121 protein-coding genes, 1 tRNA gene, 1 other RNA gene and 1 riboswitch (2 of these 124 cut by a window edge) are annotated in these 114,568 nt (G+C 44.3%); of the genes, 57 read left to right on the top strand and 66 right to left on the bottom strand.

All coding sequences use genetic code 11. From position 1 onward, the window contains the following. The 3 genes in view from GWR56_RS17070 to aroQ are tightly spaced (at most 50 nt apart) and all read right to left on the bottom strand, a layout consistent with a single transcriptional unit that may run on beyond the window. On the bottom strand, positions 1-540 hold the start of the coding sequence (locus GWR56_RS17070; RefSeq protein WP_162432413.1) for an SMP-30/gluconolactonase/LRE family protein. Its footprint begins 789 nt before the window's first position; 540 of the gene's 1,329 nt are visible here — the first part of the coding sequence; it begins with the start codon at positions 538-540; its stop codon lies off the left edge, out of view. Next, positions 533-805 carry a hypothetical protein gene (locus tag GWR56_RS17065; RefSeq protein ID WP_162432412.1) on the bottom strand — a complete coding sequence of 91 codons (273 nt, stop codon included), beginning with the start codon at positions 803-805 and terminating at the stop codon, positions 533-535. The genes GWR56_RS17070 and GWR56_RS17065 overlap by 8 nt, the downstream gene beginning before the upstream one ends. Before the next feature lie 50 nt (positions 806-855). Beyond that, positions 856-1,278, bottom strand: a complete 423-nt coding sequence (aroQ, locus tag GWR56_RS17060; RefSeq protein ID WP_162432411.1) for a type II 3-dehydroquinate dehydratase — start codon at positions 1,276-1,278, stop codon at positions 856-858. A 40-nt stretch (positions 1,279-1,318) separates the two neighbouring features. Here aroQ and xerD point away from each other — a divergent pair, with 40 nt between their 5' ends. Continuing rightward, positions 1,319-2,218: a site-specific tyrosine recombinase XerD gene (xerD, locus tag GWR56_RS17055; protein ID WP_162432410.1), complete on the top strand. Its 900-nt coding sequence runs from the start codon at positions 1,319-1,321 to the stop codon at positions 2,216-2,218. A 72-nt stretch (positions 2,219-2,290) separates the two neighbouring features. Here xerD and prmC read toward each other — a convergent pair whose 3' ends face one another. Further along, a complete protein-coding gene (prmC, locus tag GWR56_RS17050) occupies positions 2,291-3,202 on the bottom strand; it encodes a peptide chain release factor N(5)-glutamine methyltransferase (RefSeq protein WP_162432409.1) in 912 nt (303 codons plus the stop codon). Positions 3,203-3,235: 33 nt separating this feature from the next. Between prmC and ribD the strand changes: the two genes are divergently transcribed. The 7 genes from ribD to GWR56_RS17015 all read left to right on the top strand — a co-directional run bounded on the left by ribD (position 3,236) and on the right by GWR56_RS17015 (position 9,706). Next, positions 3,236-4,288, top strand: coding sequence for a bifunctional diaminohydroxyphosphoribosylaminopyrimidine deaminase/5-amino-6-(5-phosphoribosylamino)uracil reductase RibD (ribD, locus tag GWR56_RS17045; protein ID WP_238395257.1), 1,053 nt, complete (start codon positions 3,236-3,238; stop codon positions 4,286-4,288). A 10-nt stretch (positions 4,289-4,298) separates the two neighbouring features. Next, positions 4,299-5,162 (top strand): DMT family transporter, encoded by an 864-nt coding sequence (locus tag GWR56_RS17040; protein ID WP_162432408.1) that lies wholly within the window; start codon positions 4,299-4,301, stop codon positions 5,160-5,162. 8 nt (positions 5,163-5,170) lie between these two features. Beyond that, complete coding sequence (locus GWR56_RS17035) at positions 5,171-5,785, top strand: YigZ family protein (protein ID WP_162432407.1); 615 nt, start codon at positions 5,171-5,173, stop codon at positions 5,783-5,785. 207 nt (positions 5,786-5,992) lie between these two features. Next, positions 5,993-7,342, top strand: coding sequence for a magnesium transporter (gene mgtE, locus GWR56_RS17030; protein WP_162432406.1), 1,350 nt, complete (start codon positions 5,993-5,995; stop codon positions 7,340-7,342). A 27-nt stretch (positions 7,343-7,369) separates the two neighbouring features. Next, a complete protein-coding gene (gene bioB, locus GWR56_RS17025; RefSeq protein ID WP_162432405.1) occupies positions 7,370-8,386 on the top strand; it encodes a biotin synthase BioB in 1,017 nt (338 codons plus the stop codon). 48 nt (positions 8,387-8,434) lie between these two features. Continuing rightward, positions 8,435-8,749: a hypothetical protein gene (locus tag GWR56_RS17020; protein WP_162432404.1), complete on the top strand. Its 315-nt coding sequence runs from the start codon at positions 8,435-8,437 to the stop codon at positions 8,747-8,749. A gap of 51 nt (positions 8,750-8,800) precedes the next feature. Further along, the gene (locus GWR56_RS17015; RefSeq protein WP_162432403.1) at positions 8,801-9,706 is read left to right on the top strand and encodes an S-adenosyl-l-methionine hydroxide adenosyltransferase family protein; all 906 of its coding nucleotides are present in this window, start codon (positions 8,801-8,803) and stop codon (positions 9,704-9,706) included. A 220-nt stretch (positions 9,707-9,926) separates the two neighbouring features. Here the strand turns inward: GWR56_RS17015 and GWR56_RS17010 are convergent, their stop codons facing one another. Further along, positions 9,927-10,175, bottom strand: coding sequence for a hypothetical protein (locus tag GWR56_RS17010; protein WP_162432402.1), 249 nt, complete (start codon positions 10,173-10,175; stop codon positions 9,927-9,929). 7 nt (positions 10,176-10,182) lie between these two features. Then, positions 10,183-10,884: a DUF3291 domain-containing protein gene (locus GWR56_RS17005; RefSeq protein ID WP_162432401.1), complete on the bottom strand. Its 702-nt coding sequence runs from the start codon at positions 10,882-10,884 to the stop codon at positions 10,183-10,185. Positions 10,885-10,958: 74 nt separating this feature from the next. On the opposite strand from GWR56_RS17005, the gene GWR56_RS17000 reads away from it, so the two are divergent. The 4 genes from GWR56_RS17000 to GWR56_RS16985 are packed head-to-tail and all read left to right on the top strand — an operon-like array spanning position 10,959 to position 13,228. Next, the gene (locus GWR56_RS17000) at positions 10,959-11,441 is read left to right on the top strand and encodes a GAF domain-containing protein (RefSeq protein WP_162432400.1); all 483 of its coding nucleotides are present in this window, start codon (positions 10,959-10,961) and stop codon (positions 11,439-11,441) included. Beyond that, the gene (locus GWR56_RS16995) at positions 11,434-12,084 is read left to right on the top strand and encodes an alpha/beta fold hydrolase (RefSeq protein ID WP_162432399.1); all 651 of its coding nucleotides are present in this window, start codon (positions 11,434-11,436) and stop codon (positions 12,082-12,084) included. Before GWR56_RS17000 ends, GWR56_RS16995 begins: the two co-directional genes overlap by 8 nt. A gap of 1 nt (position 12,085) precedes the next feature. Then, positions 12,086-12,688, top strand: a complete 603-nt coding sequence (locus GWR56_RS16990) for a DNA-3-methyladenine glycosylase (RefSeq protein ID WP_162432398.1) — start codon at positions 12,086-12,088, stop codon at positions 12,686-12,688. A 42-nt stretch (positions 12,689-12,730) separates the two neighbouring features. Then, positions 12,731-13,228 carry a pyridoxamine 5'-phosphate oxidase family protein gene (locus GWR56_RS16985; protein ID WP_162432397.1) on the top strand — a complete coding sequence of 166 codons (498 nt, stop codon included), beginning with the start codon at positions 12,731-12,733 and terminating at the stop codon, positions 13,226-13,228. Here the strand turns inward: GWR56_RS16985 and GWR56_RS16980 are convergent, their stop codons facing one another. Further along, a complete protein-coding gene (locus tag GWR56_RS16980) occupies positions 13,229-13,864 on the bottom strand; it encodes a hypothetical protein (protein ID WP_162432396.1) in 636 nt (211 codons plus the stop codon). Positions 13,865-13,936: 72 nt separating this feature from the next. Between GWR56_RS16980 and kynU the strand changes: the two genes are divergently transcribed. Both kynU and GWR56_RS16970 read left to right on the top strand, forming a co-directional pair. Next, positions 13,937-15,223 (top strand): kynureninase, encoded by a 1,287-nt coding sequence (kynU, locus tag GWR56_RS16975; protein ID WP_162432395.1) that lies wholly within the window; start codon positions 13,937-13,939, stop codon positions 15,221-15,223. Between the two features lie 15 nt (positions 15,224-15,238). After that, positions 15,239-16,141: a histone deacetylase gene (locus GWR56_RS16970; RefSeq protein WP_162432394.1), complete on the top strand. Its 903-nt coding sequence runs from the start codon at positions 15,239-15,241 to the stop codon at positions 16,139-16,141. Here the strand turns inward: GWR56_RS16970 and GWR56_RS16965 are convergent. Genes GWR56_RS16965 through GWR56_RS16950 form a run of 4 tightly spaced genes read right to left on the bottom strand, consistent with a single transcriptional unit; the run spans position 16,122 to position 19,133 of the window. Next, complete coding sequence (locus GWR56_RS16965; RefSeq protein ID WP_162432393.1) at positions 16,122-17,519, bottom strand: MATE family efflux transporter; 1,398 nt, start codon at positions 17,517-17,519, stop codon at positions 16,122-16,124. The genes GWR56_RS16970 and GWR56_RS16965 overlap by 20 nt on opposite strands. Before the next feature lie 40 nt (positions 17,520-17,559). Next, positions 17,560-18,183, bottom strand: coding sequence for a helix-turn-helix domain-containing protein (locus GWR56_RS16960; protein ID WP_162432392.1), 624 nt, complete (start codon positions 18,181-18,183; stop codon positions 17,560-17,562). Positions 18,184-18,196: 13 nt separating this feature from the next. Next, complete coding sequence (locus tag GWR56_RS16955; protein WP_162432391.1) at positions 18,197-18,652, bottom strand: GNAT family N-acetyltransferase; 456 nt, start codon at positions 18,650-18,652, stop codon at positions 18,197-18,199. A 4-nt stretch (positions 18,653-18,656) separates the two neighbouring features. Further along, the gene (locus tag GWR56_RS16950) at positions 18,657-19,133 is read right to left on the bottom strand and encodes a DUF4442 domain-containing protein (RefSeq protein ID WP_162432390.1); all 477 of its coding nucleotides are present in this window, start codon (positions 19,131-19,133) and stop codon (positions 18,657-18,659) included. A 134-nt stretch (positions 19,134-19,267) separates the two neighbouring features. On the opposite strand from GWR56_RS16950, the gene GWR56_RS16945 reads away from it, so the two are divergent. After that, the gene (locus tag GWR56_RS16945) at positions 19,268-19,477 is read left to right on the top strand and encodes a hypothetical protein (RefSeq protein WP_162432389.1); all 210 of its coding nucleotides are present in this window, start codon (positions 19,268-19,270) and stop codon (positions 19,475-19,477) included. A gap of 53 nt (positions 19,478-19,530) precedes the next feature. Here GWR56_RS16945 and GWR56_RS16940 read toward each other — a convergent pair whose 3' ends face one another. The 14 genes from GWR56_RS16940 to mqnE all read right to left on the bottom strand — a co-directional run bounded on the left by GWR56_RS16940 (position 19,531) and on the right by mqnE (position 33,754). Beyond that, positions 19,531-20,325 carry an SDR family NAD(P)-dependent oxidoreductase gene (locus GWR56_RS16940; RefSeq protein WP_162432388.1) on the bottom strand — a complete coding sequence of 265 codons (795 nt, stop codon included), beginning with the start codon at positions 20,323-20,325 and terminating at the stop codon, positions 19,531-19,533. 196 nt (positions 20,326-20,521) lie between these two features. Then, positions 20,522-21,769 carry a lipopolysaccharide assembly protein LapB gene (locus GWR56_RS16935; RefSeq protein ID WP_162432387.1) on the bottom strand — a complete coding sequence of 416 codons (1,248 nt, stop codon included), beginning with the start codon at positions 21,767-21,769 and terminating at the stop codon, positions 20,522-20,524. A gap of 72 nt (positions 21,770-21,841) precedes the next feature. After that, positions 21,842-22,924, bottom strand: coding sequence for a lipopolysaccharide assembly protein LapB (locus tag GWR56_RS16930; protein WP_162432386.1), 1,083 nt, complete (start codon positions 22,922-22,924; stop codon positions 21,842-21,844). 29 nt (positions 22,925-22,953) lie between these two features. Then, positions 22,954-25,596, bottom strand: a complete 2,643-nt coding sequence (gene gyrA / locus GWR56_RS16925) for a DNA gyrase subunit A (RefSeq protein ID WP_162432385.1) — start codon at positions 25,594-25,596, stop codon at positions 22,954-22,956. A gap of 177 nt (positions 25,597-25,773) precedes the next feature. After that, positions 25,774-26,172, bottom strand: coding sequence for a hypothetical protein (locus tag GWR56_RS16920; protein WP_162432384.1), 399 nt, complete (start codon positions 26,170-26,172; stop codon positions 25,774-25,776). A 2-nt stretch (positions 26,173-26,174) separates the two neighbouring features. Next, on the bottom strand, positions 26,175-27,089 hold the full coding sequence (gene hemF, locus GWR56_RS16915) for an oxygen-dependent coproporphyrinogen oxidase (protein ID WP_162432383.1): 915 nt from the start codon (positions 27,087-27,089) through the stop codon (positions 26,175-26,177). A 90-nt stretch (positions 27,090-27,179) separates the two neighbouring features. Next, positions 27,180-28,424 carry an MFS transporter gene (locus GWR56_RS16910; protein ID WP_162432382.1) on the bottom strand — a complete coding sequence of 415 codons (1,245 nt, stop codon included), beginning with the start codon at positions 28,422-28,424 and terminating at the stop codon, positions 27,180-27,182. Between the two features lie 119 nt (positions 28,425-28,543). Next, positions 28,544-28,741 (bottom strand): cold-shock protein, encoded by a 198-nt coding sequence (locus GWR56_RS16905; protein WP_067061679.1) that lies wholly within the window; start codon positions 28,739-28,741, stop codon positions 28,544-28,546. A 233-nt stretch (positions 28,742-28,974) separates the two neighbouring features. After that, positions 28,975-29,448 carry a hypothetical protein gene (locus GWR56_RS16900; protein ID WP_162432381.1) on the bottom strand — a complete coding sequence of 158 codons (474 nt, stop codon included), beginning with the start codon at positions 29,446-29,448 and terminating at the stop codon, positions 28,975-28,977. 244 nt (positions 29,449-29,692) lie between these two features. Then, complete coding sequence (locus GWR56_RS16895; protein WP_162432380.1) at positions 29,693-30,502, bottom strand: SDR family oxidoreductase; 810 nt, start codon at positions 30,500-30,502, stop codon at positions 29,693-29,695. A 67-nt stretch (positions 30,503-30,569) separates the two neighbouring features. Continuing rightward, complete coding sequence (locus GWR56_RS16890; RefSeq protein WP_162432379.1) at positions 30,570-31,016, bottom strand: hypothetical protein; 447 nt, start codon at positions 31,014-31,016, stop codon at positions 30,570-30,572. A 43-nt stretch (positions 31,017-31,059) separates the two neighbouring features. Continuing rightward, positions 31,060-31,803, bottom strand: coding sequence for a menaquinone biosynthetic enzyme MqnA/MqnD family protein (locus tag GWR56_RS16885; RefSeq protein WP_162432378.1), 744 nt, complete (start codon positions 31,801-31,803; stop codon positions 31,060-31,062). Positions 31,804-31,815: 12 nt separating this feature from the next. Then, positions 31,816-32,436 (bottom strand): histidine phosphatase family protein, encoded by a 621-nt coding sequence (locus GWR56_RS16880; protein WP_238395256.1) that lies wholly within the window; start codon positions 32,434-32,436, stop codon positions 31,816-31,818. Between the two features lie 124 nt (positions 32,437-32,560). Continuing rightward, complete coding sequence (gene mqnE, locus GWR56_RS16875) at positions 32,561-33,754, bottom strand: aminofutalosine synthase MqnE (RefSeq protein ID WP_162432377.1); 1,194 nt, start codon at positions 33,752-33,754, stop codon at positions 32,561-32,563. Between the two features lie 185 nt (positions 33,755-33,939). Between mqnE and GWR56_RS16870 the strand changes: the two genes are divergently transcribed. The 5 genes from GWR56_RS16870 to GWR56_RS16850 all read left to right on the top strand — a co-directional run bounded on the left by GWR56_RS16870 (position 33,940) and on the right by GWR56_RS16850 (position 40,583). Continuing rightward, complete coding sequence (locus GWR56_RS16870; RefSeq protein WP_162432376.1) at positions 33,940-35,055, top strand: PLP-dependent aspartate aminotransferase family protein; 1,116 nt, start codon at positions 33,940-33,942, stop codon at positions 35,053-35,055. 161 nt (positions 35,056-35,216) lie between these two features. Then, positions 35,217-35,329: riboswitch (SAM riboswitch) on the top strand. A 234-nt stretch (positions 35,330-35,563) separates the two neighbouring features. After that, the gene (locus GWR56_RS16865; RefSeq protein ID WP_162432375.1) at positions 35,564-36,877 is read left to right on the top strand and encodes an O-acetylhomoserine aminocarboxypropyltransferase/cysteine synthase family protein; all 1,314 of its coding nucleotides are present in this window, start codon (positions 35,564-35,566) and stop codon (positions 36,875-36,877) included. A gap of 96 nt (positions 36,878-36,973) precedes the next feature. Then, on the top strand, positions 36,974-38,029 hold the full coding sequence (metX, locus tag GWR56_RS16860) for a homoserine O-acetyltransferase (RefSeq protein WP_162432374.1): 1,056 nt from the start codon (positions 36,974-36,976) through the stop codon (positions 38,027-38,029). Beyond that, positions 38,029-39,261, top strand: a complete 1,233-nt coding sequence (locus tag GWR56_RS16855; protein WP_162432373.1) for a homoserine dehydrogenase — start codon at positions 38,029-38,031, stop codon at positions 39,259-39,261. The genes metX and GWR56_RS16855 overlap by 1 nt, the downstream gene beginning before the upstream one ends. Before the next feature lie 116 nt (positions 39,262-39,377). Further along, positions 39,378-40,583: a glycosyltransferase family 87 protein gene (locus tag GWR56_RS16850; RefSeq protein ID WP_162432372.1), complete on the top strand. Its 1,206-nt coding sequence runs from the start codon at positions 39,378-39,380 to the stop codon at positions 40,581-40,583. A 76-nt stretch (positions 40,584-40,659) separates the two neighbouring features. On the opposite strand, the gene GWR56_RS16845 is transcribed toward GWR56_RS16850, so the two are convergent. The 3 genes from GWR56_RS16845 to GWR56_RS16835 are packed head-to-tail and all read right to left on the bottom strand — an operon-like array spanning position 40,660 to position 46,149. Then, complete coding sequence (locus GWR56_RS16845) at positions 40,660-42,159, bottom strand: dihydrolipoamide acetyltransferase family protein (protein WP_162432371.1); 1,500 nt, start codon at positions 42,157-42,159, stop codon at positions 40,660-40,662. Between the two features lie 50 nt (positions 42,160-42,209). Next, a complete protein-coding gene (locus tag GWR56_RS16840; protein ID WP_162432370.1) occupies positions 42,210-43,451 on the bottom strand; it encodes a competence/damage-inducible protein A in 1,242 nt (413 codons plus the stop codon). 10 nt (positions 43,452-43,461) lie between these two features. After that, positions 43,462-46,149 carry a putative LPS assembly protein LptD gene (locus GWR56_RS16835; RefSeq protein ID WP_162432369.1) on the bottom strand — a complete coding sequence of 896 codons (2,688 nt, stop codon included), beginning with the start codon at positions 46,147-46,149 and terminating at the stop codon, positions 43,462-43,464. A 106-nt stretch (positions 46,150-46,255) separates the two neighbouring features. Here GWR56_RS16835 and GWR56_RS16830 point away from each other — a divergent pair, with 106 nt between their 5' ends. Together GWR56_RS16830 and GWR56_RS16825 are read left to right on the top strand one after the other, a co-directional pair. Then, the gene (locus GWR56_RS16830) at positions 46,256-47,176 is read left to right on the top strand and encodes an N-acetylmuramoyl-L-alanine amidase (protein ID WP_162432368.1); all 921 of its coding nucleotides are present in this window, start codon (positions 46,256-46,258) and stop codon (positions 47,174-47,176) included. Positions 47,177-47,209: 33 nt separating this feature from the next. Then, the gene (locus GWR56_RS16825) at positions 47,210-48,154 is read left to right on the top strand and encodes an MlaD family protein (protein WP_162432367.1); all 945 of its coding nucleotides are present in this window, start codon (positions 47,210-47,212) and stop codon (positions 48,152-48,154) included. Between the two features lie 169 nt (positions 48,155-48,323). Here the strand turns inward: GWR56_RS16825 and GWR56_RS16820 are convergent, their stop codons facing one another. The 4 genes from GWR56_RS16820 to GWR56_RS16805 form a co-directional block, all read right to left on the bottom strand. Then, the gene (locus GWR56_RS16820) at positions 48,324-49,241 is read right to left on the bottom strand and encodes a ribonuclease Z (protein ID WP_162432366.1); all 918 of its coding nucleotides are present in this window, start codon (positions 49,239-49,241) and stop codon (positions 48,324-48,326) included. Positions 49,242-49,263: 22 nt separating this feature from the next. Continuing rightward, on the bottom strand, positions 49,264-49,641 hold the full coding sequence (locus tag GWR56_RS16815; protein WP_162432365.1) for an STAS domain-containing protein: 378 nt from the start codon (positions 49,639-49,641) through the stop codon (positions 49,264-49,266). Between the two features lie 52 nt (positions 49,642-49,693). Next, entirely contained in the window at positions 49,694-50,638 is a 945-nt protein-coding gene (locus GWR56_RS16810) for a phosphoribosylaminoimidazolesuccinocarboxamide synthase (RefSeq protein WP_162432364.1), read from the bottom strand. Positions 50,639-50,750: 112 nt separating this feature from the next. Then, complete coding sequence (locus GWR56_RS16805; protein ID WP_162432363.1) at positions 50,751-51,716, bottom strand: PhoH family protein; 966 nt, start codon at positions 51,714-51,716, stop codon at positions 50,751-50,753. Positions 51,717-51,819: 103 nt separating this feature from the next. Between GWR56_RS16805 and GWR56_RS16800 the strand changes: the two genes are divergently transcribed. The 3 genes from GWR56_RS16800 to GWR56_RS16790 all read left to right on the top strand — a co-directional run bounded on the left by GWR56_RS16800 (position 51,820) and on the right by GWR56_RS16790 (position 55,187). After that, the gene (locus GWR56_RS16800; protein WP_162432362.1) at positions 51,820-52,596 is read left to right on the top strand and encodes an S-adenosyl-l-methionine hydroxide adenosyltransferase family protein; all 777 of its coding nucleotides are present in this window, start codon (positions 51,820-51,822) and stop codon (positions 52,594-52,596) included. Positions 52,597-52,609: 13 nt separating this feature from the next. Next, positions 52,610-53,149 (top strand): hypothetical protein, encoded by a 540-nt coding sequence (locus GWR56_RS16795; protein ID WP_162432361.1) that lies wholly within the window; start codon positions 52,610-52,612, stop codon positions 53,147-53,149. A 199-nt stretch (positions 53,150-53,348) separates the two neighbouring features. Next, complete coding sequence (locus tag GWR56_RS16790; protein WP_162432360.1) at positions 53,349-55,187, top strand: ABC transporter ATP-binding protein; 1,839 nt, start codon at positions 53,349-53,351, stop codon at positions 55,185-55,187. 41 nt (positions 55,188-55,228) lie between these two features. Here GWR56_RS16790 and rpe read toward each other — a convergent pair whose 3' ends face one another. Then, positions 55,229-55,879 (bottom strand): ribulose-phosphate 3-epimerase, encoded by a 651-nt coding sequence (gene rpe / locus GWR56_RS16785; protein ID WP_162432359.1) that lies wholly within the window; start codon positions 55,877-55,879, stop codon positions 55,229-55,231. Positions 55,880-56,049: 170 nt separating this feature from the next. On the opposite strand from rpe, the gene GWR56_RS16780 reads away from it, so the two are divergent. The 3 genes from GWR56_RS16780 to GWR56_RS16770 are packed head-to-tail and all read left to right on the top strand — an operon-like array spanning position 56,050 to position 58,023. After that, on the top strand, positions 56,050-56,403 hold the full coding sequence (locus GWR56_RS16780; RefSeq protein ID WP_162432358.1) for a YciI family protein: 354 nt from the start codon (positions 56,050-56,052) through the stop codon (positions 56,401-56,403). 14 nt (positions 56,404-56,417) lie between these two features. Next, the gene (locus tag GWR56_RS16775; protein WP_162432357.1) at positions 56,418-56,759 is read left to right on the top strand and encodes a YciI family protein; all 342 of its coding nucleotides are present in this window, start codon (positions 56,418-56,420) and stop codon (positions 56,757-56,759) included. 37 nt (positions 56,760-56,796) lie between these two features. Then, entirely contained in the window at positions 56,797-58,023 is a 1,227-nt protein-coding gene (locus GWR56_RS16770) for an RNA polymerase sigma factor (RefSeq protein WP_162432356.1), read from the top strand. 3 nt (positions 58,024-58,026) lie between these two features. Here GWR56_RS16770 and GWR56_RS16765 read toward each other — a convergent pair whose 3' ends face one another. Next, a complete protein-coding gene (locus GWR56_RS16765; RefSeq protein WP_162432355.1) occupies positions 58,027-58,683 on the bottom strand; it encodes a 3-oxoacid CoA-transferase subunit B in 657 nt (218 codons plus the stop codon). Positions 58,684-58,792: 109 nt separating this feature from the next. After that, positions 58,793-59,494, bottom strand: a complete 702-nt coding sequence (locus GWR56_RS16760; protein ID WP_162432354.1) for a CoA transferase subunit A — start codon at positions 59,492-59,494, stop codon at positions 58,793-58,795. 391 nt (positions 59,495-59,885) lie between these two features. On the opposite strand from GWR56_RS16760, the gene GWR56_RS16755 reads away from it, so the two are divergent. Then, positions 59,886-60,443 (top strand): hypothetical protein, encoded by a 558-nt coding sequence (locus GWR56_RS16755; RefSeq protein ID WP_162432353.1) that lies wholly within the window; start codon positions 59,886-59,888, stop codon positions 60,441-60,443. Between the two features lie 83 nt (positions 60,444-60,526). Here the strand turns inward: GWR56_RS16755 and GWR56_RS16750 are convergent, their stop codons facing one another. From GWR56_RS16750 to GWR56_RS16735, 4 genes are all read right to left on the bottom strand, one after another. Next, positions 60,527-61,594, bottom strand: coding sequence for an SGNH/GDSL hydrolase family protein (locus GWR56_RS16750; protein WP_162432352.1), 1,068 nt, complete (start codon positions 61,592-61,594; stop codon positions 60,527-60,529). Between the two features lie 290 nt (positions 61,595-61,884). Further along, entirely contained in the window at positions 61,885-62,388 is a 504-nt protein-coding gene (locus GWR56_RS16745) for an endonuclease domain-containing protein (RefSeq protein ID WP_238395255.1), read from the bottom strand. Between the two features lie 73 nt (positions 62,389-62,461). Next, complete coding sequence (locus GWR56_RS16740; RefSeq protein ID WP_162432351.1) at positions 62,462-64,825, bottom strand: endonuclease MutS2; 2,364 nt, start codon at positions 64,823-64,825, stop codon at positions 62,462-62,464. After that, positions 64,825-65,295 carry a DUF4296 domain-containing protein gene (locus GWR56_RS16735; RefSeq protein ID WP_162432350.1) on the bottom strand — a complete coding sequence of 157 codons (471 nt, stop codon included), beginning with the start codon at positions 65,293-65,295 and terminating at the stop codon, positions 64,825-64,827. Before GWR56_RS16735 ends, GWR56_RS16740 begins: the two co-directional genes overlap by 1 nt. A gap of 41 nt (positions 65,296-65,336) precedes the next feature. Between GWR56_RS16735 and GWR56_RS16730 the strand changes: the two genes are divergently transcribed. From GWR56_RS16730 to GWR56_RS16715, 4 genes are all read left to right on the top strand, one after another. After that, positions 65,337-66,011 carry a YggS family pyridoxal phosphate-dependent enzyme gene (locus GWR56_RS16730; protein ID WP_162432349.1) on the top strand — a complete coding sequence of 225 codons (675 nt, stop codon included), beginning with the start codon at positions 65,337-65,339 and terminating at the stop codon, positions 66,009-66,011. A gap of 79 nt (positions 66,012-66,090) precedes the next feature. Further along, complete coding sequence (locus GWR56_RS16725; RefSeq protein ID WP_162432348.1) at positions 66,091-66,564, top strand: GNAT family N-acetyltransferase; 474 nt, start codon at positions 66,091-66,093, stop codon at positions 66,562-66,564. A 52-nt stretch (positions 66,565-66,616) separates the two neighbouring features. After that, the gene (locus GWR56_RS16720; RefSeq protein ID WP_162432347.1) at positions 66,617-67,438 is read left to right on the top strand and encodes a DUF3298 and DUF4163 domain-containing protein; all 822 of its coding nucleotides are present in this window, start codon (positions 66,617-66,619) and stop codon (positions 67,436-67,438) included. Beyond that, positions 67,425-68,681, top strand: a complete 1,257-nt coding sequence (locus GWR56_RS16715; RefSeq protein ID WP_162432346.1) for an aspartate kinase — start codon at positions 67,425-67,427, stop codon at positions 68,679-68,681. Before GWR56_RS16720 ends, GWR56_RS16715 begins: the two co-directional genes overlap by 14 nt. Before the next feature lie 6 nt (positions 68,682-68,687). Here GWR56_RS16715 and GWR56_RS16710 read toward each other — a convergent pair whose 3' ends face one another. Next, entirely contained in the window at positions 68,688-69,392 is a 705-nt protein-coding gene (locus GWR56_RS16710) for a DUF92 domain-containing protein (protein ID WP_162432345.1), read from the bottom strand. Between the two features lie 217 nt (positions 69,393-69,609). Between GWR56_RS16710 and ffs the strand changes: the two genes are divergently transcribed. Both ffs and GWR56_RS16700 read left to right on the top strand, forming a co-directional pair. Then, positions 69,610-69,708, top strand: an RNA gene (gene ffs / locus GWR56_RS16705) — signal recognition particle sRNA small type. 114 nt (positions 69,709-69,822) lie between these two features. After that, on the top strand, positions 69,823-70,779 hold the full coding sequence (locus tag GWR56_RS16700; RefSeq protein WP_162432344.1) for a YpdA family putative bacillithiol disulfide reductase: 957 nt from the start codon (positions 69,823-69,825) through the stop codon (positions 70,777-70,779). 211 nt (positions 70,780-70,990) lie between these two features. Here the strand turns inward: GWR56_RS16700 and GWR56_RS16695 are convergent, their stop codons facing one another. After that, positions 70,991-71,752: a hypothetical protein gene (locus GWR56_RS16695; protein ID WP_162432343.1), complete on the bottom strand. Its 762-nt coding sequence runs from the start codon at positions 71,750-71,752 to the stop codon at positions 70,991-70,993. A gap of 153 nt (positions 71,753-71,905) precedes the next feature. Here GWR56_RS16695 and GWR56_RS16690 point away from each other — a divergent pair, with 153 nt between their 5' ends. Further along, a complete protein-coding gene (locus tag GWR56_RS16690; protein ID WP_162432342.1) occupies positions 71,906-72,529 on the top strand; it encodes a 7-carboxy-7-deazaguanine synthase QueE in 624 nt (207 codons plus the stop codon). Between the two features lie 39 nt (positions 72,530-72,568). Then, positions 72,569-74,473: an OmpA family protein gene (locus GWR56_RS16685; RefSeq protein WP_162432341.1), complete on the top strand. Its 1,905-nt coding sequence runs from the start codon at positions 72,569-72,571 to the stop codon at positions 74,471-74,473. A gap of 79 nt (positions 74,474-74,552) precedes the next feature. On the opposite strand, the gene rplT is transcribed toward GWR56_RS16685, so the two are convergent. The 7 genes from rplT to serC all read right to left on the bottom strand — a co-directional run bounded on the left by rplT (position 74,553) and on the right by serC (position 80,766). Beyond that, positions 74,553-74,897 carry a 50S ribosomal protein L20 gene (rplT, locus tag GWR56_RS16680; RefSeq protein ID WP_067059791.1) on the bottom strand — a complete coding sequence of 115 codons (345 nt, stop codon included), beginning with the start codon at positions 74,895-74,897 and terminating at the stop codon, positions 74,553-74,555. 75 nt (positions 74,898-74,972) lie between these two features. Further along, positions 74,973-75,173 carry a 50S ribosomal protein L35 gene (rpmI, locus tag GWR56_RS16675; RefSeq protein WP_162432340.1) on the bottom strand — a complete coding sequence of 67 codons (201 nt, stop codon included), beginning with the start codon at positions 75,171-75,173 and terminating at the stop codon, positions 74,973-74,975. Between the two features lie 150 nt (positions 75,174-75,323). Continuing rightward, positions 75,324-75,890 carry a translation initiation factor IF-3 gene (gene infC, locus GWR56_RS16670; protein ID WP_162432339.1) on the bottom strand — a complete coding sequence of 189 codons (567 nt, stop codon included), beginning with the start codon at positions 75,888-75,890 and terminating at the stop codon, positions 75,324-75,326. Between the two features lies 1 nt (position 75,891). Continuing rightward, positions 75,892-77,817: a threonine--tRNA ligase gene (gene thrS / locus GWR56_RS16665; RefSeq protein ID WP_162432338.1), complete on the bottom strand. Its 1,926-nt coding sequence runs from the start codon at positions 77,815-77,817 to the stop codon at positions 75,892-75,894. Positions 77,818-78,055: 238 nt separating this feature from the next. Continuing rightward, a complete protein-coding gene (locus tag GWR56_RS16660) occupies positions 78,056-78,589 on the bottom strand; it encodes a DinB family protein (protein WP_162432337.1) in 534 nt (177 codons plus the stop codon). Between the two features lie 90 nt (positions 78,590-78,679). Continuing rightward, positions 78,680-79,633: a D-2-hydroxyacid dehydrogenase gene (locus tag GWR56_RS16655; RefSeq protein WP_202925341.1), complete on the bottom strand. Its 954-nt coding sequence runs from the start codon at positions 79,631-79,633 to the stop codon at positions 78,680-78,682. 65 nt (positions 79,634-79,698) lie between these two features. Continuing rightward, a complete protein-coding gene (gene serC, locus GWR56_RS16650; RefSeq protein WP_162432336.1) occupies positions 79,699-80,766 on the bottom strand; it encodes a 3-phosphoserine/phosphohydroxythreonine transaminase in 1,068 nt (355 codons plus the stop codon). Between the two features lie 370 nt (positions 80,767-81,136). On the opposite strand from serC, the gene GWR56_RS16645 reads away from it, so the two are divergent. Next, entirely contained in the window at positions 81,137-82,537 is a 1,401-nt protein-coding gene (locus tag GWR56_RS16645; protein WP_162432335.1) for an MBL fold metallo-hydrolase, read from the top strand. Between the two features lie 7 nt (positions 82,538-82,544). On the opposite strand, the gene GWR56_RS16640 is transcribed toward GWR56_RS16645, so the two are convergent. From GWR56_RS16640 to GWR56_RS16630, 3 genes are all read right to left on the bottom strand, one after another. Then, positions 82,545-82,856 (bottom strand): hypothetical protein, encoded by a 312-nt coding sequence (locus tag GWR56_RS16640; protein WP_162432334.1) that lies wholly within the window; start codon positions 82,854-82,856, stop codon positions 82,545-82,547. Positions 82,857-83,066: 210 nt separating this feature from the next. Then, positions 83,067-83,795, bottom strand: coding sequence for a (Fe-S)-binding protein (locus GWR56_RS16635; RefSeq protein ID WP_162432333.1), 729 nt, complete (start codon positions 83,793-83,795; stop codon positions 83,067-83,069). A 28-nt stretch (positions 83,796-83,823) separates the two neighbouring features. Continuing rightward, entirely contained in the window at positions 83,824-85,131 is a 1,308-nt protein-coding gene (locus GWR56_RS16630) for an MFS transporter (protein WP_162432332.1), read from the bottom strand. Between the two features lie 218 nt (positions 85,132-85,349). Here GWR56_RS16630 and rnr point away from each other — a divergent pair, with 218 nt between their 5' ends. From rnr to GWR56_RS16605, 5 genes are all read left to right on the top strand, one after another. Then, positions 85,350-87,488: a ribonuclease R gene (gene rnr, locus GWR56_RS16625; protein WP_162432331.1), complete on the top strand. Its 2,139-nt coding sequence runs from the start codon at positions 85,350-85,352 to the stop codon at positions 87,486-87,488. Positions 87,489-87,569: 81 nt separating this feature from the next. Further along, entirely contained in the window at positions 87,570-88,544 is a 975-nt protein-coding gene (locus GWR56_RS16620) for a polyprenyl synthetase family protein (protein WP_162432330.1), read from the top strand. Positions 88,545-88,554: 10 nt separating this feature from the next. After that, positions 88,555-88,962 carry an energy transducer TonB gene (locus GWR56_RS16615; protein ID WP_162432329.1) on the top strand — a complete coding sequence of 136 codons (408 nt, stop codon included), beginning with the start codon at positions 88,555-88,557 and terminating at the stop codon, positions 88,960-88,962. 106 nt (positions 88,963-89,068) lie between these two features. Beyond that, the gene (locus tag GWR56_RS16610) at positions 89,069-89,689 is read left to right on the top strand and encodes a M1 family metallopeptidase (RefSeq protein ID WP_162432328.1); all 621 of its coding nucleotides are present in this window, start codon (positions 89,069-89,071) and stop codon (positions 89,687-89,689) included. Beyond that, positions 89,601-90,686, top strand: a complete 1,086-nt coding sequence (locus GWR56_RS16605) for a M1 family aminopeptidase (RefSeq protein WP_162432327.1) — start codon at positions 89,601-89,603, stop codon at positions 90,684-90,686. The genes GWR56_RS16610 and GWR56_RS16605 overlap by 89 nt, the downstream gene beginning before the upstream one ends. Before the next feature lie 246 nt (positions 90,687-90,932). On the opposite strand, the gene rpmA is transcribed toward GWR56_RS16605, so the two are convergent. The 5 genes from rpmA to GWR56_RS16580 all read right to left on the bottom strand — a co-directional run bounded on the left by rpmA (position 90,933) and on the right by GWR56_RS16580 (position 94,486). After that, positions 90,933-91,367: a 50S ribosomal protein L27 gene (gene rpmA, locus GWR56_RS16600; protein WP_162432326.1), complete on the bottom strand. Its 435-nt coding sequence runs from the start codon at positions 91,365-91,367 to the stop codon at positions 90,933-90,935. Positions 91,368-91,418: 51 nt separating this feature from the next. Then, on the bottom strand, positions 91,419-91,727 hold the full coding sequence (gene rplU, locus GWR56_RS16595; protein WP_162432325.1) for a 50S ribosomal protein L21: 309 nt from the start codon (positions 91,725-91,727) through the stop codon (positions 91,419-91,421). A 72-nt stretch (positions 91,728-91,799) separates the two neighbouring features. Next, positions 91,800-92,492, bottom strand: coding sequence for a tetratricopeptide repeat protein (locus tag GWR56_RS16590; RefSeq protein WP_162432324.1), 693 nt, complete (start codon positions 92,490-92,492; stop codon positions 91,800-91,802). Beyond that, positions 92,489-92,992: a hypothetical protein gene (locus GWR56_RS16585; protein WP_162432323.1), complete on the bottom strand. Its 504-nt coding sequence runs from the start codon at positions 92,990-92,992 to the stop codon at positions 92,489-92,491. The genes GWR56_RS16590 and GWR56_RS16585 overlap by 4 nt, the downstream gene beginning before the upstream one ends. Before the next feature lie 111 nt (positions 92,993-93,103). Next, positions 93,104-94,486 carry a dicarboxylate/amino acid:cation symporter gene (locus tag GWR56_RS16580; RefSeq protein ID WP_162432322.1) on the bottom strand — a complete coding sequence of 461 codons (1,383 nt, stop codon included), beginning with the start codon at positions 94,484-94,486 and terminating at the stop codon, positions 93,104-93,106. A gap of 136 nt (positions 94,487-94,622) precedes the next feature. On the opposite strand from GWR56_RS16580, the gene GWR56_RS16575 reads away from it, so the two are divergent. Genes GWR56_RS16575 through GWR56_RS16560 form a run of 4 tightly spaced genes read left to right on the top strand, consistent with a single transcriptional unit; the run spans position 94,623 to position 96,790 of the window. Next, positions 94,623-95,150 carry a hypothetical protein gene (locus GWR56_RS16575; RefSeq protein WP_162432321.1) on the top strand — a complete coding sequence of 176 codons (528 nt, stop codon included), beginning with the start codon at positions 94,623-94,625 and terminating at the stop codon, positions 95,148-95,150. A gap of 41 nt (positions 95,151-95,191) precedes the next feature. Beyond that, positions 95,192-95,689 carry an RNA polymerase sigma factor gene (locus GWR56_RS16570; protein WP_162432320.1) on the top strand — a complete coding sequence of 166 codons (498 nt, stop codon included), beginning with the start codon at positions 95,192-95,194 and terminating at the stop codon, positions 95,687-95,689. After that, positions 95,676-96,266, top strand: a complete 591-nt coding sequence (locus tag GWR56_RS16565; protein WP_162432319.1) for a hypothetical protein — start codon at positions 95,676-95,678, stop codon at positions 96,264-96,266. The genes GWR56_RS16570 and GWR56_RS16565 overlap by 14 nt, the downstream gene beginning before the upstream one ends. A gap of 2 nt (positions 96,267-96,268) precedes the next feature. Then, positions 96,269-96,790, top strand: coding sequence for a GNAT family N-acetyltransferase (locus tag GWR56_RS16560; RefSeq protein ID WP_162432318.1), 522 nt, complete (start codon positions 96,269-96,271; stop codon positions 96,788-96,790). A gap of 108 nt (positions 96,791-96,898) precedes the next feature. Here the strand turns inward: GWR56_RS16560 and dinB are convergent, their stop codons facing one another. Beyond that, positions 96,899-98,083 carry a DNA polymerase IV gene (dinB, locus tag GWR56_RS16555; protein WP_162432317.1) on the bottom strand — a complete coding sequence of 395 codons (1,185 nt, stop codon included), beginning with the start codon at positions 98,081-98,083 and terminating at the stop codon, positions 96,899-96,901. Positions 98,084-98,153: 70 nt separating this feature from the next. On the opposite strand from dinB, the gene GWR56_RS16550 reads away from it, so the two are divergent. Further along, a complete protein-coding gene (locus GWR56_RS16550) occupies positions 98,154-98,753 on the top strand; it encodes a 2'-5' RNA ligase family protein (RefSeq protein WP_162432316.1) in 600 nt (199 codons plus the stop codon). A gap of 51 nt (positions 98,754-98,804) precedes the next feature. On the opposite strand, the gene GWR56_RS20570 is transcribed toward GWR56_RS16550, so the two are convergent. Beyond that, positions 98,805-98,981 (bottom strand): hypothetical protein, encoded by a 177-nt coding sequence (locus GWR56_RS20570; RefSeq protein WP_183548270.1) that lies wholly within the window; start codon positions 98,979-98,981, stop codon positions 98,805-98,807. A 179-nt stretch (positions 98,982-99,160) separates the two neighbouring features. Here GWR56_RS20570 and GWR56_RS16545 point away from each other — a divergent pair, with 179 nt between their 5' ends. Beyond that, positions 99,161-99,634, top strand: coding sequence for a DUF4112 domain-containing protein (locus GWR56_RS16545; protein WP_162432315.1), 474 nt, complete (start codon positions 99,161-99,163; stop codon positions 99,632-99,634). On the opposite strand, the gene GWR56_RS16540 is transcribed toward GWR56_RS16545, so the two are convergent. Together GWR56_RS16540 and GWR56_RS16535 are read right to left on the bottom strand one after the other, a co-directional pair. Continuing rightward, positions 99,631-100,677, bottom strand: coding sequence for a DUF2235 domain-containing protein (locus tag GWR56_RS16540; protein WP_162432314.1), 1,047 nt, complete (start codon positions 100,675-100,677; stop codon positions 99,631-99,633). The two genes, GWR56_RS16545 and GWR56_RS16540, sit on opposite strands and share 4 nt — an antisense overlap. 10 nt (positions 100,678-100,687) lie before the next feature. Then, positions 100,688-101,677 (bottom strand): SH3 domain-containing protein, encoded by a 990-nt coding sequence (locus GWR56_RS16535; protein ID WP_162432313.1) that lies wholly within the window; start codon positions 101,675-101,677, stop codon positions 100,688-100,690. Between the two features lie 318 nt (positions 101,678-101,995). Here GWR56_RS16535 and GWR56_RS16530 point away from each other — a divergent pair, with 318 nt between their 5' ends. The 5 genes from GWR56_RS16530 to GWR56_RS16510 all read left to right on the top strand — a co-directional run bounded on the left by GWR56_RS16530 (position 101,996) and on the right by GWR56_RS16510 (position 104,886). Beyond that, positions 101,996-102,388, top strand: coding sequence for a VOC family protein (locus GWR56_RS16530; RefSeq protein WP_162432312.1), 393 nt, complete (start codon positions 101,996-101,998; stop codon positions 102,386-102,388). 118 nt (positions 102,389-102,506) lie between these two features. Then, complete coding sequence (locus GWR56_RS16525; RefSeq protein ID WP_162432311.1) at positions 102,507-103,358, top strand: methylated-DNA--[protein]-cysteine S-methyltransferase; 852 nt, start codon at positions 102,507-102,509, stop codon at positions 103,356-103,358. Positions 103,359-103,385: 27 nt separating this feature from the next. After that, a complete protein-coding gene (locus GWR56_RS16520; RefSeq protein ID WP_162432310.1) occupies positions 103,386-104,003 on the top strand; it encodes a hypothetical protein in 618 nt (205 codons plus the stop codon). Between the two features lie 48 nt (positions 104,004-104,051). After that, positions 104,052-104,438 (top strand): hypothetical protein, encoded by a 387-nt coding sequence (locus GWR56_RS16515; RefSeq protein ID WP_162432309.1) that lies wholly within the window; start codon positions 104,052-104,054, stop codon positions 104,436-104,438. 76 nt (positions 104,439-104,514) lie between these two features. After that, entirely contained in the window at positions 104,515-104,886 is a 372-nt protein-coding gene (locus GWR56_RS16510) for a DUF2200 domain-containing protein (protein WP_162432308.1), read from the top strand. 12 nt (positions 104,887-104,898) lie between these two features. Here GWR56_RS16510 and GWR56_RS16505 read toward each other — a convergent pair whose 3' ends face one another. Next, positions 104,899-106,125 (bottom strand): MFS transporter, encoded by a 1,227-nt coding sequence (locus GWR56_RS16505; RefSeq protein WP_162432307.1) that lies wholly within the window; start codon positions 106,123-106,125, stop codon positions 104,899-104,901. Between the two features lie 150 nt (positions 106,126-106,275). Further along, positions 106,276-106,349 (bottom strand) — tRNA-His (locus GWR56_RS16500). A gap of 108 nt (positions 106,350-106,457) precedes the next feature. Here GWR56_RS16500 and GWR56_RS16495 point away from each other — a divergent pair. Both GWR56_RS16495 and rnhA read left to right on the top strand, forming a co-directional pair. Further along, positions 106,458-108,560 (top strand): cation-translocating P-type ATPase, encoded by a 2,103-nt coding sequence (locus GWR56_RS16495; RefSeq protein WP_162432306.1) that lies wholly within the window; start codon positions 106,458-106,460, stop codon positions 108,558-108,560. A gap of 80 nt (positions 108,561-108,640) precedes the next feature. Beyond that, complete coding sequence (rnhA, locus tag GWR56_RS16490) at positions 108,641-109,111, top strand: ribonuclease HI (RefSeq protein ID WP_162432305.1); 471 nt, start codon at positions 108,641-108,643, stop codon at positions 109,109-109,111. A 215-nt stretch (positions 109,112-109,326) separates the two neighbouring features. Here the strand turns inward: rnhA and fbp are convergent, their stop codons facing one another. From fbp to GWR56_RS16470, 4 genes are all read right to left on the bottom strand, one after another. Beyond that, positions 109,327-110,376, bottom strand: a complete 1,050-nt coding sequence (fbp, locus tag GWR56_RS16485; protein ID WP_162432304.1) for a class 1 fructose-bisphosphatase — start codon at positions 110,374-110,376, stop codon at positions 109,327-109,329. A 23-nt stretch (positions 110,377-110,399) separates the two neighbouring features. Next, positions 110,400-110,891: a metallophosphoesterase gene (locus GWR56_RS16480; protein ID WP_162432303.1), complete on the bottom strand. Its 492-nt coding sequence runs from the start codon at positions 110,889-110,891 to the stop codon at positions 110,400-110,402. A 91-nt stretch (positions 110,892-110,982) separates the two neighbouring features. Then, positions 110,983-111,687, bottom strand: coding sequence for a tRNA1(Val) (adenine(37)-N6)-methyltransferase (locus GWR56_RS16475; RefSeq protein WP_162432302.1), 705 nt, complete (start codon positions 111,685-111,687; stop codon positions 110,983-110,985). Beyond that, on the bottom strand, positions 111,687-112,415 hold the full coding sequence (locus GWR56_RS16470; protein ID WP_238395254.1) for a glycosyltransferase family 2 protein: 729 nt from the start codon (positions 112,413-112,415) through the stop codon (positions 111,687-111,689). Before GWR56_RS16470 ends, GWR56_RS16475 begins: the two co-directional genes overlap by 1 nt. A gap of 21 nt (positions 112,416-112,436) precedes the next feature. Between GWR56_RS16470 and pbpC the strand changes: the two genes are divergently transcribed. Then, positions 112,437-114,568, top strand: the 5' portion of a protein-coding gene (gene pbpC / locus GWR56_RS16465) for a penicillin-binding protein 1C (RefSeq protein WP_162432301.1). 253 nt of this gene lie beyond the right edge of the window; only the first 2,132 of its 2,385 coding nucleotides appear in the window; its start codon is at positions 112,437-112,439; the stop codon falls past the right edge of the window.

Raw genomic sequence — 114,568 nt, 5'->3', positions numbered from 1 at the left:
CAAGATCGATGTTAAATATATGTTTCCTTCTTTATCTTGAGTAATGCTTGTTGGATGGCCTATCGGACTCGTTAAAGCCGGAATTCCTTCATTAAAAAAATAGGCCCCTGATCCATTTCCACCAATTGTAACGATATCATAAAGGCTTACTACTTTGGTCGACCTATAGTGTTTAAATGTAAAAGTTTCATTAGCAAATATCAAAGAGTCTGCAGTGAGTTTTTTGATCTTAAATGCTCCATTAATATAAAAACCGTCCTGGTTATAAAAGAAAAGGGAGTCATCCTTTAATTCTAATTTTCCGGTAAAAAGTTTAAAATTTGCATTACTGTAATCAATAATATAATCTGCATTTTTTATTTCCAGTGTAAAATATCCATTCTGTGGGGATGACTTCCAAAAGCCCTTTAAAAGATTTAAAGTATCGGCTTTTGTTAGTTTAGGTGGTTCAATGATTTCATTATGCGATTCTTTTTTACAAGAAATAAAAAGCACACACGCAAAAAAGACTGAAAAGGTAAGCCTTAAAAATTTATCCATAATTATATTGCGAAGATAATATAATTATATATAACAGGCTGGTTTTTATCTGGTTGAACGATGAAGTGTAATATTCAACCTTTTGCAGCAGGTTGTTGATAGAGGTATCAGATTTTTTGAACGTCCGCATCATTGAATCGCGGAGGAGTATTGCACGGCGCAGCGAATCGCGTACGGACTGCTTTCGTTTTTGAGCGGAAGCATCGGCCATAAATAAAGTAAGTATAAACAGGAGTAGGGTGGCTATTTTAAATACTTTACTCATTTTATAGTTTTGGAAAACCATTCTTTATTTAGAGTTTGGGATTTAGCGTTTTAATAAGTCAACAGCAAGCTTTCTATCGCCAGCCTGTACGAATGCATGCCAAAGCCGGCAATTACTCCTTTACAATCGGCTGCCAGCATAGAGTGGTGTCTAAACTCCTCGCGCTTGTAAACGTTTGATATATGCACCTCAATGGTAGGGGCGGTAATAGCAGCAATAGCATCTGCAATGGCTACCGAGGTATGGGTATAGGCACCGGCGTTAAGTACTATGCCATCGCAGGTAAAGCCGACCTCGTGCAGCTTATTTATAATTTCGCCTTCAACATTACTTTGGTAATAATTAATGGTGATGTTTGTAAAATGATTCTTTAATTCGGTAAGGTAGCTCTCAAAGTCGCTGCTGCCATATATAGATTTTTCGCGTATACCAAGCAGGTTTAAATTTGGCCCGTTTATAATTTGTATATTCATTTGTTCAAACTTAACCATAAAACATTAAAACTAAAATCAATTGAACTGGCAGGCTGCAATTAAAGGATTTAAAACATATTTAAAGCTCGAGAGGTCGCTTGCAGCAAATTCTATAACTGCTTATAGTAAAGATTTAGAAAAACTTTATCAATTTTCTGATTTACAGGTAAATAAAAAATATCCTACAGAATTTTCTTTACATGATCTGCGTGATTTTATTAAGTGGGTTAACGAGTTAGGGATGATACCTTCTACCCAATCGCGCATTATATCGGGCATAAAAGCTTTTTACAAATACCTGCTGATGGAAGACCTGATAGCCGTAGACCCATCGGAACTATTGGAGACGCCTAAGATCCAACGTAAACTTCCGGACACCCTTAGCATTTACGATATTGATAAAATGATAGCGGCTATAGATCTTTCCACGCCTGAAGGTACGCGCAACAAAGCTATTTTAGAAGTAATGTATGGCTGCGGGCTGCGGGTTTCTGAATTAACGGAACTTAAGCTATCCAACATCTACCAGGAGATCGAATTTATAAAGGTAACCGGCAAGGGCAGTAAGGAACGCCTTATACCTATAGGCAGCGAGGCGCTAAAAGCATTAAAGATATGGATAGAACAGGTACGTGTTCATATCGATATCAAAAAGGGCGAAGAAGACATGGTGTTTTTAAACCGTCGTGGCAGCCGGCTAAGCAGGGTTTATATTTTTATGCTTGTAAAGCAATTGGCCGCTATAACCGGATTAAGAAAAAACATCAGTCCGCATACCTTCAGGCACTCGTTTGCTACTCATTTGGTAGAGGGCGGAGCCGATCTGCGCGCGGTACAGGAAATGCTGGGACACGAAAGTATTACCACAACCGAGATATATACCCACCTGGACAGGGAGTACTTAAAGAGTACGATAATTGAATTTCACCCGAGGAATTAGGAGCCCCCAACCCCCTGAAGGGGGAGTTTCTGAAACGCATAAAGCCCTTGAGTTCTAAATTCTGCTCCCCCTTTAGGGGGCTGGGGGGCTGGCCTTTACCATCCTGTCCCTTCCGCTCATATCCTTGCGTAGCTCAATAGCTGTAAACCCTTTATCGCTTAACAACTCAATTGTTTCTTTACCGAAATTTTCGTTTATCTCGAAGAATAACAAGCCGTTTTCTGTGAGATGCGCAACAGCAAAGTCAGCAATTGCCTTATAAAATATCAGCGGGTCATCCTCAGGTACAAATAGTGCGGAATGCGGCTCAAAATCGGTTACATTTCGATGCATCCGCAGCTTATCCGTTAAAGTAACGTATGGGGGGTTAGAAACGATGATATCAAACATATCGAATGATAAAGTGCTGCTGTCTTCCTGACTTATCGGACTTTCGGACTTTCCAACCTTTAAGATATCGTCCTGCACGAAATCCACTTTAACATCATTAATTACAGCGTTTTGCCTGGCAGTATGTAAAGCATCGGCAGAGATGTCAATAGCCGTAACAACAGCATCAGTTAGATGCTTTTTAAGGCTGATGGCAATGCATCCGCTGCCGGTACCAATATCTAAAATCCGAGGTGACTTTCGACTTTCAACTTTTAACTTTTTACTTTCCGCCAAAACCCATTCCACCAGTTCTTCGGTTTCCGGTCGGGGTATAAGTGTAGCGGGGTTAACCAGGAAGTTCAAACCGTAAAACTCCGTACTGCCAAGAATATACTGCACAGGCTTACCTGTTTTAAGCTCTTCGAGGATGCCGGCTATCTTTTCAACAGCTTCACCATTCACAGCATCATCCGGGAAAGCCTTTATTTTAGCACGCGACATATCCGTAATTTCTTCCAGCACCAGCAGGGTTATAGCCTCAATTTCGCGGCTATCATACAGGTCATTTAATCCTTGCTGAAAGTTCAGGGATACATCCTTGATAGTTTTCATGCAACAAAGTAACATAAAACCTACTTTTGCACAATGGCAATACATGAAATATATATGCAGCGCTGTCTTGATCTGGCCGCTTTGGGGGCGGGCCGGGTTAGCCCGAACCCTATGGTTGGCGCTGTGATAGTTCATAACGGCAAAATAATTGGCGAAGGGTACCACCAAAAATACGGCCAAGCCCATGCCGAGGTAAACGCTGTTAACATGGTGATAGCTAATAATGCTAACCATGCCGACCTGCTTAAGCAGAGCACCATATACGTATCGCTTGAGCCCTGCGCGCATTACGGCAAAACACCGCCCTGCGCCGATCTTATTATCAAACACCAAATTCCAAACGTGGTAGTTGGTTGCCGCGATCCTTTTGCACAGGTAGATGGAAAAGGTATTGAAAAATTGCAGGCAGCAGGCATCGCTGTAACGGCTGATGTATTAGAGCGGGAATGCCAATGGCTGAACCGGCGCTTTTTTACCCGGGTGCAAAGGCAAAGGCCTTATATTATACTAAAATGGGCTCAAACGGCTGATGGTTTTTTTGCCCTTTCAGATGGCACTCAGCGTTGGATCACCGGGCCCGAAAGCCGTAGATTAGTACACCAATGGCGCGCTGAAGAAGATGCTATACTGGTAGGCAAGAAAACAGTAATGGCCGATGATCCGCAGCTAAGTGTACGTTACGCGGAAGGCAAGTCGCCCAAAAGGGTGATCATAGACCGCCGTTTGACATTAAGTACCACCCTTAATGTGTTTGACCAGTCGGTTGAAACATTGATATTTAACGAGGTTAAAACGGATATTGAGGGACTAAACAAGTACATAGCCCTGGAGGATTTTGACCGCTTTGTACCTCAATATATTTTATTTCAGCTATACTTGCAGGATATACAGTCGGTAATTATCGAGGGTGGCGCCTATACTTTAAACCAGTTTATAGAGGCCGGTTTGTGGGACGAAGCACGTATTTTTACCGGGGCGCCCGTATGGAAAAGTGGCGTAAAAGCGCCGGTTATAATGGGCGCCGCTGCCGGCGAGTACAATGTTGGCGCCGATAGTTTAAAAGTTATATTAAACCTACCTACATAACCAAATAACAATGTTGTACGTTTTTTTAAGTATTTGCTGCAGCGTAATTGTTTCTGTATTGCTGAAACTTGCCCGGCGCTACCAGATAGACATTTTTCAGGCCATTACCTGGAATTATAGCATGGCCATACTGCTTACCTGGTATTTTTTTAAGCCCCGTTTACAAAACTTTACGCTTCAGGAAGCGCCGGTGGGTGTATACATTGCTGTAGGTATTTTGCTGCCGCTGATATTCTGGATAATGGCTTCATCCGTACGTATTGCCGGTATCGTGCGTACAGATGTTGCGCAAAGGCTGTCGTTGTTTATCCCGTTAATAGCATCGTTCCTGTTATTTGGCGAAAGCCTTACTGTCCTCAAGGTCATAGGTATCATTATCGGTTTTGCCGCAATACTATGCTCTATACCATGGCAAAAGCAAACCGCAAACCGAAAAAAACTTTCTAATGCCTGGGTATATCTGCTCATCGTATTTTTTGGTTTCGGCGCCATCGATATCCTCTTTAAAAACGTGGCCGCCTTTACTGCACTGCCTTATACAACGTCGTTATTTTTTATTTACTCGCTGGCATTTGTAATAGCATTTATCAGTCTGCTCGTAAAGGTCTTTACCAAACAAAGCCGTATAAAATGGCCTCACATCATGTTCGGGTGGATACTGGGGGTAGCCAACTTTGGCAACATCCTGTTTTATCTTAAGGCGCATGCTGCGTTGTCTAAAAGCCCGTCAACCGTGTTCTCGGCTATGAACATCGGTGTAATAGCCCTGGGTGCGCTGGTAGGGCTGGTAGTGTTTAACGAACGCTTAAGCACCCTGAACAAAGTAGGAGTGGCGCTGGCGGTTGTAGCTATTATTATAATTACTGTTTCTTAACCCGTTTCATGCTGTTTGACGATACCTACAAGACTATAGCACAACCTACAGAAAGCATCTTTCGCGACCGTGGAAGCAAGTTCTTAGGATATGCTTACCCCGTTGCCTCTGATAATGATATTAAGGCGATTGTAGCGGCCGTGAAAGCCGAACACCCAAAAGCAAACCACCATTGCTGGGCCATCAGGATCGGGACAGACCGGTCCGTTTTCCGCACCAATGACGATGGTGAACCAGCCGGAACGGCGGGCAGGCCAATTTTGAACACACTGCTATCGCGCAACATTACTAACGTGCTCGTGGTGGTAGTGCGTTATTTTGGCGGCACCCTGTTGGGTGTACCCGGACTGATAAACGCCTACAAAACCGCCACTGAAATGGCGTTGGATGCTGCTTATGTGGTAGAAAAAACCGTAAACGACATTTACACCGTGGTGTTTGACTATATGCAGATGAATGATATAATGCGCATCATTAAGGACGGCCAGCTTCAGGTATTACAGCAGGTTTCCGAACTTCGCTGCACCATCAAATTATCTATCCGTAAAACACAGGTGGAGCGGGTGATGAGTAAGTTAAATAAAATAAGCGGAGTAAAAGCTGTTTATAATTATAGCGGCTAAGGTTTTTGAACGTGCTGACATACTTATGCCACCTGAATTGTCAAAGTCCTGAATATTAATTGTTTAATCATGTTCACGGTGTTCACGTGCGCCGAACGTGAACACTTGCACTTAGCACAACTTTTGGACAAATAAAATCCAATTATTGGTAAAAATCCGCGTAATGGCGGCTTTCCTTCTCGCTAAAATTGCTTATTTTGCCTGCATATGCAATCTTTTGAAATTGATAAAACCGACCTGCTCCGCATTAAAACTGCCCTTGAGGGCGATGATGCTGAATTACAGGTCGTTTTGAATGATTATCATGCTTCAGAGATCGCGATACTGTTCGAAAAGCTTCCGCAAGAGGCTAAAGAGCGCATCATCAATATACTGCCAACCGAAACGGCATCCGAGGTTATCTCTGAAATGACCGAGGAATCTCATCCCGAGGAACTGCTCGTAGGCCTGCATCCCGAAAAACGGTCGGAAATTGTTGAGGAAATGGATTATGACGTTGCGACAGATATTATTTCGCAGCTTGACAAAGAAGACCAGCAGGAAATTTTAGAAGATATTGATCAGGAAGATGCCACCAGCATTCGTGCCCTGTTAAATTATCGCGAAGATACCGCGGGCGGTTTAATGAACTCGGAGGTTATCTGCGTAAACATCAACCTTGATAAAAGGGGGGCGCTTGCCGAGATCATCCGCCAGTCGGAAGAAATGGAGGAATTTTATACCATTTACGTGGTAGATGATAACCAGATATTACAAGGCATCCTGTCTATAAAGGATATTATCAAAGCGCGCAGCGAAGCCAAAGTGCGTAACCTGGTACAAACCGATTATGTTTATGTAAAAGCCGAACTTGACCAGGAAGAGGTTGCCAAACTGATCTCGCAGTATAACCTGACCACCATTCCGGTTGTTGACGATAATATGAAATTGCTGGGCCGAATAACGGTTGATGATATCATCGACGTTATGGAAGCCGAGAATACCGAGGACATCCTGAAGATATCGGGGGTATCGGAAGACGAGGAACTGAGCGGTAACTGGCGGGATGCGGTAAAAAGCCGTTTGCCCTGGCTTGTCATCAACCTGGGTACTGCTTTTTTAGCAGCCTCCATCATCCGTAATTTTGATGCTACCGTAAAAAGCCTTGCGGTGATATCTGCTTATATGACCATTATAGCCGGTATGGGCGGCAACACCGCAACCCAGGCCCTTGCTGTTACGGTAAGGCGTATCTCGTTAAGCGACCTGAGCGATACGCAGGCCTACAACACTGTGATAAAAGAGTTTTTGGTTGGATTGATAAATGGCGCGTGTAACGGGCTTATCGTTTTTGCGGTGGCTTATTTTTACGATGCAAACCCCATGCTGGGCCTTGTGCTGTTTTTAGCCATGACAGGCAACCTGGTTATCGCCGGTATCACCGGCGCCTCTATCCCGCTGATTTTGAAAAGGGTAGGGATAGACCCTGCAGTGGCATCATCCATTATCATCACCACCTTTACAGATTGTATCGGATTTTTTCTGCCATTATGGTTAGCAAGCAAGCTTTTATTATAATTTTGACCCATTAAAACGAATACGAATATGACCGAAGTTAGATACGACTGGACCCAGGAAGAGATCTCAAAAATATACCATTCGCCACTGCTCGATCTGATATTCCGCGCGGCAAGCATACACCGCGAGAATAAGGATTATGCAGAAGTGCAGATAAGCTCGCTTATATCTATCAAAACCGGTGGCTGCCCCGAAGATTGCGCATATTGCCCGCAGGCTGCACGTTACAATACAGGGGTTGATGTACACGCTATAATGCCAAAGGAAGAAGTGATAGCGGTAGCGCAGAAGGCCAAAAACGGCGGAGCTTCAAGGCTTTGTATGGGCGCCGCATGGCGCGAGGTGCGCGATAACCGCGACTTTGATAAGGTTATTGATATGGTGAAAGCCGTAAACGAACTGGATATGGAAGTTTGCTGCACGCTGGGTATGCTTACCGAAAGCCAGGCGCAGCGTTTAGCCGACGCGGGCCTTTATGCCTATAATCACAACCTGGATACTTCGGAGGATGATTATAAACGTATAATAACCACCCGTACCTATGACGACCGCTTGCAAACGCTCGATCATGTACGTAAAGCAAAAATATCTGTTTGCAGCGGCGGTATTATCGGCCTTGGCGAAACGGCTCAGGATCGTATATCGATGCTGAAAACACTGTCTAATATGCCTAAGCATCCCGAATCTGTGCCGATCAACGCATTAGTGCCGGTACAAGGAACGCCGCTGGCCGAGCAGCCGCGCGTATCCGTTTGGGATATGGTAAGGATGATTGCCACTACCCGCATTATTATGCCTAAAACAGTTGTAAGGCTGTCTGCTGGTCGTACCGAAATGAGTACGGTTGAGCAAGCCATGTGTTTTATGGCGGGTGCCAACTCCATCTTCGCCGGCGAAAAGCTACTGACCACACCGAACCCTTCGTTTGACGAGGATATGGCCATGTTCCAGCTTTTGGGCTTAACCCCTCGTAAAGCATTCAAGAACGGCCGTCCTAACGAATCGAAAGAGATAAGGGAAATGAGCATTAACGTGGTGATATAATCAAACAAAAATGCCATAGCTTTACTTTATACAACAAAAAGAAACGCTATGGCATTTGATCAATACCACGAACCACCAGAAGAGTTATCGCAGGAAACCCGCACTTTTGTACGCATGATCGTATCGCTGGGTGAGGAAGCAGAAGCCATTAACTGGTACGAGCAACGCATTTCGGTGGAAAAAGACCCCCAGGCAAAAGCGATTATGGAAAACGCCCAGCACGAGGAGTTTAAACACTTTGGCATGGACCTGGAGTTCCTGCTACGCAAAAAACCCAAATGGCGCCAAACGCTGCAAGCTATTTTATTCAAGGAAGGTGATATTGTAGCGCTTGGCGAAAAAGGCGAAGAAGCTTCAGAATAATTTTTTATTTTTCAGTCCGCTATCTGTAATTAACTTCAGATAACAGCTGTTATGAATAAAAACCTGAAAACCTTAATTTTTACACTGGCGCTGCTGGGCATAGGTACGTCCTTTGCACAAAATAAGATAATCGTTTATCAATCAGATTTTGGGCTGAAGGATGGTGCGGTATCTGAAATGAAGGGCGTAGCCATCGGTGTATCGCCCGATCTGAAACTTTACGACCTTACCCACGAGATCCCGAACTACAACATATGGGAAGCATCGTACCGTTTGTTCCAAACCATCAGTTACTGGCCAAAGGGAACGGTGTTTGTATCTGTAGTTGACCCGGGCGTAGGTACATCGCGTAAATCGGTAGTCCTCAAAACCAATACCGGGCAATTTATTGTTACGCCTGACAACGGCACGTTAACGCTTGTGGCCGAAACTTACGGTATAGCAGCTATCCGCGAAATTGACGAAACAAAGAACCGTCGCCCTGCATCCGGAAACTCGTTTACGTTTCATGGCCGGGATGTTTACTCTTACACGGCTGCCCGCCTGGCCGCAGGCGTGATAACCTTTGAGCAGGTGGGGCCGGAACTGCCTAAACAAGTAGTAACGATACCATACCAAAAATCGGTTTTTGAGAACGGCACGTTGAAAGGCACTATTGATATCCACGATATTCAGTACGGCAACATCTGGACGGACATCGACCAGAACCTGGTTAAAAAGCTGAACCCGAAGTTTGGCGATATGCTGCATTTGAAAATATTTAATAGGGGAGTATTGGTGCACGAAAGTGATGCACCATATAGCGAAACATTTGGCAGCGTACCTCAGGGTAAGCCGCTGGCGTATCTCAATAGCCTCATGCAGTTATCATTTGCCTTAAATATGGCAAGCTTTGCGGATACATATAAAATTGGCAGTGGAAGTGAGTGGAGCGTTGAGGTAACTAAAAGCCGTTAATTACAGGCGTATAGTCTTACTAAATAAAAACATATAAGTATTTGCTGCAAAATGTTGATAATTAACAACTTGTAGTTTTTTAAATAGATTGACCAAATTATATTCTGCCTGTTCCATATTAGAACCGTTTATACTTAAATGGCAACCAAATTTTATTTGGCTGCCATTATTAATAATATATAAATAATTATAAAACAATTAGTTATAGAGTTTATATCCGTTAATAGTTATATCGATAATAGCTCTCCCTGAAATCTTTCCCCATTTCTATAAAGCGGGTAGAAACTGTTTTTAAAAACGCCTCATCAAGCAATTCAAATACACTGTTCACGCCTTCGGTCAAATCCATCTCGGGTATTTTGTAGCTCTGTTCCAGGGTACCCTGCTCTATCTTAATTATAAACTTTTGGTTCATGTTCAGGATAGATATTTTAAAATCAGGGTGGGGTAGTTCTGCAATTATTCTCATGGTGTTATTATGTTTTACTTATTCCCGCCAAGGGGTTTTGGCCATTTAATGTTCCGCTGGTTTCAATGATCCTAAACCTTGCGAAGAGTTCCTCGCTGTACCAGTTCTCGCTGCGTGTTTTTTTGATCACTTCGGCATGTTTTTTACTTCCATAGGCAAAAGCTTTCATATGCTCCACACTTTCCCAAACCGAAAACGTAGCCTGCCTGTATACAGGCGCTTCGCCTATCCCGAACGAGGTGATGTACCCAGGCGCTTCGAGCATCAAATTTGTAACCTCATCTACATGGCCCCAAAAGCTCTTAAGACTGCTCATCCGGATAGTGGCGCGGGTAAGTACAGCTATCGGCCCTTCGGCGGGGATATTATCCGGTTTGCCGAAGGGTTCTTTGCCATCCCATTTACCGTGGCTTTGTAAAGGCTCGCATAATAGGGTCCAGTTTTCGGTACCTAACAGATTCCACCATTTACTTACAAATGATGTTTTTGCAAAGCGCTCGTGGTCTTCCCGGCTATTCCAAACGGCCAGTAAGCCCCATTGCTGCCAGTCGGGCTGCAGGTCGAAGGTGCCGTTGCGGCCGCTGCCCAGAAGTTTCCAGAAGGTACAACCTTGCTGCAGCCACATGGGCAGGCGGTGTATGGCCATAGCAAGCAACGCCAACGGCACAAAGGCTTTGCGATAGCGGACAATAGTGAGGCTGACGATCATTTACCTGCGAAATAAAAGATTAAATATGAGATTTGGCTTATTTACTTTCAACATGGCATCGTTACTTTTGCTTTATGGCAGAGGACTTAAAAATAATAACAGCAGCGAGTAAAGAGGAACAATATATATCGCTGATCCCTCAGATAGAAGCATTGCTGGATGGCGAAACCGACCTGGTGGCAAACTTGGCGAATATCGCGGCCGCATTAAAAGAGCAGTTCAATTGGTTTTGGGTGGGCTTTTACCTGGTAAAGCACGATGAATTGGTGTTAGGCCCTTTCCAGGGGCCGGTTGCCTGTACACGTATTGCAAAAGGCAGGGGTGTTTGCGGTACGTCATGGGCTAAGGCCGAAACATTGATCGTACCTGATGTCGACGCTTTTCCCGGCCATATAGCCTGCAGTTCGGCGTCACGTTCAGAAATTGTGCTGCCTTTGTTCTCCCACGGCGAAGTGATCGGCGTATTAGACGTAGATAGCGCCGAACTGAACGAATTTGACGAAACGGATGCCCTTTTCCTTAAACAAGTGATCGACCTGATCAAATTTAATGCATAAGGTTTACATGATATCCGGCATGGGTGCCGATAGTCGCTTATTTAAAAATATAAAGCTGCCTGGCAATTACCAGGTAACGTTGATTGACTGGCATGTTCCGAAACGATCAGACACTTTAACAACTTACGCCCGCGATATTGTAAAACAGTACGATATACAGCCTAACTCAACTGTAATAGGGGTGTCGTTAGGCGGGATGATCTCGGTTGAAATAGCTAAGCTTATGCAACTCGATAAAGTGATCCTGATATCAAGCATTAAAGCCGACAGCGAAGTGCCATGGTATTTTAAGGTAGGGCGGAGCGTACCTGTTTACAAAGCCATCCCGGGGAAATTGATGACCCATTTGGGTTTCCTGGTAAAGCCCATGTTCGGTAAAATGAGCACCGATGACCTGGCTTTGTTTAAAAGCATGCTCAGAAACTCGTCGCCTGTATTTTTAAAATGGGCCATGCGTGCGGTGTTAAACTGGCGCAACAACGTTGTACTCCCAAACCTGTACCATATCATCGGCGATAACGACCTTGTTTTCCCTTACCAAAACATCAAAAACCCCACAGCTGTTATAAAAGGCGGCACACATATTATGGTGTTTGATAAAGCTGCCGAGATAAGCGCTTTATTGGCCGGTTTATTAAAATAACATGAAAATACCCGATAGCTATTACCATAACCCCGATGCGGTTGCCCTTAGCCGCGACCTGATAGGCAAATATCTTTTTACCTGCATTGATGGCGAGCTTACCGGGGGATACGTTGTTGAAACAGAAGCCTATACAGGGGTTAACGACAGGGCGGCGCACTCATATGGCGGCAAGGTAACACCACGTACCCAAACCATGTATATGCAGGGCGGGGTGTCGTACGTGTACCTGTGTTATGGCATCCACGAGATGTTCAATATCGTAGTGAACGAAGAAGGGCAGCCGCACGCTATTTTAATCAGGGCGATACAACCTACTGATGGTTTGGATATTATGATGTACCGCCGTAACTTAGATACATTGAAGCCAAACATTACAAAAGGCCCGGGTTCGGTAGCTAAAGCGTTGGGGATATCTCGCAAAATAAACGCCATGAGCCTGCAAAGCGATGTGATATGGCTGGAAGACCGCGGGCTTACCTTCCCGGATGATGAAGTAACCGCGGGCCCGCGTGTCGGGGTTGATTATGCCGGTGAGGATGCCTTGCTGCCTTACCGCTTTTATGTAAAAGGAAATATTTATGTGAGTAAGCCCAACAAATAATTTGCTTGTTGGTTTATTGGTCAGTCTATTTATATAAACATTATGAGTAATTGGTCGAAAGCAGAAAGCTTGCAATATTTTAAGGATAAAATTAAAGAGATAAGGACGGCAATGTTAACCACCTACAACGCCGAAAAAGGGTTTAACAGCCGCCCCATGGGTACCGCGGATGTTGATAACGAGGGGAACGTTTGGTTTTTTACAAATGAGTATTCGCCTAAAGCCAGTGAGATATCAGTAGAGAACACCGTATCGTTAACTTATTCTGATATAAAAAATCATACTTATTTAAGCGTTGTTGCCGAAGCATCGATAGTTGATGACAAAGCCAAAATGAAAGAGCTGTGGAACCCATTTGTAAAGGCTTTCTTCCCGGAGGGCTTAGATGACCCCAAACTAACATTGTTGAAGCTTACACCTACCGACGCGGAATATTGGGACAGCAGCAGCAGCAGTATGGTAGTATTGTTCAACATACTAAAAGCCACTATAACGGGTAAAATGTACGACGAAGGCGAACACGGTAAAATTGATATTTAATTACCCGGCAAAGCCAAAGCGTGCAACGTTACCGGTGGCAGGCTTTGGCTTTTTAGCATCATCTAACTTATCAGCCGGCAAACCTTCAGCCTTTAAGATCGCTATCATCATTTCAGCCCTCTGCATGATCTTTTCATAGGTTGGTAATTTAAAACTGTAATCGATAAGGCAGCTGATCATCCCCTCGCTACCCCAGGCAAATCCATCTTTTGCCGCAGCTTTATTCCTTTTGCTGATCTCTTCAATTCCCCCTTTGTAACGGTTTGCAAAATCCATATCAAAAAACACACTTATGCTGATAGCCGAACCACCATTTGGCCAGGTATATAATACTACAACATTATAACCGTCTATTACGCCAACCGCGGCATCGTCTTCCTGTACAAAGCGGTTCATCAGTAAATGGCTGAAGGGTGGCTTGGTAAATAGTTTTTTGCGTTTATTTGGCCCCCATTTAGTGTCCTGAAAGTAATAGATGGTGCCCGCCACAACGCTTATTACAAAAGCGGTAATTACAGCAACCATTAAACTGTGCACTAAAGTTCTGTCAGACCTGTTTAACAACTCCTTTAGCAGGGTTGCTGCTAAAAATCCCAGGAATGTTGCCAGGTAATATTTTTTTACAAAGTGCCACATAGATGCTTAAATGTAAAGCTAAATTAGTTATTAGCGGCAATATGTGATGCAGGTTTTTCGTAATATTGACCGATGATTTACCAGGACACCCTTCAATTTGCCCTTCAGCAGGACGAGCAGGATACATTGCGCAGCTTTCGTGATGAATTTTTGATACCAAAGCATAACGGCACCGATGCCATTTACCTTTGTGGCAATTCCCTGGGCTTGCAGCCCCGTTCGGCCAAAAAGTATATACAGCAGCAGTTGAACGCCTGGGAAGATAATGCGGTAGAAGGCTGGTTTGTGGGCGATGATCCCTGGCTTAAATATCATAAGCAATTGCTTGCCCCGCTGTCGGATATATTGGGGGCTAAACAAACCGAGATCACCGTGATGAATTCGCTTACAGTGAATCTTCATTTGCTGATGGTAAGTTTCTATAAACCAGCAGATAAAAGATATAAGATACTGATGGAAGCGGGCGCTTTCCCATCAGACCAGTACGCGGTTGAAAGCCAGGTCCGTTTCCATGGTTTTGACCCCAAGGATGCCATTATTGAGGTAGCGCCACGTGCGGGAGAAACTACGCTGCGTACTGAAGATATACTACAACAGATTACAGATAATGGTGATAACCTTGCCTTGGTGCTGTTTGGTGGGATAAACTATTATACCGGACAGTTCTTTGATCTGGCCGCGATTGCTAAAGCCGGCCATACCGTGGGCGCGATAGTCGGTTTAGATCTTGCACATGCCGCGGGCAATGTGCCTTTAAAGCTGCATGAATGGGATGCCGATTTTGCCTGCTGGTGCTCCTACAAGTACATGAACTCCGGGCCGGGCGGTATCAGCGGTATATTTGTGCACGAAAAACATTTTGCCGATACCACCTTGAACCGCTTTGCGGGATGGTGGGGTTACCGTAAGGATAAACAGTTTTTAATGGCTCCAGGTTTTGAACCCGAGAACGGCGCTGAGGGATGGAACGTGAGCACCAGCCCGATTATCTTAATGGCCTTGCACAAGGCATCGCTGGACATATTTGAGAAAGCGGGCGGCCTGCGGGTGCTGCGTGCCAAAAGCGAAGTGCTTACCGGCTACCTTGAATATCTTATAGGCCAGGTAAACAAAAAATACGGCGAAGACGTGTACAGTATCGTCACCCCTAAAAACGCGAATGAGCGCGGCTGTCAGCTCTCGGTAGTGTGTAAGCGTGATGCTAAAGCGATATTTAATTATCTTGCGGAGAACGGAGTTATAGGCGACTGGCGCGAGCCCGATGTGATCAGGCTAAGCCCGGTGCCGCTTTATAATTCGTATACGGATGTTTATAAAGCCGCTGAAGCGCTTTTTAAAGCCCTTGAAGCCGTTAAGTAATCAATAGCGGACCCAATGCTTAAGATCGCTTACGACGCCATATATGCCCATCCTTTGCCGCCGGGGCATCGCTTCCCGATGCTTAAGTACGAATTGATACCGGCCCAGCTGATTCATGAAGGGGTGATCACTGCAGAGAATCTTTTTTCGCCGGCGATTGCGGATGAAGCCGTCATTCTATTAACCCATGATGCGGTTTACGGGCAGCAACTGCGCGATTTGACCCTTGCGCCTAAAGAACAGCGGCGTATCGGTTTTCCCTTGTCAGCACAATTAATAGAGCGGGAGATGCGTATAGCCCAGGGTACTATTGACGGGTGCAGGTATGCTTTTGAATATGGCATTGCTTTTAATGTTGCCGGCGGTACCCATCATGCAGGCACCAATTGGGGCGAAGGGTTTTGTATGTTGAACGATCAGGCAATAGCTGCCAACTATCTGCTTTATAATAATTTATGTACTAATATCTTAATAATTGATTTAGATGTACACCAGGGGAACGGCACCGCGCAAATATTTGAAAATGAACCGCGGGTGTTTACCTTCTCGATGCATGGCGATAAAAATTTCCCGTTCAGGAAAGAGCGCTCGGACCTTGATATACCGCTGCCCGACGGGGTGGGTGATGACGAGTACTTAAAGCTGTTAAAAGATACGTTGCCCGGTTTAATTGATGGGCACAAACCCCAATTTATATTTTACCTGGCCGGGGTAGATGTGCTGGCATCAGATAACTTAGGCAAACTGGCGCTTAGTAAAGAGGCTTGCAAAGAACGCGACCGGTTTGTGCTTGAACAATGCTGGCAAAGAAAGATACCTGTGCAGGTAAGCATGGGAGGGGGCTATTCGCCGCAAATAAAAGATATTGTTGAAGCGCATTGCAATACTTTCCGCTTAGCTAATGATATGTATTTTTGATCTGCTGTGATATATCGTCAACAATGATAAGATTATTGCTTTTACTAATGCTCTGAAAGCGTAGGAATAACATTATCGACGCTGCCATCAGCCCTAATACCAGGCCGTACCAAACACCCGTTACCCCCAAATCAAAGTAAATACCAAGCAAATATGCCATGGGCAGGCCAACTATCCAGTACGATATAAAAGTTATTAGCGTAGGTTTATTTACGTCACCCATACCACGTAATATACCCAGGCCTACTACTTGTGTACCATCAAAAAGCTGAAAGAAAGCGGCAACGATAAGTAACTGTGCTGCAATGGCTATTACCGTCCTGTCGGTAGTATATATCCATGGAAGATATTGGTTAAAGAGTGTAAAAATAATAGCAGTACAACTCATAAAAACAATAACGATATGATAATTGGAAATGGCAGATAGCCGCAGCTCTGAATGATTGCCCGCGCCAAAATAATTGCCTGACCGAATAGCTGCCGCTGCCGAAATACCGCTGGCCATCATGTAGGTCATGGCGGCGAGGCTTATGGCCACCTGGTGGGCAGCTTGCTCAACCATGCCTATGCTCCCTATAATTAAAGCCGCGCCGCCAAAGGCACCAACTTCAAAAACGTATTGCATGGCCACGGGCATGCCAATTTTTAATATCTGCAAACCACGCATCCGGTCGATGTTTCTAACAGCGAAATCTTTGAGATATTTTTTAAAGATAGGAGAGCGCAGCACATACACTGCCATTACAATTGCCATGACGCTCCGATCGATAAGCGTGCTGTAACCAACGCCTTTTATCCCCATAGGGTGTACCCCAAAAAGACCCTTTACAAATATTACGCCCAATACAATGTTTAGTACGTTGCCCCAAATAGATATAAGCATGGCCTGTTTGGTAAATCCCAGACCTTCGGCAAACTGTTTAAAAGTACTAAACACCAGCAAAGGTATCAGCGATATACTCAGCAGGAAAAGATAAGGTTTGGCCTGTATAACCACGTCGGGAGATTGGTGCAGTTTGTTGATAAACAGCATCACGCCAAAGTAAATGGCGCAAAACAGCACAATGCCGGTAATAACATTTAGAAAGAAACTGTTTGAAAGCAGTGTGCCGCATTCCTGGTAATTACCACGACCGTTGTTTTGCGCTATTAAAGGGGTAATGCCGTAGCTGATGCCCACACCAATAACCAAAGGCACCAGGAACAGGCTATTCACCAGTGAAACCGCTGCCAAAGCGGTAGTTCCCGCAAAATGACCAACAATCACCGAATCAGATACCTGCACAAGTGTATGGCCCAATTGCGATATTACAACCGGTATGGCCAGTTTCAGGCTATCGCGATAATAGAACTGATATTTTTGATATAAGGCTTTCATTACTGCAAAGGGAGGCAAAAGTAACGAATAGCCCGCTAATTCAGGAGGCTGTGTAAAACTCTTCTTTTTCAGTAGTATGCACACGCAGTACTCCCGAAAGCACCAGGTTGACCAGTATACGCTGCGCCCGCCGGCGGCCGATATTCAGCAAAGTACAAAACTCTTTTACGGTAATACGGTCTTCTTTCTCCAGGTGCTCTAAAAGCGCTTTCTCTTTTGATGAATATTCTATCAGTACACCGCTGTCATCTGAAGATCGCTTTAGCACATCAACCACTACTTTGCTGGCGAGTACGCTCTTATCTTTTACGCGGATATAAACCCACCATTTACCGTCCTCGGCAAGCGAGTAATGGGGCTTTTCCTTACTTTCTGGTATATCTACAATCAGCACCAGCTTATCATCAAAATAAACTTCCTCAAAAACGGGCTCGAGCGCAGGTCGGCTAAAAAAATGGGCAGCGCGCGTTATCATATAACGTTCTTCGTCCTCCGCTTTAACACCTTTTATGGTACCATCGTCTAAAACGCCGATGAGTAGCCTCCCGCCAATGTTATTGGCAAATGATACCATTGTTTTGGCTATTTTTTCGCAGCTTGTAATTGTTTTTTTAAAATCAAGAGATACGCCTTCGCCTTCAAAAATCTGTCGCTTTAAATTCATTTCAATTCTCCCGTTATTCTGCTTTGTAAGGCGTAAAAATCTGCATCCATTGGTCAGGGTTTGTAAGTGGTGTAAACCCGAATTGTTTATAAAGGCCATGCGCATCCCGCGTAGCTAACGACCAGCGGCGCAACCCCTGCAGATCCGCGTGGTTCATTATCGTTTGCATCATCCATTTTGATAAACCGTTACCCTGGTAGTCCGGCAGTACAAACACATCGCATAAGTAAGCAAATGTAGCCATATCTGTTATTACCCGTGCAAAACCTACCTGCGCGCCATCCTTATAAACGCCAAAACATAACGAATTTTGTATGGCTGTTTTTAACCTTTGGGGCGATATATGCGTTGCCCAGTACGACTGCTGGTCAAGATAGTTAAATATCACATCAAAATCGAGCGATGCTTTATCAGTAGAGATACGAAAGCCCTTTTTTTCAAAGGCCTCGTCATTCATAAATACAGGCATAATATCAAGTAGCTGCTGGTGTAAAATTAAGGTCGCGTATGTAAACCTCGTTCATCATAGATACGCACACCTCATTATTCTTATTATATATATCCACCGGGAAACACTGTTCGTATTTTCCGGTTGTGTTTAACATTTGGATAGCAAGGTCAATATCCGCGTCGCTTAGCTTAATATTGAACCAAAGGCTTGATAACGCAGGTTTCAAAAAATCTATCCTGGATGATTTTGACCATACCCTCAGCTTTCGGTCGGGTGTGTTCAATACACGGTCGAACAATACCGGGTAAAAAGGATCTGCTGCCGCAAATATCGTCCCGCCGAAAATCGAGCCGTTATAATTTTTATTAAGGATGCTTTTAAAAACCCTGACCTTAACGCCACGAAACCCCTTATCGAAACCAGCCACCCATATTCGCTGAAAAAGGAGAGGGGGGTAGAGGCGCATTATCCATTTCAGGGTATTCTCTGAGATTACCATTACCGTTAAATATCAGCATTTTTTGGAACATAGTTTGCTTTATAAAGTAAACTTTTAACAAACAAACTGGTTATTGGGTGGTTGTAAACTACTGATAACAACTAACACAAATTCAAAAAACTATATCTATTATTATGAAAAAGCAATTTTTAAGTTTCGCCCTGGTCGCGACGATGATCGGTTCAATTGCAGCGGGTTGCAGTTCCGAGAAAAAAACAGGCGGGTCTGATAGCACAATGACTGACTCGACCGCTACTATGGCTACACCAGCCCCTGATAGCGCCAAAATGGATACTATGAGGAAAGACACTACCACAAAAGATACCACCACTAAGCCAATGTAATTGGTTGATGTGATAAACAAACGGCCCGCAGCATTTTGCTGCGGGCCGTTTGTTTAAAATGCAGTTTTGATAACACCGCCGTCTGCGCGTAAAACCGCCCCGTTTGTTGCTGACGATAGAGGGCTTGCAATATAAGCCACCATATTGGCGATCTCTTCAGGACTGATAAAGCGCTTTATTAATGACGTGCCGCGCATATTAGTAAAAAATTCCTTTTCCATCTCGGCCTCAGATTTACCCTGGTCTGTGGCCAATGCCTTCATAAAACCGTCAACACCCTCAGATAAAGTTGGCCCGGGTAAAACGCTGTTTACGGTTACCTTAGTACCAACAGTAAGTTCGGCAAGGCCGCGGGCAACAGCTATCTGGGCGGTTTTTGTCATACCGTAATGAATCATTTCCGCCGGGATCTGTACAGCAGACTCGCTTGATATAAATATGATGCGGCCCCAGTTTTCTTCGAGCATTTTATCAAAATAAACCCTGGAAAGCCGTACGCCGCTTAACACATTTACTTCAAAAAATTTAAACCAGTCGTCGTCTGTTATATCTTTAAATGCTTTAGGCTCAAATATGCCAACGTTATTGATCAGTATATCAACTGCGGGCAATTGCTTTAAAAGTTGATCAATCTGTTGTTTGTCAGAAAAATCTGCTGCGATGCCTTTAATGTTTGAATTTCCCGTTGCTAAAACAAGCTCTTGTGCAACCGTGTCCACCTTATTTTTGTCGCGACCATTGATATATACATCAGCGCCTTCAAAAGCCAGCGCTTTTGCAATAGCAAAACCAATACCTGCGGTTGAGCCGGTAACAAGCGCGGTTTTATTTTTTAATTTTAAATCCATAGCAGTAATATTTAAACAAGTTTAGAGAAATAAACACCAAAAATTGGTTCAAATAATTAAGATGGGAACTATTTGACAATACACTGAACTAACAAAACCAGAACTATTTTAATTCTTATAATTAACATTATGTTAAGTAAAAGATCAAAATATAGAGCCTGTTTAAGCAGGCTCTATATTTTTAATACCCCTATTGTTAGTTTTTAGGCAACGCGTTTATTTGCGCATTTAATTTAGCAATGTTAGCACTATCCTTTTTGCCTTTATAATAAGTAAGCAAATTATTTAAAGCATCGTATGATTTCGGGTTCAACTCCACGGCTTTCAACAAATACGGTTTGGCCAGGTCGAATTGGGCGTTTGCTTTAGCCATTGCTGCATCGTAAGCTTTTTGCTGGTTGCTGGGCAGTTTGTTAGCGGCATTATATGCTTCAATTGCCGGCGAAATGATCACGTAGCCCATGTTCAGGTTTGCCTCAAAATAATTGGGGTCAATCTCAAGGGCTTTTTTATACATCTCGGCCGCTTTTTGGAAGTTTTGATCTTTTTCTGCCTGTAAAGCTGCTTTTGACGCCGCGGGAGCTTTAGCTATTTTTTGGGAAGCTGCATCACCTACCTGCGAATAAACCAAACCTGCATAGTAATACAAATCTTTGTTTTTAGGATCGTTGGCGATAGCGCTTAAAATTTTATCAAGCACCTCTTTTTGTTTTCCCTGCGTTAGGCTGATTTCAATTTCAGTCCTTCTCAGATCAGCGTTGTTCGGGTATTTCGCAATGCCTTCGGTAACGGTTTTCAACGCGTTGGCAGTATCTTTATTGGTTAAATATACGTTGGCAAGCTCGCTGTACATGCTTTCCACCTTTGAGTATTTGGTGGTAAGTAACTTAGTGTAATTGCTTATAGCGGCCGGATAGTTTTTAGAATTTAACGCTGCCAAACCGGTGTACAATATGGCGTTAGTATCCTCTGGCATTATGGTACGGTAAAAATCAAACGATTTGTACGCAAGATCATACTTTTGCGATTGGTATTCCTTTACGCCTTTATTAAGCTGGTAACCTGCCAAGGCCACCCCTGCATTTTCAATAAGCTGTTTATTTTCGCCTTTTGTATCAAGTTCTTTCGCTTTTTTCAACGCTTCGGCGGCTGTATTAAACAATGGCAACGAAGTAGTTGCAACAGTATCCAATTCGGCCAAAGAACCATAAATACCAGCCTTAACCGCATAGGTTTGGGGTAAATTAGCCGTTTTTTCGTTTGCAGCTGCCTTATCTATCGCCTGCCTGGCCTTGGTAAGGCTTGGCATAGCTAAAGCGGGTTGCGATTTCAGGCCCACATACTTCTCATATTCTGATTGTGCGGTATTCAACTCGCCCTTTTGTGCAAAGGTTGTAGCCGTTAAACAGGCTAAAATGCCCGTCATCAAAAATTTAACTTTCATTTGGTGTGTTTTAAATTGGTAATTGATGTTACGGCATAGTTGCGGTAACATTTTTATAGTGTTTAGTGTGTTTTAGTTTAACTGTTCTAACCGGCTGTTAACCCTTTCTAACTGGTTCTGGTTTCCGGTTTTTGTATATGCCAGTTGTAAAAGCTCAAGGCATTTTTTATCTGTAGGCGCCATTTCATTGGCTTTTTCAAGCCACAATATAGCACTTGTTATATTTTTATCGTCATTATTATTTTTTAACGTACTTTTTTTGAAATACAATAAACCCAAATTAAATACGGGCTCATAAGCCGATACATTTAACTCGATGGTGCGCAGGTATAACGACTCCGCTTTATCGTATTGGTTTAAATTGTCATAACAATTTGCCGCTACAAAAGTAATCTCCGGGTTAGTTGTATTACTTTCAATCAGTGGCACCAGCAGTGGTTCTAACGCTTTATAATCCCTTTTGTTATTATAGATATTCGCTTCATCGTGCAAAAGCTGCTTGTTTTGCGGAAGCAAGCGCCTACCCTTTTTAACAATTTCAAGCGCTTTTGCGGTATCGCCAAGCGACTTGTAGATGGCCGAGGCTGTTTCCAGGTACTCTAATTTTGTGCTATCGGTATTTATCAGGTTCGAATAATACTTCGCTGCATCCTGAAGGTTGCCAAGCTTATTGTTGGCATAAGCTATATAGGCATTTATTTGTTTATGGGCCGGGGCATACTTTTTTGCTTTTTGAAAAGCCTCAGCAGCGTTTTTAAAATCGTTATTTTTGGTTAAAGCGAACCCTTTTCGAATATAAACATTTGCAATACAGCGCTTTGCGTAATCCATCTCAGGCTGGTATTTATATATTTTGCTCCTTTCCGCGAATTTATCATACAAAGCTGCAGTTTGGTCAAGAAAGGTTTCGGGCTGGCCTAAGGTGTTCAGCGAATCCGTGTAAAGTATGCTGGAGTTCACTATAATGCGGTACACGTTCTTCTCCAGATCAGCGGAATCTTTCTTAGTTACAACCAAACTATCCGCGGATTTTTTGGCGCTCGATAAAAATTTAAGATCTCCTTTTTGCTTATAAAAAGCAAGGTTGTTTACCACAGTCTTTAATGCCTCGGACTGGCCGAAGGCAACAGATGTGGTAAACAACGCTAAAATCATTAACCTGATTTTTCGGCTTTGCTGCATTATTATTCAGTTTGGTCATCATCAGCAGATTCGTCCTCTGCGTTAGCTGTATCAATTTCAGTATCCGGTTTTATCGGGGCATCTGGGGTTTCCGAAAGCACATCGGCATCAATTTCATCGGCAATTACTTTATCTTCTGCCGCTTCTGCCAATACCGCTTCGTTCAATTCCTCATCTTCATCATGCTCTACTTTAGCAACCGATGCTATCTCGTCGTTACCTTTCAGGGTAATCAGCCTCACCCCTTGCGTGGCGCGGCCCATTGTACGCAATTCGCTTATCGCTATACGTATAATAATACCCGATTTATTGATGATCATCAGATCTTCTTTATCAGTAACACCTTTTATGGCAACAAGGTTTCCGGTTTTTTCAGTAATGTTGAGCGTTTTTACCCCCTTACCGCCGCGATTGGTAACCCTGTAGTCGTCAATATCGGTGCGTTTACCGTAGCCTTTTTCAGATACTACCAATACCGTTGTTTCTTTATCGTCGATGGCTATCATACCCACTACTTCGTCTTTTTCGCTGTCTAAGCTAATTCCGCGTACGCCAGTGGCGGTACGCCCCATTGGCCTAACAGTAGATTCGTTGAAGCGTATGGCACGGCCCGATTGCAGCGCCATAACAATTTCGCTGCTACCCGTAGTTAATGTTGCTTCAAGCAGCGAGTCGCCTTCGTTGATGTTGATGGCATTGATACCATTAGCACGCGGGCGTGAGTAAGCCTCTAAAGATGTTTTCTTGATAACGCCTTTACGAGTGCACATTATAATAAAGTTGTTCTCCAGGTATTCTTTATCCTTAAGGGATTTAAGCTTGATATAAGCCTTAATATTCTCTTCTTTAGGGATATTGATAATATTCTGAATAGCCCTGCCCTTGGATGTGCGGGTACCTTCCGGAATTTCAAACACACGCAACCAGAAGCACTGACCGCTCTCGGTGAAGAACAGCATATAATTGTGGTTACTTGCAATCAGCAGGTGTTCAATAAAGTCGGCATCGCGGCTATTGCTGCCCAACGATCCCTTACCACCTCTGCCCTGCCTGCGGTATTCGGTTAGCGAAGTACGCTTAATGTAACCTTCGCGCGATATGGTAATTACAACATCCTCGTCCTCAATAAAGTCTTCGGTTTGCATTTCTGCAGATGAGTGTACCATTTCGGTTTTGCGGTCATCACCGTATTTATCTCTTATCTCGGCGAGTTCATCTTTGATGATCTGCATACGCAGGCCTTCGTCGGCAAGGATGGATTTTAAGTGTTCGATGGTTTTCATCAGGGCGTCGTACTCATCCCGGATCTTATCGCGCTCAAGGCCGGTTAAACGCCTTAAGGTCATATCCAATATGGCACGTGCCTGTATATCGCTCAAGCCAAACTGGCTCATTAAGCCTTCCCTCGCCTCATCGGGCGTAGATGATGCACGTATAAGCTTAATAACTTCCTCGATATGATCGAGGGCTATCAGTAAACCTTCTAAAATATGCGCGCGTTTTTCGGCTTCCGCGAGTTCAAACTTCGTACGGCGAATAACAACCTCATGCCTGTGCTCAACAAAATGGTGTATCAGGTCTTTTAGGTTAAGCAGCATGGGGCGGCCGTGTACTAGCGCGATATTATTTACACTGAATGAGGTTTGCAACGCCGTATATTTATACAGGTTGTTTAATACGATAGCCGCGTTCGAATCGCGTTTTATTTCGTAAACAACACGTATGCCCTCGCGGTTACTTTCGTCGCGAATGGCCGATATACCTTCTATTTTTTTCTCGTTTACCAGCTCGGCAGTACGCTCTATCATCAGCGCCTTGTTCACTTGGTAAGGTATTTCGCTTACAATGATACGCTCGCGGTCGCTGCCGTAAGTTTCGATCTCGGCACGTGCGCGTATCACAATGCGTCCGCGGCCTGTTTCAAGCGCCTGTCGCGGGCCTTCGTAACCGTATATAATACCACCCGTTGGGAAGTCGGGGCCTTTAACATAAGTCATCAGCTCGCTTACCTCGATCTGGCGGTTATCTATCAGCGCTATGGTAGCGTTAACTATCTCTGTTAAGTTATGGGGGGCCATATTGGTAGCCATACCTACTGCAATACCCGATGCGCCGTTAACCAAAAGGTTAGGGAATTTTGCCGGCAATACGGTTGGCTCCTGCAGTGAATCATCAAAGTTCAGCTGAAAGTCGATGGTATCCTTGTTGATATCGGCCAGCATCTCCTCGGCAATCTTTTGCAGCTTTGCCTCGGTATAACGCATTGCCGCAGGCTGGTCGCCGTCAATTGATCCGTAGTTACCCTGACCCTCAACAAAGGGGTAGCGGAGGCTCCAGTCTTGCGCCATACGTACCATAGCGTCGTACACAGACGTATCGCCGTGCGGGTGGTATTTACCCAACACCTCACCCACTATACGGGCCGATTTTTTGTAAGGTTTGTTATTTGCAAGGCCCAGATCAAGCATCCCGTATAACACCCGCCTGTGAACGGGTTTTAAGCCGTCGCGCACGTCGGGCAGCGCCCTTGATACGATAACCGACATTGAATAATCAATGTAAGCCGATCGCATTTCTTCATCAATATTTATCGAAATTATTCTGTCTTCTTGGTGCGAATTGTCGTTTTCGGTTTCTTCAGCCATTGGTTTTTCTTAGTGGAAAATCTAAACAGTAAATGCGTATAAAAAAAGTGTTTTTATATGACCTGCGAAGTTAAGAAATTATACGTAATAAGACGGCTTTTTTACTAACATTTATACTTGTTTTCCACGTTTTTTAGCGTAAAAGCACAGTATTGTTACGTTGCATAAAAACGTGTTTTATTTTACCCTTTTCCAATCCTCCTGCACGGATGTGCCGTTGGGCAAAACGCCGCTAAAAGTGAGCGTGTCATTATGGATGCGGTAGCGGTATTTGATGGCGATGTTGAGCACTTTAGAGGGCTGCGCGCTAAACGTCTGGGTTTCAAAACAGGTATCCTGCTTTAGCACGTAATCCCCCTTTTCATAAGGGAAAGGCTCCTCTCCTTTTTCTAAAAAAAGGGCGGTATAGTGCGCCTCGTTATATTGGCGCTGCAGTGTGTAATCTTTGGGAGCGGGCTCGGCTTTGCCGTTGTATATGCCGCCGCTATATTGCCAGGTGCCGGTAAGCGAACCTGTAACATCAAATGATGATAAGGCCATAAACAGTACTATAGCCGGTATTATTCTTTTAAACATGCTTATACCCAGTTGATACCCTTTTTTAACAATGATAGCGTCCTCTCTTCTTCGCTGCCGGGCTGCGGCTGGTAGTTATAAACCCATTTGGCGGTTGGCGGCAGGCTCATCAGTATGGATTCGATTCGGCCGTTGGTTTCGAGCCCGAATTTGGTGCCGGCATCGTACACCAGGTTAAACTCGGTATAACGGCTGCGGCGCTGGTACTGCCATTGCTGCTGTTCGGGCGTAAACTGCTTATCGCGGCTGCGGTTAACCAGTTCGGTATAAATTGGCGCAAAAGAACGGCCCACCGCTTTTGAGAACTCAAAAACCGTTTCCCAGGTAATATCGTCGTTTTCGGTTAAGCGGTCATAAAATATGCCGCCTATTCCACGCGTTTCGTCGCGATGTTTGATGTAAAAGTAGTTATCGGCCCATGTTTTAAAGCGCTCATAAAAATCGGCGTTGAACCGGTCGCAAACCTGCTTTAACTGTGAGTGAAAAAAACGGGCATCATCTTCAATAACATAATGCGGGGTAAGGTCTATACCACCGCCAAACCAACGTACGGGTGGGGTATCGGCATTAAACGATGATGGCATTTCAAAGTACCTGATGTTCATGTGGATGATAGGCACCAGCGGGTGGTTTGGATGGATAACGATGGATATACCTGTAGCGAAAAAGTCGTCCTGCTCTACATTTAAAGCTTTTTTTACGGTGTGTGGCAACTGGCCGTGCACAGCGGAAAAGTTTACGCCGCCCTTTTCGAATATATTGCCGTTCTGGATAACCCTGGTGCGCCCGCCCCCGCCCCCTTCACGTTCCCAAAGTTCTTCCTCAAAAACCGATTTGCCGTCTGTGGCTTCCAGGGCAGCACATATCTCATCCTGTATCTGTTTATAATCCGCCGCTATCTGTTCCTTACTTATCATCGTCGCAAATGTAGTGAATAGTTAAATTAGTTGATCAAGTAAGGCGTGTTTGACCTTGGCAAGCTAAATAATCGCTCAAGTAAGCGCTAATTAACTGATCCCCGCTTCTTCTTCTATATAGTCTAGGTCCTTACCAAAAGTTTCTTTCAACTGGCTAAGCGAGAACAACGCAATTAGCGTTAAAATAACCATCATGATATAACCGCTGGTAACCATGCCATAATGTACTACAAAGGCATTAAAAGCCATATTAATAGGTATTAACGATCCCCTTACAAAATTAGGTACCGTCGTTGTTACCGTTGAACGGATGTTGGTGCCAAACTGTTCGGCAGCTATGGTTACAAACGTGGCCCAGTAGCCAACAGTGCAGCCCATAAAGAAGCATATCCATACAAATCTATCGTGTGTGATGCCCTTTGAATCCAGGTACATAAAGGCGCTAATTACAGATATTATCAGAAACACAGCCATGGTTAGCTTACGCGATTTGGTAACCTGCGACAGTACACCGGCAAAAATATCGCCTATGGCAATACCGATGTAGCTGTATAATACTCCCTCGCCTGCGCTAAGCGGTTCGGCAGCACCCAGGGCCTTGCCAAATTCGGGCGAAAGGGTTACCAATACGCCAACCACATACCAAAGCGGCGCTCCTATTAAAATACAATAAAGGTATTTTTTAAACCTGTCTGCATTGGTAAACAGCATAAAAAAGTTGCCTTTTGACACCCCGCTCTGCTTTACACTGTTAAACATGCCCGATTCAAATGTACCCACCCGAAGCAGCAGCAACACAATACCCAGACCGCCGCCTACCATATAGGCATGCTGCCAGCCGTTTTTGGCCACCGCGTAAGCCGCAGCCGCGCCAAACAAACCTATTACCGCCACGATCATGGTGCCGTAACCGCGCTTCTCTTTGCTTAAGGTTTCGGTAACAAGGGTAATGCCTGCCCCTAATTCGCCCGCAAGGCCTATGCCTGCTACGAAGCGTATAATAGCATAAGTATTTACATCGCTTACATAAGCATTGGCGAAGTTGGCTATAGAGTACATCAATATAGAGCCAAACAATACTTTTATACGGCCAAGCTTATCGCCTATAATGCCCCAAAGCAAGCCGCCCAAAAGCAGCCCGAACATTTGTACGTTTATGATAAACTGGCCTTTGGGCATAATGTCCGCCTCGCTAACGCCAATATCATGCAAACTGGCCTTACGAACTATCGAGAAAACCAGCAGGTCGTAAATGTCAACAAAATAGCCAAGCGAGGCTACCAGTACCAGGAAAATGGCACTGCGGGTGAGTTTTGCCGGGGCGATATCAGTCATGGTCAGGATGAAATATAATTAGTTAGGCTAAGGTATAAAATGCATGTAAAAAACAAATTATCCGCACAAAAAAACCCCTGTTTGTGTAAACAGGGGTTTATATCTCGGCGGGGCGTTTATTAAACTTTTTTAACGTTTACCGCCTGCAGGCCTTTGCGTCCTTCTTCTTCTTCGTATTCAACGTTGTCGTTGTCTTTAATTGCATTTACACCGCCCTGTACATCTTTAAAGTGAACAAACAGGTCTTTACCATCATCTGTAATGATAAATCCGTAACCTTTTTGTGTGTTAAACCATTTTACTTTTCCAGTTTTCATAATAATATTATAAGCGTATTAAAAATTGCGTTAAGATCAGTAGTTATTCAACTGAATATAAAAATGGTTTAATAATCAATGTAGAACGTACAACTATCTGTATCAAATATATAAAATTATTGTATAACCAAATAAAATTATTATTAAGTTAATAATAATAAAAAAATGATATTAAATAAAAAAGTCATCAGCTTATGCTGATGACTTTTAAACCCATATAAACAGGCGTAATATTATTTTACCTGCTGAAAGAAGTAAACACCGGCAGATGGTGTAACCCTTACCAAAACTTCTTCTTTACTGCTTTTAAGATCAACAAAATAGGTGATCGAATCAAAGCTGTCGTCACCGTTATCAAGTTTAATTACTTCATTAGCAAAGTAACCTTCGTATTTTTGAGCAATTTCTTTTCTTGCTTTTTCAGGAAGCGCCCTGAATTGTACATTCTCGGTCACGCCTATCAACTCGCCCCTAAGGTTATAAAAGGCCGATTTTTTTACACCGTCGATGGTGAAGGTAGCTTTCTGAAATTTGGGGCTAACTTTCCAGGTAACGCCTTCGGCACGTGCAAAGTCATTATTGAATTTTGAAGTAACAACGTTTGATACGTTCTCAGAACCGTCTTCGGTTTTGGTAACTGTGTTTGCAGCAAAAACATTCACTGTGAACAATGCTGCGATAGCGGTTGATATAAATAATTTTTTCATGAGCTTAAATTTTAAATTATGCAACAAATATAGCCTGTTGTTGAATAAAGTTATAATTTAAGCTAATTTTTATAAATATTTGATAATATTACTCGGTTTTTAATCAAAATCAAAAAATCTCAACAAATAGATAGTGTACTTTTAACAATATGTCAATAAAAATACCCGGTGCTTATTGTAAATAGTACACTAAGTTAATTTACTATTAAGAAGACCGTTGTTTGTGACGTTTTAATGACGATTTTTATCCGTTATCTGCAAAGCCTGGGTACAATGTCATGCCGCCATCTATAAAAATGGAGGTACCGGTGATGTAATCTGCATCGTCTGATGCCAGCCAAACAGCCAGTTTACCGATGTCCGCGGGTTGGCCAATGCGGTTGTACGGGATAAGCGTTAAAAGTTTATCAAGTGCTTTTTGCGTTTCCCAGGCGTCTTGGTTGATGGGCGTTTGTATCGCTCCCGGACTGATCCCTACCACACGAATTTTGTGCGGCGCCAGCTCCTGGGCTATGCTTTTCATAAACATACCTATGCCGCCCTTACTGGCTGCGTAGTTTACGTGTCCGGCCCAGGGGATAACTTCGTGCACGCTGCTCATGCAAATGATCTTGCCGGCGGCGCAGCTAACGCCATCCTCTGCTCCCTGTTCGATAAATAATTTTGCCGCCTCGCGCGAGCACAGAAACTGCCCGGTTAAGTTGGTATTGATAACGGTATTCCAGTCATCAAGGGTCATGTCAATCAGGCTCGCGTCTTTTTGTAAACCGGCGTTATTTACCAGTATATCCAACCTGCCGTACTTTTTTATAACAGCTGCAAACATTGCCTGTACTTCGCGTTCGTTGCCTACATCGGCGTGAAACTCAAATGCCTTTCCGCCAGCTTTGGTGATCTGTTTAACCACTTCATCGGCTTTGTCGTGCTGGCCGATATGGTTAATAAGCACTTTAGCCCCCGCCTGCCCCATGGCAATGGCTACCGCCTGGCCTATACCGCTATCCGCGCCCGTTACAATGGCAACCTGCCCCTTCAAATTTTTTTGTGTTTTCATATCCTATCAATTATATGAGCAATGCCAAATAATGGATATGGTTTGAGAGGAAATAAAATTATTATTACTATTTATGCCTTAGTCTTTCAAGCTTTTTGATATCTGAATCATTTTTGGTTTTAGCAAACCACTTTTTATGAATATAAGTTCTGAAAAATGCCCACTTATGAGACGGTCGTTCATTACCAGAAAGTACTTCGATTAAATAATCGAGGTGGTTTGAGTTCCATGCCCATATCAACTCTCCACGGATTTCGATTTTATTAAAAAGCTCAAAGTTTTTAATATTAGAATTGTCAATCGTTTTCCTCTTTAAACAATGATCGCAGGTAAACAATAGGTCCTTTATTTGATAATCGATATCTAAAAAATGCTCCACATTATCCGGAATGCCAATATATTTTAGCGCTGACTTTTTACAACAATAAGGGCAAATAACATCCATGACTCGTGGATAATGGCTATGTCCATATCTAATATGTGATGACCCACCGTTATCCTTTGAACTTTGCATTAAAATAAATATTTAGTTCAATATAAACATTTCAACTAATACCCTATAACCCCTTTATATAATCTAAAAACAGATATAAAGCTTTCTTTTTATCCTCGGTCAGGTCAAAGTCCAGACGGTGCATCAGGTAATCCTGCAGGTCGAAATCGGCCCGCTGAGGCAATTCTTTTAAAAGCTCGGGGCGATGCGCCAGTCCATACCTTAAAGCCTCATTAAATTCTTTAATAAAATCGGCCGGGATGGGTTTGTTGGCTATCCAGGCGGCAAATACAAACGGCAAACCGGTAAACTTTTGCCACTCTGCGGCAAGGTCGTAAACGTATTTATATCGTTCTGTTTTACCAAAGGTGCGGTCGCCTATTTGTACAAAGGCGGTATGCTCATCGGCCGATGCCGCGTAATCGGGCGCGTTTTTGATCAGGCCGGGCTGTACCTTCCAATAGTTTTTTAGCAGCACAAGTGCCAGGTTATTTGAGCTGCGCGATTCCGGATCCAGCTGTATCTGCTTTACATCCCTGATATCGCAGTTGCTGAAAATGAACACGGAGTTTACCGCGCCCACAGCGCCGATGCAATAGTTAGATACAATCTCCCACTGGGGTAAACTTAAGGTAGCGGCTACGGGTATTAAACCAATATCAACTACGTTATCAATTAACTTTTGCGCACAGTCAGATGGCATATCCAGGCTCAGGTCTATCCTGTCCCTAACCGCCGAGTGTTGTAATCCGTATAAAAAGGGTTTGGTGTTAGTGTAGCTAACGGCAGAAATTTTTATCTTATTCACGTATCGTTCTCTCTAATCGTTTTTTAAATGTTTGGCATTGTTTGCTTCTGCAATTGTAAAGGTGGCGCCATCGTAGGTAACCTTATACAGCACAAGGTTCTGGTGCGGAAAATTATCCATTTGGGTAAGCGGCTGGTTGGTAAGTACGCACATCAGCAAACGCAGCGCGCGGCCATGCATACATATCAGCACCGTTTTTTCTTCGGGATGGCTCATGATAGTTTCAAGTGCCTTTAGCTGTCTTTCTTTTACCTCGTTTGGGCTTTCGCCGCCCTCAAATTTTTCATCCAGCTTACCATCCAGCCAGTCGCGCATTAATTGCAAAAACGCGGCTTTGGTATCGGGCGTAGCGGCTTGTCCTTCGTGTACGCCCCAGGCCAGCTCGTCAAGGCCCGATAGTTTCTGATAAGGGATGCCCAGGTCAATAAATTGCTGTACGCTTTGCTGCGTGCGCTTTAAAGCTGATACATAAATTTTATCGAAAGGTACATCTTTATAAGCCTCATAAAATTGGTTTGCCTGGCGGCGGCCTTCATCGTTCAGATCGGTATCGCGACCGCGGCCCTGCACAATGCCTTGTTTGTTAAGGTCGGTTTGGCCGTGGCGTGTTATATATAATGTTTTTTGAATCATTGTTCATTAGTTCAAATGTTCATTAGTTCATTGGTTCGGATCTTGGCTAACTATCTCATTTGTTTATTGGTAAGTACCAATGAATAAATGAGCTAATGAACCAGTGAACCAACAGACCAATAAACTAATTAATTACCGGCAGTTTATAAAAACGCGGCTTTTCCTGTTCCTCAAACTGGTAGTCGTTATAATCGGTAATCACATTGTAAAGCGTATCGCGCTCTATGGGGTAACGGCCCGCATGCTTTATCAGGTCAACCAGTTCTTTTGTGCTCATGGCCGGTTTTTGCTCTTCGGCACCCGCCATCGAATATATTTTGGTGGTATCGTCAAGCGTACCATCAATATCATCAACCCCGAAATTAAGCGATAGCTGCGCGGTGGTGCGGCTTATCATGGCCCAATAGGCTTTTATATGGTCAAAGTTATCAAGGTAGATGCGCGCTATGGCGTAGTTGCGCAGGTCTTCTACCACAGTAGATTCGGGCACGTTGCTCATTTGGTTATCCTGGTTGCGGAATTTTAACGGGATAAAGGTTTGAAAACCCCCTGTCCTGTCCTGCAACTGGCGCAAACGCTCCATATGATCAACCCGGTGGTAAAACTTTTCGATATGACCGTAAAGCATGGTGGCGTTAGATCGCATACCCAATTTATGCCACTCTTCGTGTATGGCCAACCATTGGTCGCCGGTGCATTTATCTTTAGCTATCAAATCGCGCACTTCCGGATGGAATATCTCCGCCCCTCCTCCCGGTATCGATTCCAGGCCCGCATCCTTCATCAGCTTCATCCCTGTAGCATAATCAATTTTGGCTTTTTTAAAAATGTAATGATATTCTACCGGTGTAAGCGCTTTTACATGCAGATCTGGCCGGTGGGCTTTTATTTTACTGAACAGTTCGCTGTAAAAAGCTACATCGTACTGCGGTAAAACCCCGCCTACAATATGCACCTCGGTAACGGGCTGGTCATCGTACTTTTTAACGATGTCGAGCATTTCCTGCATCGTGTATTCCCACCCGTCGGCACGTTGTTTTATAAGGCGCGAGTACGAGCAAAATTTGCAATCGTAAACACAAAGGTTAGTCGGCTCGATATGAAAGTTACGGTTAAAATAAGTTTTGTCACCGTGTTTTTGTTCGCGTATGTAGTTGGCAAGTACTCCCAGGTAGCCCAGTTCAGCTTTTTCGTAAAGCAAAACGCCTTCATCAAAAGTGATGCGCTGGTTATGAAGTACCTTCTCGGCAATGTTCTTAAGCTCGGGTAAAAGTTGGGGGTTATCCAGCAATACCCTGAAGTTTTCTGATACTTCCATTTAGAAAAATATTTGAGCAAATGTAGCAATTTGCATTAGTTTTAAAACGTACGTAATAATTTGAAACGTGTTTAAACACGCAAGTATGACAATGATGTTACAGTAGGAAAATGCTGAACCATTTTGCATCGGCCGCTATTGATAACTGAATTTTCTTGGTTAATTTGGCGACATTATTCCCTGTTATGAAAATAGAAACTATTGCCATCCACGCCGGTAACCACACCGATGCCTCATCCAAAGCTGTTGTACAACCAATCGTAATGTCGACCACGTTTGAGCGTGATGAAGACGGGGGATTTTCATCGGGTTATCAATACAGCCGTTCGGCAAACCCTAACCGCGCATCGTTAGAAAATGTATTGGCACAGTTAGAAGGCGGCGCTGAAGCGGCGGCTTTTTCATCAGGTAATGCCGCGGGTATGTCGGTATTTCAATCGCTTGAGCCGGGCACACACATCATTTGCCCCGACGATATGTATCACGGACTGCGCAACCAGCTTAAAACGTTGTTTGAGGGCATTTTGGAATTTGATTTTATTGATGTGAATGATGAAGATGCTTTAAACGCCCATATTAAACCCAATACCGGTGTAATATGGATAGAAACGCCATCTAATCCGCTGCTGAAAATTACTGACATAAAAAAGGTGGTTGCTATTGCCCGCGGGTATAATATTAAGGTAGTTTGCGATAATACCTTTGCCACGCCGCTGTGCCAGCAGCCGCTGGCATTGGGTGCCGATGTGGTGATGCACTCTTCTACCAAGTATTTTGGCGGCCACAGTGATTTAATGGGCGGGGCGCTTATTACTGCTCAGAAAAACCAATGGTGGGAAAAGATCCAAAATGTACAAACTATGGGCGGCGCGGTGCCCTCGCCTATGGACTGTTACTACTTGGTACGTAGTATTAAAACCTTGCCTTACCGAATGCGCGGCCATGTGCAAAACGCCCTGCTGCTGGCGCAATACCTTGAAAAACACCCGCGTGTAGAACGGGTGATGTATCCCGGTTTGCCGTCGCACCCGCAGTTTGATATTGTAAATGCGCAGATGAGCCGCCCCGGCGCCATGATGTCGTTTACACTGAAAGGCGGCGAGGAAGAGGCCAAAAAAGTAGTGAACGCGCTTAACATATTTACCCAGGCCACCAGCCTTGGTGGCGTTGAAAGCCTGGTAGAACACCGCGCCAGTGTTGAAGGACCTGATACCAAAACGCCCTTTAACCTTTTAAGGGTATCGGTGGGTTTAGAACATATTGATGACCTGATAGCCGATCTGGAGCAGGCAATGGCGTAAATTTAATTCAGGCCGTTATCATAGTTCCTAAAGAACGCTGTATAATTGACAAATGACAATTAAATTAAAATTTAATTTGGAACTTAAAACCTTATTGCCCTATATTTGAAACATTATTTGGTAGCGATACCAATCGATCAATTTTCCCTCACACGGATTTTGATTTATAAAGAAGCGGCGAGAGATCAGGCTCGATGAACCGCTGGCAACCCTACAAGGTGTAGAAGGTGCCAATTCCTGTCCCGGAAAATATGTTACCCGGGGGATATAAATTAATAGTCATGAATAGTCTGATTTATTTAGCACAACAAAACACATCGCAAACTCAAACGGGTGGTTCTTCTGTATACAACCTTTCTGCAGGCTGTATTTGTATGTGTTGCTGCTGCTGTTGATGCAGTACACGTTCCCTTTTCTGTTTCCCAAAAAAACACGTGATACCCGCTTAGGATAGCTTTATCCTGTCGTAATTGTAATATTTCATCAATACCTCTTAAATCTACAGAACATGTCTAATTTAAAATTCGAAACACTGCAACTGCACGCCGGTCAGGAAGTTGACGCTGTAACAGGCTCGCGCGCGGTACCCTTATATCAAACTGCCTCATACGTTTTTAATAATGCCGAGCACGGCGCGAACCTGTTTGCGCTAAAAGAGTTCGGTAATATCTATACCCGTATCATGAACCCTACTACCGATGTTTTTGAAAAGCGCATTGCAGCCCTGGAGGGCGGCATCGCAGCTTTGGCAACAGCATCGGGTCAGGGGGCCCAGTTTATCGCGCTAAATAATATCCTGCAGGCTGGCGATAACTTTGTCACCTCTCCTTTCTTGTATGGAGGTACTTACAACCAGTTTAAGGTGGCGTTTAAGCGCCTGGGTATCGAGGTGCGGTTTGCCCAGGACGATACCGCCGAAAACATTGAAAAACATATCGATGGTAAAACCAAAGCCATCTATACCGAAACTATCGGCAACCCCGGTTTCAGCATTCCTGATTTTGAAAAGCTGGCGGCCTTAGCCAAAAAGCACGATCTGCCGCTGATAGTAGATAACACTTTCGCCGCGGGCGGATACCTGTTTCGTCCGTTGCAGCATGGTGCGCATGTGGTTGTAGAATCTACCACCAAGTGGATAAACGGCCACGGTACCAGCATCGGCGGCGCTATTATAGATGGCGGCACGTATAACTGGGGCAACGGAAAATTCCCGCAGTTTACCGAGCCAAGCGAAGGTTATCACGGGTTAATTTTTAACGATGTATTTGGCATTAACGGCCCGTTTGGCAATATCAATTTCATTATCCGTGCCCGTGTGGAAGGTCTGAGAGATTTTGGCCCTGCGCAGTCGCCGTTTAATTCGTGGCTTAACATACAGGGGCTGGAAACATTGTCGTTGCGGGTGCAACGCCATGTCGACAACGCCCTTGAACTGGCCAAATGGCTGGAGCAGCACCCGCAGGTGGCATCTGTTAATTATCCGGGGCTGGAGTCCTCGCCCTATCATATCCTTGCCAAAAAATACCTGAAAAATGGTTTTGGCGCGGTGCTGACTTTCGAAATAAAGGGCGGTAAGGAAGTGGCGAACCAGGTGATAGATAATTTAAAGCTGGTGAGCCACCTGGCCAATATGGGCGATGCTAAAACACTGATCATTCAGCCATCGGCAACCACGCACCAGCAGCTTAGCGACGCCGAGCAACTATCAGCCGGGGTTACGCCGGCACAGTTAAGAGTGGCCGTCGGCATAGAACATATAGATGATATTAAGGCTGATTTTGAACAGGCATTTGCCAAAGTACAACAACCTGAATTCGTTTAATTTTTAAGAATTTTTTAGTTTTTTTTAGTTTTTTAAGTGATGTTATCAGGGAGCGGTTGTTCAGGCAACTGCTCCCGAAATAACGAAAAGTAACAAATGAGCACACAAAGTTTTACCTATACCGGAACGTTTGAACTGGAATCCGGCCAGAAGCTACAGGGACTTGAGATCGGCTTTAATACCTATGGAAACCTCAATAAAAACCGGGATAATGTAGTGTGGGTATGCCATGCCCTCACTGCAAATTCCGATGTTTTTGACTGGTGGAAAGGCCTTTTCGGCCCCAATGACCACTTTAATCCCAAGGATCATTTTATTGTTTGTGCCAATGTTTTGGGATCGCCTTATGGCACTGTTAGTCCGTTAAGTATTAACCCCGCTACAGGGCAGCCTTATTACCTGGCATTCCCGGAGTTTACCATTAGGGATATTGTTAAGGCGCATAAGATACTTGCAGACCATTTGGAAATTGAGCATATCGAAATACTATTGGGCGGATCATTAGGCGGCCAGCAGGCTATCGAGTGGAGCATTATTGAGCCCGAACGTATTAAAAACCTGATACTGATAGCGACCAATGCACTCCACTCACCCTGGGGTATTGCGTTTAACGAGTCGCAACGCCTGGCCATTACTGCCGATCGTACCTTTTACGCCGGATCGCCTGACGGCGGCAGTAAGGGGTTAAAGGCCGCGCGAAGCATTGCGCTCCTATCCTACCGCAGCTATAAAACCTATGCTATCACTCAACAGGAAGATAGCGATACCATTACCGATAATTTTAAAGCGTCAACCTATCAGAACTATCAGGGGCAAAAGCTGGTGAACCGCTTTAATGCTTACAGCTACTGGTACCTGTCAAAAGCGATGGATTCGCATAATGTTGGCCGTGGCAGGCATGGCATAGATAAAGCGCTTAGCCTGATCAAGGCACGCACGCTGGTTATCGGTATCAAATCTGACGTGTTGTTCCCTATAGAGGAACAGCAGTACCTGTTCAGGCATATTCCGAAGTCGGCCTTTGCCGAACTTGATTCGTTTTACGGGCACGATGGCTTTTTAATTGAAACAGAAGACCTTACAAATATCATCACATCGTTTTTTAAAACAGATGTAAAAGGAAAAATTATTGAACTACAAAAAATCGCTTAATGAGTAAGAAATTAAATATAGGCCTGTTCGGATTTGGAGTTGTAGGCCAGGGATTATACGATATCATCAAAACCAAGAACCTTAACCTCGAGATTGTCAAGATCGCGATAAAAAATCCCGAAAAGGAACGGTCGCTGCCGAAAGAATTGTTCACAACAAACAGGGACGAGATATTAAACAATCCCGAGATCAATACGGTGGTTGAATTGATAAACGATACCGAAGCCGCGTTCGAGATCGTATCGCGGGCCTTAAGCTCTGGTAAAAATGTGGTATCGGCCAGCAAAAAAATGATCGCCACGTACCTTGACGAACTGATAGCGTTACAGCACCAGTATGGCACTTCGCTGCTTTACGAAGGCGCGGTTTGCGGCAGTATCCCTATCATCCGCAACCTGGAGGAATATTACGATAACGAGTTGCTGCATTCCATTAGCGGTATATTTAACGGGTCATCCAATTATATCCTTTCAAAAGGTTATTTAGAGAACCTTGACTATAATACTGCCCTTAAACAGGCCCAAGACCTTGGCTTTGCCGAAACCGACCCTACTATGGATGTTGGCGGGTACGATGCCAAGTATAAACTTATTATTGCCGCGGCTCATGCTTACGGCGTGGTGATAGACCCGGTACAGGTGCTTAACATCGGTATACAAAACCTTGCGCCAAACGATCTGCAATACGCACGGGAGAAAAAGCTGAAAATAAAGCTGGTACCTGTTGCCAAAGAACTCGACGACAGGCATGTAACCCTGTTTGTAATGCCAAAATTTGTAAACGAAACGGAATTTTTATACAACGTAGAATATGAATATAACGGTGTAACCGTACAAGCAGCTTTTGCCGATCAGCAGTTCTTTTTTGGTAAAGGTGCGGGCGGCCATCCTACCGGCTCGGCCGTATTATCGGATATCGCGGCCTTACGATATAATTACCAATACGAATATAAAAAGGCCAAAGCCGACAACTACCTGCAGTTTACCAATAACGTAGAGGTAAATATTTACCTGCGTTACGAGGACGAAGCGCTTGTAGAAGCGCTGGAGTTTGAACACATTCACGAGCGCTTTTACTCGGGCAGCTATAAGTTCGTAATTGGTAAAATAAACCTGCAAAAACTAATTGACAACCAGCAGCTGATAGCGGATAGTAAGGCATTTGTTGCTTTTGCCGATCAATTAACAGGCGTTAGCCTGGCCGCCGAAAAAAGGTACGAAGCTGTAATTTAATTATATACCCCTGCCTTTAGAAAGAGCGTACAATCAAGTGCGCTCTTTTTTTGTTTGCGTTGGCTTGTTTTGGATATAACCGCCTTTACGTATTATTGCAACCTGTAGCCACTTGTATGCAAAAACTAAAAAATATTCTATTCAACAAAACCTTTATCCTGTCGCTTTGGTTCGGACTCAGCTTTTTCGCGGTAGCAAAAGATATTGTTATGCACCCCTCAAACAAATTAACCACGCATAACAATTACATCATTTACAAGCACAACTTTTTAAACCTTATAAACCAGCACACGCTGTTTGGCCCCGAGCCGCAGTACTATTTCGACCTTAACCACTACGGGCCGGTGTTTGGTTTGGTAATTGCGCCGTTTGCAGTTTTACCTAACCAGGCTGGTGTAATACTCTGGGTGATGTTCCTGGCCTTTATATTGTATTATGCCATAATGCAATTACCCCTTAACAACTCGCAAAAGTTTGTGATTTTGCTGCTTAATGTTAACAGTATTATGGGTTCATCGGGTAATGTGCAGGTAAATCCGCTGATTACGGCGCTGGTAATATTCAGCTTTATTTTTATCAGGAAAAAGCAGGATTTCTGGGCCGCGCTCATGATCATTTTAGGTACCGCTATAAAGTTATACGGCATTGTAGGGCTGGCGTTCTTCTTCTTTTCGGACAACAAAGCGAAATTTATTTTAAGCCTGGCGTTTTGGTCGGTAGTGTTATTTGCATTGCCCATGCTCGTATCGTCTCCGGCTTATATTATCCAAACCTATCGCGACTGGTATCCTGATCTGCTGGCAAAAAACGCAGCAAATCTTACTTCTACCAGGGGTAACGTAAGTGTTATGGGTATGATAACTAAAATATTCCTGGTGAAAAACCTGTCGAACTTGTTGATATTGGTGCCGGCCATACTGGTTTTCGTAGCATCAATGTTGCGTATAAAATACTGGCGAAACCTTAATTACCAATTATTATTGCTGGCTTCGGTATTGATATTTACCATCATATTCAGCACCAGTAGCGAGCCGCCAACCTACGTAATCGCCTTTATCGGGGTAAGTATATGGTATGTGATCTTAGACAGGCCAATTACAGGTTACGAACGGTTCCTGATGATATTCGCCCTGGTGCTTACCAACTTTTCGCCTTCAGATCTTTTCCCGCGATATCTGCGAGTAAACTACGTGATACCCTATGCCCTGATAGCCCTTCCGTGCTTATTAATATGGTTTAAGATCGTATACGAAATGCTCACCCGTGATTTCAGCAAAAAAGCGGGCGTTTTAAAGATTGACAACTTAGAGAACAAAGCATAAAACAAAAGGCTTCCGGTTAGGGAAGCCTTTGCTTTTGTAGAAACTCACAAATTAAATTAACTATATATTCCTGTAACTATAAACTCCTGTTAGTGTCCCAATTTTCAAGGTAATGGGCTACCCTGCTTACAAATTGTCCGCCTAAGGCACCATCCACTACGCGATGGTCGTAAGAAAGCGACAGGAACATCATATGCCTGATGGCTATCGCATCACCTTTTGGCGTTTCTATAACGGCCGGTTTCTTTTTAATTGCCCCAACCGCCAATATGGCTACCTGAGGCTGGTTAATAATAGGCGTGCCCATTACATTGCCAAACGAGCCTACGTTGGTAATGGTGAACGTACCGTCCCTTACATCGTCGGGCTGCAGTTTGTTGTTACGGGCACGGTTAGCTAAATCATTAACAGTCTTCGTAATACCAATAAGGCTCAACTCGTCCGCCTTTTTAATAACCGGTACAATCAGGTTTCCGCTTGGCAAAGCAGTAGCCATGCTAATGTTAATATCCTTTTTCCTGATGATCTGGGTTCCGTTCACCGATATGTTTATCAGCGGAAAATCTTTAATAGCTTTTACAACCGCCTCTATAAATATAGGTGTAAAGGTAATTTTCTCGCCCTCGCGTTTCTCGAACGCGTTTTTAATTCTCTCGCGCCAGTTCACCAATTCGGTCACATCGGCTTCCACAAAAGAAGTTACATGCGGCGACGTGTGCTTACTGTAAACCATATGCTCGGCAATCAGCTTACGCATGCGGTCCATTTCAATAATTTCATGCCCGCCCGAAACAGATGTAGCGGCAGGTTGTGGCGCCGCCTTTGGCATTTCGGCAGCCGGTTGGGCTGTTTGTTGCCCAGGTTCAAACTGTGGAGCCTTGGAAGCAGGTGAAGGTGCTGGCTGCGGTGCGGTATAAGCCGTTGCCGGTTGTTCCGTTGGTTTTGCAACTCCAGGCTGTTGCGCTGTAGCAAAACCTTGTGGTGCCGCCGCTTTGGAGCCGCGTTTCTGGATATACTCCAGCAGGTCGTCCTTGGTTAAACGGCCCTCGGCGCCGGTACCCGGTATCTGGTCAAGCTCGTTATTACCAATACCTTCCTGGCTGGCGATATTTTTAACCAATGGCGAGTAAAATCGGTTCTCGTATTTAACGCCGTCAATAGGTGGGCTTTCTCTCTCTTCAATTTGATTGATGCCCGGTATATCGGCAACAGGTGCGGCTTGTTCGGCAGGCTGAGGGCTTGTCTGGGCCACAAATTGTGGTGCTTGTTCTGTTACAGATTGTGGTGCAGGTGTTGGTTCGGAAGTGGCCTGCGGTTCGTTACTGCCGCCCGCCTCATCGGTTTCTATAACGGCAATTACCGATCCTACCTGTACTACTTCATCTTCTTTACAAAGCTGTTCAATTAATTTTCCGGAAACCGGCGAAGGAACTTCAGAATCGACCTTGTCAGTCGCAATTTCTATAACTGCCTCATCTGCTTCAATATAATCACCTGGTTTTTTATTCCATTTAATTATGGTTGCTTCCGCAACACTCTCACCCATCTTTGGCAGTAATAATTGGTATTTGGCCATACGCAAAACTATAGTTCGTTGGTCAAAATTATACAATTACTGTGTCACATTTATGTTTCTTTTAGTAAAGTAATCAACATAAAAAAGGCAGCCATGGCACTCCTTTCGATGTTTTGGGGGCGTTTATTACCAAATGTGAATTTCTTTACAACCGTTCTATTTGTATTTGCCACCGCAATCCATACGGTGCCCACGGGTTTCTCTGCTGTGCCCCCGCCGGGGCCGGCTATCCCGGTAATGGCCACAGCGTAGTCCGACTTAAATTGCTGTAGCGCGCCTGCAACCATCTCTGTTACGGTTTCGCGGCTAACAGCTCCAAACTGATACAAGGTTTCGTTTTTAACACCTAAAATATTTTCCTTCAGATCGTTAGAATAGGTTACCGCACTACCCAGAAAAACCTGCGACGAACCCGCATGCTGCGTGATCAGGTGCGAAAGATACCCACCGGTACAACTTTCGGCCGCCGATAATGTCAGGTGGTTATCGGTCATATAATTTAGTACAACCTTTTCAAGCGGGATATCCTCAAGCGCTACCACATTAGGGCCCACCCTTTCGACAATACGGGCGGCAAATTCTTCTAACTGATCTGAAAGCGAAGCGCCGCCATTGCTGTAAGCGCTTAGCCTTAAACGCACCTGGCCCATTTTTGGTAAATAAGCAAGCTTGATGTTGCCGGGCAGGTCGTTCTCAATATCGGCTATCTTTTCGGCAAGGAACGATTCACCTTCGCCTGCGGTCAATATAGTTTTATGGATAATAACCGGGAGGTTCAGCAGCTGTTTCAATTTTGGTATTACCGCATCCTCCATCATGTACATCATTTCAAACGGCACCCCGGGCATCGAAACGTATAGCTTGCTATCCACATTAAACCACATTCCGGGCGCAGTGCCATTGCTGTTCAAAATTATCTCGCAGTTTTCCGGAACTTCTGCCTGTTTACGGTTCACTTCAAGCAGCGGCCTGTTATAACGCTTAAATATCTGCTGCACATTATTTAAAGCTTCAGTATTTAGCACAAGCTTTACGTTAAAATATTCCGCAAGTGTTTGTTTGGTAATATCATCTTTGGTTGGGCCCAGGCCGCCCGTTATAAAAATGATATCGGCCCGATTGGCCGCTTCGGCCAGTGCGTTAAGGATATGCTCCCGGTCGTCAGATACCGACGATATCTGTTTCACTCTTATCCCTTCGGCGTTAAGCTTCTGCGCCATCCAGGCAGAGTTAGTATCTACTATCTGCCCTATTAAAATTTCGTCACCAATAGTTATAATTTCTGCCAGCATATCAATACTACTAATAAAAGCCTGCGTTGTTTGTGTAATCGCTGCGTTTGCTCAATTTCAGATCCTGCAATATCGAAGCCTTGACCTTTAATGTAACATTGTAGGATTTATAAAAACCAAATGGCAGCCACTGGATTGAGAGGTCCCAGCAATGCAGGTCGCGATATATGGCAAACGATGTAGCATCAGATAGCTTACCCAGTTTAAGGTCGTAGTTGGTGTTGTATTGTATCTTCCACTTATCGGTCAGGCTTACATCCCCGCTTAGCATTATGGTATTGCTGGATGATGTGTTGATAATGTTGTTATTGTAATTAAAGCTGTAGTTTAACGATATATTCCAAGGGATATTAAAATCGATATATGCCCCTGGGTCGCTGTTTATCATGGCAAGCCTTTGGGCCTGGTTGGGGTCCATAGTTTGCAGGGTGTTGCCCACCGGCACCGTAGCTTTTGGATGGAAGGTTGCCGGGTTTAAGCTGCCGCTTGCCGAAAAACTAAACGATTGAAGCAGCGGAAATTTGCCTTGCTGCCAGCTAAAGCGGTTAACGCGCCTGATATAGTTTTGTAGCCGGCCGTTGGTAATAGAGTCGCGCACCTGGGTGTAGTATGGGTCAAATGAACCGCTGAAATTGATGTTTACCTTTTCATTTAATACAGAGGTATGCCCCGAAAAATTGATGTTTGATAGTTTTAAAGAGTCGGCGGCGAAATTATAAAAGGTAGAAAAAGTTAAGCCCTGCAAAATAGGGATCTTACGGGCCACACCCGATGTGTCTGTGCTTTTGGGCCTAACTTTTGCCTCGATGGTATTATCGAGCGAAAAGCCTATACCGGCCTGTTTACCTGGCGACGGGCCACCATAAACCGACTGCTCGAAAATTGAGTATCGCTGCGCGTAATAAGGATAAGGAACCGTTGCCGCGCTTACCGCCGTGCGATAATAGCCATAGCTGGGGTCGCCAAAGTCGGGGCGGTAATTAAAACTGATAGACGGCGTTGATACGTGCCTGATGGCTGTTATATTTCCCTTTTTAAACGGTATGGTACCATATAATTTTGTAGAAAAGCCTGCATTAAAGCTGTACTCGCCTGCACGGGCAAAGCCTGCAACGGTATCAATTATCGCGTCTCTCGATCCCCGGTCAAATTTTTTACGAATGCTTTGCAGATACCACCGCTCGGTGTAATTTACACCGGTATTAAATTGAAAGTACTTTAACACGGTAGCGTTAAAGGCAACAGGTATCTGGTGCTGCAAACCGCTTTGCAGCCGCTTAGAAAGTGTATTCGATTTAAATAGTTCCGCCTCGGGTATGTTATTGAGTTTATTTGTACCTACCAGGCTGTAACCAACAGTTATACGCTGATACCATTTTTGTTCGCCCACCCGGTCTTTTGAGTCAAACGGACTTAAGGTAGACATGTTGAAGCTAAAGGTAGGCAGCTCAAGCGTTACTGTTTTTTGGGTAAGGTCCTGGCTGTGGCCCAAACTTACGTTAAGGTTAAACGGTGTACCTACCCAGGTCCTGCCATACGATATACTTGATCGTAAGTTATTTTGAGTGAGTCGTGACAGATCGTAATTGTTCTGGCCCGGGCTGTTGCGGTAAAAGCTTGATGTACCCGCGTTTACCGATGCGCTGAATGTTGTACCAGGATTTGCGTTAGGGTCCTGTGAGTGTGTCCAGGCCACGTTAAAATCTTTTACGGCAGGGTCACCGGCCAGGCCATAGTTGTGCGAGCCGTAGCTTAAGGTTAGGTTACCGCCGTACTTATAACGTTTTAAATAACGCGAATTAGCGCTTAACTCGTACGATCCTTTTGAATATAAGCTGGACATGAAGGTAACATCGATATTATCGTTAATACCAACGTAATAACCCAGGTTACGCAGGTAAAAGCCGAGTTTTTGATCCTCGCCGAAGGTTGGCAATATCACCCCCGAGGTACGTGAGTCGGGCTTTGGAAAAAAACCAAACGGTATGCCAAGTGGCAAAGGCACGCCCGCAATCTCTAAATAAGCAGGCCCGGATATGATGCGGTTTTTTTGGCCTATGCCCTTCGTAATTACGATACCGAAGTGCGTATCGGGATAAGGAAGGTCGCAGGTGCTGAATATCACATTGCGGTAAGCCACCTCATTCTCGTTTATCCTTTTGGCCAACCCGCCCGATATATAGTTACCTTCCTGCTCAGATGCAGGGTTCCATATTTTAACTTTTTTGGTAGTGTAGTTAAACACCAACGAATCGGACGCAACGGGTTTTTCCTGCCCCGATTTGGTTAAGGGGCGACCAATATAACGCCTTGTTTTAGGGTCGATGGCGCCGCGGGCAAATATCTCATGTTTGTTCTCGTCAACACGTATATACTCGGCATCCAACTCAAAATCTTCATAGGTTACCCGCGCCTTACCGTACAGATACTTCATCTTATGATCGTTATCAACAAACGACGAATCTTCGGCTGTAGCCTTTACAACAGATTTAAGGCCGCCGGCCGTTGGCGTGGTATCTTGCCTGGTGTTAAGTACTGAAGTAGGATTTGGAGCGTTAAAGCTTTGGGCTTTGTTTTTGTTGGCGTTTACTTTTTGCGGAGAGGTAACTTTAAGCAGTTTCTTGTCCCTAACAGAATCAAGTTTTATAATAGTATCTTTAACAGTTAGGTAATGATAGCCTTTTTTTGCAGAGGCCATTACGTTAACCATTAGTATAAATGCAAGTAGAAAAAAAAGCCTAACTAATTTCAAAATTGATTATGAATAGTATTTTTGCAGGTACAGTTAACAGCGTTCAAACATAATGAAAAATAAAATATTGAACAGATTGAAAAGAGCGATTTGTGGCGTTGGTGCAATAATAGTTTGCTTTTCATTGTTTTCGTTTACATCAGTAGATCATCCAAAAAACGACACGCTTGTAAATAATAGTTTTAAGCTGCGCACCATTATTATCGACGCCGGGCATGGTGTAAAACCCGACAACGCCCCCCCTGGCCATTATTCCCGCGGCGCCAGCGGCTCATTTTCGTCTGAAAGAAATGTAACGCTTGCTATTGCACTAAAATTGCAAAAGGCTATTGAAAAAGATCTGGACGGGGTAAATGCCGTTTTGACACGTACAACCGAGGACGATGTATCATTTGAAAGGCGGGCGCAGATAGCAAACGAGAATAAGGGGAACCTGTTCATCTCAATACATTGCAATTCGTTGGCAGACAAGGTAGTACGCCAGCGTGTTGGTACCCGGCGCGGCAGGGCGGTTTACAAATCCGTTCGTGTGCCAGATCGGTCCGGGAAAGGCGCCTTAATGCTGGTTTACGGCTTGCACCGCTCGCGCGAAGAACAAAATGCCATCAAGAACAATAAAATAGAAGATGACTCGGACCTGAACGGCGATGGATTAGACCCTAACGACCCGGTGGTTATTATCCTTACCGACGCTTATATGCGCAAATTTCGGAAACAAAGTGTAAAAATCGCAAACTTAATCAGCACAGAGTTTGTTGACACTGACGGCAGGCGCAGCGAAGGCCTAAGAGAACAAGGGATATATGTACTGTGCCATGCCGCTATGCCATCAGTACTGGTGGAGACCGGTTACATTAATAACCCCGACGACGAAGAGTACCTAAATTCGGAAGCCGGGCAAAATGAAATCGTAAATTCAATAGTACGGGCTATAAAAACTTATAAAACAGACGTTGAACAATTAGCGCAATAATTACGCTTATGCCCTTCATCCACACTACTATCTATGAAAATATCTAACGAAACCAAGATCGGAGCCCTTACTGCCGTAGCATTAACCGTTTTAATATTAGGATACAGCTTTTTAAAAGGTAACGATGTTTTTTCGGGATCTAATAAATTTTATGCCGTTTACCGCAGCGTTGAGGGCTTAACCGTATCAAAACCTGTTTTGGTAAATGGCTTTCAAATCGGGCGGGTATCAAAAATGGAACTTCATGCTGATGGCCGCACTACCGTTGAGTTTAAGGTAGACGATAAATATGACATACCCGATAACACCCTGGCCAAACTGCAAAGCACCGACCTTTTGGGCGGCAAGGCTATAGTTTTTGAGCTGGGCAACAGTAACAAGTATGCCGAAGACCGCGATACTCTGCGGGCGGATATACAGGGCAGCCTGGCCGAAAGCCTGCAGCCTATTCAAAAAAAAGCTGAAGTGCTTATTTCAAAGGTAGATTCTGCCTTAGGCGCGATTAATAAAATAATGAACCCCACCTTCCAGAAAAACGTGGACAGGAGCTTTGCCAGCATTGCCAACTCATTACAAACTTTAGAAGGTACAACCAAAAAGATAGATGCCATTGTAGGTGCGCAAACCAGCCACATCAACGGCATTATGGCTAACGCGGAAGCAGCCTCAGGTAATTTGAAGAACAGCAGCGCGCATTTAACCGGTATATCAAACAATTTTGAACGGTTTAGTACCGATCTGGCTAGCTCAAACATTAAGGGTACGTTAGACAATGCCAATAAGGCTGTTGCCGATCTGCAGGCAACTATGGCCAAAATAAACAGCACACAGGGTTCGCTTGGCCTGTTGATGAACGATACCAAAATGTACGATAACCTTAACTCGGCATCAAGCAATTTAAATAACTTGTTTATTGATATCAAAGCACACCCAAGCCGTTATGTGCACTTCTCGGTATTTGGCAAAAAGGGAGATTGAGGGTTGAAATTAACACTAAATTCTAATTTCTAAATCCTAAATAAAATCTTAGCTGTAAAGCACTTAATACTCGAAATTAGTTAAAGCTAATCCTATTATCCTGTTTTAATACTTATTAAACTGAAGCCTGCTTTAGGATTTAGAAATTAGAGTATAGAATTTCATCAAGCTATTCGCTAATTACAAACGTCTTCCCTTCAACGGCAAGTTCTGTGTTGGGGAAAACGCTTTGGACTTCTTCTAACAACTCATTCAAGGTTTTGTAACGTGCCGAAAAATGGCCGATGATCAACTTTTCGGCTTTTACTTTTATAGCCGCTTCGCCGGCCTGTAACGCGGTGGTGTGGTGCGTTTGGTTAGCCCGGTCAAGCATATCGTTTAAAAAGGTGGCCTCGTGGTAAAGCAGTGTAACCGGCGTTATATACGCCAGGTACTTGTCGCTGTAAAGGGTATCTGATATATAGGCGTATGATTTTGGTTCGGGCGGTTCCATCGTGAGGGTATTGTTCTGGTAAACCGTACCATCAGGCGACTGGTAGTCATTACCTTTTTTTAGCGCTGCATAATATGGTATCGGTATTTGCAGTTCTTCTACCCGCTCTTTTATCAGTTTTTTTAACCGTTTTTTTTGTCTGAATAAAAAACCCGTACAGGGTATGCGGTGGTCAAGCGGTATGGTCTCTACAAAAATGTCCTGATTTTCTAAGATCACCCCTTTTGTGGCCGCGTCTGTAAAAACAAACTCAACCGGATAGTTCAAAGTAGTTTCAGAATATTTTAGTTGAAGGTCTATTATTTCCTTTAAAGGCGGCGGGCAAAATATTTTCAGGGCCTTTTTGCGGCCGTTAAGGTGCATTGACGATAGCAGGCCTACCAGCCCCAGGTAATGGTCGCCGTGCAGGTGACTGATAAAAATATAATCGATACGGCTGGCTTTAACATCAAACCTCAGCATTTGCTGCTGAGTGCCCTCAGCGCAGTCAACCAGATAAAGTTTCTCGTTTATATTGAGTACCTGCGCTGTGGGGTTCCTGTTAAAAATAGGAGTTGCAGAGCTGCTGCCCAGTATTGTAACTTCAAATTTCATACCGGGGGATTATAACAGATTATTATCTAACTTCTTTCTTTAATTCCCTTTCAATTTCTTCCATAAAAATCAGGTCGATACCTTCTTCGCATGTCGGAACAATAGAAAGTACATTATCCAGCTGTGATATGGTAACTAAACGCGAAACAGCGTCGTTCAATCCGCATAAAATAAACGTACCGGCTGCATTTTTACATAAGCGATGCCCCACCAATAAACTGCTTAAGCCCGATGAATCAGCAAACTTCACTTGCGAAAGGTCGAGGATAATATTACGCTGCCCTTCGGTATTGATCAGTATCAATTCTGATTTTAGCTGGGGGGTAACCAGTGAGTTTAACTTTGATTCGTTAAGCTTTATCAGAATATATTTCTCGTGCTTGTCAACCGTAAATTTCATTTTGTTGTAATTAAAAAGCTAAGATATAATTAATTTGTGTTTAAATAAAGCACTATAAAGCGGCTAAAGCTTCCTTTATGGCGTTTTCCACACGATCTAATACGTTTGTTTGTTCCGGTTTAACAAAGGTTTCGCCCGTAATTTGCTCATACAGTTCAATATACCTTTCAGAAATCGATCGTACAATTTCTTCTGTCATCTCCGGAACCTTTTGGCCATCCTTGCCCTGAAAACCGTTTTCGATAAGCCATTTTCTAACAAACTCTTTCGAGAGTTGTTTTTGCGGCTCGCCAGTTTGCTGACGTTGCGCGTACCCTTCGCTGTAAAAGTACCTGGACGAATCGGGCGTATGTATCTCGTCTATCAGGTAAATAGTGTCGCCTGCCTTGCCAAATTCGTATTTGGTATCAACCAGTATTAGACCTTGTTTGGCGGCAATTTCGGTACCGCGCTCAAATAGCCGGCGGGTGTAATTTTCCAGTTGTATATAGTCGGCTTCGCTCACAATGCCTTTAGCCAGTATTTCCTCACGGGATATATCCTCATCATGCCCTACCGATGCTTTGGTAGTTGGGGTAATGATGGGCTCAGGCAGTATATCGTTTTCTTTTAGACCTTCTGGCAGGGAAACACCGCAAACCTGGCGTTTTCCCAGCGCATACTCACGCGCCGCGTGTCCGGCCAGGTAGCCGCGTATCACCATCTCTACCTTAAACGGTTCGCAGATACGGCCAATGGTAACACTCGGGTCTGGCACACTGATAACCCAGTTTGGTAGAATATCGGCTGTGGCCTGTAAAAACTTTGCCGCTATCTGGTTAAGCACCTGTCCCTTGTAAGGGATGGCCTCGGGCAGTACCACATCAAAGGCTGATATGCGGTCGGTAACCACCATGGCCAGGTATTTATTATCTATGGTATATACATCCCTAACCTTACCCTTGTAATAGTTGGTTTGCCTTTCAAAATTAAAATGTGTTTCCTTTATTGCGTCCATGTTTATAGTAGCAAGTAGTTAGTATCAAGTAGCAAGTATTTGTTTTTAGCTAATTCAAATTACAAAATGCGAAGCATCGTGATACTTGATATTAACTACTTGATACCAAAACTTATTGAATGTCCCCGTAAGCTTCTAAAATGCGTTTTACCAGTTTGTGGCGCACTACGTCTTCGCCGCTTAGGTAAACAATATCTATACCTTTTATATCAGTTAATATGCGCAGCGCGGTGTATAAACCCGATTGCTGTTTCTTTGGCAGATCTATCTGCGTAACATCCCCGGTAACAATAAACTTAGCCGATGGACCCATACGCGTCAGGAACATCTTCAGCTGCATATCCGTAGCGTTCTGCGCCTCATCCAATATCACAAAGCAATTATCAAGCGTGCGGCCGCGCATAAACGCCAGCGGGGCTATCTCAATGGTGCGGTTTTCCAGGTAAAGCTTTAGCTTTTCTGCGGGTATCATATCATCCAGCGCATCATATAAAGGGCGCAAATACGGGTCTATCTTTTCTTTCAGGTCGCCCGGTAAAAAGCCCAGGTTCTCCCCTGCCTCCACCGCAGGGCGGGTAAGTATAATACGTTTTATCTCCTTGTTTTTTAGCGCCCTTACGGCCAGTGCAACAGCAGTGTAGGTTTTACCGGTACCGGCCGGCCCAATAGCAAAAAGTATATCGCTTTTAGCCAGGCTATCAACCATGCGGCGCTGGTTTGGCGTACGCGCCTTAACCATAATGCCGTTAGGACCAAATACCAATACCTCGCCGCTGGCAAATTTATCGGCGGTGCTTTCACCATCAGCCGCGGTTAACGACGATGCCCTGGCGCCTAAAATGCGCTCTACATCAATTGCGGTTAAGCTCTCAAATTTTTCTACATGCTGCACCAGCAGGTCGAACTTTTCGCGAAAGGTGCTTAACTCGTGTTCGTCGCCCAAAACTTTTACTTCGCTGCCTCGTGCAACTATTTTAAGCTTAGGGAATTGCTTTTTTATGATCTCGAAATGATCGTTATTCGGTCCCCATAAAACTGCGGGGTTTATTTGCTCAATTGATAACTTTAGCTCGTTCAATAGGAATTGATTTTTGTCAGTTTGCGAATTTTTATGAATTAAAAATTGAATATTTGCACCTTTAAATGCTTTACAAGATTAGCAATAAATATTTACAAAATTAATGGCAATTATAACTTTAACTACTGATCTGGGCGATAAAGATATTTATCAGGCTGCCCTTAAAGGTAGTATTTATAAATTGCTGCCAACAGTAAATATTGTTGATATTACTAACAATGTTGCGGCCTTTAATGTGCAGCAGGCAGCCTTTATCTTGAAGAACAGTTTCTACTATTTCCCGGATGATACCGTTCACCTGATAGGCATTGATACTGTGTACAATACGCAAACCCGGTACCTGGCCATCAGGTATAAAAACCACTATTTTGTAGGTGCTGATAATGGTATATTTTCGCTGATGTTTGACCAGGAGCCGGAAGAGATTGTGGAAATAAATATTATGCAGGACCTCAAATTCCTGCACTTCCCGCTGGCAGATATTTTTGTAAAAGCAGCCTGCCACCTGGCCAACGGCGGTACGCTTAACCAGATAGGCCTGCCGGTAACCAGCGTTGAAAATAAAATGAACCTGCACCCCGTTATAGAAAAGAACCTGATCAAAGGCGCGGTAATTTATATCGATGCATTCCAGAACGTGATAACCAACATCACCAAGGAGTTTTTTAACCGTGTGCAGCAGGGCCGCCGGTTTGTATTATACTTTAAACGCAACGAAACCATAAACCAGCTTAGCTGGCATTATAACGAAGTACCCGAAGGCGAAAAGCTTTGTTTGTTCGGGATCAGCGATCACCTGGAGATTGCCATCAACAAAGGCAATGCCAGCGGACTTTTAGGCCTAAACCTTGGCGATAGTGTAATTATTGATTTTCAGTAAACCCAGGGGGACAATGAAACATTTATTTCTTTTAATGTTTATCGTGCTTTTTGGCGCGGGCGCCTTTGCGCAGGTAAAAACAGACTCGGTAGCTTATGGCAGGCAGCGCGCTAAAATAAATGCTATGCTTGCCGCGCGCAGGTTAAAGTTTGGCCAGTATGACACCAGCCTTACCAAACGCAGCGGCATATTTCATATGCAAACCAAGAACGACATCAGGCGGAGCAACCAGATACTGATGGATATTGTTGACACCGACGATGAGATATTTATTGAGTTGAAAAAGCTCTTTGACTATCGTACCAATCAGCTTAACTACACTGCTTTTCAAAAGAAACAAATAGAAAACACCGCACGGGAGGTTGAAAAGGAACGCATTGCCTATATGAAAACCATTAACAGCTTTCGTGCGCAAAACGAGGCGTTGAAAGCGCAGACGGCCAAACAAAATGAAGATTACCAGAGCAGGCAGAAACTTTATATTATTGCCATGGCAATGTTAATTGTGTCGGTCATCGTTTTACTGATCTTAAAAAGAAAACGTAGTAATTGATAAGCTGACATCTCATTTCCTTCTAAAGACGCAATACTTTGCGCCTCTGCGCATGCAATGTTACGCAGTTTTATCCAACACGTAAAGGATTGCGTTTCTACGTACAAAAAATTACACATCCTAACGTCAATTTTACAACTCAACATTAAATAAAAGCATTTAACCCTTAGTTTTGTGAGTTGATAATATAAAACCATAGATGGCACGAGGACGGTTAAACAGCAGCAGTAAAGCGGAAGCAGAATTACCAAAAGCAAAATTGAACGCAGCGAGCCTAAGAAAGGTAGGTAAACTATTAAGTTACATCAAACCATATAAAGTAAAGTTCATAGGTGGATTGCTGTTCCTTGTTGTTTCAAGTTTAGTGGGTTTGGCCTTTCCCGGCTTTTTTGGTGCGCTTATCGACGCTTCGCAGGGTACCAAGCGTTATAGCTTTGTACCTGCCGACCTAAAGACGATCGGCGAAGCTGCAGTTGTCGTGTTGTTTCTTCAAGGATTTGTTTCGTATTTCCGGATTACCTGGTTTGTACAGGTCGCAGAAAAGTCATTAGCCGCTATTCGTCGCGATACTTATTTCAGGCTTATTACCCTTCCTATGAATTTTTTTGCCAATCGTCGGGTTGGTGAACTAAACAGCAGAATAAGCGCTGACCTATCGCAGATTCAGGAAACGTTAACAACAACGTTCGCCGAGGTGATAAGGCAACTAATAATATTGGTAGGTGGTATAAGTTTATTAATTATAATTTCCTGGAAGCTTACAATCGCTTTATTAGTTGTGCTCCCAGTATTAATAGTTGTTGCTATCGTATTTGGAAAATTTATTCGAAGCATATCGCGCGAAGCACAGGATCAATTGGCAGAATCTAATACAATAGTGGAAGAAACGCTGCAAGGTATTGCAAATGTTAAGGCATTTGTAAACGAAGCTTTTGAAGCCGGAAGATATGACAAGACATTGCAACGCGTAGTATCCATTGCGGTTAGAGGCGCTAAGTATAGGGGACTATTCGGTGCTTTTATTGTGTTTTGTCTTTTTGGCACCGTGTTTTGTGAGATATGGTATGGATCGTACCTTGTTTCTATTCACGATAAGGGGATGACATTTGGTCAACTTACTAATTTCATAGTTTACGCAGCGTTTATTAGCGCTGCAATGGGTAGCCTACCAGATTTATACGCCAATATTCAAAAAGCGGTTGGCGCCAGCGAGCGGGTGTTAGAGATACTGGACGAAAAGGGCGAAAATGTTTCTATTAACGCAAGCGAGAATGTTATAAAACAAAAGCTACACGGTAACCTGGCTTTCAACAATGTAGTGTTTGCGTACCCTTCCCGTTCAGAACTGACGGTTTTGAATGATGTTTCATTTACAGCAAATGCAGGGCAGCGCGTGGCTATTGTAGGACCAAGCGGTTCGGGTAAGTCTACTATGGCGGCGTTGATATTACAATTTTATCATCCGCAAAGCGGAAGTATATATTTTGACGGGTTGGACGCGGATGAGTATGCCCTTACCGATATCCGTAACCAGGTGGCTATTGTTCCGCAGGATGTATTGCTGTTTGGCGGTACCATCTTAGAGAACATTGCTTATGGCAAACTTGATGCAAGTAAGGACGAAATTATCGAGGCAGCCAAAAAAGCCAACGCCGACCAATTTATCACCTCGTTCCCCGAAGGATATGATACCATTGTTGGTGAGCGGGGTGTTAAACTTTCGGGCGGTCAGCGCCAGCGTATCGCTATTGCCCGTGCCCTACTTAAAAACCCGGCGATACTCATATTGGATGAAGCTACCTCATCGCTCGATTCGGAATCAGAACGTTTGGTCCAGGATGCGCTGGAGGTGCTGATGAAAGGCCGCACATCGATCATTATCGCTCACCGTTTATCAACCATCCGCGAAGCAGATAAAATTATCGTGTTGGAAAAAGGTAACATCATCGAGACCGGCAACCACCAGGAACTGATAGCCAACGAACAGGGCTTATACCGGTATTTAAGCCAGCTGCAGTTCGAAACCGCGCAGGGATAAAACCTGTTTGGGAAGATACATTTTAAGTTATTGCCTGATGATTAAGGTCGCTTTAATTGCGCAATGGCAGCGCGTTGGTCGGCCGCCGAAAACACAGAATTGCCTGCAACTAAAACATTGGCACCCGCTTCTATCAGTTTAGCAATGTTTTGACTGCCCACACCACCATCTACCTCTATGTAAATATTGGGGTTGGTGTTTGCGCTCATGGCTTTAACCTCGGCTACTTTTGTATAAGTGTGCTCGATAAACTTTTGTCCGCCAAAACCGGGGTTCACAGACATTACCAGCACCAGATCTAAATCGGCAATGATATCTTTAAGCATACCGGTTGGCGTAGCAGGGTTTATGGCTACCCCCGCCCTGCAGCCCAATTGTTTAATAGCCTGTACTGTGCGGTGCAAATGCGTACAGGCCTCGTAATGTACGGTAATGCTGTCTGCGCCGGCTTCAGCAAAATCTTTCAGGTAGCGATCAGGGTCAACAATCATCAGGTGTACATCAAGCGGCTTGCTGGCGTGCTGTTTAGTGGCCTTTACAACCGGGAAACCAAAAGAAATATTCGGCACAAACATGCCGTCCATAATATCCACATGAAACCAGTCGGCCTCGCTGTTATTGATCATTTCAACATCGCGCTGCAGGTTTGCAAAATCGGCAGATAAAATAGATGGGGCTATCAGATGGTTCATGGATGTAAATATAATAAGATTGCTTGTAAAGGTAATAGTTATTGAAAGGTTTGAGATATAAAGCTTCGTATCTTTCGCTACACTTTGTGCTGTAAATTTTGGTGGTATTGTCCAATTTGCGGGAAGCCGTTTGTTATTGGATTATAAACAAAAAATCAAAACTTAAGATAATGAATGAGTATGCATTAATTATGAGGCACCAGGACGGTACCAAAGTAGCATCGCCTGAGCAAATGCAGGTTTGGATGAAACAAACCATGGATTGGATAGGCAGTATAGCGGCACAAAACAAATTTGTAAGCGGTACGGGCCTACCGTTTGACGACGCCAGAGTGGTTGACCACAACAAGCTGATAACAAACGGCCCATTTGGGGATATCAAGGAAACCATTGGCGGTTTTATAGTGGTAAGGGCCGAATCGGCGGATGAGGCTGCTGAATTTGCAAAGGGTTGCCCGGTTTTACAGGGCGAAGGCAATACGGTTGAAGTAAGAAAGATAGCTAAAAACGATAACGTACACTAAAAAAACTGAATATTATGAAAGATTTTCTGCTAATATATCGTGCCGATTACAGCCTTTTGGCTACCATGGCCGATGACGAAAGAACTGCCATGACCCAACGTTATATGGACTGGGTCGGCAACATGGCCGCGAATAATGCACTTGTTGAGCGGGGTAACCGATTAGCCCCTACCGGCCGGGTAGTTAGTAAAGGCGATGTAGTTACAAACGGGCCGTATACCGAAGTAAAGGAATTTATCGGGGGGTATTCGATAATAAGGGTAGCAACTTATGAGGATGCGGTTGCCCTGATGGAAGGCTCGCCGGTGTTTGAGTTGGATGGTAAGATCGAGATCAGGGAAATTAACTATATTTAATAATTAAGGCCCCGCCGGATGGCGGGGCTGTTTCCAAATGCAGCAACAGGAGCTTATACCGCATTTATTCAGAACCGAATTTGGCCGGATAACCGCCGTACTATGCAAATCATTCGGATTTCAGAACATAACCATAGCTGAGGACGTTACGAGCGAAACCTTCCTCACGGCATTAAATATATGGCCGTATAAAGGCATTCCTGACAACCCGCAGGCATGGTTATACACCGTGGCCAAAAATAAAGCGAAAAATATACTTGCCCGCCAGCAGATCTTTAATGAGAAGATAAGCCCGGCTCTACAAACTGAGCAACCCGTACAAGAAGTCATGGAAATAGACCTGACCGACCGGAACATAACGGATAGCCAACTGCAAATGCTTTTTGCAGTGTGCAATCCTTCTATCCCTCCCGAAGGGCAGATTGGCCTTGCCCTGAGGATACTTTGCGGTTTTGGCATTGATGAGATAGCACACGCTTTTTTGACCAATAAAGAAACGATCAATAAAAGACTTTTCCGGGCGAAAGAGAAACTGCGGACAGGTGGTGTTAAAATGGAGTTCCCCGCCAAAAATGAGCTTAGTTCCCGCTTGCAGCCTGTACTTACCACGTTATATCTGTTATTTAATGAGGGCTACTACTCTGAAACCGATAATGAGATCCTTCGGAAAGACCTGTGCGACGAAGCTATGCGGCTTGTTAAAATGCTGATCAATTATCCGCCTACCAATAAACCCGAGGTAAACGCTCTGTTTGCCCTGATGTGTTTCCAGGCATCAAGGTTTAAGGCAAGGATAGATAAAAACGGCGAAGTGATTTTATACGACGACCAGGATGAAAATTTATGGGATAAACAACTGATACAAAACGGTGTGTTATACCTCAACAAAGCGTCTCAGGGCGATAGCTTATCTAAATACCATATCGAGGCCGGTATAGCCTACTGGCACACCATAAAGACCGACACCATTGAAAAATGGGAGAACATTTTGCATTTATATAACCATTTGTTAGCTATTGAGTATTCGCCAATTGCCGCGCTGAACCGCACCTACGCGCTGGCAAAGGTTAACGGCAATGCGATTGCAATTGCTGAGGCTGAGAAACTCGGTCTTGTAAACAACCATTTTTACCATACCTTGCTTGGCGAATTATACAAAGGCACCGACGCGTTAAAAGCCAAAGATCACCTGCTGCAGGCCCTGCGACTGGCCAAAACCGATAGGGATAGAAAAACCATTTACGCTAAAATCGAAGCGTTGTAGTACTCATATCACCATCTCCGGTATCTCGCCTTCAATGATCAGTTTACCCGCTGTTGCCGCTTTGATCTCGTCGATGGTAACACCGGGCGCGCGCTCCAGTAATTTAAAGCCACCCTCGGGTAATACATCCATCACCGCCAGTTCGGTCACTATTTTTTTAACGCAGTTGATGCCGGTTAGCGGCAAAGTGCAACTCGGCAACAGCTTCGATTCGCCTGCTTTATTTACGTGCTGCATGGCTACAATGATGTTCTCTGCCGATGCCACCAGGTCCATCGCGCCGCCCATACCTTTCACCATTTTGCCCGGGATTTTCCAACTGGCAATGTCGCCGTTTTCTGAAACCTCCATGGCGCCCAGAATCGTCAAGTTTACTTTTTTTGCCCGGATCATCCCAAAGCTCATGGCCGAATCAAACACGGCAGAGCCCGGCAACATGGTGATGGTTTGTTTACCCGCGTTGATGGCATCGGCGTCTTCTTCGCCCTCATAAGGGAACGGGCCCATACCCAGCAACCCGTTTTCGGATTGTAGGATAACGTCCATATCATCGGGTATATAATTGGCTACCAGTGTTGGGATGCCTATCCCCAGGTTTACATAAAACCCGTCCTTTATTTCTTTGGCAATGCGCTTTGCTATTCCTGTTTTATCTAACATATCTTTTTTATTAACCCGTCATTGAGAGCGAGAGCGTGGCAATCTTCAAATTACATATCGCCGGTTTTTCTATCGAAAGATTGCTTCGTACCTCGCGATGAAGTGTGGTTTATATTTCTCTCTTCCTCACCGTCCTTTGTTCTATCCTTTTCTCGTAATTCTCGCCCTGGAAAATTCGGTGCACGTAAATGCCCGGGGTATGTATGTTGTCCGGGTCAAGTTCGCCGGGCTCAACCAGCTCTTCAACTTCGGCAATGGTAACCTTACCGGCCATAGCCATTACCGGGTTAAAATTGCGTGCAGTTGAGCGGTAAACCAGGTTCCCCAGCTTATCCCCTTTCCACGCTTTAACAATGGCAAAATCGGCTTCAAAAGCCATTTCCATCAGGTAATCCTTACCGTTAAAATTACGCACTTCTTTACCAATGGCTACTTCGGTACCTATGCCTGCCGGGGTAAAAATGGCGGGCATACCATAACCCGCGGCCATGCAGCGGGTAGCTAAAGTTCCCTGCGGTATCAGTTCCACCTCCAGTTCGCCGCTTAACAGCTGGCGTTCAAACTCCGCGTTTTCGCCTACATACGATGATATCATTTTTTTTACCTGGCGCTTATGCAACAGCAAACCGATGCCAAAGTCATCAACGCCGGCGTTGTTAGATATACAGGTAAGGTCCTTTACCCCTTTTTTTACAAGGGCTGATATGCTTTTCTCGGGCAGGCCGCACATGCCAAATCCACCCAACATCAGGGTCATGCCGTCTTCAATATCGCGTATGGCCTCATCGGCCCCGCTCACTACTTTATTCATGCTTTATAATTGGTTGCGGTAAAATTAGACATTTTGCCTGACGCATGCCAGTGAAATTACTATGCAAGCATAATATTTTTTTCCGACGATTTGCCTATATTCAGGTGTTCACGTTCGGCGCACGTGAACACCGTGAACATTCGTGAATATTTGACAATCAATGTATTACATTTTTCATAAAAACGCTATAATCTGTAGTAAAAGTTCATTAAATACTTTTAATATATTGGCAATAAGTTATTTATGATTTTTTAGTGATCTTGCGTTTTGTGAACGCTATTCATATATAAAACACTTTTGTGCGCGAAGAAGAAAAGGAACGCAACGGTAAGATCTATTCAAACAATTAAATATCTCAAACCTTTATTATATACATCAATTTATAAACATCATGATAGCATATAATGATAACAACGAACAGGATAAACCACGTGCTTACCGCGTAGAGGATGACGATAACCTGGAAGAAAAGGACCTGCGCCGCACCGCCTTTATGTTTGGCAGTGAAGAAAAAACCGGCAACGAATCTGGTATGGAAGCCAACGGCGCGGGTGGCGACCGCTTTGGCGAAAATAGCAACACCCCCGCGGGCGACGATGGCAATAATCCATCGCAAAACGCAGGATATAGCAATGACTATTTCAAGCGCACCGAACCATCTGAAGAACACCCTGAGAACAATAATTTTAAAGATCCCAATCAGTTAGGGCAGTCAAATTATACCGAATCTACAGGTGCTGTACCAACCGGGCAGTCTGACAGTGAAAACGAGGGACCGGCAAAGGAGGGCGAGGAAAGTAACAACGATACAGCGGATAACCGCAACCAATCGCAGCAAAGCTACCAGGAAGGTACCGCCGATAACGACGGGGATACTTCGGGCACTAATGCCGATGGAGACGTTGCCGGCTACGGCGAACTACCGGATCAGCAAAAGGTTGGGGAGTGATGGGGTGAGTAGAGAATGGTGAGTAGAGAATGGTGGAAGGTTGATATCCCAACTACTCACCATTCACCGCTCACTATTCACCATTACCATTTAAAAGTCTTTTCGATAAACCCTATCAGGTCATCGGCCATTGCCTGCTGCTCATCGGCGCTCGGGTGACCCGGAGTGTTCTTATAGGGAAAAAAATGCGTGTATATCGCTTTATCATGCAAGCCTGCTACCGCCTTTTCGATATATCCCGGCCAGGCCGAACCAGGTTTGGTCGCATCCATTGCACCTAAGGCACATATGATCTTTGCTTTGGGGTATTTGCTGCGGATAGATGCTATAAACTTTTGGTAATGATCGATTATATACGCTGGTGTAGGCGGCTTTGTGCCAAATAACCTTTTAAATTCTGGATGATCCTTATTCGTCGCTAACCATGAGTCGTTTTGGAACAGGTTTACCACCACCAGTTGGGGCGTATACTTCTTAAAATTCCATTTTTTCGTAGAATCATTTGCGGTCACACGGTCATATATATCCGGCATTACATAATTAAACCAGCTGATAACCACTCCAATGCCGCTTTTTGATATGGAATGATAATAAGCGTTAAAATGGCGCGCGGTAATATTAGCGTAGCTTTTATAACCGTTCTCAAATTCGGCTGTGCCCCTGTCTTTGCCTGCCGTATCTTCAATAGCATAGCCGCAGGTAATAGAGTTGCCGTAAAACTCCATCGTATGCGCGAAATTTGGCGGCGGCAATATCTTCCCGTCTAAATTAAAACTGTAAAAAGATAAGGTGCCCATGTCATACTCCGTCCGTTTAAACAGTTCTAAGCGGTGTTTGCCTTTTGGCAGTCCGCTTACAAGCGTATATTCTGTTGGGTTTATAGCGGGCTGAATGGTGGTATTGATTACCTTGCCATCGACTACCACAGTTACCCTATCCATCCCGGTATTATCCTTTAAAGTGGCCTTCGCTGATGTTCCATTAAAGTTTATCAATACGGATGATGCCGTCCAGGTGAGTTGTGCCGCGCTATCTGTAAGCGTGATACGCCCCATAAATTTGATATTTTGATTATCAAACTTAATAATAGTTTGCGCCCCGCAGCTAATGGTGATGGATGCTAATAACAGACAAAATAAAATACGTTTCATTGTATATAGTATCGTTTAATTCGTTAAAATTCTCCCATTCGCAAGGGGTGCGCAGGGCTTGTGTTGTTTAGGGAGGGGTTTATACGCTTTTTTTTTGCTTCAATAACTCCTCCCTGCACCCTCCCGTTGGGAGGGAATCGCACACTCCCCCGGCTTTCTTTTTTCAATTCCTTCCCTTGGGAGGGGTGTGCAGGGCTCGTGTGGTGGCAGGGAGGGGTTAGTACACTTTTTATCGCTTCAATAACCCCTCCCTACACCCTCCCAGGGGAGGGAATCTCACGTGCCCTTGGCTATAAGCCGTTCAAAACTTCTTGCGGAAAACTTTTCGGAAGTTTAATCGATCGGTCTTTTCTAATAATTTCTAAAATTACACCCTCAATGCCACGAATTACATTTTGCATATCTTGTTTCACGTCAGCTTCGCTAAATCTAATAAATGTGATGCCAAAGGTTTGCAACCTTTTTTGCCTTAATTCATCTTTATTAAAAGCGTCTTCATAATTGTGCGACATGCCATCAATTTCTATAGCAAGCATCAGTTTTTTGCAATAGAAATCAACAATGTAATTATCCAAACAACGCTGTCTATCAAAATCAAATCCCCAAAGCTTGTCTTCTTTTAATTCATTCCAAAGCAGTGTCTCGCCAAACGTCATATCTTTTCTGAGCTTGCGTGCCAAGACTTTTAAATTTGGGTTGTATGGGATGATTTTAGCCATCAATATTGTTTCAATTCCCTCCCAAGGGAGGGCGTGTAGGGCTTGGATGTGGCAGGGGGAGTTAGCGTAGTACATCGCTTTATTAAACCCCTCCCTGCACCCTCCCGTTGGGAGGGAATCGCACCTGGCCCTGTTTAAACTTATATCACTATTTTAGATATACATAAGTAATGCCCTGCCCGCCCCGGTCTGGGTGTTCGTCTTCCATACGGTCAACCTGGTCGTATTTTTTTAAATATTGCCGTATCATTTTACGCAGGATGCCATCCCCCTTACCGTGCAAAATTTTGAGGGTACCGAAACCCATCATCAGCGCACGGTCGAACAGTTTTTCTATAGCGAACAGCGCATCTTCGGTACGCATACCGCGCACATCTATTTCGGGGCTAAAGCTGGCAATATCACCCGTGTGACTTATTCCGCTGCGCCTTATCTCTTTAGGCACAGTAGATTTGGCTACCTTTTCCACACGTTTCTTTTTTACCACGGTGCGCAGTTCGCCCATGGCAATCACCACATTATCCTTTATCAGTTCTATTACCTGCCCGGTAGTATCCCCGTCAATCAGTTTAACCCAGTCGCCGGGTTTTATTTCTTCATCAATCGCCGGTTTTGCCTTAACCACGTCGGGTTTAACGGTATTACGCTGCACCTCGGCGTTCAGGTTATCGCGCAGGGTTTTGGTTACTTCCTTATCGGCATTGCTGCTTTTGATTTCGGCAATGGTGTTTTCAACCAGTTTATTGGCATTCAGGATGATGTTCTTTGCTTCCTGTTTGGCCTCTTTAAGCAGGCTTTTACGGTTTTCGTCTAAAAAGCTTTTTAGTTCTTCGTTCTCGGCAAGCAGGCTATCCACGCGGCGCTGCTGCTTATCCAGCTTTAATTTGGTGTCAAATATCTCCTTCTTTTCGCGTTCAAGGTCAACCAGCAAACTATCAACCTTTTTTTGGCCGCTGCTTATTTTGTTTTTGGCCAGGTTAAGTACGTTTTGCGGCAAACCTATTTTTTGGGCTATTTCAAAAGCGTACGAGCTGCCTGGCTTGCCAACTTCCAGCATATACATGGGCAGCATTTCGGTGTTGTTAAACAGCATTGAGGCATTTTCTATCCCTTCGGTGTTACTGGCAAATATCTTCAGGTTAGAGTAATGCGTGGTAACCATACCCCTAACCTTTTTATGGTTCAGCGCTTCTAGCACGGCCTCGGCAATGGGCCCGCCAAACTGCGGGTCGGTACCGGTGCCAAACTCGTCTATCAATATCAGTGTTTTACCGTTGGCATCCTCCACAAACTTCTTCATTTTCGATAGGTGCGCACTATAAGTGCTTAGGTCGCTTTCAATCGATTGGTCATCGCCTATATCAACAAAAACCTGCTTAAACACGCCTGCTACACTATCGGCGCTTGCCGGTATCAGCAAACCCGCCTGTACCATCAGTTGCAGCAGGCCAACGGTTTTCATACAAACGGATTTTCCGCCGGCATTGGGCCCCGATACTACAATTACCCTTGTGCCTTCGTCGATACCTACATTTAGCGGTACTACGGTTTTATGATCCTTTTTAAAGCTCAGGAACAATAACGGGTGGCGGGCGTTCATAAGCCTTAACCGTGCCTCGTTCACTACCTTCGGCATTTCGGCGTCGATATCAATGGCAAACAAGGCCTTGGCGCGCACAAAATCCAGCTTGGTAAGCAGTCCGTGGTATGATAATAACAGCGGCACATAAGGCCTCAGGTCGTCGGTTAAGGTGGTTAGTATTTTAATGATCTCGCGGCGACGGTCAAATTCCAGGTCGCGGATGCGGTTATTGAGCGAGAACACCTCCTCGGGCTCAAGGTAAACCGTTTGCCCGGACGCCGACTCATCATGAATAAATCCCTTAACCTTCCGCTTGTTTTCGGCAAGCAGCGGGATACAAAGGCGCCCGTCGCGTACGGTTAACGAGCCATCCGCCGTCCACCCGTTGCCGGTAGCAGCCTTAAATATCTGGTCTATCTTTTTACGCGCCTCCTGCTCGGCCTTGGCTATGCCTGTAGTGATCTCCATCAGCTCGCGCGAGGCGTTATGGCGTATCTTCCCCTTAGGGTCAATAATGGCATCTATCTTTTTCAGGATAGCTTTTTCTATCGGCAGGTGCTCAAACAAAGCCTCCAGGTTTGGGTAAAGGCCTTCGCGTTCGTTAAAATAAGCTATAACCGCAAACACCGTGGTTAATGACGCCTGTACCTGGAAAAACTCCTCTTCAGATAAAAAAGAGCCTTCTATGCGGGCTTTATTGGCCAGCGATTTTATATCAAAAAAATTATTGATGGGCAACGCGGCATCATTTTGCAGGATATTTTTAAACTCGTTTGCCTGGTTTAAAAATTTAGCTATCAGGTCATAATTGCTCATCACCTGTATCTTATCTACCATCTCCTGCCCCATTATGCTTAAGCAATGGGCCTTAATTAGTTGTTTTACTTCGGTAAACCCAAGTTTATCCGCGCTATTTTGGGGGTATAGCATTATTGAACAGATTTTAGAAGGTGTTTATTACCCTTTGTACGATGTAGCGGGTTTGCTGTTCGTGCGGTATCTGCACGTTTTATCGTATCCGGCGTTTTGGCTGGCGCCTCGGGTTTTGGTTTAATTGCCGCTTTATTGGTCGAATCTAATTTTGCTTTCAGGATAGCATCTATCTTATTATACATATCCAGCAGTTGCTCGGGCTGCGTGGTGTAATATTTAAGGCTTTTTTTAAAAGCCGCATCAGTAGTATGGTGTTTTTTAAATACATTGTTAAACTTGGCGCTGGCATATTTGTACATGCTATCGGGTATTTGCGGTACAATATATATCTCGCCGTCGGTTAGGTGTATATCTGTTAACAGGCTTATCATTTGCTGCTCTTTGATAACGCCCTCGGGTAACTGGTTGCTTTGGCAGGCGGTTAAACCAAGCAATACTGAAAAAAACAAGCTTATATATTTTTGCATTCTGTAATTTAGCGGCGTTATAAAAACAAAATTACGCATTAATGAGCATTGCAGATAATATCAAAAGCCTAAATAACGAAACCGGCAATATAAATGTTGCCCTGCTGGCAGTTTCTAAAACTAAACCCGTGGCCGACCTGCAAGAGGCGTATGATGCCGGGCAGCGCTTATTTGGTGAGAACACCGTGCAGGAGCTGGTTGAAAAGCAGGAACAATTGCCACAGGATATTGAATGGCATTTGATAGGCCACCTGCAAACCAATAAGGTTAAATACATTGCGCCATTCATCAGCATGATACAATCTGTAGACAGCATGAAGCTTTTACAGGAAATAAATAAACATGCATTAAAAAACAACCGCGTTATTGACTGCCTGCTGCAAATTTACATTGCCGACGAAGAAACCAAGTTTGGTTTGGGTTTTGACGAGGCTATTGAGCTGTTGCGCAGCGAAGAATACGCGGCCCTGAAAAATATCCGCATACGCGGGTTAATGGGCATTGCCACCAATACCGCTAACGAAAAACAGATAAAGGAAGAATACTACGAGCTAAAAACCTTTTTTGATGGCATTAAAACCAGCTTTTTCCGGAAGGATGACGCGTTTGATACGCTATCGATGGGTATGTCGGCCGATTATAAGTTAGCCATTGAGCAGGGCAGCAATATGGTGCGCCTGGGCAGCACTATTTTTGGCGGAAGGGCTAAGAAATAATTAGTAAGTGATGAATTGTGAGTGGTGAGTGGTTTTAATAAATAAATATTGAGTAATGACTCAATGACCTAATGACTCGATGACAAATAATTTTAGTATACGCATTGCCCAAAAGCAAGATTGCCCGCGATTGATGGAACTGGTTAACGAACTGGCTTTATTTGAGCGCGCGCCGGATGAAGTAACCGTTACCCTTGAAGAATTTGAAGATGCCGGCTTTGGCAGCAAACCTGTTTGGAAGGCTTTTGTTGCCGAAACTGATGGTAAAATTGTGGGGTTTGCCCTGTACTACGTGCGTTATTCTACCTGGAAAGGCAGCCGCCTGTACCTGGAAGACCTGATAGTGACCGAAGAATACCGCGGCCGTGGAATTGGTAAAATATTGTTTGACAGGTTATTCCGGGAAACGCGCGAACTGGGTTACAGCGGTATGGTATGGCAGGTGCTTGACTGGAACGAGCCGGCCATTACCTTCTATAAAAAATATGGCGCGGCTATTGAGGCCGGTTGGTTAAACGCGTCGCTATCTAAAGAGCAGATAGCCAATTTATAAGATTTGCAGATATGCAGATGAAAATCGACAATCATTGATCACTAAACATATAATGATGAGAGTAACGTCACTCCTGCTTTTAATTGTTTTGGGCTTAAGTTCATGCGAATGGGGCACACCGGCTAAAAAAGACCCTAATGGTGTTTTTAGAGACACCCTTGCCTATGCTTATCAAACTATACATGAACGGGCTGCCGATTGCGGTAATAAGCCCGATAGCAGTTGCACAGTAGTGAAAATAAGCTATCCGCAGTTTAAAGATAAGCGTGTGCTGAACGATACCATAAAGCACAAGCTGCTAAACATTTTTATGCTTGGCGAAAAGGCCGATACCAGCCTGAATGCGCTGGCTGCCAACTTCCTGAAGTCGTACACGACCTTTAAAAAGGATGACCCGCGAACACAGATGTTCTTTACACTGGATACATATGCCAAAGTAATTGGCCAGGATTCGGCGCTGGTTACGCTGGAATATGGCGGTTATACCTTTCAGGGTGGCGCCCACGGGGCAAGCTTTACCGGCTTTATTAACTGGGATGGCAAAACCGATAAAAACGTTACCCTGGACGATATTATGATAAGCGGCTATCAACCCGAACTGACGAAGATTGCCGAAAAGATATTCAGAAAGGACGAAAAGCTATCAGACACTTCTTCGCTGGCGCGCGATTACTTTTTTAAAGACAACAAATTCGCGCTGAACGAAAACTATTCCATTACGCCGCTCGGCATCCGTTTTGTTTACAATCAGTACGAAATTAAGCCTTATGCAGCCGGCCAAACCGAGTTGATACTGCCCTATTCGCAAATAAAAAAATTAATGCGGCCGCAGTCTGTGGCTTCACAATATATACACGAAAATGCTGGTATTTAAGTTTGGCGGCGCATCAGTTAAAGATGCGCAGGGTGTTATCAATCTGGGAAACGTAGTAAGCAATTATAGCGGCCGTCAGCTGCTGATTGTGGTATCAGCCATGGGTAAAACAACCAATGCGCTCGAAAAGCTTACCGATGCTTATTTTAACGGCACCGAAGACCTGCACCAGATATTCGACGAGATAAAGGAGTACCATTACCATATTGCGCACGAGCTATTTGGCGAAGGCCACCCGGTATTTGACGAGATCGCCAACACTTTTGTGGAGATAGACTGGATGATAGAGGACGAGCCGCACGACGATTACGACTTTATCTACGACCAGATCGTTTCTATCGGCGAACTGGTATCCACCCGCATGGTTAACGCCTGGCTTAACCATACCGGCATTAGCAGTAAATGGCTTGATGTACGAGGGTACATCCATACCGATAACACTTACCGCGAAGGCGTTGTAGATTGGGATAAGACCCGTGCGAGCATCCGGAAGGATATACCCGCGCTGTTAAATAACGGCATCGTGGTAACACAGGGCTTCCTGGGCGGCACATCCGAAAATTTTACGACAACGTTGGGCCGCGAAGGATCGGACTATACGGCATCGATATTTGCGGCATGCCTGGGGGCCGAATCGGTAACTACCTGGAAGGATGTACCGGGCATTTTAAACGCCGACCCGAAGTTTTTTGCAGATACCATCAAGTTTGACGAGTTGAGTTATCAGGAAGCCATTGAAATGACCTATTACGGCGCGAGTGTCATCCACCCAAAAACTATAAAACCGCTGCAAAACGCTAACATACCTTTATTGGTTAAACCTTTTACCCACCCGGACGCCCCCGGCACCGTGATAAAGGAAGGCGCGGTAAATAAGTTTGAAAAGCCGGTTATCATTGTAAAGCAAAACCAGGTGCTGCTATCTATATCGGCTAATGATTATTCGTTTATATCAGAAAGTCACTTAAGCGAAATATTCGGTTTGTTTGCCCGGCATCACGTAAAGGTAAATATGATGCAAACATCGGCTTTGAGCTTTACCGCCTGTATAGATTTTAGCGCCGAACGCTTTGAGAAACTGCTGCATGCTTTAAAGGCGGCTTTTAAAGTAAAATACAATAGCGAACTTACGCTGATAACCTTGCGGCATTACACCATGACCGCTGTTGAAGAACTTACCACAGGTAAAGCAGTGCTGATGAAACAAACCAGCAGGAACACCGCCCAGGTGGTGTTGAAGTAATAATAGTTATAAATATATCAGTAAACAGCATATCACTGCTGCCGTAACTGTATTTATAAAATTTACCTCATTATTGTTCATTAGCCTCTTTTTTTCGAGCGTGGCGCCTAAAACGGAGTCGGCGAGATTGCCTGCAGTACCAGCTATAATGATATAAAGGAACGTGCTGTTTAACCCAAAGCTTGCGGCAAACAGCGCCGCAATAACTACGGAGCCTGCTATACCTATTAGTGTCCCCTCCAGGCTGATCACCCCGTCCCTGCCATTTTCATCAGCGCGGAAGTTTATGATATTATAAAAGCGTTTCCCGTAAACCGTGCCCAGCTCTGATGATAAGGTATCGGCCGTCGCCGAGGCAAACGCTGCTGCCGTTAACACCGCTGCTAATAAACCGTTCCCGGGGACTATAAACGCGACCAAACCTATCAGTGCCGGCAAACCTCCGTTGGCCAATACCTGCGTTGCATCGCGCTTTTCCTGGTGGGTGTTACTGCCTGCCGGTTTTTTGCCCTTGCTGTGAGATGTTGCAATAGTAGCCGATATAAAAAACGCGGCCAGCATAGCAATGCCCTTAAGGCCGGTGCCCAGGTATATCGATATGGCCACGATAATACCCATAACCGCGCCGCCGGACGTGAGTTTGCCGGTTTTATAGCTGGCATAAGCAGCGCCGAAAAGCACAATTAAATAAATAACAGTGGCCCAAAGCATGGTATGCCAAACATATAACTTTTTTGGTGCCCTTTAACAAAAAGCTGGGCAAAAGCTTTAATTACGGATGCAGTAATAGTCGCAGGGGCGTTATAACGGTAGGCGGCAGGCGGACTTATAATAAGTTATCCCTTTGATAATCAATGCTTATCCATGCTAATTTCGTTTTTTAATAATTTGTTAACCTAAAATCCATCCTTTTTCTATCTTTGCGCCGGGATAAGTCTTTTACGGCCAGCTCCTCTTGAACTCCCCCAGGGTGGGAACGCAGCAAGGGTAGAGAGTTGAGCGGCGCGATAAAAGTAGCTTATCCCATTTTTGTTTTCACGATTTTCTGTTCGCTTCCCTTTTGAACAGCGCTCCTTCAAAATTTGACATTCAGCATTCATTATTCGATATTTTCTTGCGCATAACTGCCTATCTTAGCAGCATGCTGGATATATTGATCATTGGCGGCGGCCCTATTGGCCTGGCATGCGGCCTGGCAGCGCAAAAAGCAGGTTTAAGCTTTATTATTGTGGAGAAAGGCTGCCTCGTAAACTCGTTGTACAACTACCCCTCTACGATGACGTTCTTCTCTACGTCCGAAAAACTGGAGATCGGCGGCGTACCTTTTGTTACCGTAAACAATAAACCTACCCGCGCCGACGCGCTTGAATATTATCGCAGGGTTGCGCTATCCAATAAACTGCCGCTGAATTTATTTGAGGAGGTAACCGCCGTAAAGCCTGTTGATGGCGGTTATGAGGTAACCAGTTCAAAACGCACTTATCTGGCTAAAAAGGTTATCCTGAGTACGGGCTTTTACGATATAGCGGTGAACCTCGATATCCCCGGCGAAAACCTGCCCAAAGTAAAACATTATTACCAGGACCCGCATTACTATACCCTGCAAAAAGTGGTGGTGGTGGGCAGCAGCAATTCGGCTATTGATGTGGCCTTAGAGACCTACCGCAAAGGTGCCGAAGTTACTTTGGTAGTACGGGGCGACGAGATCAGCAAACGTGTGAAGTACTGGGTACGGCCCGATATACTCAACCGGATAAAAGAAGGCAGCATAAAGGCGTACTTTAACTCGAACCTGGCGGCCATACGCCAAACCGAAGTGGATATTGATACGCCCGATGGCAAGATAACCGTCCCTAATGATTTTGTGATGGCGATGACGGGCTATAAGCCCAACTTCGACTTTTTGTCTAAACTGGGCATTACATTAACCAAAGATAAATTTATACCCACCTATAACCCCGAAACAATGGAAACCAACCAGCCCGGCCTTTACCTTGCCGGTGTGGTTTGCGGCGGGTTAGATACACACCTTTGGTTCATAGAAAACTCGCGCATCCATGCCGATATGATCATCGGGGATATTGTAAGGAAGCGGTAAGTTGCCAAACGTGTAAAACGACGGCCCTGCGCGTTTCGTTCTCGTGGAAAGTGCAGGAAGGGTTTATATGACATTATTTATTTCACCATCCTGTCATTTCGGATGATTCACGGAAATCTTTTCCCGGTAGTTAGTTGCACAGTAACCCTGTCATCCCTTATAACTGCGTAGCCGAAACGACGCTACATCGTGTTATCGACTCGAAAAGCAATCAAAAATCTATTTTCAGGTTCATCAGCGCGGGGTTCTTCATCACCTCATCCATACTGGTTATAAGCGTAACCTGCCTTCTGTCGGCAGATAGTACAGCCTTTGAATTATTGACTTTTTTCACCGGCCTGGCAAAGTTTAGGATCACTTTATACGGCATATCTATCAGCATAGCCTTGGCCATAGCAAATTTAGAACCGGCCTTTTTCAGGAAAGCATTAAACTTATCCTTGTCAATTACGCGATAAAATTTATGGTCGGTTATCTCATAGTTGTAATAGCTTTGACCGGTAATAAGCGGCTGCGTATCAAAAGCTTTTACCTTATCATTATTAGTAACGTTGTTTAGCTGGCTGTTCATAGATATACTGCTCAGGTGCTGTAGGTAATACCGCAGGTCGGCAGCGTTTTTAGCCTCGTGCTTGATGCTTACCTTCATTATATTATTTTTCAGGTCCATTTTAACGGCAAGCTCACTGCCTTGCGCCATTTTCATTTCTTCGGCGTTCATCTTTTGCGAAATACTATCGGGCAGGGCGCTGTAAAAATTGAGCGTGGTATCTTTTACCATACCAAATTGAGGTGTTTCGCGTACAGAGTCGGTCATCAGGTTCATTAATACCGATACGGCTTTACTCATATCAAAGCCATAAACTACATTACAGGCGCCGCTGGGTTTAAAATCGTAACGTTCCTCAATATCTACGCACGAGCTGAGGCATAGCATACCGAGCAGCATTAACGGAAGGCAGATTTTTTTCATAAAGCAACTGGTAAGGGGGCAAAGCTTAAATATCAGTTAAATATATATCAAAAATAGCTGGGCTACAAATGTTTAACAAAAAGACATATTACTGTAAATAAAAAAGCTTTTAGCTTTGTGCTTTCTGCATTAACCTTATTTTTGCGCCCTATTATGGCACACCAGGTTCCGGAAGATGGCACACTGCTTCCTTTAATGGAAGCGTTTTATACGATACAGGGAGAGGGATACAATACAGGCAAAGCCGCATATTTTATCCGCCTTGGGGGCTGCGATGTAGGCTGTCACTGGTGCGATGTTAAAGAAAGCTGGGATGCCGAACTGCATCCGCTTACCCTTGCGGATGCTATTATTGAGAACGCCTCAACCTTTCCATCGAAAGCGGTGGTAGTTACCGGCGGCGAGCCTTTAATATATAATCTTGATTATCTTACCCAAAACCTGCAGCATAAAGGCATCAAAACTTTTATCGAAACATCCGGCGCCTACCCACTTTCGGGCAGTTGGGACTGGATATGCCTTTCGCCAAAAAAATTTAAAGCGCCAATGCAGGTGGTGGCAGATAAAGCGAACGAGTTGAAGGTTATCATCTTCAATAAATCAGATTTTGCGTTTGCCGAGCATAATGCTAAGCTGGTGGGCCCAAACTGCAAGCTTTACCTGCAGCCCGAGTGGTCTAAGCACGCCGAAATGACCCCACTTATTGTAGACTATGTAATGGCTAACCCACAATGGGAAATATCTCTGCAAACGCATAAGTACCTAAATATCCCTTAATAATGTAACTTAGTGTATTGATTATCGTATCAGTTACTAATGCGCAAAACCTGGTTTCTGTATATACTGTTATTAGCGCTTTATGCAAACGCATTTGGCCAGCAAAGGCAATACTCTACTACCGACAGAGAAGCTATCAAACAATTCGCCCTGGCCAACCAAAGCCTTGACGAGCATTTGTATGACGAAGCGATAAGCCAGTTAGAGCAGGCTGTAAAAGCAGACTCAAAATTTGTTGAGGCCCACGCGCAATTAGCCGATGTTTTACGCATGAGGCGTATTTATAAACCAGCAATAACGCATTTCCAGAAAGTTATTGAACTTGACCCGGAGTACAACCGTGCGGTTTATTTAAAATTAGGCGATTGCGAACTTACTGCTGCCATGTACGAGCCGGCCTTGCATCACCTGGAAAAATACCTTACCTACCCCAATATTACCCCACAAAATATAGCTTATGCGCAAAAGCTGATAGCCGATTGCAAGTTTAGCATAAAGGCCTTAAAACAACCGGTTAGTTTTGTACCTGTAAACATGGGCCCCGAGATAAACACCGCTGCCGACGAATATTTACCTGTTGCCACGGCGGACGAAAGTACACTGATATTTACCCGTAAGATTGATAATAATGAAGATTTTTATAAAAGCGTTAAATTAAATAATAACTGGCAAAAGGCTGGTTACCTGAGCAATATAATTAATACTTCGGCATATAACGAAGGTGCGCAGTCTATCTCGCAGGATGGCAAGTACCTTTTTTTTACCGGTTGCAACAGGCCTGATGGTTTGGGCCGGTGTGACATTTATATCGCGCAAAAAAAAGGCAACGATTGGGCAAAGCCGTTTAGCCTGAGCGCCCCCGTTAATACCTCGGGCTGGGAAGCGCAGCCCTCAATCAGCGCTGACGGGCGTACCTTGTATTTTGTAAGTAACCGTAAAGGCGGGTATGGTGGTTACGATATCTGGAAGTCGACGCTGAGCGATAAAGGCTGGAGCGAACCTGAAAATATGGGCCCGCAGATCAATACGACATATGACGAGCAATCGCCGTTTATACATCCCGACGACAGTACATTTTACTTTTGCAGCAATGGGTGGCCGGGTATGGGAGGCAAAGACCTTTTTGTAAGTCGCCTTGGGAAAGACGGTAAATGGCAAAAGCCCGAGAACCTGGGCTATCCTATCAACTCAAGCGGGGATGAAAATGGTTTAACGCTTACAGCAAACGGCTCATTCGCCTTTTTTTCGTCAAATAATTTGAAGGGCTTTGGCGGTTATGATATTTACACGTTTGAATTGCCGCCTAACCTGCGGCCTAACATTGTAACTTATGTGAAAGGCACCGTCGCGGATAAAAAGACCAAACAACCGTTGGAAGCAGCCGTTGAGATCATCGACCTGCAAAAGAATATTCCTGTGTACCAGGACTACAGTTCAACAGATGCCGGGGAGTTCCTGGCCACTCTCTCGGCCGGTAAAAATTATGGCTTAAACATATCACGCGAAGGATATTTGTTTTATTCGGATAACTTTTCGCTGATAGGGCTTAAAGATAAAAAGGCATTTAACCTTTCCGTATTGCTAGCGCCCATTGAGGTGGGTAATAAAGTGGTATTAAGGAATATATTTTTTGATACCAATAAGTTTGAATTAAGAGCCGAATCGAAAGCCGAACTTCAAAAATTGATAGAATTTTTACAGCTCAACCCCGCTGTTAAGATCGAAATATCGGGATATACGGATGATGTAGGTAACACTGAAACTAACATAGCGCTATCAGAAAAAAGGGCGAATTCGGTATATCAATATTTGTCGGCAAATGGCATTTTAGCAACCCGCCTGGTATACAAAGGGTACGGCGAAGCGCAGCCCATCGCGCCAAACACATCCGACGAAAACCGCGCGTTGAACCGGCGGACCGAGTTCATGATCATTGCCAAATAATAGGTATATAAATAAAAATCCCGATACCTTTTCAGCTATCGGGATTTTATTATAAGTCCCGTTTCCGGGCGTATATTACTTATTTTACAGCGTCGATGATCGCTTTGAAAGCATCAGGGTGGTTCATAGCCAGATCAGCTAAAACTTTACGATTTAAACCGATTTCTTTAGCGGCTAACTTACCTATTAATTGTGAGTAAGAAATACCGTGTTGGCGGGCACCTGCGTTGATACGTTGTATCCATAATGCCCTGAATTCTCTTTTCTTGGTTTTACGGTCGCGGTATGCGTATTGTAAACCTTTTTCAACTGTGTTTTTAGCAACGGTGTAAACCTTGCTGCGTGAACCCCAATAACCTTTGGCGAGGTTCATGATTCTTTTCCTGCGTCTTCTGGACGCTACTGCGTTAACTGAACGTGGCATTTTGTTTGTTTTTTGGTAGTGAGTGTCCCTCTCGGAAGCTTTTTGACTCTAATACCTGGTTAAAAATTTGTTTAATTACTTGCCTATGCAAAGCATACGTTTAACGTTACCCATGTCAGCGTTTGAAACCAAACTTGTGTGACTAAGGTTACGCTTGCGTTTTGTCGACATCTTGGTTAAGATGTGGCTTTTGAAAGCATTCTTTCTGGCAATTTTACCGGTTCCAGTAAGCTTAAAACGCTTTTTTGCACTGGAATTGGTTTTCATTTTTGGCATAACTCTATTTATTTATTTAGATGTGAGATTTGAGATACGAGATGTGAGATACTACTCCCACACCGGCATACTTCATTTCCCGGTTTTTACTATTCAATTTGTTAGCTGAGTTCAAGACAAGTCTCAAATCTCATATCTAACATCTCATATCTACTTTTTTTGCGCTTTTGAAGCAACCGTTAAAAACATCCTCTTTCCTTCAAGTTTTGGCAATTGCTCTACTTTACCTAAATCTTCAAGGGCCTGCGCAAAACGCAGTAATAATATCTCGCCTTGTTCTTTGTAAACAATTGCCCGGCCTTTAAAGTGTACGTAAGCCCTTACCTTTTCGCCTGATTCTAAAAACTTTTGAGCATGCTTTAATTTAAATTCAAAGTCATGGTCATCAGTATTCGGTCCGAAACGGATCTCCTTAATAACGGTTTGCTTGGCGTTGCTCTTTATCTCTTTAAGCTTCTTCTTTTGTTCGTAAACAAATTTGTTATAATCTGTTACTTTACAAACGGGAGGTACTGCGTTCGGAGATATTTCAACCAGGTCAAGTTCCTGCTCCTGGGCAATAGCCAAAGCATCTCTTAATGAGTAAACGCCTTGTTCCACGTTATCGCCAACAAGGCGCACTTCTTGTGCCCTTATAAACTGGTTGATATTATGTTCAGCCTCTTTTTTCTTAAATGGAAGCCTGGGTCCTCTGTTGAAAGGTTTGTTTAAAGCCAAGTTATACTGTTATTTCTGTAATTATTTGTTTTTTAAAATCTTCAATGCTCATGCTTCCCAAATCGCCTGTACCATGCCTGCGAACCGAAACTAACCCTTCGGAAGCTTCCTTTTCGCCTACAATGAGCATATATGGGATCTTTTTAACTTCAGCGTCGCGTATTTTACGACCTATTTTTTCATCTCTAAAGTCAATCAGCCCGCAAATATCGGAATCTTTTAACTCATCTGAAAGTTTTTTTGCATAATCTTCATATTTTTCGGAGATCGGCAAAATAATAAATTGCTCGGGCGATAACCATAACGGGAAATTACCCGCGCAATGCTCTATCAATACTGCAACAAAGCGTTCGAGCGAGCCAAACGGCGCCCTGTGTATCATTACCGGGCGATGTTTTTGGTTGTCGGCGCCAGTGTATTCCAGTTCGAAACGCTCCGGCAGGTTATAATCCACCTGGATAGTTCCCAATTGCCATTTTCTGCCTAAAGCATCCTTCACCATAAAATCAAGCTTAGGGCCGTAGAAAGCCGCCTCACCGTACTCCACTACGGTTGGCAATCCTTTTTCTTCGGCAGCCTCGATAATTGATGATTCGGCCAGCGCCCAATTCTCGTCGGTACCGATGTATTTAGCTTTGTTATTGGGGTCGCGCAGCGATACCTGTGCAATGTAGTTATCAAAGCCCAAAGCGCCGAATACATACAATACCAGGTCTATTACCTTTTTAAACTCATCTTTTACCTGGTCGGGGCGACAAAATAAGTGCGCATCGTCCTGTGTAAAGCCTCGTACCCGGGTTAAGCCATGAAGCTCGCCGCTTTGTTCGTACCGGTAAACAGTACCAAACTCTGCCAAGCGAACAGGCAGGTCTTTGTAAGACCGTGGCTTTGTTTTATATATTTCGCAGTGGTGAGGGCAGTTCATCGGCTTTAAAAAGAATTCTTCTCCCTCCTGCGGGGTTTTTATCGGCTGGAAAGAATCCGCACCGTACTTATCATAATGCCCCGATGTTACATACAGGTTTTTATGCCCGATATGCGGTGTGATTACCTGCTCATAACCGGCTTTTACCTGTGCTTTTTGCAAAAAGTTTGTCAGGCGCTCGCGCAGGGCAGCACCTTTAGGCAGCCATAACGGCAAGCCCATACCCACTTTTTCGCTAAAAGCAAAAAGTTCAAGCTCTTTACCCAGTTTGCGATGGTCGCGCTTTTTGGCTTCCTCTATCACATGCAGGTAGTCGGTCAATTCGCTTGCTTTCGGAAACGTAACCCCATAGATACGCGTAAGCTGCTTGCGGCTTTCGTCGCCGCGCCAGTAGGCACCCGCAACACTCATCAGCTTTACAGCTTTGATAGCGCCGGTGTTAGGGATGTGCGGCCCGCGGCACAGGTCGGTAAAATTTCCCTGGGTGTAAAAAGTTATGCTGCCGTCGGGCAGGTCTTTGATCAGGTCGAGTTTATACTCATCCCCTTTGTCGGTAAAATATTCAATGGCATCGGCTTTGCTAACCGGTTTGCGAATGTATTCGCTTTTGGTTTTAGCCAGCTCCACCATCTTGTCCTCGATCTTTTTAAAGTCATCTGATGAGAACGCGTGGTCGCCAAAATCAACATCGTAATAAAAGCCTGTTTCAATAGCCGGGCCTATACCAAATTTGGTACCCGGGTAAAGCGCCTCTAATGCCTCGGCCAGTAAGTGGGCTGATGAATGCCAATAGGTTGATTTTCCTTTTGCGTCGTTCCAGGTTAACAATTTAACGGCTGAATCTTCTTCAATGGGGCGACTTGCATCCCAAACCTCGCCGTTTACTTCGGCTGCCAATACATTACGTGCTAAACCTTCGGAGATAGACAGCGCTATCTGCATGGAAGTGATCCCTTTGTCGTACTGACGAACGGAACCATCAGGAAGAGTAATACTAATCATCTACAACTATGATTTAAATTTTAATAAATAAGTGAATTATAACGAATCACATACTAACGTGATTTGAACTTATCGCAAAAATAGGATTTTATTTATACAGCGAAAGTAAATGTTTAAATAAGCCCTGCTAATGCAGAAATGGAATGCTTTGTATTTATCGCAGCGCGCAAACTTCGATAGAAAAGTCGGCGATAAGCATGTCAAGGATTGCTTCGTACCTCGCAATGACGTGCTCAGGCTATATCGTCAAATACTTACTTCTTATCAAGTTATAATGGTGCATTTCGTGGCCGGCTATGTGGTAGGCCAATGCCCTTACGGTAGCATCATTAGCGGTACCTGTGCCGTGCCCCATCCTGTCGAAGGCTTCTTCGGGCAGGCCGTTGAATAAGGCTATGGTGGCTTTACGTACAGCCTCGTATTCGTCAAAAATATTGTCCAGGTCCCGCTTATCCGCGCCAGAGTATCTGGCATAGCTATCCTGGTCAAAGCCTATCAGGTTTTGCTGCTCGTTACGCGCAAAGCGCAGCGCACGATAAGCAAATATTCTTTCATCATCAATAATGTGCACCAGCACCTCTTTGATACTCCATTTGCCCGGAGCGTAACGGTGAAGCAAACGCTCTTCGGATAGCGAATAGATCAATTCTTTTACCCGGTAAAAGTTATTTTGAAGATACTTTAGTATTAAGCCATCTGTTGGTATCAGCTTCATATACATGGTAGCATATGGCGGGTAATCACCTGGCTTGGGTGGCAGGATTATTCTCATGAGCTTACTTTTTGCAAAAGTAAATTTAACAAAAAAGCCCTTGCTTTTCGGCAAGGGCTTTTGATCCTTTGATCAACTCAGGATAACGATCTACTTATTAAAGTGGCCTATGATCAGGCTGGCCAGTTCAACACCTATACGCTCCTGGGCCTCGTTTGTAGCGGCGCCGATGTGCGGGGTTAGTGAAATTTTAGGATGGGCCAGGATCTCGGCACGAGGCGTCGGCTCGTTATCAAACACATCCAAAGCCGCATATGATACCTGCCCGCTATTTAAAGCTTCTATCAACGCCAGTTCGTCAATTAACCCGCCGCGCGAAATATTGATGAGTTTAACACCCTTTTTCATTTGCGCAAGTTCTTCGGCACCAATCAGGGCTTTGTCAATAAATGGTGTATGCAGGGTTATAAAATCGGCTGTTTTGATGATCTCGTCGAGCGTTGAAGTTTTAACAGTTACATTGACTTTTGTGCCGCCCGTACCTAAAACAATCTCAACTTCCGGGTTAAAAGGGTGCAGGTCGTAAGCAATCACATCCATACCTACCCCTATCGCGATTTTTGCAACTTCGCGACCGATGCGGCCAAAGCCAACAATACCCAATGTTTTACCGCGCAGTTCAACACCCTTGGCATAGGCTTTTTTCAGGTCGTTGAATTTAGTGCCACCTTCAACCGGCATTTTGCGGTTGCTATCGTGCAGAAAACGTACGCCTGTAAAAAGCTGCGCGAAAACCAGTTCGGCAACTGATAATGAAGATGAAGCCGGCGTATTGTACACGCCAATGCCTTTTTGCTTCGCGTAGTCTACATCAATATTATCAACACCTACCCCACCGCGGCCAATAAGCTTAAGGTTTGGACAAGCATCAATTAAAGCTGCGCGCACTTTGGTAGCGCTACGCACGGTTATGGCATCAAACTCCTGTAAACGTACGGGCAATTCATCCTGAGGGATATTATTGGTTTCTACAAAAAATCCGGCATCTTCCAACATTTTTTTTCCAATCGGGTCGATACCGTCGTTAGCTAATATTTTGATCATGATATTTTAGAGATTAGAGGCAGGAGATTACAGATCAGGATTGTCTGATCTCCTACCCCTGATGATTACTTATTTTTATCTGCAAATTCGCGCATGGCATCAATCAGTACATAAACGCTGGTTATTGGCAACGCGTTGTATATTGAAGCACGGAAACCGCCTACGCTCCTGTGGCCCTTTAACCCTACTATGCCTTTTTCTTCGCATAGTTTCAGGAAAGGCTTTTCGTGCTCGGGGTTTTCGGCAACAAAACAAACGTTCATGCGCGAACGGTCTTCGGGGGCGGCAACAGCCTTAAAAAACGGGTTACGGTCAATTTCCTCGTAAAGTACCTTTGCCTTCTCGTTGTTCTCTACCTCGATAGCCGAAACGCCGCCCTTTGCTTTTAACCACTTAAGAGTAAGCATAGATACGTATATAGCAAAACAAGGTGGTGTGTTATACATCGATCCCCCTTCAATCTGCACCTGGTAATTAAACATGGCCGGTATTTTACGGCCGGTTTTACCCAGCAGGTCATCTTTAACAATTACCAGTGTAACACCCGCAGGGCCCATATTTTTCTGAGCACCGGCATATATCAAGCCAAAGTCGGCAACGTTTATTGTACGGCTGAATATATCTGACGACATATCGCAAACCACCGGTATTGGCGATTTGGGGAAACGATGCATTTGCGTACCATAAATGGTGTTGTTTGATGTTACGTGAAAGTACGCCGCATCTTCGGGTATTTTATAATTTGTGGGGATATAAGTAAAGTTACTTTCCTTTGATGTAGCAACCACCTCTGTATCGCCGAAAAATTTAGCTTCTTTAACGGCCTTGTTAGCCCATACACCGGTTTCCAGGTAAGCGGCCTTACCGCCTTCAGGTAACAGGTTGTAGGGCGCTAATGCAAACTGTGTACTTGCACCCCCTTGTAAAAACAAAACAGAATATCCTTCCGGAAGGTTGAAAAGTTCCTTTACGAGGCTTACAGCTTCGTTTAATACGGCTTCAAACTCCGGTGATCGGTGCGAGATCTCGAGCAGGGAAAGACCGGTTCCGTTAAAATCAATTACTGCCGCAGCAGCCTGTTTTAAAACTTCTTGTGGTAATATGCCGGGGCCGGCACCGAAATTATGTTTCATAATGTTGAACTATATTTGACTTATAACTAATTATCAACTTTGTACTGAGAAAGGCCGAAGTTAATAAATTCGACAAATTTTATAGAGTATTTTTACAATTTTATAAAAAAGAGTTTTTTTAACAAGTCCTCATTATCGGCGCACTGCCTGCAAAGCATATAAAATTTTGGTTGTCAGGCGTATACAGTAAATGTAGTAAGTAGACAATTACGATATGGTAGATTATAATTACCTGATTATCAGATTTTAATGTTTGATCACAGTGGTCACACGACGAACATCAATGTCCCGTAAACCATTACATAATTGAGTTAAAATCCTTATAATTGCATGTGGCAGCTTATACAGGTGCCAACTGCGAACTACTTAAATGAAACTAACCATACACGGCGCCGCGCGCCAGGTAACCGGCAGCATGCATTTGCTGCAGGCGGGCCAATATAAGATACTGATAGACTGCGGCCTTGACTACGAGAAAGACCATAACATACAAGTTAACGAAGACTTTGGCTTTCGTCCCGAAGAAATAGATGTGGTTATCCTTACCCACGCCCATATCGACCACTCGGGCAACCTGCCCACGCTGGTGCGCATGGGCTTTAACGGGCAGATACTTTGCACCCCGCCTACTGCCGATTTGACCGAACTGTTATTGATAGACTCGGTAAATATATTCTTAGCTAAATCGGAAAAAAGCAATGGCCGTAAACGGCGCAGGCATAAACACAGCGGCGGCGGCCCGCAGCCGCTTTACCTGCAAAAGCATGTAATGGATACTGTAGATCGTTTTGTCACAATCGGCTTCAATAAACCTTTCCGTATAACCGGCGATATCGAACTTACATTTATACCGGCGGGTCACCTGCTTGGCGCTGCCGCCGCCGTTTTAAAAATAAACGATGAAGGGGTAGAAAAATCCATTGCATTTACCGGTGATATAGGTCGTAAAAATTACCCGGTACTAAACGACCCCGACCCCCTGCCGCAGGTAGATTATATCGTGTCGGAATCTACCTACGGCGGCAGGATGCACACCAAAGGTAAATCTGTACAGGAAACGCTGATTGAAACCATCGAAAAGGTTTGTGTTGCAGAGCAAGGGCGATTGATTATCCCGGCGTTCAGTATCGGCCGAACACAATCGTTGGTGTTCGCGTTAAATAAGATATTTAATAATGGTTTGCTGCCCAGGATTCCCGTTTTTGTGGATAGCCCAATGGCTGCGCGCGCCACCGGTTTATACCGTAAACACCACAGCCTGGTAAACCCCGAAGCGCAGGAATTTTACAATAAACAAGGTGACGAATTCGATTTTGAGAATCTTACCTATGTGGAGACCTTAAAGGACAGCAGGCAGGTATCAAATTATTACGAGCCGTGCATTATCATTTCATCAGCAGGGATGCTGGAAGGCGGACGTATTCAGGACCACCTGTTCTATAATATCCAAAATTACTATTGTACTATTCTGTTTATAGGCTATTGCGCAAAAGGCACGCTGGGTTACCGCCTGCTTCGCGGTGACGCTATAGTACATATCAAGGACCGTGACCTAGCCGTTTACGCCACCATTAAACAAACGGACGTTTTAAGCGCCCACGGCGATCATGAAGACCTTATCAATAACATTAAAGGCCAGGACCCCCATCAGCTAAAAGGCGTCTACTTGGTGCACGGCGAGGCAAGCAGTATGCAGGCCATGGCCGATGCATTGGAACAGGATGGTTATAAAGTAACTATCCCCGAGAAGGGTGTAGCATACGAGTTGTAATATTATTTTATTTATAAAAATCGTCCGTAGCAGCTACCAATGTAATGTGCTCTAATACAGGCTCCGCTTCCAGCCCGCTGGCCCAAAGCTCCTCGTCAAATTTTTTGAAGGATTGTAAGGACGTTAATATATTATGCGCCTCCTCGTTTTCAAACTGGTCAAAGTGCATAAACGTTTTGCCATCGGGCAGCAGCCATGTGCTGTACTTAATGCCGGGATGGTTCAGCTCTTTTAATTCTTTGACGATGCCGGCGATGTTGGCCTGGTTTATCGGTGCAAATGCCGTGGTGGTGGTGTAGTGTACCCGTAATGCTTTCATAAAGTGCTTTGATTTATCAGATCAAATTTAGCCAATGCAACATTACGTTGTGAGGCAAATTAGGACAGCTTAGCGGGTAAATTGCGGCAAATTGTTTCCGCCCTTCATTGCGGCTTACGGACGCAATCCTCGAGAGCGAAGGGGCTGCATGCCTGTAGATGATGCCACACCATCGCACGCAACAACGGGTAGCGATCGGCTAAATTCAAATCACACGTTCCCCCACCCATGCGCCAGCACATCGGCTATGTGGATAGTTTTAATGGGCAGGTTGTTTTTATCGATATACCCTTGCAGATGCAGCAGGCACGACGCGTCTGTAGAGATGATATAGTCAGCTTTTGCGGCAAGTGCGTTATCAACCTTTTGCTGCGCCATAGCTGTGGCGATGGCATCAAACTTAACCGAAAATGTGCCGCCAAAGCCGCAGCAGGTTTCATTATCTTTTAAATCCACCATTTCCAGGCCCAATACTTTCGATAGCAGTTGGCGGGGCTCGTCTTTGATTTTGCATTCGCGCAGGCCGGCGCAGCTATCGTGGTAAACCGCACGGCCGTCCAGTTCGGCGCCGAAATAATCTACCTGTAATATGTTCACCAAAAAATCACTCAGTTCATAAATATTGCTTTGGATATTGCGGCACTTATTATGCGATGTGGTATTGGTAAACAGGTCGTTATAATAATTGCGTACCATACCCGTGCACGATGCTGAGGGCGATACAATAACGCTGTCTTCATGAAAATCGTTCAGGAATTTACTGCCTACGGTTTTGGCTTCATCCCAGAAACCGGCATTAAATGCCGGCTGGCCACAACAAGTTTGCTCGGGGTTATAATTAACAGTACAGCCAGCTTTTTCAAGCACTTTTACAGTATTAAAAGCGGTATCGGGGTACAACTGATCTATAAAACACGGGACAAATAATTCAATTGTCATCTGTACATTAAAATTAACGGCGCTAAAGTCATGAATTTTTTTGAACTTTCCGTTCTGTTGTTAATAAAGAAAACAACAATAGCAGCCCTATAACAAAGAATAAGCCCAAAACCAAAGTAGAGTTGCGCATATCGCCGGTTAACTCTTCAATAAAACCAAAGCTGAACAAACCGCCCACAATAGCCAGTTTTTCGGTAACATCGTAAAAGCTGAAGAACGAGGCGGTATCTGGGATGTCCTGCGGTAAAAACTTGGAGTAGGTTGACCGCGAAAGCGACTGGATACCACCCATAACCAGGCCTACTATCACCGCGATAATGTAAAATTGGGTTGATGTAGTGGTAAAGTAAGCTGCTATACAAATGCCTATCCACATAAATACTACAAATATTAATACCCTTACATTGCCAAACTTGTCTGACAGGCGCGACATTAGTGTAGCCCCACCAATAGCCACGATCTGAATAATGAGGATGATAGCGATCAATTCCGGCGTTTTCATATGAAGCTCTTTAGCGGCAAACGCCGTGGCAACCAGCATAATGGTTTGCACGCCCATCGAGTAAAAAAAGAACGACGGCAAATACCGTTTTAACAAAGGCATACTCTTTATCTTCACCCACACCTTTCCCAGCTCGATAAAACCGCCTTTAATAATGTTATGCTGATGGGTAAGCGCATTAGGGCTTCCCTTGGGCAGTACCGAAAAAGGAATGGAAGCGAACCCTATCCACCATAAACCTACTAAAAGAAAGGAAATTTGTGCCGGAAGTGCCTTATCTGTTATACCGAATGTGCCGGGACTTAATACAAAGGCAAAGCAAACAAGCTGCAACAGCACACTGCCTATGTAGCCGTAAGTAAAACCTTTGGCGCTCACCTTGTCCTGCATATCAAGCGTTGCAATTTCGGGGAGGTACGAGTTATAAAACACAAATCCGCCGGCGTAGCCAATGGCAGCCAGTGCAAAACAAATTACCCCCCACTCTATACGCTGCGCGTTAAAAAAGAACAAACCGCAACAAGCTAAAGAACCCAGCAGCGTAAAAAATTGCATAAATACTTTTTTGTTGCCACGATAATCGGCTATCGAGCTTAGTATAGGTAATAAAAGCACCATAACCATATAGGCTGCAGCCAGGGCATAATTGGTAAGCGCTGTGTTTATAAAACTATGACCAAAAAAGTTTACCCGGTTGCCGTTAGCTGCGTTTTCGGTTATAATTACATAATATGTAGGGAAAACGGTGGTTGTGATGACCAGGTTATACGCCGAGTTGGCCCAATCGAACATGGCCCAGGCGCGGATGGTTTTAGGGTTGTTTTTTGCTTCCATTGCACACTAAATGTATGCAATTTTTAGAGTTTAAGAAAAATACTTAAACAAGGGCGGCAAATGCTGCCAAAGCGATAAGATGTACGTTGATACCTTCTTCCGCAGAAATGCCTAAAACCAGCTATTTTTACATAACTATTACCTGTAATCAAATTGTTTGACAATGGTTTTCCTATAAAACAAGTACCATTTCGTACCTTAGCAACAAACATCTGTACATGTCAAAAAATAAAAAAAATAAATCTTCTATAAACCAGGTGCTCACGCAAATGGTGCTCGATATATTTGAACAAAACGGTAATACGCCGTTAAACCATAAACAAGTTTCAGCCAAATTAAACGTACGTGACCCTGACGCCCGCGGCGTTATTCTTGATATTTTGAAAGATGAAGCCTTTAAAGGTGTACTTAAAGAAATATCTCCCGGTAAATTTCAGCTGCTTGAGCTGAAAACCTTTATCGAGGGTAAGGTTGACCTGACAAACGACGGTTCGGCATTTATTGTTACCGACGATGAATTTGAAAGTGATATTTACGTTGCCCCCCGTAAACTGCGTAACGCCTTAAACGGCGATCGTGTAAAGGTTTACGTATATGCCAAAAGCCGTGGTAAGCGTAAAGAAGGCGAGGTAATAGAAATATTGCATCGCCATAAAATGGAATTTACGGGTGTTGTGCGTTTATCAGAACATTACGCGTTTTTCCTGGCAGACGACAGGAAGATGATGCATGATATTTTTATCCCGCTGAGCGAACTGAACGGTGCGAAGAACGGCATAAAGGCGGTAGCCGAGATCACCGATTGGCCGGCAGGCGCTAAAAACCCGGTTGGCCGTATTAAATATGTACTGGGCGAACAGGGCGAGAACGATACCGAGATGAACGCCATACTGGCCGAATATGGCTTCCCCCTATCCTTCCCTGCCGAGGTTGAACGCGAAGCCGAAGCGATATCAAGCGATATTACTGCCGATGAAATTGCCGGTCGCCGGGATTTCAGAGATGTGCTGACGTTCACCATCGACCCTTTTGATGCCAAGGATTTTGATGATGCGCTATCCTTTAAAAAGCTGGATAACGGCAACTACGAGGTTGGCGTGCATATTGCCGACGTATCGCACTATATCATCCCCGATTCGGCTTTGGATAAGGAAGCTTATGAGCGCGGCACATCAGTGTACCTGGTAGACAGGGTTATCCCCATGCTGCCCGAAAGATTATCCAATGGTCTTTGCTCGCTTCGCCCAAAAGAAGACAAGCTTTGCTTTGCGGCAGTTTTTGAATTAGATAATAATGCCAACGTTATTGACCAATGGTTTGGCAAAACGGTTATCCATTCTGACAGGCGCTTTACTTATGAAGAAGTGCAAGAGGTTATTGAGACCAAAACCGGCGATTATATTGAAGAAATAGAAAAGTTAAACGCACTTGCCCACAAGCTGCGCGAACGAAAGTTTAAGGCGGGCGCCATTAGCTTTGAAACTACCGAGGTTAAATTTAAGCTGGATGAAACAGGCAAGCCTATTGGTGTTTATGTAAAGGAACGGAAAGACGCACATAAGCTGATTGAAGATTTTATGCTGCTGGCAAACCGTAAGGTTGCCGAACATGTAAGCAAAATGGGCAAAGGCAAGCATAAATACACCTTTGTTTACCGCGTGCATGATACGCCCAAGCCCGATGCACTTGCAAACTTCGCGCAGTTTGCAGCAAGGTTTGGCTACCGGATAAATACAAAATCTGACAAGGAAACCGCCCGCTCCCTTAACTTTTTAATGGAAGATGTAGAAGGTAAAAAAGAGCAGAACGTACTTACTCAACTGGCAATACGCTCAATGGCTAAAGCAATTTACACCACGAAAAGCAGCAGCCATTACGGTTTGGCGTTCGACCATTACACACACTTTACGTCGCCCATACGCCGCTACCCGGATGTAATGGTGCACCGGTTATTGCAACATTACCTTACCGGCGGCCAAAGCGCCAATGCCGAGCATTACGAAGAATTGTGTAAGCATAGCTCGCAGATGGAGAAAAAAGCAGCAGATGCAGAACGGTCGTCAGTTAAATATAAACAGGCCGAATATCTTAAAGACCAGGTTGGGAATGTATTTTCCGGTATCATTTCGGGTGTTACCGAATGGGGTATGTACGTAGAAATAGTTGATAACAAATGTGAAGGTATGATACGCCTGCGCGATATAAGCGATGATTTCTATACTTTAGACGAGAAAAATTACGCCATTATCGGCCAGCGTAAAAAGAAAGTTTACCAGCTTGGCGATGAGGTGCAAATTAGGGTAAAAAACGTTGACCTGACCAAAAAACAGATAGACTTTTCATTAGTAAATAATTAAATCTTACGAGTGCCGGGAGGTTGGTGCGAGGTGCGGTTAAAACGCTTCGCTCCTTACTCTACGCACTTCGCCCCCACAAACATGAGAAAACTTGAAGATCTGCAGTCCTTGATCGCACGCTCCTTGTCTGAACTGAAATTTCCTGAACACCCGGCAGAATTATACGAACCTATTAAATATATACTTGCTTTGGGCGGCAAGCGTATGCGCCCTGCCCTGCTGCTGATGGCCTGCGATTTGTTTGGGGGGAATGTGGAGGCTGCAATACCCCCGGCGCTTGCGATAGAGGTGTTTCATAACTTTACGCTGATGCACGATGATATTATGGACAACGCGCCAAAAAGGCGCGGTAAAACCACCGTTCACGAAAAGTGGAACAACAATGTGGCTATATTATCTGGCGATGTAATGCTCATAAAGGGCTACGAACTGATGATGCAGGTACCTGATGATAAACTCCGTACGATCCTGGATATTTTTAATGAAACAGCAGCCGGTGTATGCGAAGGCCAGCAGTGGGATATGACCTTTGAGACCAGTAATAACATCAATATCGAGGAGTATTTGCGCATGATTCGCCTTAAAACAGCTGTGGTGCTGGGTGGTGCCTTAAAAATAGGCGCGCTTATTGGCAATGCTGATATTAAAGATGCCGACCTGCTGTGCAATTTTGGCGAGCACCTGGGCATAGCCTTCCAGCTGCAGGATGATATTTTGGACGTTTACGGCGACCCCGAAAAGTTTGGAAAGCAGGTTGGCGGCGATATTATTTCCAATAAAAAAACATACCTGCTGATAAAGGCGCTGGAATTAACTAAAGGTACTGACGCGGAAGAATTAACCCGGTGGATAACCTTCACACAGTTTAACCCCGAAGAGAAAGTGGCTGCTGTAACCGCTATCTATGATAACGTAAATATCCGCCAGTATGCCGAAAACGAAATGCAGGAACAGGCTACACAAGCCTTTGAAGCGCTTGAACAGATAAACCTGCCGGAAGAAGGTAAACAATACCTTCGCGCTTTTGCAGATGGGTTGCTGATGAGGGAATATTAGAATGTCATAAATGAAAGCGTTTTGGATTCTCGTATCGTTGTTATTCGCAGCAGACAGGTCATTTTCTCAATCACAAAAAAAGGATAGCACCTTATCTTCTACTATAACTAATTGTGTTTTTGTTAACGATCCGCAATTTCCGGGAGGAGAAGCAGCCCTTTTAAAATATTTTTCTAAAAACATAAAACATCCTAAAATAGATAAACCTTTAAGGAGAATAATATTAGCTTTTTTTATTGAAGTAGACGGTAAACTTACAAACGCCAGGATTTTAAGAAGTTCAGATAATACTGAAATTGACAAAGAAGTGTTGCGCATAGCAGCGGCTTCACCAAAATGGAGCCCCGCAACAACGGGTGGCAAAACCATACGGGTGCAATATTCTATGCCTTTAATTATCGAAACCTCGTCAGAATAGGAAATTATTTGATGTGGTCGCCAATAAGTACAGTAGATTAATCAATTGTAAAATTTTGCAAAATATATCATAAGTAAATAGGTCGTACATACTTATCTTTAAGCGCATGATCATTCCTTATCTGATGAAAAAAAACTCAAGAACTATTTTCACTTCGCTGTGCCTGCTTGCTCTAAGCTTTGGCGCAAAAGCACAAACATCGGGCGGTAAGCTGAAGCCGGAGCAGGCCATTATGGATGTTCGCCATTACACCATCGCGTTAAATTGCAACTTCGCGACAAAGTCGGTTGACGGTTCGACCATTGTAGATGTCATCATGGCGCAGCCAACCAAAGTACTGATGCTCGACCTGATGGATTCCTTGCATGTGAGCGCGATAACCGTAAACGGCAAAAAGGAGATATTTGACCACAAAAATGGATTAATTACCATTAACATGGCTAAACAACTGCCTGCCGGTAAAGCAAGCATAAAGGTTGTTTACGCCGGCCGGCCGCGCATTGCCAAAAATCCGCCCTGGGACGATGGCTTCACCTGGACACAGGATTCAACCGGCCATCAATGGCTGGCCGTAACCGCCGAAGGCACAGGCGGCAAAATATTTTACCCCTGTAAAGACCATCCCAGCGATGAGCCTAATGAAGGCGCTGATAATGTTGATAACAGTTCCGAAAAACCTTGTTGTTGCCGGGCCGGGGCTGCTGAAAGGGGTAAGCAAAAAGGGTAACACTGCTACATATCACTGGCAAACCAAATACAGTATCAATAATTACAATATCGTATTCAATGCCGGCAATTATACCGTTGCCAAAGGCAGCTATAAGTCGGTAGCGGGCAATACAGTTCCGGTTCAGTTTTATGTTTTAAAATACCATGCCGATAAAGCACCGCATTTTATTGATATGGTAATAAAAGCAGCACATGCTAAAGAAAAATACTTTGGCGAATACCCCTGGGCTAAAGAAAAGCTGGGCATGGTAGAAACGCCCCACCTGGGTATGGAACACCAAAGCATGGTAGCTTATGGTAATAAGTTCAGGTACACCAAAGTTGGCGGCGAGGACTTCGACTGGCTGATGTTCCACGAGTTTGGCCACGAATGGTGGGGCAACAAGGTTACAGCGCGCGATTGGGCCGATTATTGGATACATGAAGGCATCGATACTTATTCGGATGCCCTGCCCTACCTTGATCTTGAAGGCAGGCAAGCCTACATAAACCATTTTAAACAAACGGCATTTGGTATTCAGAACAAACAACCGCTGGTGTTGGGTAAGGATATTGACGAAGAATCGGCCTATAACAACGATATCTACACCAAAGGGGGTTTCTTTATGCATACGCTGCAATATGTTATGGGCGATACACTCTTCTTCCCTACCATTAAAGGTTTTGTGACTGATGCTAATTATACTTACGACCATCAGAATGTTACTGATGATGTAGAGCAATACTTCAGCAAAGCTTACGGAAAATCGCTTAAACCATTGTTTGATATGTATTTACGTACTACCAATAAACTGGAAGTAAGTGTGAAGGCCAGGCCGCGTGATAAATACCTGATCATGTTGCTAAACATCGATATGGACCTGCCGGTAGATGTAACCACTGATACGGGTACTAAACGGATGACCTTAACCAAAAAAGGAATTACAATTGAAAGTAAAACCATCCCGGTAATTGATGCCGATGGCTGGTATTTCAAAAAGGTGATATTGGAGTAGATATTGGCATAATAACTATTCATATCGATGGGTTTAAACCCATCGATATTTTTATTACTAAAACATAAAGCCAACCGTCATTGCGAGCGCAGCGTGGCAATATTCAATTGAAAAGTCGACTACATGCATGTAGAGGATTGCCACGTCGCTATCGCTCCTCGCAATGACATGGGGAAGGAAAATCAACCACCAAAAAAGCCCTTATCATTTGATAAGGGCTTTTATATTTTGAGCTTACTGCTTTAATTATTCAGCAGGAACTTCTTCAGCATCAGGTGCTGCTTCTTTCTTTGCTTTTGGCGCTGCCGCTTTTTTAGCTTTAGGAGCTTCTTCAGCTACTTCTGCCGCTGCAACAGGTGCTTCAACCGCTTTAGCCTCGGCTTTAGCAGATGCTTTTGGTGCTGCATCTTCTGCAACCGGAGCGGTTTCAAAAGGGATAACAGAAACGTATGAACGGTTATCTGCTTTCTTTTTGAATATAACCTGGCCTGCAGCTAATGCAAATAAGGTATGATCTTTACCGATACCTACGTTAAGGCCCGGGTTATGTTTGGTACCACGCTGGCGAACAATGATGTTACCTGCAATAGCTGGCTGACCACCGAAAATTTTGATACCTAAACGTTTGCTATGTGATTCGCGGCCGTTTCTTGAACTACCGGCCCCTTTTTTGTGTGCCATTTCTTAATTTCTTTTTGTGACCCTGATGAAATCGAGTCGGTTAAAATTTAATTATAATGTTATACCGGTGATCTCGATCTTGGTAAATTGCTGACGGTGACCATTTCTTTTCTGGTAACCTTTTCTGCGTTTCTTTTTAAAGATAATTACTTTATCACCTTTTAAATGCGACACGATCTTAGCTGATACTTTAGCGCCATTCAAATCAGAGCCTAATTTGAATTTACCTTCGTTTTCTGCTAACAACACATTGTCAAATTCAATACTAGCGCCTTCATCTCCCTGTAAGCGGTGTACAAAGATCTGCTGGTCTTTTGCAACTTTAAATTGCTGTCCGGCTATACTTACTATTGCGTACATTGTTAATTAATTATTGTTTTAAATTTTGAGGTGCAAATATATGGATAGTTTTTAACAAAAGCAATGTGTTAATTAATTATTGCACTGGCTTTTTAAGGCCGCGGTATAATCGTCGGTTATAGGCTGCCCTCCAAGTTGCTTACACTCATTGTAATATTTCCAGGCATTGCTGCAATCGCGGTTTAAAAAACTGCATACCGAAAGCTTAAAAGTAGTATTCATGTTTTTTGGATCGACACTATATGACTTTTGGAGAAGTTGTATAGCAGTATCGAGTTTTTTATGGTCTTTGCCTTCCTCTTGCTGGTACATCATTAAATAAATCGTACCCTTATCTGTAAGCAGGTTTGTGTTGTTGGCGTTAATGGCCAATCCTTTATTATATTGTTCTAAAGAAGCGCCAGGGTCGCCTAAATAGCTATAAATCGCGCCATAACCCCAGTAAATATTTTCATTTCGGGCATCTAATAAATACGCCTGGTTAAACCTGTACATGGCGGTTTTAAGGTCGCCCTGGTATAAATATTTAAACCCCAGTTGAATTAAATGTTCAGATGCTTTGCGGGCTGTACCATCTTGCTTAAGCGATTCGGCTATCAGCTTGGTATCTTCATCAATCTGATCTTTATTTTTCTGTTTATGACCGTATTCAGGCAATAAACGTATGTCCTGCTGAGCCTGTATTTTCCAGTCGCTATAAGACATTTGCTGTGCAGAAGCAGAAAACGATACAGCAATAAAAAATATTACCAGGTAGTTTTTCATTTGTTATTTCTTTGGCGTGCTTCGGCTTCATTCAACACCTTCTGGATTTCTTTAAGCAGGCGCTGGTTAGCGTCAACTAATTTTTCGGGGCCATCGTACGAGGCGTCGTACACAACCTTTTTGCTTTTATGCTGATAGTTGAACTGGGTAACAAAACGTGGCACCCTGCCTTTTACCGAAGGGTTGAGCTCTTTAGCCGGGAAATCCCAAAAGCCCAGGTCGGCAGCCTTGCGATGCAGGTACAGCAACTCGTTCTTGCTGAGCCTTAGCTTCATTTTGATAACCGAATCGCGCTTGTTAACATATTGGTAGTCGCCGGTTTTAGAATCGTATTTGTTTAGCAGGGTATCGCCATAGCCATATTCAAACTGCATCGATTCGAACTCCGAAAACTTATAAGGGGCGTTCTTAAGTATCATGCCGTAATAGTAAATACAATACAACAGAAACGGCACTATAATGCTTGCGAACAGGAATATTTTTTTTGATTGCGTAGTCATGAATGATTATTTGTGATTTAATGAATTAAAGAATAAGATGGTAGTGTTACCGTTACATATTCAAATTTTGGATTGCAAAAGTAATCACCAGTTATCACTTCCCGAAATCAATCAATCATTACCGGGTTCAAGTTCTCCCTCCCATTTGCTAACTACTGCGGTAGCCATGGCATTGCCCAAAACGTTGGTTGCAGAGCGGCCCATATCCAGCAATGGATCTATACCAATCAGCAGAGCCAAACCGGCTTCAGGAATGTTGAACATGGCTATAGTACCGGCAATTACTACCAGCGATGCACGCGGTACACCTGCAATACCCTTACTGGTAAGCATCAGAATAAGCAGCATGGATAACTGGTGCTCAAACGAAAGGTGGATATTATATGATTGCGCCAAAAACAGCGATGCGAAGGTCATATACATCATAGAGCCGTCCAGGTTGAATGAATACCCCAGCGGCAGTACAAAGCTCACTATCTTATTGTTGCAGCCAAAACGCTCAAGCTCCAGCAGCACCTTGGGATAAGCTGCCTCGCTTGTAGAAGTGCCGAAAGCTATCAGCATGGCATCTTTAATACGGCCAACCAGCTTAAAGGCACGGCCTTTAATAACTACGACCCCAGCCAGGATAATAACCAGCCAAAGTATCACCAGCGAAAAATAAAACTCGCCGATGAATATGGCATAGGTTGATAATATGCCAAGGCCTTGTTTGGCAACCACCGCGGTAATAGCGCCAAATACCGCCAAAGGCGCAAGTTGCATTACGTACCCGGTTATTTTTAATATTACATGGGCAAAGGCATCCATAGCTTTTATAACAATATGGCCTTTTTCGCCAATTGCGGCCGTGCCTACACCAAAAAACAGCGAGAATACAACTATCTGCAATATTTCGTTAGTGGCCATGGCCTCGATAAAGCTTGTTGGGAAAACGTGGCCTATAAAATCGCGTAGCGATAGGGCAGTTTTTTGTATGCCGGTAGAAAGATGGCTGTCTGGCAGTGGTAAATGCATAGCTTCGCCCGGTTTAAAAAAATTAACCAGCACCATACCCAATAGTAACGATACAAGTGTGGCGCTTAGAAACCAAAGAAGCGTTTTACCGCCAATGCGGCCAACCGCCTTTATATCGCCTACCTTGGCAACCCCTACCACAAGTGTTGTAAATACCAGCGGGGCTACTATCATTTTTATCAGTTTCAAAAAAATATCGCTGAGTATAGTAAAGCCAACCAGTTTATCCTCGCGTGTGGTACTGCTTGCCTTACGGATGGTTACCTGGTCGTTTCGCTCTGCTTTTAATGATTTGTAACTTGCGGTAGTAGTATCTTTACTTGCAAACAATTGCTCATCTATTGTTTTTATATTTACGTCGGCGGTGTTAATTTTGGTATTAATGTTGTTTATAACTGTAGCATTGTAAATATAACCGGCTATTACGCCTAATATTAGCGCTAAAAAAATGTAAAGGGTAAGTTTGCTCTTCTGCATGTGTTTAATTGGTGCCGCAAAACTACAAATTTTTATAACTATTAGTCTTACCCCACCCTTTTGGCCACAAAAGGCTTAAAATGTTTGCCTTACAATGGCAGATTTGAAAGGGCCGATATAAACGATTTATACAACAATGAGTATTACTACCTATAGCCTACAGCAAATAAAAAAGGAATTACAGCATTTGCCGTCGGAGCAGCTGGCCGAATTATGCCTTAGGCTTGTGCGATATAAAAAAGAGAATAAAGAGTTGTTGGCCTACCTGATGTTTGAATCGGACAACGAGCAGGATTTTATTGAAAGCGTAAAAGCCGAAGCCGGATTTATGTTCAGCCAGTTGCCCTCGCAAAGCTATTTTACAGCCAAGGGTTTGCGTAAAATATTAAAGATGCTTACCAAATACACTAAATTTGTTGGCAACAAAACCGCTGAGATAGAGCTGCTTTTAAACTTTTGCCAAAACTATTTGCAGTATGTAATACGGCAGACATCGCACAAGCCCATACGGCTTATATTGATAAGGCAGGTAGAGAAAGTGCGGGCCTCAATAGGCAAACTGCACGAAGATCTGCAATTTGATTACAGTCAGGAGTATAACAACCTGCTGGACGATGCGGATAGCAAACTGCCCTGGTTTAATAAAAAAAGTTACCCGTTGTAACATTAAAGGCGTTAATTTGTCAAATTATAAATAACTATTAGGTGGCAGACAGAGAAGACGCTTTCCGCAAAATTTACGAAGCCAATTCAAAGAAAATTTACCATTTGTGCTATGGTTATACCGGCGATGATGACGCCGCCAACGACCTGTTGCAGGAAACTTTTTTAAAAGTTTGGCAAAACCTGCATAAGTTTCGTAACCAGGCGCTTATTTCCACCTGGATATATCGCATAGCGGTAAACACCTGCCTAACCTATTTACGATCGGAAAAACGACAGGCCAAAGACGAACTTACCCCGGCAATCGCTGAGAATAAACGCGAGGAGTTTTCAGAAAAGAACGAGCAGGTTGCTTTGCTGTATAAATGCATATCAAAACTGGAAGAATCAGAAAGAATTATCATAACATTGGTACTTGACGAAGTGCCTTACCCCGAAATTGCAGAAGTATCGGGTATATCAGAGGGGAATTTGCGGGTGAAAATATATCGCATTAAACAAAAATTGACAGAGTTATACAATCAATATGAAAGACTTTGATCATTTAATGTCGGTTTGGCAGGGGCAGCCAAAGCAGGAAAAGCTTTCAGTGGATGAAGTGCTTAAGCAGGTGAAGAAAGGGATACGCGGATTAACAAGCCGTATATATTGGAGCATTGTGGCCATGATAGTAATTATAGCGTTCGCTTTTATTATTATGCTGTTCGGCGCATTTAGCTCGTGGATTACGACCGTAGGTATTTTAATAGTATTGGTAACTATGCTGATGTACCTGAGCCTTATTGTGAGGCATTACCATATACTAAGCAAGCGCGATGCCACCCTTAACCCATCAGAATATTTAGATAGTCTTAAAGCGTACCAAAAAAACCGCACTAAGGTTATCGGGTGGTTCTATTATATTTACACCCTGCTTATCAGTGCGGGCCTTGCACTATATTTTGTTGAGGTGTTGCAAAACGCCTCGGCGATTTTTAAGGGCGTAACATACGCATCAATCATTATATGGTTCCTGTTCACTACTTTTTATCTCAAACCCCGGATGTTTAAGAATGAGGAGGAGAAACTGAACCTGATGATAGACCGCCTGGTGCGCCTTCAGGACCAATTTGATTGATAATGCCTGTTCCTGTTGAAATAAAAAGGGTAACCATAGATGATATTGAGGTTTTGCTTACCCTTGGCCGCAAAACATTTTTTGACGCTTTTTTGCACCGTAACAGCCGCGAAGATATGGACGCGTATGCGTCGACTGCATTTACCACAAGCCGTTTTGAAGAGGAACTGAACAACCCCGATTCGGAATTTTATTTCGCTGTGGTTGACAATGCCATAGCCGGATATATAAAGCTTAACTACCCCAACGCCCAAACCGACTTGCAAGACCCCAACGCGTTAGAAGTAGAGCGTATTTATGTTTTACAGCAATACCAGGGACAGCAAATAGGTAAACACCTGCTAAATTTTGCTATCCAAACAGCTACCGATAAGCAATTTAAATATGTATGGCTGGGCGTATGGGAGCATAACACAAAAGCTATCGAGTTTTATAAAAGTAAAGGTTTTACCCAATTTGGCAGCCATCCTTTTGTATTAGGCAACGATGAGCAAACGGATATTTTGATGAAGAGGCCGCTGTAGTTCCTCCGCGCGTCATTGCGAGGAACGGAGCAATCCTCGATAGAAAAGTCGGCAACAAGCTTATCGAAGATTGCCACGCTATCGCTCGCAATGACGGGATGAAATCTCTTACCCCTTTAAAAACGGGTTAAAGGAGCGCGCGCCAATCTCCATGCCGGCAGCGCGGCAAATAGTTTTATCGCCAAACCTAAAATTAATGTTATCCATAGCCTGGTACAGCTTTATGCGTTCCTCGTTGTCTTCAAAAAGGTTTATCTGGTAACTGCCCGTACACAGGTGGCTTAGCCTTACGCCTATCAGTCGGATTGGCCGGTGCTGGTTCCATGCGCTTTTCAGCAGGTTTTTTATGCCGGGTATCAGTATATGCTCGGCGGCCGTTAGTGCTATTTTTTGCTGCTGCGTGTGGGTTTCAAAATTGGCGTAACGTATCTTAATAGCCAGGCACGACGCCACCTTGTTCTCGCGCCGCAGTTTGCCCGCCAGTTCTTCGGTCATGCTTACCAAAATGTTTTCAAGTGTGCGCAGGTCTTTCACATCATTATGGAAGGTGTGTTCGGTTGAAATAGATTTACGATCGCTGTGCGGAGTGATCTCGCTATCGTCAATACCGTTTGCCTTGTTATAAATATATAAACCCATCTTACCGAAAACCGCCTCTAAAAACTTTAGGTTAACCCGCTGCAGGTCGCCTATCTTCTCAATGCCATACCTATATAGCTTTTGGCAGGTACTTTCGCCAAGTCCGGGTATTTTGCTGATGTTGAGCGGAGCTAAAAACGCTTTCTCTTTACCGGGTTGTATCCAAAGCTGCCCATTGGGTTTTGCCTGGTTGGTAGCCATCTTAGCTACCGTTTTGCCGGATGCCATTCCGAAAGAAATAGGGAGCCCGGTTTCTGCGATCACCTTTTGGCGAAGTTCGGTAGCCAGCCTGTACGGGTCATGATATCGCTCCATACCGGTCAGGTCGATATAAAATTCGTCTACTGATGATTTTTGATACAACGGCACCATGTTATGAATGATCTGCGTAACCTCGCGCGACGCCTCGGAATAGCGCCCATGGGTGCCGTGTATAACAATAGCATGCGGACAAAGCTTAAGCGCTTGCCGCGTAGGCATAGCCGAATGCACACCATATTTACGCGCTTCGTAACTGCACGAGGCCACTACTCCCCTATCCGCAGAGCCGCCTATTATAACAGCCTTGCCGATAAGCGAGGGGTTGAATTTCCGCTCTACGGACACGAAAAACGAATCGAGATCGATATGTACAATATGCCGCTGAGCATCCATACACAAATATGAAAATAAAATTTGAATTGCTAAAAATATTAGTAAAATTTGTAACCCGATTTTCACCGATATGAACAGTTACATCGATTACCTTTTCCTGCTGTCGCCGCCCCAAATCATCAAGGAGCTCATTGGCAAATATAAAATGGCTTCGGTAAAGCATATCGGTAGTTATAAAAGCATGGGTTCTCCGGCGCATATTTCTATTATGCATGCCGAGCGGCAAAAGCCTTTTTACGCCTCCACTACGATTGCAAAGGTTGAAGCCCGCCTCAACAGTATGCCTCCGGTATTACTCCATATAGACGGATTTAAGTATTTCACGCATATACACGATCAATACACTATTTACGCGCATATCCGGATTACGCCGGCGGTTGATACGTGGTTTGCCTTGATCAAGAGGCATCTGGAAGTAAAGAAGGGTTTGATACCTCACATAACTGTAGTAAGGAACATACCGGCGAGTGATTTTAACACCTTATGGCCTCATTTTCGACATAAACGTGTGGTAGAGCCTTTCTGGATAGACGAATTGAAGATTGTTACGCGCGAAACTTTTGGCGGTATGGCCGGATGGCAACCATTTAAAACGGTGCAATTTAAAGGCGCTAACCTGCTGTTGCCTAAGGACGACGTTACCAGCAGAACACAAGTAAAGTTATTTTAACGGCAAAAAAATGCCCTTATTATTTTTTAAGGGCATTAACCAACATTGATATTATTTTTTTTGCTGCGGTTTATGTGCGCCGTCCCGGCTGGACGTTTGATCTGAGCGTTGCGCGCCCCCGTTGCTGATACCTTTTTGCTTTTGTGCTTCCCTGGCATCCGTGAATGCGCGGTCGGCGGTAGACGAACCTTGTCCGGTTACGTTATTCTTTGAATCTTGGGTTTTCATAACAGATGTATTTTGGTTAAACAATAGGCTTAACAGCCTTTAGGATACCTATGCAACAACTGTGCCTGTAAAGTACTTTTATATAGTTTACGGTAAAAGAAATTGCGGGCCCAACCTTGAGCATTGTTTTAATAACGGGAATATAAAACAAAAATGGGGCTTGTTCATTCCTTACTATCATGGACAGATCGAAACAGGTTATGTTAACCGGGCAGCTAAAGTGGGTAGAGCGTATAGCGTCGGTAATGGACGATAAATTCTGTTTGCCGGGTACTAACTTCCGTTTCGGGCTCGACCCGATCCTCAACTTTATCCCGTTCGCAGGTGATGTATCGGGATTTATTGTATCGGCAGCGCTACTTTATGTAATGGCCAAAAACGGCGTAAGCCGCAAAGTCCTCATTCTTATGGCGATAAACATCAGTATTGATGCAGCAGTGGGCGCTATTCCACTTTTAGGGCAGATCTCTGATTTTTATATCAAGGCAAATACTCGTAACATAAAATTGTTGAAAGAGCATTACCAGGAAGGTAAACACACCGGCAGCGGTAATGGCGTTATCGCCATCATCATTATTGTGTTGTTAATAGTTTTAAGCGCGGTGTTATATGTAAGTTATATATCGCTGAGGTGGTTATTCGCGCAGTTTTAAGTTGCCGCGCTATTACGCATATCATTCTTAAGGTTCACCGGGACGTATCCAATATTTGCATCAATACGCTCAAATACCGAAGGATGAATACTTTCGGCCGCGCGGGGCGTACTGAGCAGCGTGCGCACAAACTGCCCTAATATTGAAAAAGGCAACGTGTTTGAGTTGTACAAACGCCCCTTATTATTTGGCCGCACTTCGTCATCTACATATCCCTCTTCAAAACTCAAGCCCGCGCCTTTTGCTTTTGCAATCATCCAATGCAAAGCGATATCACTTAACCCTTCGTCCGGATAACCACCGCCAATGTTTGAGTGCACGCCGGTAAACCAGCGCTGCTCAAACACCTGTTTGATGCCATTGTCCTGCACACCTTTGCTTTGCTGCCATAAAGTAGGTATGAAATTTTTACGGCGCTCATCAATGGCCAGCGCATGATATGCATAGTCTACATAACTGCTTAAGGTAGTGTCATGAAACTCGTATCGTTTTCTGTTATAAAATAGCTTCACCGGAACGCCCAGGGCACCTACGGTATCCCATACGCCAATAAACTTAATGCGCACTTCAGGCTGGCTATGTTTTTCCCTGAATTCCCGCGCAATGTCGCCATTGGGATGTTTGGCCTTATCCCCGCGGTCGCGATACATGTCGTAAGCCTGCTGTATCAGCCGCAGATTGTTATTTTTAACCAGGCCGGCCGTTCTGATAAGCCCGGCAAGGCTGCGCACCGTATATGCCCCCCTGCTAAAACCAAACAAGAATATCTCGTCCCCTATCTCATAATTCCAAATGATGAATTTATAAGCGTCAAGTATATTGTCGTCTAAACCACGGCCGGTGGCACCATCAATCATCCGGCTAAGCTTTGTGCCGCTTGATCCGACGCCCTGATCGTAAAACTTTATTTGTTTAATGTGATTTTCATCCTCGTTACAAATAGCTTCAAAAATCTTTTGCACGTTTGTGCGCACAATTTCACCTTCGTAAATATCGCCGGGTTTGTTCCAGGTGCCATCACTGCAAACTATAATTCTTTTCATGGCTTTTTCGTTAAGCAAATACCAAATAATCCTTACTTACCCACCGGTCGTCCATGTTAACCTTACACCAGCCATTCTGTTCCTTTACAATAAACAGCTCCTGGCCTTTTGTGTACGAACCCAGTTTCTGGAATGTTGTGCCCGGGCCGCTCCGCGCATTAAGCGTGTCGGCTTTTACTGTCGCCCTTTTAACGTCGGTAGTGTATTTGCCCAGTACCCAATGCTCCTGGCTACCCGATATTTTGTACCAGCCGTTAGTTTCTTTGTAAACCCGTAATATAGCGCCCAATGCCGCTGCGTCCCTGTCTGTAGCTTTGGGGCTTGAGGCATTGGGTTTGGTACGTATATTTAATGACGATGCTGTTACGCTTACATACTTTAACACGGCGCTGGCCGAAATAACGGGTGCGGCCGGCGCACCGGCTTGTGTTACCAGGGGCAAAAAGTTCGCGACGCAGTCGGCTACCTTATTGCCGCCAAAAAAGCTGGTTCCGGGGCATGTTTTGTTATTTTTTGTGCCGTTGTTTCGTTCGCCGGTACTGAGGTCGAACCAGTGATGATACACAATGCTGTTGGTATTTACAGGCAGGCGGAAACGTTTGCAAAGCTTTGCTGTAATACGAATGATAGTATCGCGGTGAGCCGGGGTCATCGCATCTTTACCCGAATCGAAATTCCCAAGGTTTTCTATGCATATGGCGTTAGCGTTCTGACCGACTACACACGCCGGTGACTTTTCAAGCGAACGGCCGGTCATGATAGTGCCATCGGGGAACGTAGTAAAGTGCTGCCCGATATCGCTCCATCCATTTGCATTTACGTGGTAATTTTTCATGCCCTGTTGCAATGCGAAGTGATTGCTGCCGTTGAATTGGGTGTAGGCAGGGCTATAAGTGTGGTGTTCCTGTATGGTTAAAACAGTGCGCGCCAGCTGCCGGGCATCTATCCAGGTTTCAAATTCCTGGATGCTCATTAATGTAAAACCGAATTTTGTTGTCATGATAATGTGTTTTAGGTGACGTAAACTTCTTTTGCAGTTAACTGCGTGATTATAAGTTTGATATACTAATATCGACAACTTTGGGAAGTATTATATCAAGTTGTTATTTTTTATTTTAAAGGATATTTGATAACTACAGGCGGTGTTTTTTACTAAAATATTTTACTTATATACGGGATATAGGATTTGCTTATGTGTGAAAATTGCCTGAAATTGCCGGTAGCATTGTATATAAACATTTAGTATCAAACCTGCCGTAATAAAGCGGCAGGCAGACAATTATATCACACTTGATTACTATCACAATCTGTTGAAATTATGAAAAAAGTAACCGGCCTTGGCGGCGTTTTTTTTAAATGCGATGACCCGAAAGGCATGAACGAATGGTATTCAAAAAACCTTGGATTGCCTACCAGCGACTATGGAACCACTTTTGAATGGCGACATGCTGATGATCCCTCAAAAAGCGGGTCTACTTCCTGGTGTACCTTTCCGCAGAATACCGAATACTTTAACCCGTCGGCAAAGCCGTTTATGATCAATTACCGTGTCGAGGATCTGGTGGCCCTGGTAGAGGAACTCAAAAAGGAAAATGTGACCATTGTTGACGAGATCGCCGAATATGATTACGGCAAATTCGTGCATGTGCTGGATCCTGAAGGGAACATCATCGAACTTTGGGAACCAAAGGACGATGAAGCGGCCGGCTAACCGTAATCCAAGCGCCGGCGCCCTTCTGCCAGTGTGGTTCTAAAGTGAAAACTGAGCAATAAACGGGTTGCCGGGCTATGGCTGCCGGGGTAATTTTGTTGTATAAAGTTAGAATTTTATGAAAACACAACAGGAATTAGATTACAACCGTATAGCCCAGGCAATAAGCTATTTTAAAGAGAACTATAAAAAGCAACCCGGTTTAGAAGAAGTTGCCGGGCATGTTCATCTTAGCCCCTTTCATTTCCAACGCATGTTTAAAGATTGGGCCGGCGTAACCCCCAAACAGTTTCTGCAGTACCTGAGTATAGAGCACGCCAAGCAAATATTAAAACATACCGGTGCTAACCTGCTTGATACTGCTTACCACACCGGCCTATCGGGTACCGGCAGGCTTTACGATCTTTTTGTGAAGGTAGAGGGTATGACTCCCGGGGAATATAAGAATGGCGGCGCCGCCTTAAACATCAATTACTCGTTTGCCGATACGCCATTTGGTAAGGTTATCGTCGCGTCGACCCATAAAGGTATCTGCCATATGGCTTTTACCGATGACGGCGAAGAAAACGCCTTTGACCTGTTGAAACGAAACTTTCCCAATGCGCAGTACAGCCAATTGGTTGATATGGTACAGCAAAACGCTTTGTATATTTTTAATCAGGACTGGCAGCACCTTGACGAGATCAAATTACATCTGAAAGGCACCGATTTCCAGATCAAAGTATGGGAGGCCTTACTGAAAGTTCCGGCAGGCGGGCTTACTACCTATGCTGCGCTGGCCGTTAAATCGGGCAGTATAAATGCTTCACGGGCGGTTGGGTCGGCAGTGGCAAGCAACCCGGTGGCTTTTTTAATACCCTGTCACCGGGTGATCAGGTCCACAGGCGAAATTGGACAGTATCATTGGGGGGCGACGCGGAAAAATGCCATTATTGGCTGGGAAGCCGCTTTAAAGGAAAGCGCGGCCTGAAATATTGCAGTATAAAGAACAAAAACCATGTTACAAAACCGGGTAGATCCGTTTGGCTCCATCATTAAAACTCCGGCGCGTGGCGCCTGGCTGGGTAACCGTGGCGTTGTTCACAATGGGCGGCAGCAAATTGTGCGGCCTTACAAGCTAAAGGCGTGGATAACCTGCGCACTTAACTTTCAAGGCCGCCACCGCCAGATAATGCAGCCTGACCGGTGGACAGAACTTTTTTTTCTTGACGAGGCCACCGCCTTCTCGGCCGGCCACCGCCCCTGCGCCGAATGCCGTTACGCGGATAACAGGTGTTTTAAAAATTATTGGCTCAAAGGGAACCCCCAATACGGTTTTGATATGAAAACACCCCTGAAACAAATAGATGATATTATCCATGCGGAACGTATAGCTGCCGACAGGTCGAAAATTACTTATAGCGACGATTTGCACACATTACCAAATGGTACGTTTATATCTCTGCAAGGTAATGCCTACCTGGTAAATAACAAACAACTGTACTTGTGGTCGCCGGGAGGATATGATCAACCTATACCCTGCCCAGATGCCGGGGAGGTATCGGTATTAACGCCGCGATCTTTTGTAAACATGTTTACCGCCGGGTATGTGCCGCAGATGGCTGTCGTTCAATAGCAATATATCTGTTATAAAACAATTTATCCCGTAATTCATTATTGTAACATGATAACAGTGATAGGCATATTTGATGATGCTAACCTTGCCGAAGAGGTAAGCTTATATCTTTTAGGAAACGGATTTACAAATGAAACGGTTGATGTACATACGCATGGCAACCAGCCCGACTACCATGATCGCGTGGGCGGCTTTTTCAACCACCTGATAGATGACGAAAAACAAGCGGAGCATTTCGCATCGCTGGGCCGCAGTGGATCTATCGTAACCGTTCACGCGGTTTCGGCCCGCGAAGCCCAGGAAGCCGCTGATGCCTTAAATAATTATGGTGCGATAGATGTGAACGCGTCAGATGATAGCCCGTCGCATAGCCAAATGATAGAGCGTATTGTTACCGATGATAAAAGATTAAGGGGCAACTACCCTATTGGCTGACCAATATCCCTATTTAACCACCGGTTTTAAGATATTTTATTTAATTTGGGTACTTGAAACCCTCGCCTAAAATAAAATGAACACCACCGATAAACACAACGATAGAATCGCTAACATGACCTTTTCTTCAGTATATCCAATGTACGTAAAAAAGGTGGAAGCGAAAGGCCGGACCGAAGAAGAATTGCAGCAGGTTATTACCTGGCTGACCGGTTTCGGTAATACAAAGATACGGGAATTGATCGACAAAAAGGTAACCTTCCATCAATTTTTTCAAATGGCGACGCTAAATCCAAACGCCGGCCTCATTACCGGTTTGATTTGCGGATATCGCATAGAAGATATTGAAAACCCGTTAACGAAGCAGGTTAGATACCTGGATAAACTGATAGACGAGTTGGCAAAAGGCAAAAAAATGGAGAAGATATTGCGGAAGAAAGAAGCATAGCCGGCATCCCCGTTAGTACGCCAGTTTTTTCCTGATCAAAACCAAAAGGCCGGTTATCATCAAACCTAAAACGATGTAACCTATGGCCAGCGACGATTGATCCGTAATTGTTATGAAGCTTAACAAGCCCGATACCATTACAGAAGTTACCAGGTATGCGCCTCCGCTGGTTAACCCGCTTGCAACCCCGGCATTAAGCGGAAAACGCGTTAAACAATACGTAAAAAAGATATTGTAAATGCAGCCGCCAATAACCGTTGTCGGAATTACAAACAGCAGCAGCAATAATAGCCCGTTTTTTTCGGCTGCGAAAATGTACATCAGTGTTATTACAACCAATTGGCATAGATTTGCCCACATAAGCCTTTTAAACAAGTTGCCGCTTTTGATAGTTTTACCTGCAATACCACCAACAAACAGCGACAGGCCCGAAAGCAGCGCGCAATAACCCGTAGTAACCGACGACAGGTGAAACTTATGCTCGACAATAAAAGGCGCCGACATGGTGAATATTAAAACCATAGCGAAACAGATACCCAGTATTACTATGCCCAAACTAAAATCCACCGACGATACAAGGTTGCGATAAACCTTAAATATCGACCGCAGGTGAAAAGGCTGTTTTATTTTTATCGATTCGCCGCTTAAAAAGAACTCCAATAAAAACATCACCATGCCATACACCCCCAATACCACAAAATTGTATTGCCAGCCAAAACTTTTTTGAATGTAGCCGCCAAAAAAAGGTGCCAGTATAGGCGCCGTAGCCCAAATGATAGATAACATGCTGGTGTAATGCCGTTGCTTTTCGCCAGTGTACACATCAACAAAAAAAGCCCTTTTGCCTACTATGATAAAAGCAGTTGCTGTGCCCTGCAACACGCGCATCACATACACCAGATGAATATTGGTAGTGAATATAATAACTGCATTGCTTAAGGCAAATACCAGCAGGGCAGCCAGGTTTATCCGATAACGGCCAAAGCTGTCTACAATAGAGCCAACAAATAATTGCGAAATGCCATAGCTCAACAAAAAACAGATGATGGTATATTGTATCCCTGCCGAGTTGGTATGAAAAGCGCTGGCCATACCCGGGAAGGACGGGATGTAAACGTCTGTTGCCAAGCCCGATAGCGGCACCAGCGCGAACGCCAGTAAGGTTGCCCGCCTACGGTTGCCATCATTAATTTGTGTGTGGGATACGGTATTTGCAGGTAACCCGTTGTTTGTACTCATGAAAGTTCTTTTTCGATGGCGGGCAAAGTTAACCGACCGGGCGGTTAATTATTTAAGTGTCGAAGATTTTGACAAAGCGCCAACAATTATTAAACGCCGTAAAGATATATTAAATAAAAAACGCCCCTCATTTGCATGAGAGGCGTTGCGGGTAAATGATGGGGCTCGAACCCACGACCCTCGGTACCACAAACCGATGCTCTAACCAACTGAGCTACATCTACCGTGTTGGGAGGTTGCAAAAATAGAAATCTTACGCCAATTTGCAAAGCATTTTTTAAAATTACACTAAGCTTACCCGTTTAAACCGCCTACCGGTTAATTTTGTAATTATGGCAGAGCAATTAGTGGAGTTGAATGTTACCGGGATGCATTGCAACAACTGTGCAATGAGTATCCATAAGTTATTGGAGAAGAAAGGCTTGCACAATGTGTTGGTTAGCTTCGCCTCCGAAGAGGTGAAATTCAGCACTCCCGACCAGTCTATTCTGCCCCAGATCATCAAAGATATTGAAGGCCTCGGATTTAAGGTTGTTGACGAAGAAAATGCACAGGCAACACCATTTTATGACAAGGTAGAGAATAAATTCATCTTCTGCGCCATATTTACCGCCCCCTTATTGCTACACATGGTTTTGCCATGGCACTTTCTGCATAACCATATTGTACAATTAATACTATGCCTGCCCGTGTTTATTGTGGGCTGCCTGCATTTTGGTAAAAGTGCCTATAGCTCGTTAAAAAACGGTGTTCCTAATATGGATGTACTGATATTTATCGGTTCAACATCGGCCTTTATATATAGTCTGGTGGGCAGTATTCAAAATCTCGGCGGGCATTACCTTTTTTACGAAACCTGCGCAACCATCATTACCCTGGTATTACTTGGCAACGTGCTTGAAAAGCGGTCGGTAAACCAAACTACTTCGGCGGTAAAGGACCTGATGAAGTTTCAGCAGGTAATGGCTAACCGGGTTGTTAACGGCAGCATTGAAGTGATTGGCGCCAAAGAGGTGTTATCCGGCGATACCCTTTTGGTTAACGAAGGCGACCAGGTGCCCGTGGACGGCGAAATACTATCGGGCGATGCGCTGGTGAACGAAGCCATGATAACCGGTGAAAGCATCCCGGTAATTAAAGGAAAGTATGATAAGGTTATTGGAGGCACTATTGTGCAGCAAGGCAATATCCGTATAATGGCTACAAAAGTTGGTTCAAACAGTACGCTTTCGCAGATCATCGACCTGATGAAAAAAGCCCAGGCCGCCAAGCCCCCCGTTCAAAAGCTGGGCGATAAGGTGGCGGCGATATTTGTGCCGGTGGTAATTGTAATAGCCCTGCTTACGTTTCTGATAACTTATTTTGCAACAGATGCAGGCATGCAAAATTCTATTATGAATGCTATTGCCGTTATGGTGATCTCGTGCCCGTGTGCAATGGGTTTGGCTACGCCTACGGCCGTAATGGTTGGCTTGGGTAGGGCCGCTAAAAACGGGATACTGATAAAGGGCGGCGATACGATTGAAGCAGTTGCCAATACTAAGTATGTATTGTTTGACAAAACGGGTACGTTAACTACCGGTAAATTCAGCATCACCGAAATAAAGCCCGAAGAAGGTTTTACCATGGAACAGATCCGCGGCGTGATCACCGCCATTGAGGAACGCTCTAACCATCCTATCGCCAGATCGTTGGTGAGCGGCTTGCAGGCGCAGCCTCAGCAAAAAATAATATTGCGCAGCGCTACCGAGGAAAAAGGCCTGGGCATGCGCGCCGAAGATATAGATGGCAACAACTATTTTTTAGGTACGGCCAAACATAAAACCCCCGATCATTTTAACCTCACCCTGTACCGCAACCAGGTACGGATGGCGCAAATAGGTGTTGATGATACCATAAAGCCTAATGCAATAAATTTGATATCCCAATTAAAGAAATCAGGTATTACCCCGGTGCTGGTAAGTGGTGATAAAACGTTGCGCTGTTCAATACTTGCAGCAACTTTGGGCATTAAAGAGGTACATGCCGAGATGCTGCCTGATGATAAGCTGAAAGTGGTTGATATGTACCGCAAAAAAGGCAAAACCATAATGATAGGCGACGGTATAAACGATGCCCCTGCCCTTACCCAGGCAGATGTGGGCGTATCTATGAACGATGCCAGCCAAATTGCCATACAATCGGCTAAGGTGATATTGCTTAACACCGATCTGCAATCGGTAGTAACCTTTCTGCAAATAAGCCGGCACACCTTGCTTACCATCAAACAAAACCTGTTTTGGGCTTTTGCCTATAATATCATAGCCATACCCGTAGCTGCACTGGGTTTCCTGAACCCGATGATAGGCGCCCTTGCTATGGCATTCTCGGATGTGATTGTGATTGGAAACTCCTTAAGGTTGAAGGTGAAGAAAGTAAGCCCCCCAACCCCCTAAAGGGGGAGCTTTTTAAAAGATTAGCCCTATGTTTAACTATTTATTTACTTTTGTTCCCCCTTCAGGGGGTTAAGGGGCTTATGATAGAAATTTATACAGACGGTGCATCAAGCGGAAACCCGGGGCCGGGCGGTTATGGAGTAATATTGCGTTCGGGACAGCACTATAAAGAGCTTTCGGCAGGATATCGTAAAACCACCAATAACCGTATGGAATTGCTGGCCGTTATCACCGGCCTGGAAGCCATCAAAGCGCCTAACCAAAACGTCACCATTTACTCCGACTCCAAATATGTTATCGATGCGATTGAAAAACGCTGGGTACATGGCTGGGTTGCCAAGGGTTTTAAAGATAAGAAGAACAAGGACCTTTGGCTGCGCTATCTTACTATTGCCAAATTACATCACATTAAATTTGTTTGGGTACGCGGCCATAACGGGCATCCCGAAAATGAGCGCTGCGACCAGCTTGCAGTAGCTGCCGGCAAACAAAAGGATCTTTTAATAGACTCTGTTTTCGAAATGGAATCAGCTAAAGCGGGTTTGTTGTAAGCGGCCCTACGCTTAAAAATTGTACATGGTTACAAATTTCCGCTAAACTTTTGGTGGCACTATCGTGTCAGTACACAAAAAGTAAAATATCTGATTATCAACATGTTCATAGTGTTCACGGTGTTCATGTGGTGTGAACGTGAACACTTAGGGTGTATTTCTATTCTTAGTAGTGACGCGTCTCAGTTACCGTGATCTGGTCAACTATTAACTATCTATTGCAAACACACTTCACCCTCGAAATTCCGTTTTATCAGCTGCGGCGAAAAGCAGGCCATCATTTCTTCGGCCTTGCCAACCATATTTTTGGAGCCGATAAATATCGCCGATCGCTGGTGCAACTCGGTTACATCCAATTCCAGTATGCGGTTATAGCCGTTACTGGCCTTCCCTCCTGCCTGTTCTATAATAAATGCCATAGGGTTACACTCGTAAACCAGGCGCAGCTTACCATTAGGCGCGGCCGCCGTTAACGGGTAAATAAATATCCCCCCTTTGATCATGTTACGATGCAAGTCGGCCACCATCGAGCCTATATAGCGCGATGTATAGGGCCGTTTGGTTTTATCGTCTTCTACCTGGCAATATTTGATGTATTTTTTCACCCCGTCCGGAAAATGCGAATAATAACCTTCATTGATGGAATAAATAACCCCATCATCCGGGATACGCATATTAGGGTGCGACAAGCAAAATTCGCCTATAGATGGGTCCAGCGTAAAGCCATTAACACCTTTGCCTGTAGTGTAAACCAGCATGGTTGATGAGCCGTAGATCACGTATCCTGCAGCTACCTGTTCGGTACCGCGCTGAAGCACGTCTGGCAGCCCCGCCTTGCCACCGGCCGAGATACGGCGATAAATAGAAAAGATGGTACCCACACCAACATTCACATCAATATTTGACGAGCCGTCCAATGGGTCGATAGCCACCACGTATTTAGCGTTCTTCGATATCTCCGATTCGATATGGATGCATTCGTCATTTTCTTCGGATGCTACCATACAACACTCACCTCCATATTGCAGCGCCGAGATAAACTGCTCGTTAGCATATACATCCAGTTTCTTCTGACCTTCGCCCTGTATGTTTGTTGTACCATTATCGCCTAAAATATCAGCGAGGCCGGCTTTGTTCACCTCACGGTTCACGATTTTGGCGGCAATACCTATGTCGCGCAATAGTCGCGATAGCTCGCCTTTGGCGTACGGAAAATCGGCCTGTTTTTCGATAATAAATTGTCCTAATGTTTTTACTGCTTTCATGGGCTTAGTGTAAAAACTACATATTATTTATGCAGTTCAATAACGTCTAAGGTATGAATTTTTTCGTCAGTAATAGAAAACCTTATCAAAGTTCGCACCTTGTGCCAGCCCTGTTTCCCGGCTGCTCCGGGGTTTAAATGCAAACAATTTATTTTTTTATCGTAAATAACTTTCAAAATATGCGAGTGGCCGCTTATAAATAAACCAGGAGTCTTAGTGTATATTTCACGCTTTACGTTTGGCGCGTACCTATCCGGATACCCGCCGATGTGCGTCATCCAAACATCCACCTTTTCGCACATAAAACGCAGGTGTTCGGGGTAAACTTTTCGCACGTCCGTGCCGTCGATATTGCCGTATACTCCTTTTAGCGGTTTAAAGGCGGCTAACTTGTCGGCCAGCTCAATATTTCCAAAATCACCGGCATGCCATATCTCGTCGCAGTTCTCAAAATGCTTAAAAACGGCGTCGTCCAAAAAACCGTGGGTATCTGATATCAGGCCTATACGAACCATACAATTTTAGAATTTAGATTTACCATTTTAGATGTTCCTTGTGTTTTCGACTTTTAATTTCAGGATTTAGAGCTTTGAAATTTAGAATTTCTCAAAATATCGTTAAAAAGTCTCCAAGGGCCAATTGATAATCTGTAGAGTAAACTTTGGGCGCATCATAAATTACAAACTCGTCTTCAGCAATGCCTTTTTGCTCTTTGCCAAACGTCAATATTACCCGGTGGGGTTCGCTATCAGCAAATGATTTTACAGCTATAACTTTTTGCAGGTATAACTGATATTTTGGGAACAGGTCCACGATAACAGCGGCGGTCGGTAAAGGTATGATCAACTGGCAGGTGCCTGTATCGGTTAGATGTTCGGCAGCATACTTCACCAATCGATCAAAAAATAAGCTATCCGTATGCCTCGCCAGGTTCTTCTTTTGATTTGCAGAGGTAAGCGAATCCAGGAAGAACGGCGGATTGGATAGGATGAGATCATATTTTTCAGGATGCCCAACTTCTATAAAATCGCCTTTTATGATATTCAGTCTGTCTGCAAAAGCTGAATTTTCAAAATTTCGTGCAGCGGTTTCTGCCGCGTGCTCATCAATTTCAATGGCGGTAATATTTGCCACGGCAAAACGCTGGGCCAGCATCAGGGCAATTACGCCTGTTCCGGTGCCCACATCTACAATACTTTGGGGATTGTTTGCTGCAGCCAAAGCGCCCAGCAGCACAGCATCGGTATTCACCTTCATAGCGCAGCCCTCCTGGTCAACCTCAAACTGTTTAAATTTAAAAATATCAGCCATTACTTGGTGCTAAATAAACCATATTTAACGATGCAGTATATAGCGCGTACGCCATCTTTCCAGCCTATTTTTTTACCATCCTCATAAGTGCGGCCATAATAAGAGATCCCTACTTCGTAAATGCGGATACGTGGGATGCGCGCTATTTTCATCGTTACCTCAGGCTCAAATCCAAAGCGTTTTTCTTTTAATTTGATGGATTGCAAAAGCTTGGTATCAAACAACTTATAACAAGTTTCCATATCGGTAAGGTTAAGGTTACTGATCATATTACTAAGAAAAGTTAGCCAGCGATTGCCAATGGTGTGCCAAAAAAACAATATCCGGTGCGGATTGCTGCCCATAAACCTGGAACCGTAAACTACATCGGCAAAGCCGGCACAAACAGGTTTCAGCAGATCGTTATATTCCGCGGGATCATACTCCAGGTCGGCGTCCTGAATAATCAGGTATTCACCGGTAGCCTGGGCTATACCAGTGTGCAACGCTGCTCCTTTACCACCATTCCTGATGTGCCTAAAGTATTTAATGTCAAGTTCGGGGTTGGCGGCTTGATAATCAGCAACGGCTTTTTCGGTCTCATCGGTAGAGCAATCGTCAATAATTATAATTTCCTTTTGGATATTATCCATCAGCGCAACGGCTTTTATCTTATTCAGAATGAGGTGTATGGTACTACCCTCGTTAAAAGCCGGGATAATTATTGATAATTTACCTATTTTCATCATGGATTATAAAATGCCAAATTAATGCTATCCTGGATAAAGCAAAACCTGAAAAAGCCAAAAGTAGTGATATTACTGGCTATATTGTTTGCTTTCGGGCTGTGGTTTGCCCTTTGTTTGCCCAGGCCTTTATTCAGCAGCCCTACATCCTTTGTTATCGACGATGATGACGGTCGGCTATTAGGTGCATCGATAGCTGCCGATGGGCAATGGCGCTTTCCTCATAATGCTGAGGTGCCCGAAAAGTTTAAAAAATGTATCATAGCTTTTGAAGACAAGCGTTTTGAGAGTCATTGGGGTTTCGATCCACTGGCGTTTGGCCGGGCCATAAGGCAAAATATTAAGGCCAAACGGGTAACCAGTGGCGGCAGTACCATTACTATGCAGGTTATACGCCTCGCCACCCGTCACAACCGTACCGTATGGAATAAAATAGGCGAAATATTTATGGCGCTGCGGCTGGAACTGGGCTACAGTAAAAACCAAATAATGGCCCTGTATGCCAGCAACGCCCCATTTGGCAGTAATGTTATTGGTTTAGACGCGGCGGCATGGCGCTACTTTGGGCGCGAACCCAATAAATTATCGTGGGGTGAAATGGCTGCGCTGGCCGTGCTGCCCAACTCGCCATCGTTGGTGCATCCCGGGAAAAACCGTGAAATTTTATTAAAAAAACGGAATTTATTGCTGGAAAAACTGAATAAACAAGGCGTTATCGACAGCACCACAATGGTGCTTGCAAAACTGGAACCTGTACCCGATAAACCCGTGTCGCTGCCGCAGGTTGCCCCACACCTGCTGCAACGCCTTAAAGGAGATTTTAAAAACAACAGGCAGACTTTTACCCGCTTAAAAACCACCTTAAAAACTACGTTGCAGGATCAGGTTAGCGATATAGTCGAAAAACATCATCAGGTTTTAAAAGCCAACGATATTAACAATATTGCAGCGGTTGTTTTAGACGTAGAAAGCGGCGCCGCCCTGGCGTATGTTGGCAATATAACCCACCGCGAAGACCCCGAAATGGAAAGCGATGTTGACGTGGTAAATGCACCGCGAAGCCCGGGCAGTACGCTAAAGCCCCTGCTTTACGCCAGTATGCTGCACGATGGGCTGATACTGCCCAACAGCCTGATAGCTGACGTACCTACCCAAATAGCCGGCTATCACCCCGAAAACTTTGATTTGGGGTACGATGGTGCAGTACCTGCATCAAACGCCCTGTCTCGATCGTTGAATATCCCGGCGGTAAAAATGCTTCAGCAATATAAGTACGAGCGTTTTTACGATAAGCTAAAAAAAATAGGCATTAGCACTTTAAACCAACCTGCTGATCATTACGGCCTCTCGCTGATATTGGGTGGTGGCGAAAATACCCTTTGGGAACTTACAGGCGCTTACGCCGATATGGCAAGGGTACTTAACCATTACAATAACAATGGTGGCAAGTATGATCCGGCTGATTACCACACCCCTGTATATTCGTTATCACCCCGTCAGAAACCGGCGTTTGAGAGAAGCGGATTGCTTGATGCAGCTTCTATTTACTATACCCTGCAGGCCATGGAAGATGTAATGCGCCCCGGGGAAGAAATGCTTTGGCAGCAGTTCAGCTCTACTCAACGCATCGCGTGGAAAACGGGTACCAGCTTTGGCTTTAGGGATGGGTGGGCCATTGGCATTACGCCCAAATATGTGGTGGGCGTTTGGGTAGGCAATACCGACGGCGAAGGCAGGCCTGGCTTAACCGGCATACATACCGCCGCGCCTGTTTTGTTTGACATCTTTAGGCTGCTGCCAGCAGCGCGCGATTGGTTTGAAGAACCAACCGGCGAAATGGTTAAGATAAACGTATGTCGCGAAAGCGGGTACCGCGCCGGGCAATACTGTAATGATGTAATTGAGCAACAGGTACCCAAAAGTGGGCTAAAGGCACCTGTTTGTCCGTGGCACAGGCTGGTGCACCTTTCTGCCGACCAAAAGTACCAGGTAACGGGCAATTGTACCCTGCCGGATAATATCGTTAACAAAAGCTGGTTTGTGCTGCCCCCATCAATGGAGTATTATTACAAAACCAAGAATTACCAGTACCACGCACTGCCGGCCTATGCGCCGGGCTGCGAACAGGCCGAAACCAACCCAATGGAGCTCATCTA

It is taken from the genome of Mucilaginibacter sp. 14171R-50 (assembly GCF_010093045.1).
Taxonomy (GTDB): Bacteria; Bacteroidota; Bacteroidia; order Sphingobacteriales; family Sphingobacteriaceae; genus Mucilaginibacter.
Note: the sequence above shows the minus strand (reverse complement) of the source record. Positions and strands in the feature narration are given on the sequence as shown.

Coding starts and splice junctions, on each gene's coding strand:
- GWR56_RS16525 (WP_162432311.1), top strand. CDS start 102,507: ATGAAAACACAACAGGAATTAGATTACAACCGTATAGCCCAGGCAATA.
- GWR56_RS16890 (WP_162432379.1), bottom strand. CDS start 31,016: ATGCAAAGTTCAAAGGATAACGGTGGGTCATCACATATTAGATATGGA.
- GWR56_RS17005 (WP_162432401.1), bottom strand. CDS start 10,884: ATGATCGTCAGCCTCACTATTGTCCGCTATCGCAAAGCCTTTGTGCCG.
- GWR56_RS16720 (WP_162432347.1), top strand. CDS start 66,617: ATGATGAGAGTAACGTCACTCCTGCTTTTAATTGTTTTGGGCTTAAGT.
- GWR56_RS16930 (WP_162432386.1), bottom strand. CDS start 22,924: ATGATTTTAGCGTTGTTTACCACATCTGTTGCCTTCGGCCAGTCCGAG.
- GWR56_RS16470 (WP_238395254.1), bottom strand. CDS start 112,415: ATGATGAAAATAGGTAAATTATCAATAATTATCCCGGCTTTTAACGAG.
- GWR56_RS16605 (WP_162432327.1), top strand. CDS start 89,601: ATGAAGGCGCTGATAATGTTGATAACAGTTCCGAAAAACCTTGTTGTT.
- GWR56_RS16770 (WP_162432356.1), top strand. CDS start 56,797: ATGCAGCAACAGGAGCTTATACCGCATTTATTCAGAACCGAATTTGGC.
- GWR56_RS17035 (WP_162432407.1), top strand. CDS start 5,171: ATGCTGTTTGACGATACCTACAAGACTATAGCACAACCTACAGAAAGC.
- GWR56_RS16535 (WP_162432313.1), bottom strand. CDS start 101,677: ATGACAACAAAATTCGGTTTTACATTAATGAGCATCCAGGAATTTGAA.
- GWR56_RS16645 (WP_162432335.1), top strand. CDS start 81,137: ATGAAACTAACCATACACGGCGCCGCGCGCCAGGTAACCGGCAGCATG.
- GWR56_RS16790 (WP_162432360.1), top strand. CDS start 53,349: ATGGCACGAGGACGGTTAAACAGCAGCAGTAAAGCGGAAGCAGAATTA.
- GWR56_RS16945 (WP_162432389.1), top strand. CDS start 19,268: ATGAAAAAGCAATTTTTAAGTTTCGCCCTGGTCGCGACGATGATCGGT.
- GWR56_RS16745 (WP_238395255.1), bottom strand. CDS start 62,388: ATGTACTACGCTAACTCCCCCTGCCACATCCAAGCCCTACACGCCCTC.
- GWR56_RS17020 (WP_162432404.1), top strand. CDS start 8,435: ATGGCATTTGATCAATACCACGAACCACCAGAAGAGTTATCGCAGGAA.
- rpmA (WP_162432326.1), bottom strand. CDS start 91,367: ATGGCACACAAAAAAGGGGCCGGTAGTTCAAGAAACGGCCGCGAATCA.
- GWR56_RS16775 (WP_162432357.1), top strand. CDS start 56,418: ATGAAAGATTTTCTGCTAATATATCGTGCCGATTACAGCCTTTTGGCT.
- GWR56_RS16715 (WP_162432346.1), top strand. CDS start 67,425: ATGCTGGTATTTAAGTTTGGCGGCGCATCAGTTAAAGATGCGCAGGGT.
- GWR56_RS16865 (WP_162432375.1), top strand. CDS start 35,564: ATGTCTAATTTAAAATTCGAAACACTGCAACTGCACGCCGGTCAGGAA.
- GWR56_RS16740 (WP_162432351.1), bottom strand. CDS start 64,825: ATGCTATACCCCCAAAATAGCGCGGATAAACTTGGGTTTACCGAAGTA.
- GWR56_RS16815 (WP_162432365.1), bottom strand. CDS start 49,641: ATGAAATTTACGGTTGACAAGCACGAGAAATATATTCTGATAAAGCTT.
- GWR56_RS16905 (WP_067061679.1), bottom strand. CDS start 28,741: ATGAAAACTGGAAAAGTAAAATGGTTTAACACACAAAAAGGTTACGGA.
- GWR56_RS16540 (WP_162432314.1), bottom strand. CDS start 100,677: ATGAAAAGAATTATAGTTTGCAGTGATGGCACCTGGAACAAACCCGGC.
- GWR56_RS16585 (WP_162432323.1), bottom strand. CDS start 92,992: ATGACTACGCAATCAAAAAAAATATTCCTGTTCGCAAGCATTATAGTG.
- GWR56_RS16590 (WP_162432324.1), bottom strand. CDS start 92,492: ATGAAAAACTACCTGGTAATATTTTTTATTGCTGTATCGTTTTCTGCT.
- GWR56_RS16780 (WP_162432358.1), top strand. CDS start 56,050: ATGAATGAGTATGCATTAATTATGAGGCACCAGGACGGTACCAAAGTA.
- GWR56_RS16575 (WP_162432321.1), top strand. CDS start 94,623: ATGAGTATTACTACCTATAGCCTACAGCAAATAAAAAAGGAATTACAG.
- GWR56_RS16475 (WP_162432302.1), bottom strand. CDS start 111,687: ATGGCTGATATTTTTAAATTTAAACAGTTTGAGGTTGACCAGGAGGGC.
- GWR56_RS16560 (WP_162432318.1), top strand. CDS start 96,269: ATGCCTGTTCCTGTTGAAATAAAAAGGGTAACCATAGATGATATTGAG.
- mqnE (WP_162432377.1), bottom strand. CDS start 33,754: ATGGAAGTATCAGAAAACTTCAGGGTATTGCTGGATAACCCCCAACTT.
- GWR56_RS16810 (WP_162432364.1), bottom strand. CDS start 50,638: ATGGACGCAATAAAGGAAACACATTTTAATTTTGAAAGGCAAACCAAC.
- GWR56_RS16760 (WP_162432354.1), bottom strand. CDS start 59,494: ATGAATAAAGTAGTGAGCGGGGCCGATGAGGCCATACGCGATATTGAA.
- GWR56_RS16725 (WP_162432348.1), top strand. CDS start 66,091: ATGACAAATAATTTTAGTATACGCATTGCCCAAAAGCAAGATTGCCCG.
- GWR56_RS16520 (WP_162432310.1), top strand. CDS start 103,386: ATGTTACAAAACCGGGTAGATCCGTTTGGCTCCATCATTAAAACTCCG.
- serC (WP_162432336.1), bottom strand. CDS start 80,766: ATGAAACATAATTTCGGTGCCGGCCCCGGCATATTACCACAAGAAGTT.
- GWR56_RS16855 (WP_162432373.1), top strand. CDS start 38,029: ATGAGTAAGAAATTAAATATAGGCCTGTTCGGATTTGGAGTTGTAGGC.
- dinB (WP_162432317.1), bottom strand. CDS start 98,083: ATGGATGCTCAGCGGCATATTGTACATATCGATCTCGATTCGTTTTTC.
- rplT (WP_067059791.1), bottom strand. CDS start 74,897: ATGCCACGTTCAGTTAACGCAGTAGCGTCCAGAAGACGCAGGAAAAGA.
- gyrA (WP_162432385.1), bottom strand. CDS start 25,596: ATGGCTGAAGAAACCGAAAACGACAATTCGCACCAAGAAGACAGAATA.
- GWR56_RS16635 (WP_162432333.1), bottom strand. CDS start 83,795: ATGACAATTGAATTATTTGTCCCGTGTTTTATAGATCAGTTGTACCCC.
- GWR56_RS16580 (WP_162432322.1), bottom strand. CDS start 94,486: ATGCAGAAGAGCAAACTTACCCTTTACATTTTTTTAGCGCTAATATTA.
- GWR56_RS16735 (WP_162432350.1), bottom strand. CDS start 65,295: ATGCAAAAATATATAAGCTTGTTTTTTTCAGTATTGCTTGGTTTAACC.
- GWR56_RS16995 (WP_162432399.1), top strand. CDS start 11,434: ATGCATAAGGTTTACATGATATCCGGCATGGGTGCCGATAGTCGCTTA.
- GWR56_RS16960 (WP_162432392.1), bottom strand. CDS start 18,183: ATGAATTTAAAGCGACAGATTTTTGAAGGCGAAGGCGTATCTCTTGAT.
- metX (WP_162432374.1), top strand. CDS start 36,974: ATGAGCACACAAAGTTTTACCTATACCGGAACGTTTGAACTGGAATCC.
- aroQ (WP_162432411.1), bottom strand. CDS start 1,278: ATGAATATACAAATTATAAACGGGCCAAATTTAAACCTGCTTGGTATA.
- GWR56_RS16950 (WP_162432390.1), bottom strand. CDS start 19,133: ATGGTAATCTCAGAGAATACCCTGAAATGGATAATGCGCCTCTACCCC.
- rpe (WP_162432359.1), bottom strand. CDS start 55,879: ATGAACCATCTGATAGCCCCATCTATTTTATCTGCCGATTTTGCAAAC.
- GWR56_RS16615 (WP_162432329.1), top strand. CDS start 88,555: ATGAAAGCGTTTTGGATTCTCGTATCGTTGTTATTCGCAGCAGACAGG.
- rnhA (WP_162432305.1), top strand. CDS start 108,641: ATGATAGAAATTTATACAGACGGTGCATCAAGCGGAAACCCGGGGCCG.
- GWR56_RS16935 (WP_162432387.1), bottom strand. CDS start 21,769: ATGAAAGTTAAATTTTTGATGACGGGCATTTTAGCCTGTTTAACGGCT.
- GWR56_RS16700 (WP_162432344.1), top strand. CDS start 69,823: ATGCTGGATATATTGATCATTGGCGGCGGCCCTATTGGCCTGGCATGC.
- GWR56_RS16850 (WP_162432372.1), top strand. CDS start 39,378: ATGCAAAAACTAAAAAATATTCTATTCAACAAAACCTTTATCCTGTCG.
- GWR56_RS16655 (WP_202925341.1), bottom strand. CDS start 79,633: ATGATCAAAATATTAGCTAACGACGGTATCGACCCGATTGGAAAAAAA.
- GWR56_RS16695 (WP_162432343.1), bottom strand. CDS start 71,752: ATGAAAAAAATCTGCCTTCCGTTAATGCTGCTCGGTATGCTATGCCTC.
- GWR56_RS16980 (WP_162432396.1), bottom strand. CDS start 13,864: ATGTGGCACTTTGTAAAAAAATATTACCTGGCAACATTCCTGGGATTT.
- GWR56_RS16880 (WP_238395256.1), bottom strand. CDS start 32,436: ATGATTCAAAAAACATTATATATAACACGCCACGGCCAAACCGACCTT.
- fbp (WP_162432304.1), bottom strand. CDS start 110,376: ATGAAAGCAGTAAAAACATTAGGACAATTTATTATCGAAAAACAGGCC.
- GWR56_RS16825 (WP_162432367.1), top strand. CDS start 47,210: ATGAAAATATCTAACGAAACCAAGATCGGAGCCCTTACTGCCGTAGCA.
- GWR56_RS16990 (WP_162432398.1), top strand. CDS start 12,086: ATGAAAATACCCGATAGCTATTACCATAACCCCGATGCGGTTGCCCTT.
- GWR56_RS16620 (WP_162432330.1), top strand. CDS start 87,570: ATGAGAAAACTTGAAGATCTGCAGTCCTTGATCGCACGCTCCTTGTCT.
- GWR56_RS16610 (WP_162432328.1), top strand. CDS start 89,069: ATGATCATTCCTTATCTGATGAAAAAAAACTCAAGAACTATTTTCACT.
- GWR56_RS16730 (WP_162432349.1), top strand. CDS start 65,337: ATGAGCATTGCAGATAATATCAAAAGCCTAAATAACGAAACCGGCAAT.
- GWR56_RS16955 (WP_162432391.1), bottom strand. CDS start 18,652: ATGCCTGTATTTATGAATGACGAGGCCTTTGAAAAAAAGGGCTTTCGT.
- GWR56_RS16515 (WP_162432309.1), top strand. CDS start 104,052: ATGATAACAGTGATAGGCATATTTGATGATGCTAACCTTGCCGAAGAG.
- GWR56_RS16690 (WP_162432342.1), top strand. CDS start 71,906: ATGGCACACCAGGTTCCGGAAGATGGCACACTGCTTCCTTTAATGGAA.
- GWR56_RS16965 (WP_162432393.1), bottom strand. CDS start 17,519: ATGAAAGCCTTATATCAAAAATATCAGTTCTATTATCGCGATAGCCTG.
- thrS (WP_162432338.1), bottom strand. CDS start 77,817: ATGATTAGTATTACTCTTCCTGATGGTTCCGTTCGTCAGTACGACAAA.
- GWR56_RS16920 (WP_162432384.1), bottom strand. CDS start 26,172: ATGTTTAAAAGAATAATACCGGCTATAGTACTGTTTATGGCCTTATCA.
- GWR56_RS16970 (WP_162432394.1), top strand. CDS start 15,239: ATGCTTAAGATCGCTTACGACGCCATATATGCCCATCCTTTGCCGCCG.
- GWR56_RS16685 (WP_162432341.1), top strand. CDS start 72,569: ATGCGCAAAACCTGGTTTCTGTATATACTGTTATTAGCGCTTTATGCA.
- mgtE (WP_162432406.1), top strand. CDS start 5,993: ATGCAATCTTTTGAAATTGATAAAACCGACCTGCTCCGCATTAAAACT.
- rplU (WP_162432325.1), bottom strand. CDS start 91,727: ATGTACGCAATAGTAAGTATAGCCGGACAGCAATTTAAAGTTGCAAAA.
- GWR56_RS20570 (WP_183548270.1), bottom strand. CDS start 98,981: ATGAAAACCCAAGATTCAAAGAATAACGTAACCGGACAAGGTTCGTCT.
- GWR56_RS16795 (WP_162432361.1), top strand. CDS start 52,610: ATGAAACATTTATTTCTTTTAATGTTTATCGTGCTTTTTGGCGCGGGC.
- GWR56_RS16480 (WP_162432303.1), bottom strand. CDS start 110,891: ATGGTTCGTATAGGCCTGATATCAGATACCCACGGTTTTTTGGACGAC.
- GWR56_RS16660 (WP_162432337.1), bottom strand. CDS start 78,589: ATGAGAATAATCCTGCCACCCAAGCCAGGTGATTACCCGCCATATGCT.
- GWR56_RS16840 (WP_162432370.1), bottom strand. CDS start 43,451: ATGCTGGCAGAAATTATAACTATTGGTGACGAAATTTTAATAGGGCAG.
- GWR56_RS16545 (WP_162432315.1), top strand. CDS start 99,161: ATGGACAGATCGAAACAGGTTATGTTAACCGGGCAGCTAAAGTGGGTA.
- prmC (WP_162432409.1), bottom strand. CDS start 3,202: ATGAAAACTATCAAGGATGTATCCCTGAACTTTCAGCAAGGATTAAAT.
- GWR56_RS16755 (WP_162432353.1), top strand. CDS start 59,886: ATGATAGCATATAATGATAACAACGAACAGGATAAACCACGTGCTTAC.
- GWR56_RS16765 (WP_162432355.1), bottom strand. CDS start 58,683: ATGTTAGATAAAACAGGAATAGCAAAGCGCATTGCCAAAGAAATAAAG.
- GWR56_RS16910 (WP_162432382.1), bottom strand. CDS start 28,424: ATGACTGATATCGCCCCGGCAAAACTCACCCGCAGTGCCATTTTCCTG.
- GWR56_RS16530 (WP_162432312.1), top strand. CDS start 101,996: ATGAAAAAAGTAACCGGCCTTGGCGGCGTTTTTTTTAAATGCGATGAC.
- GWR56_RS17040 (WP_162432408.1), top strand. CDS start 4,299: ATGTTGTACGTTTTTTTAAGTATTTGCTGCAGCGTAATTGTTTCTGTA.
- kynU (WP_162432395.1), top strand. CDS start 13,937: ATGATTTACCAGGACACCCTTCAATTTGCCCTTCAGCAGGACGAGCAG.
- GWR56_RS16845 (WP_162432371.1), bottom strand. CDS start 42,159: ATGGCCAAATACCAATTATTACTGCCAAAGATGGGTGAGAGTGTTGCG.
- GWR56_RS16895 (WP_162432380.1), bottom strand. CDS start 30,502: ATGAAAACACAAAAAAATTTGAAGGGGCAGGTTGCCATTGTAACGGGC.
- GWR56_RS16820 (WP_162432366.1), bottom strand. CDS start 49,241: ATGAAATTTGAAGTTACAATACTGGGCAGCAGCTCTGCAACTCCTATT.
- GWR56_RS16830 (WP_162432368.1), top strand. CDS start 46,256: ATGAAAAATAAAATATTGAACAGATTGAAAAGAGCGATTTGTGGCGTT.
- GWR56_RS16640 (WP_162432334.1), bottom strand. CDS start 82,856: ATGAAAGCATTACGGGTACACTACACCACCACCACGGCATTTGCACCG.
- GWR56_RS16800 (WP_162432362.1), top strand. CDS start 51,820: ATGGCAATTATAACTTTAACTACTGATCTGGGCGATAAAGATATTTAT.
- GWR56_RS16510 (WP_162432308.1), top strand. CDS start 104,515: ATGAACACCACCGATAAACACAACGATAGAATCGCTAACATGACCTTT.
- GWR56_RS17010 (WP_162432402.1), bottom strand. CDS start 10,175: ATGAGAATAATTGCAGAACTACCCCACCCTGATTTTAAAATATCTATC.
- GWR56_RS16835 (WP_162432369.1), bottom strand. CDS start 46,149: ATGGCCTCTGCAAAAAAAGGCTATCATTACCTAACTGTTAAAGATACT.
- GWR56_RS17015 (WP_162432403.1), top strand. CDS start 8,801: ATGAATAAAAACCTGAAAACCTTAATTTTTACACTGGCGCTGCTGGGC.
- GWR56_RS17000 (WP_162432400.1), top strand. CDS start 10,959: ATGGCAGAGGACTTAAAAATAATAACAGCAGCGAGTAAAGAGGAACAA.
- GWR56_RS16750 (WP_162432352.1), bottom strand. CDS start 61,594: ATGAAACGTATTTTATTTTGTCTGTTATTAGCATCCATCACCATTAGC.
- bioB (WP_162432405.1), top strand. CDS start 7,370: ATGACCGAAGTTAGATACGACTGGACCCAGGAAGAGATCTCAAAAATA.
- GWR56_RS16505 (WP_162432307.1), bottom strand. CDS start 106,125: ATGAGTACAAACAACGGGTTACCTGCAAATACCGTATCCCACACACAA.
- rnr (WP_162432331.1), top strand. CDS start 85,350: ATGTCAAAAAATAAAAAAAATAAATCTTCTATAAACCAGGTGCTCACG.
- ribD (WP_238395257.1), top strand. CDS start 3,236: ATGGCAATACATGAAATATATATGCAGCGCTGTCTTGATCTGGCCGCT.
- GWR56_RS16565 (WP_162432319.1), top strand. CDS start 95,676: ATGAAAGACTTTGATCATTTAATGTCGGTTTGGCAGGGGCAGCCAAAG.
- hemF (WP_162432383.1), bottom strand. CDS start 27,089: ATGATAAGTAAGGAACAGATAGCGGCGGATTATAAACAGATACAGGAT.
- rpmI (WP_162432340.1), bottom strand. CDS start 75,173: ATGCCAAAAATGAAAACCAATTCCAGTGCAAAAAAGCGTTTTAAGCTT.
- GWR56_RS17065 (WP_162432412.1), bottom strand. CDS start 805: ATGAGTAAAGTATTTAAAATAGCCACCCTACTCCTGTTTATACTTACT.
- GWR56_RS16900 (WP_162432381.1), bottom strand. CDS start 29,448: ATGAAAAAATTATTTATATCAACCGCTATCGCAGCATTGTTCACAGTG.
- GWR56_RS16495 (WP_162432306.1), top strand. CDS start 106,458: ATGGCAGAGCAATTAGTGGAGTTGAATGTTACCGGGATGCATTGCAAC.
- GWR56_RS16985 (WP_162432397.1), top strand. CDS start 12,731: ATGAGTAATTGGTCGAAAGCAGAAAGCTTGCAATATTTTAAGGATAAA.
- GWR56_RS16940 (WP_162432388.1), bottom strand. CDS start 20,325: ATGGATTTAAAATTAAAAAATAAAACCGCGCTTGTTACCGGCTCAACC.
- GWR56_RS16550 (WP_162432316.1), top strand. CDS start 98,154: ATGAACAGTTACATCGATTACCTTTTCCTGCTGTCGCCGCCCCAAATC.
- GWR56_RS16710 (WP_162432345.1), bottom strand. CDS start 69,392: ATGCTTTGGGCCACTGTTATTTATTTAATTGTGCTTTTCGGCGCTGCT.
- GWR56_RS16870 (WP_162432376.1), top strand. CDS start 33,940: ATGAAAATAGAAACTATTGCCATCCACGCCGGTAACCACACCGATGCC.
- GWR56_RS16630 (WP_162432332.1), bottom strand. CDS start 85,131: ATGGAAGCAAAAAACAACCCTAAAACCATCCGCGCCTGGGCCATGTTC.